This is a genomic window from Thermus arciformis, from assembly GCF_900102145.1.
GTDB classification, from domain to species: domain Bacteria; phylum Deinococcota; class Deinococci; order Deinococcales; family Thermaceae; genus Thermus; species Thermus arciformis.
On sequence record NZ_FNBC01000001.1, the window covers coordinates 1 to 102,982 of the forward strand.

General features: G+C 69.3%; 130 protein-coding genes and 1 pseudogene (1 of these 131 cut by a window edge). 87 read left to right on the forward strand and 44 right to left on the reverse strand.

Annotated elements, in window-relative coordinates; all coding sequences use genetic code 11:
- From BLP62_RS00005 to rplQ, 32 genes are all read left to right on the forward strand, one after another.
- Positions 1-892 (forward strand): elongation factor Tu (locus tag BLP62_RS00005; RefSeq protein ID WP_093004972.1); only part of this gene is annotated, 892 nt, incomplete at its 5' end.
- A gap of 8 nt (positions 893-900) precedes the next feature.
- Positions 901-1,218, forward strand: coding sequence for a 30S ribosomal protein S10 (rpsJ, locus tag BLP62_RS00010; protein ID WP_093004588.1), 318 nt, complete (start codon positions 901-903; stop codon positions 1,216-1,218).
- Positions 1,215-1,835 carry a 50S ribosomal protein L3 gene (gene rplC / locus BLP62_RS00015; RefSeq protein WP_093004591.1) on the forward strand — a complete coding sequence of 207 codons (621 nt, stop codon included), beginning with the start codon at positions 1,215-1,217 and terminating at the stop codon, positions 1,833-1,835. Before rpsJ ends, rplC begins: the two co-directional genes overlap by 4 nt.
- An 8-nt stretch (positions 1,836-1,843) precedes the next feature.
- Positions 1,844-2,467, forward strand: a complete 624-nt coding sequence (gene rplD, locus BLP62_RS00020) for a 50S ribosomal protein L4 (protein WP_241374107.1) — start codon at positions 1,844-1,846, stop codon at positions 2,465-2,467.
- A complete protein-coding gene (locus BLP62_RS00025) occupies positions 2,464-2,754 on the forward strand; it encodes a 50S ribosomal protein L23 (protein ID WP_093004594.1) in 291 nt (96 codons plus the stop codon). Before rplD ends, BLP62_RS00025 begins: the two co-directional genes overlap by 4 nt.
- A gap of 49 nt (positions 2,755-2,803) precedes the next feature.
- Complete coding sequence (rplB, locus tag BLP62_RS00030; RefSeq protein ID WP_093004597.1) at positions 2,804-3,634, forward strand: 50S ribosomal protein L2; 831 nt, start codon at positions 2,804-2,806, stop codon at positions 3,632-3,634.
- A gap of 8 nt (positions 3,635-3,642) precedes the next feature.
- Positions 3,643-3,924 (forward strand): 30S ribosomal protein S19, encoded by a 282-nt coding sequence (rpsS, locus tag BLP62_RS00035; protein WP_011173711.1) that lies wholly within the window; start codon positions 3,643-3,645, stop codon positions 3,922-3,924.
- 2 nt (positions 3,925-3,926) lie between these two features.
- Positions 3,927-4,268 (forward strand): 50S ribosomal protein L22, encoded by a 342-nt coding sequence (gene rplV, locus BLP62_RS00040; RefSeq protein WP_093004601.1) that lies wholly within the window; start codon positions 3,927-3,929, stop codon positions 4,266-4,268.
- The gene (gene rpsC, locus BLP62_RS00045; RefSeq protein WP_093004604.1) at positions 4,258-4,977 is read left to right on the forward strand and encodes a 30S ribosomal protein S3; all 720 of its coding nucleotides are present in this window, start codon (positions 4,258-4,260) and stop codon (positions 4,975-4,977) included. Before rplV ends, rpsC begins: the two co-directional genes overlap by 11 nt.
- Before the next feature lie 3 nt (positions 4,978-4,980).
- Positions 4,981-5,406: a 50S ribosomal protein L16 gene (gene rplP / locus BLP62_RS00050; protein WP_093004607.1), complete on the forward strand. Its 426-nt coding sequence runs from the start codon at positions 4,981-4,983 to the stop codon at positions 5,404-5,406.
- Positions 5,393-5,611 (forward strand): 50S ribosomal protein L29, encoded by a 219-nt coding sequence (rpmC, locus tag BLP62_RS00055; protein ID WP_093004610.1) that lies wholly within the window; start codon positions 5,393-5,395, stop codon positions 5,609-5,611. Before rplP ends, rpmC begins: the two co-directional genes overlap by 14 nt.
- Positions 5,604-5,921, forward strand: coding sequence for a 30S ribosomal protein S17 (gene rpsQ / locus BLP62_RS00060; protein WP_093004613.1), 318 nt, complete (start codon positions 5,604-5,606; stop codon positions 5,919-5,921). Before rpmC ends, rpsQ begins: the two co-directional genes overlap by 8 nt.
- Positions 5,918-6,286 (forward strand): 50S ribosomal protein L14, encoded by a 369-nt coding sequence (gene rplN, locus BLP62_RS00065; RefSeq protein ID WP_003043914.1) that lies wholly within the window; start codon positions 5,918-5,920, stop codon positions 6,284-6,286. Before rpsQ ends, rplN begins: the two co-directional genes overlap by 4 nt.
- A complete protein-coding gene (gene rplX / locus BLP62_RS00070; protein ID WP_093004617.1) occupies positions 6,286-6,618 on the forward strand; it encodes a 50S ribosomal protein L24 in 333 nt (110 codons plus the stop codon). The genes rplN and rplX overlap by 1 nt, the downstream gene beginning before the upstream one ends.
- A 1-nt stretch (position 6,619) precedes the next feature.
- Entirely contained in the window at positions 6,620-7,168 is a 549-nt protein-coding gene (rplE, locus tag BLP62_RS00075) for a 50S ribosomal protein L5 (RefSeq protein ID WP_093004620.1), read from the forward strand.
- A 7-nt stretch (positions 7,169-7,175) separates the two neighbouring features.
- The gene (locus BLP62_RS00080) at positions 7,176-7,361 is read left to right on the forward strand and encodes a type Z 30S ribosomal protein S14 (protein ID WP_018111303.1); all 186 of its coding nucleotides are present in this window, start codon (positions 7,176-7,178) and stop codon (positions 7,359-7,361) included.
- Positions 7,362-7,429: 68 nt separating this feature from the next.
- Positions 7,430-7,846, forward strand: a complete 417-nt coding sequence (rpsH, locus tag BLP62_RS00085) for a 30S ribosomal protein S8 (protein ID WP_014514886.1) — start codon at positions 7,430-7,432, stop codon at positions 7,844-7,846.
- Positions 7,846-8,388: a 50S ribosomal protein L6 gene (gene rplF / locus BLP62_RS00090; RefSeq protein ID WP_093004623.1), complete on the forward strand. Its 543-nt coding sequence runs from the start codon at positions 7,846-7,848 to the stop codon at positions 8,386-8,388. Before rpsH ends, rplF begins: the two co-directional genes overlap by 1 nt.
- A gap of 8 nt (positions 8,389-8,396) precedes the next feature.
- Positions 8,397-8,735: a 50S ribosomal protein L18 gene (gene rplR / locus BLP62_RS00095; RefSeq protein WP_093004626.1), complete on the forward strand. Its 339-nt coding sequence runs from the start codon at positions 8,397-8,399 to the stop codon at positions 8,733-8,735.
- A gap of 9 nt (positions 8,736-8,744) precedes the next feature.
- Positions 8,745-9,218 carry a 30S ribosomal protein S5 gene (rpsE, locus tag BLP62_RS00100; RefSeq protein ID WP_093004629.1) on the forward strand — a complete coding sequence of 158 codons (474 nt, stop codon included), beginning with the start codon at positions 8,745-8,747 and terminating at the stop codon, positions 9,216-9,218.
- On the forward strand, positions 9,218-9,400 hold the full coding sequence (gene rpmD / locus BLP62_RS00105) for a 50S ribosomal protein L30 (protein WP_093004632.1): 183 nt from the start codon (positions 9,218-9,220) through the stop codon (positions 9,398-9,400). Before rpsE ends, rpmD begins: the two co-directional genes overlap by 1 nt.
- Positions 9,397-9,849 carry a 50S ribosomal protein L15 gene (gene rplO, locus BLP62_RS00110; RefSeq protein WP_093004635.1) on the forward strand — a complete coding sequence of 151 codons (453 nt, stop codon included), beginning with the start codon at positions 9,397-9,399 and terminating at the stop codon, positions 9,847-9,849. The genes rpmD and rplO overlap by 4 nt, the downstream gene beginning before the upstream one ends.
- Before the next feature lies 1 nt (position 9,850).
- Positions 9,851-11,167 (forward strand): preprotein translocase subunit SecY, encoded by a 1,317-nt coding sequence (gene secY, locus BLP62_RS00115; RefSeq protein WP_093004638.1) that lies wholly within the window; start codon positions 9,851-9,853, stop codon positions 11,165-11,167.
- 9 nt (positions 11,168-11,176) lie between these two features.
- Positions 11,177-11,731, forward strand: coding sequence for an adenylate kinase (locus tag BLP62_RS00120; RefSeq protein ID WP_093004642.1), 555 nt, complete (start codon positions 11,177-11,179; stop codon positions 11,729-11,731).
- Entirely contained in the window at positions 11,731-12,498 is a 768-nt protein-coding gene (gene map / locus BLP62_RS00125) for a type I methionyl aminopeptidase (protein ID WP_093004645.1), read from the forward strand. Before BLP62_RS00120 ends, map begins: the two co-directional genes overlap by 1 nt.
- 7 nt (positions 12,499-12,505) lie before the next feature.
- Positions 12,506-12,724: a translation initiation factor IF-1 gene (gene infA / locus BLP62_RS00130; RefSeq protein ID WP_093004648.1), complete on the forward strand. Its 219-nt coding sequence runs from the start codon at positions 12,506-12,508 to the stop codon at positions 12,722-12,724.
- 8 nt (positions 12,725-12,732) lie between these two features.
- Positions 12,733-12,846: a 50S ribosomal protein L36 gene (rpmJ, locus tag BLP62_RS00135; RefSeq protein ID WP_003043944.1), complete on the forward strand. Its 114-nt coding sequence runs from the start codon at positions 12,733-12,735 to the stop codon at positions 12,844-12,846.
- A gap of 9 nt (positions 12,847-12,855) precedes the next feature.
- Entirely contained in the window at positions 12,856-13,236 is a 381-nt protein-coding gene (rpsM, locus tag BLP62_RS00140; protein WP_039458154.1) for a 30S ribosomal protein S13, read from the forward strand.
- 36 nt (positions 13,237-13,272) lie between these two features.
- The gene (gene rpsK, locus BLP62_RS00145) at positions 13,273-13,662 is read left to right on the forward strand and encodes a 30S ribosomal protein S11 (RefSeq protein ID WP_093004651.1); all 390 of its coding nucleotides are present in this window, start codon (positions 13,273-13,275) and stop codon (positions 13,660-13,662) included.
- A 10-nt stretch (positions 13,663-13,672) separates the two neighbouring features.
- On the forward strand, positions 13,673-14,302 hold the full coding sequence (rpsD, locus tag BLP62_RS00150; protein WP_093004654.1) for a 30S ribosomal protein S4: 630 nt from the start codon (positions 13,673-13,675) through the stop codon (positions 14,300-14,302).
- 22 nt (positions 14,303-14,324) lie between these two features.
- Complete coding sequence (locus BLP62_RS00155; protein WP_093004657.1) at positions 14,325-15,263, forward strand: DNA-directed RNA polymerase subunit alpha; 939 nt, start codon at positions 14,325-14,327, stop codon at positions 15,261-15,263.
- 4 nt (positions 15,264-15,267) lie between these two features.
- Entirely contained in the window at positions 15,268-15,624 is a 357-nt protein-coding gene (gene rplQ / locus BLP62_RS00160; RefSeq protein ID WP_093004660.1) for a 50S ribosomal protein L17, read from the forward strand.
- 199 nt (positions 15,625-15,823) lie between these two features.
- Here the strand turns inward: rplQ and BLP62_RS00165 are convergent, their stop codons facing one another.
- Positions 15,824-16,300: a DNA cytosine methyltransferase gene (locus BLP62_RS00165; protein WP_093004663.1), complete on the reverse strand. Its 477-nt coding sequence runs from the start codon at positions 16,298-16,300 to the stop codon at positions 15,824-15,826.
- Positions 16,301-16,345: 45 nt separating this feature from the next.
- Here BLP62_RS00165 and BLP62_RS00170 point away from each other — a divergent pair, with 45 nt between their 5' ends.
- Positions 16,346-17,179, forward strand: coding sequence for a DMT family transporter (locus BLP62_RS00170; protein ID WP_093004666.1), 834 nt, complete (start codon positions 16,346-16,348; stop codon positions 17,177-17,179).
- 38 nt (positions 17,180-17,217) lie between these two features.
- Here BLP62_RS00170 and BLP62_RS00175 read toward each other — a convergent pair whose 3' ends face one another.
- Positions 17,218-17,730, reverse strand: coding sequence for an HNH endonuclease (locus BLP62_RS00175; protein ID WP_093004976.1), 513 nt, complete (start codon positions 17,728-17,730; stop codon positions 17,218-17,220).
- A gap of 80 nt (positions 17,731-17,810) precedes the next feature.
- On the opposite strand from BLP62_RS00175, the gene BLP62_RS00180 reads away from it, so the two are divergent.
- The 20 genes from BLP62_RS00180 to BLP62_RS00275 all read left to right on the forward strand — a co-directional run bounded on the left by BLP62_RS00180 (position 17,811) and on the right by BLP62_RS00275 (position 37,106).
- Complete coding sequence (locus BLP62_RS00180) at positions 17,811-19,148, forward strand: tetratricopeptide repeat protein (protein ID WP_093004669.1); 1,338 nt, start codon at positions 17,811-17,813, stop codon at positions 19,146-19,148.
- Position 19,149: 1 nt separating this feature from the next.
- Positions 19,150-19,887 carry an SPOR domain-containing protein gene (locus BLP62_RS00185; protein ID WP_093004672.1) on the forward strand — a complete coding sequence of 246 codons (738 nt, stop codon included), beginning with the start codon at positions 19,150-19,152 and terminating at the stop codon, positions 19,885-19,887.
- A complete protein-coding gene (locus tag BLP62_RS00190; RefSeq protein ID WP_093004675.1) occupies positions 19,884-20,519 on the forward strand; it encodes a redox-sensing transcriptional repressor Rex in 636 nt (211 codons plus the stop codon). Before BLP62_RS00185 ends, BLP62_RS00190 begins: the two co-directional genes overlap by 4 nt.
- 2 nt (positions 20,520-20,521) lie before the next feature.
- On the forward strand, positions 20,522-21,034 hold the full coding sequence (locus BLP62_RS00195) for a hypothetical protein (RefSeq protein WP_093004678.1): 513 nt from the start codon (positions 20,522-20,524) through the stop codon (positions 21,032-21,034).
- 19 nt (positions 21,035-21,053) lie between these two features.
- Complete coding sequence (locus BLP62_RS00200) at positions 21,054-22,601, forward strand: Ig-like domain-containing protein (RefSeq protein WP_093004681.1); 1,548 nt, start codon at positions 21,054-21,056, stop codon at positions 22,599-22,601.
- A gap of 59 nt (positions 22,602-22,660) precedes the next feature.
- Entirely contained in the window at positions 22,661-23,608 is a 948-nt protein-coding gene (locus tag BLP62_RS00205; protein WP_093004684.1) for a polyprenyl synthetase family protein, read from the forward strand.
- Between the two features lie 48 nt (positions 23,609-23,656).
- Complete coding sequence (locus BLP62_RS00210; RefSeq protein WP_093004687.1) at positions 23,657-24,916, forward strand: Glu/Leu/Phe/Val family dehydrogenase; 1,260 nt, start codon at positions 23,657-23,659, stop codon at positions 24,914-24,916.
- Positions 24,917-24,926: 10 nt separating this feature from the next.
- Complete coding sequence (locus BLP62_RS00215; RefSeq protein ID WP_093004690.1) at positions 24,927-26,201, forward strand: Glu/Leu/Phe/Val family dehydrogenase; 1,275 nt, start codon at positions 24,927-24,929, stop codon at positions 26,199-26,201.
- 9 nt (positions 26,202-26,210) lie between these two features.
- Positions 26,211-26,738 carry a GNAT family N-acetyltransferase gene (locus BLP62_RS00220; RefSeq protein ID WP_093004692.1) on the forward strand — a complete coding sequence of 176 codons (528 nt, stop codon included), beginning with the start codon at positions 26,211-26,213 and terminating at the stop codon, positions 26,736-26,738.
- On the forward strand, positions 26,713-27,600 hold the full coding sequence (locus BLP62_RS00225; RefSeq protein WP_093004693.1) for a 2-hydroxyacid dehydrogenase: 888 nt from the start codon (positions 26,713-26,715) through the stop codon (positions 27,598-27,600). The genes BLP62_RS00220 and BLP62_RS00225 overlap by 26 nt, the downstream gene beginning before the upstream one ends.
- A gap of 83 nt (positions 27,601-27,683) precedes the next feature.
- Positions 27,684-27,890: a hypothetical protein gene (locus BLP62_RS00230; RefSeq protein WP_176758102.1), complete on the forward strand. Its 207-nt coding sequence runs from the start codon at positions 27,684-27,686 to the stop codon at positions 27,888-27,890.
- Positions 27,887-28,285, forward strand: coding sequence for a putative toxin-antitoxin system toxin component, PIN family (locus BLP62_RS00235; RefSeq protein ID WP_093004695.1), 399 nt, complete (start codon positions 27,887-27,889; stop codon positions 28,283-28,285). Before BLP62_RS00230 ends, BLP62_RS00235 begins: the two co-directional genes overlap by 4 nt.
- Positions 28,285-28,506, forward strand: coding sequence for a hypothetical protein (locus tag BLP62_RS00240; RefSeq protein ID WP_093004697.1), 222 nt, complete (start codon positions 28,285-28,287; stop codon positions 28,504-28,506). The genes BLP62_RS00235 and BLP62_RS00240 overlap by 1 nt, the downstream gene beginning before the upstream one ends.
- 63 nt (positions 28,507-28,569) lie before the next feature.
- On the forward strand, positions 28,570-29,598 hold the full coding sequence (locus BLP62_RS00245) for a 1,9-bis(guanidino)-5-aza-nonane synthase (protein WP_093004699.1): 1,029 nt from the start codon (positions 28,570-28,572) through the stop codon (positions 29,596-29,598).
- A gap of 165 nt (positions 29,599-29,763) precedes the next feature.
- Positions 29,764-32,520: a tetratricopeptide repeat protein gene (locus BLP62_RS00250; RefSeq protein ID WP_093004701.1), complete on the forward strand. Its 2,757-nt coding sequence runs from the start codon at positions 29,764-29,766 to the stop codon at positions 32,518-32,520.
- A gap of 5 nt (positions 32,521-32,525) precedes the next feature.
- On the forward strand, positions 32,526-33,344 hold the full coding sequence (locus BLP62_RS00255; RefSeq protein ID WP_093004703.1) for a menaquinone biosynthesis family protein: 819 nt from the start codon (positions 32,526-32,528) through the stop codon (positions 33,342-33,344).
- A 7-nt stretch (positions 33,345-33,351) separates the two neighbouring features.
- Positions 33,352-33,972, forward strand: a complete 621-nt coding sequence (locus BLP62_RS00260; protein ID WP_093004705.1) for a Crp/Fnr family transcriptional regulator — start codon at positions 33,352-33,354, stop codon at positions 33,970-33,972.
- A 10-nt stretch (positions 33,973-33,982) separates the two neighbouring features.
- Entirely contained in the window at positions 33,983-35,434 is a 1,452-nt protein-coding gene (gene bshC / locus BLP62_RS00265; RefSeq protein WP_093004707.1) for a bacillithiol biosynthesis cysteine-adding enzyme BshC, read from the forward strand.
- Positions 35,435-35,504: 70 nt separating this feature from the next.
- Positions 35,505-36,575, forward strand: coding sequence for a SpoIID/LytB domain-containing protein (locus BLP62_RS00270; protein ID WP_093004709.1), 1,071 nt, complete (start codon positions 35,505-35,507; stop codon positions 36,573-36,575).
- Between the two features lie 87 nt (positions 36,576-36,662).
- Positions 36,663-37,106 (forward strand): methylated-DNA--[protein]-cysteine S-methyltransferase, encoded by a 444-nt coding sequence (locus BLP62_RS00275; RefSeq protein ID WP_093004711.1) that lies wholly within the window; start codon positions 36,663-36,665, stop codon positions 37,104-37,106.
- Here the strand turns inward: BLP62_RS00275 and BLP62_RS00280 are convergent.
- Positions 37,103-38,530 carry a glycoside hydrolase family 13 protein gene (locus tag BLP62_RS00280; RefSeq protein WP_093004713.1) on the reverse strand — a complete coding sequence of 476 codons (1,428 nt, stop codon included), beginning with the start codon at positions 38,528-38,530 and terminating at the stop codon, positions 37,103-37,105. The genes BLP62_RS00275 and BLP62_RS00280 overlap by 4 nt on opposite strands.
- Before the next feature lie 91 nt (positions 38,531-38,621).
- Here BLP62_RS00280 and gmk point away from each other — a divergent pair, with 91 nt between their 5' ends.
- The 5 genes from gmk to BLP62_RS00305 are packed head-to-tail and all read left to right on the forward strand — an operon-like array spanning position 38,622 to position 41,862.
- Positions 38,622-39,284, forward strand: a complete 663-nt coding sequence (gene gmk / locus BLP62_RS00285) for a guanylate kinase (RefSeq protein WP_093004715.1) — start codon at positions 38,622-38,624, stop codon at positions 39,282-39,284.
- On the forward strand, positions 39,265-39,567 hold the full coding sequence (gene rpoZ / locus BLP62_RS00290) for a DNA-directed RNA polymerase subunit omega (protein ID WP_093004717.1): 303 nt from the start codon (positions 39,265-39,267) through the stop codon (positions 39,565-39,567). The genes gmk and rpoZ overlap by 20 nt, the downstream gene beginning before the upstream one ends.
- On the forward strand, positions 39,567-40,757 hold the full coding sequence (coaBC, locus tag BLP62_RS00295) for a bifunctional phosphopantothenoylcysteine decarboxylase/phosphopantothenate--cysteine ligase CoaBC (protein WP_093004719.1): 1,191 nt from the start codon (positions 39,567-39,569) through the stop codon (positions 40,755-40,757). Before rpoZ ends, coaBC begins: the two co-directional genes overlap by 1 nt.
- A gap of 7 nt (positions 40,758-40,764) precedes the next feature.
- Positions 40,765-41,247, forward strand: coding sequence for an arginine repressor (gene argR / locus BLP62_RS00300; RefSeq protein ID WP_093004721.1), 483 nt, complete (start codon positions 40,765-40,767; stop codon positions 41,245-41,247).
- A 3-nt stretch (positions 41,248-41,250) separates the two neighbouring features.
- Positions 41,251-41,862, forward strand: a complete 612-nt coding sequence (locus BLP62_RS00305; protein ID WP_093004723.1) for a MarC family protein — start codon at positions 41,251-41,253, stop codon at positions 41,860-41,862.
- Positions 41,863-41,950: 88 nt separating this feature from the next.
- Here the strand turns inward: BLP62_RS00305 and BLP62_RS00310 are convergent, their stop codons facing one another.
- Positions 41,951-43,531: a DNA repair protein RecN gene (locus tag BLP62_RS00310; RefSeq protein ID WP_093004725.1), complete on the reverse strand. Its 1,581-nt coding sequence runs from the start codon at positions 43,529-43,531 to the stop codon at positions 41,951-41,953.
- A gap of 5 nt (positions 43,532-43,536) precedes the next feature.
- Positions 43,537-44,760 carry a serine hydroxymethyltransferase gene (gene glyA, locus BLP62_RS00315; protein ID WP_093004727.1) on the reverse strand — a complete coding sequence of 408 codons (1,224 nt, stop codon included), beginning with the start codon at positions 44,758-44,760 and terminating at the stop codon, positions 43,537-43,539.
- Between the two features lie 46 nt (positions 44,761-44,806).
- On the opposite strand from glyA, the gene BLP62_RS00320 reads away from it, so the two are divergent.
- Positions 44,807-45,067 carry a hypothetical protein gene (locus BLP62_RS00320; protein ID WP_093004729.1) on the forward strand — a complete coding sequence of 87 codons (261 nt, stop codon included), beginning with the start codon at positions 44,807-44,809 and terminating at the stop codon, positions 45,065-45,067.
- Here the strand turns inward: BLP62_RS00320 and purF are convergent.
- From purF to purB, 9 genes are all read right to left on the reverse strand, one after another.
- Positions 45,064-46,452: an amidophosphoribosyltransferase gene (purF, locus tag BLP62_RS00325; RefSeq protein ID WP_093004731.1), complete on the reverse strand. Its 1,389-nt coding sequence runs from the start codon at positions 46,450-46,452 to the stop codon at positions 45,064-45,066. The two genes, BLP62_RS00320 and purF, sit on opposite strands and share 4 nt — an antisense overlap.
- On the reverse strand, positions 46,445-48,619 hold the full coding sequence (purL, locus tag BLP62_RS00330; protein ID WP_093004733.1) for a phosphoribosylformylglycinamidine synthase subunit PurL: 2,175 nt from the start codon (positions 48,617-48,619) through the stop codon (positions 46,445-46,447). Before purL ends, purF begins: the two co-directional genes overlap by 8 nt.
- Complete coding sequence (locus BLP62_RS00335) at positions 48,619-49,332, reverse strand: HAD family hydrolase (RefSeq protein ID WP_093004735.1); 714 nt, start codon at positions 49,330-49,332, stop codon at positions 48,619-48,621. The genes purL and BLP62_RS00335 overlap by 1 nt, the downstream gene beginning before the upstream one ends.
- Positions 49,329-50,012 carry a phosphoribosylformylglycinamidine synthase subunit PurQ gene (purQ, locus tag BLP62_RS00340; RefSeq protein WP_093004737.1) on the reverse strand — a complete coding sequence of 228 codons (684 nt, stop codon included), beginning with the start codon at positions 50,010-50,012 and terminating at the stop codon, positions 49,329-49,331. The genes BLP62_RS00335 and purQ overlap by 4 nt, the downstream gene beginning before the upstream one ends.
- Positions 50,009-50,263: a phosphoribosylformylglycinamidine synthase subunit PurS gene (gene purS, locus BLP62_RS00345; protein ID WP_093004739.1), complete on the reverse strand. Its 255-nt coding sequence runs from the start codon at positions 50,261-50,263 to the stop codon at positions 50,009-50,011. The genes purQ and purS overlap by 4 nt, the downstream gene beginning before the upstream one ends.
- A gap of 11 nt (positions 50,264-50,274) precedes the next feature.
- Complete coding sequence (gene purC, locus BLP62_RS00350) at positions 50,275-50,964, reverse strand: phosphoribosylaminoimidazolesuccinocarboxamide synthase (RefSeq protein ID WP_093004741.1); 690 nt, start codon at positions 50,962-50,964, stop codon at positions 50,275-50,277.
- 33 nt (positions 50,965-50,997) lie between these two features.
- A complete protein-coding gene (locus BLP62_RS00355) occupies positions 50,998-51,387 on the reverse strand; it encodes a DUF5615 family PIN-like protein (protein WP_093004743.1) in 390 nt (129 codons plus the stop codon).
- Positions 51,384-51,611 carry a DUF433 domain-containing protein gene (locus tag BLP62_RS00360; RefSeq protein ID WP_093004745.1) on the reverse strand — a complete coding sequence of 76 codons (228 nt, stop codon included), beginning with the start codon at positions 51,609-51,611 and terminating at the stop codon, positions 51,384-51,386. Before BLP62_RS00360 ends, BLP62_RS00355 begins: the two co-directional genes overlap by 4 nt.
- Before the next feature lie 100 nt (positions 51,612-51,711).
- The gene (gene purB, locus BLP62_RS00365) at positions 51,712-53,022 is read right to left on the reverse strand and encodes an adenylosuccinate lyase (protein ID WP_093004747.1); all 1,311 of its coding nucleotides are present in this window, start codon (positions 53,020-53,022) and stop codon (positions 51,712-51,714) included.
- 75 nt (positions 53,023-53,097) lie between these two features.
- Between purB and BLP62_RS00370 the strand changes: the two genes are divergently transcribed.
- Positions 53,098-53,385: a nucleotidyltransferase family protein gene (locus BLP62_RS00370; RefSeq protein ID WP_093004749.1), complete on the forward strand. Its 288-nt coding sequence runs from the start codon at positions 53,098-53,100 to the stop codon at positions 53,383-53,385.
- 17 nt (positions 53,386-53,402) lie between these two features.
- Here the strand turns inward: BLP62_RS00370 and BLP62_RS00375 are convergent, their stop codons facing one another.
- Positions 53,403-53,981: a dioxygenase family protein gene (locus BLP62_RS00375; RefSeq protein WP_093004751.1), complete on the reverse strand. Its 579-nt coding sequence runs from the start codon at positions 53,979-53,981 to the stop codon at positions 53,403-53,405.
- Positions 53,978-54,538: a YceI family protein gene (locus tag BLP62_RS00380; protein ID WP_093004753.1), complete on the reverse strand. Its 561-nt coding sequence runs from the start codon at positions 54,536-54,538 to the stop codon at positions 53,978-53,980. Before BLP62_RS00380 ends, BLP62_RS00375 begins: the two co-directional genes overlap by 4 nt.
- A gap of 81 nt (positions 54,539-54,619) precedes the next feature.
- On the opposite strand from BLP62_RS00380, the gene BLP62_RS00385 reads away from it, so the two are divergent.
- The 9 genes from BLP62_RS00385 to BLP62_RS00425 all read left to right on the forward strand — a co-directional run bounded on the left by BLP62_RS00385 (position 54,620) and on the right by BLP62_RS00425 (position 59,517).
- The gene (locus tag BLP62_RS00385) at positions 54,620-55,279 is read left to right on the forward strand and encodes an HAD family hydrolase (RefSeq protein ID WP_093004755.1); all 660 of its coding nucleotides are present in this window, start codon (positions 54,620-54,622) and stop codon (positions 55,277-55,279) included.
- Positions 55,276-55,641, forward strand: a complete 366-nt coding sequence (locus tag BLP62_RS00390; RefSeq protein WP_093004757.1) for a carboxymuconolactone decarboxylase family protein — start codon at positions 55,276-55,278, stop codon at positions 55,639-55,641. Before BLP62_RS00385 ends, BLP62_RS00390 begins: the two co-directional genes overlap by 4 nt.
- Positions 55,613-56,293: a uroporphyrinogen-III synthase gene (locus tag BLP62_RS00395; RefSeq protein WP_093004759.1), complete on the forward strand. Its 681-nt coding sequence runs from the start codon at positions 55,613-55,615 to the stop codon at positions 56,291-56,293. Before BLP62_RS00390 ends, BLP62_RS00395 begins: the two co-directional genes overlap by 29 nt.
- Before the next feature lie 44 nt (positions 56,294-56,337).
- Positions 56,338-57,453, forward strand: coding sequence for a glutamyl-tRNA reductase (gene hemA, locus BLP62_RS00400; RefSeq protein ID WP_093004761.1), 1,116 nt, complete (start codon positions 56,338-56,340; stop codon positions 57,451-57,453).
- On the forward strand, positions 57,450-58,202 hold the full coding sequence (ccsA, locus tag BLP62_RS00405; protein ID WP_093004763.1) for a cytochrome c biogenesis protein CcsA: 753 nt from the start codon (positions 57,450-57,452) through the stop codon (positions 58,200-58,202). Before hemA ends, ccsA begins: the two co-directional genes overlap by 4 nt.
- 62 nt (positions 58,203-58,264) lie before the next feature.
- The gene (locus tag BLP62_RS00410) at positions 58,265-58,540 is read left to right on the forward strand and encodes a hypothetical protein (protein ID WP_093004765.1); all 276 of its coding nucleotides are present in this window, start codon (positions 58,265-58,267) and stop codon (positions 58,538-58,540) included.
- Positions 58,530-58,898, forward strand: coding sequence for an SHOCT-like domain-containing protein (locus tag BLP62_RS00415; RefSeq protein ID WP_093004767.1), 369 nt, complete (start codon positions 58,530-58,532; stop codon positions 58,896-58,898). The genes BLP62_RS00410 and BLP62_RS00415 overlap by 11 nt, the downstream gene beginning before the upstream one ends.
- Positions 58,895-59,152 carry a hypothetical protein gene (locus tag BLP62_RS00420; RefSeq protein ID WP_093004769.1) on the forward strand — a complete coding sequence of 86 codons (258 nt, stop codon included), beginning with the start codon at positions 58,895-58,897 and terminating at the stop codon, positions 59,150-59,152. Before BLP62_RS00415 ends, BLP62_RS00420 begins: the two co-directional genes overlap by 4 nt.
- A complete protein-coding gene (locus BLP62_RS00425) occupies positions 59,146-59,517 on the forward strand; it encodes a DUF2089 domain-containing protein (protein WP_093004771.1) in 372 nt (123 codons plus the stop codon). The genes BLP62_RS00420 and BLP62_RS00425 overlap by 7 nt, the downstream gene beginning before the upstream one ends.
- On the opposite strand, the gene BLP62_RS00430 is transcribed toward BLP62_RS00425, so the two are convergent.
- From BLP62_RS00430 to BLP62_RS00455, 6 genes are read right to left on the reverse strand one after another with little or no spacing between them, the layout of a single operon-like run.
- Positions 59,471-60,877: a sensor histidine kinase gene (locus BLP62_RS00430; protein WP_093004773.1), complete on the reverse strand. Its 1,407-nt coding sequence runs from the start codon at positions 60,875-60,877 to the stop codon at positions 59,471-59,473. The genes BLP62_RS00425 and BLP62_RS00430 overlap by 47 nt on opposite strands.
- Before the next feature lie 24 nt (positions 60,878-60,901).
- Positions 60,902-61,576, reverse strand: coding sequence for a response regulator transcription factor (locus BLP62_RS00435; protein ID WP_093004775.1), 675 nt, complete (start codon positions 61,574-61,576; stop codon positions 60,902-60,904).
- Positions 61,577-61,608: 32 nt separating this feature from the next.
- Positions 61,609-62,226, reverse strand: coding sequence for a PAQR family membrane homeostasis protein TrhA (gene trhA, locus BLP62_RS00440; RefSeq protein WP_093004776.1), 618 nt, complete (start codon positions 62,224-62,226; stop codon positions 61,609-61,611).
- Positions 62,227-62,234: 8 nt separating this feature from the next.
- The gene (gene ppsA / locus BLP62_RS00445; RefSeq protein WP_093004778.1) at positions 62,235-64,628 is read right to left on the reverse strand and encodes a phosphoenolpyruvate synthase; all 2,394 of its coding nucleotides are present in this window, start codon (positions 64,626-64,628) and stop codon (positions 62,235-62,237) included.
- Positions 64,625-65,515 carry an AAA family ATPase gene (locus BLP62_RS00450; protein WP_093004780.1) on the reverse strand — a complete coding sequence of 297 codons (891 nt, stop codon included), beginning with the start codon at positions 65,513-65,515 and terminating at the stop codon, positions 64,625-64,627. Before BLP62_RS00450 ends, ppsA begins: the two co-directional genes overlap by 4 nt.
- On the reverse strand, positions 65,516-67,492 hold the full coding sequence (locus BLP62_RS00455) for an elongation factor G (RefSeq protein ID WP_093004782.1): 1,977 nt from the start codon (positions 67,490-67,492) through the stop codon (positions 65,516-65,518).
- Positions 67,493-67,548: 56 nt separating this feature from the next.
- On the opposite strand from BLP62_RS00455, the gene BLP62_RS00460 reads away from it, so the two are divergent.
- Entirely contained in the window at positions 67,549-67,923 is a 375-nt protein-coding gene (locus BLP62_RS00460) for a M67 family metallopeptidase (protein WP_093004980.1), read from the forward strand.
- Here BLP62_RS00460 and BLP62_RS00465 read toward each other — a convergent pair.
- The 4 genes from BLP62_RS00465 to BLP62_RS00480 are packed head-to-tail and all read right to left on the reverse strand — an operon-like array spanning position 67,920 to position 73,927.
- The gene (locus tag BLP62_RS00465; RefSeq protein WP_093004784.1) at positions 67,920-68,399 is read right to left on the reverse strand and encodes a flavin reductase family protein; all 480 of its coding nucleotides are present in this window, start codon (positions 68,397-68,399) and stop codon (positions 67,920-67,922) included. The two genes, BLP62_RS00460 and BLP62_RS00465, sit on opposite strands and share 4 nt — an antisense overlap.
- A 24-nt stretch (positions 68,400-68,423) precedes the next feature.
- Positions 68,424-69,215 (reverse strand): inositol monophosphatase family protein, encoded by a 792-nt coding sequence (locus BLP62_RS00470; RefSeq protein ID WP_093004786.1) that lies wholly within the window; start codon positions 69,213-69,215, stop codon positions 68,424-68,426.
- A gap of 7 nt (positions 69,216-69,222) precedes the next feature.
- The gene (locus BLP62_RS00475; RefSeq protein WP_093004788.1) at positions 69,223-69,831 is read right to left on the reverse strand and encodes a phosphoribosylanthranilate isomerase; all 609 of its coding nucleotides are present in this window, start codon (positions 69,829-69,831) and stop codon (positions 69,223-69,225) included.
- Between the two features lie 7 nt (positions 69,832-69,838).
- Positions 69,839-73,927: an LAGLIDADG family homing endonuclease gene (locus BLP62_RS00480; RefSeq protein WP_093004790.1), complete on the reverse strand. Its 4,089-nt coding sequence runs from the start codon at positions 73,925-73,927 to the stop codon at positions 69,839-69,841.
- 139 nt (positions 73,928-74,066) lie between these two features.
- Here BLP62_RS00480 and BLP62_RS00485 point away from each other — a divergent pair, with 139 nt between their 5' ends.
- Both BLP62_RS00485 and BLP62_RS00490 read left to right on the forward strand, forming a co-directional pair.
- A complete protein-coding gene (locus BLP62_RS00485) occupies positions 74,067-75,377 on the forward strand; it encodes a MiaB/RimO family radical SAM methylthiotransferase (protein ID WP_093004792.1) in 1,311 nt (436 codons plus the stop codon).
- A 10-nt stretch (positions 75,378-75,387) separates the two neighbouring features.
- Positions 75,388-75,711 (forward strand): histidine triad nucleotide-binding protein, encoded by a 324-nt coding sequence (locus tag BLP62_RS00490; protein ID WP_176758103.1) that lies wholly within the window; start codon positions 75,388-75,390, stop codon positions 75,709-75,711.
- Here the strand turns inward: BLP62_RS00490 and BLP62_RS14275 are convergent.
- Positions 75,692-76,451 (reverse strand): annotated as a pseudogene (locus BLP62_RS14275) (metallophosphoesterase). The gene BLP62_RS00490 and the pseudogene BLP62_RS14275 overlap by 20 nt on opposite strands.
- A gap of 3 nt (positions 76,452-76,454) precedes the next feature.
- Positions 76,455-76,883 (reverse strand): bifunctional nuclease family protein, encoded by a 429-nt coding sequence (locus BLP62_RS00500; RefSeq protein WP_093004796.1) that lies wholly within the window; start codon positions 76,881-76,883, stop codon positions 76,455-76,457.
- 22 nt (positions 76,884-76,905) lie between these two features.
- On the opposite strand from BLP62_RS00500, the gene BLP62_RS00505 reads away from it, so the two are divergent.
- Positions 76,906-77,442 (forward strand): phosphoribosyltransferase family protein, encoded by a 537-nt coding sequence (locus tag BLP62_RS00505; protein ID WP_093004798.1) that lies wholly within the window; start codon positions 76,906-76,908, stop codon positions 77,440-77,442.
- Positions 77,443-77,451: 9 nt separating this feature from the next.
- Complete coding sequence (locus BLP62_RS00510) at positions 77,452-77,979, forward strand: type I phosphoribosyltransferase (RefSeq protein WP_093004800.1); 528 nt, start codon at positions 77,452-77,454, stop codon at positions 77,977-77,979.
- Here the strand turns inward: BLP62_RS00510 and BLP62_RS00515 are convergent.
- Positions 77,951-78,562: an HAD-IA family hydrolase gene (locus BLP62_RS00515; protein WP_093004802.1), complete on the reverse strand. Its 612-nt coding sequence runs from the start codon at positions 78,560-78,562 to the stop codon at positions 77,951-77,953. The two genes, BLP62_RS00510 and BLP62_RS00515, sit on opposite strands and share 29 nt — an antisense overlap.
- A gap of 9 nt (positions 78,563-78,571) precedes the next feature.
- Complete coding sequence (locus BLP62_RS00520) at positions 78,572-79,120, reverse strand: 5-formyltetrahydrofolate cyclo-ligase (RefSeq protein ID WP_093004804.1); 549 nt, start codon at positions 79,118-79,120, stop codon at positions 78,572-78,574.
- A 76-nt stretch (positions 79,121-79,196) separates the two neighbouring features.
- Between BLP62_RS00520 and BLP62_RS00525 the strand changes: the two genes are divergently transcribed.
- Together BLP62_RS00525 and BLP62_RS00530 are read left to right on the forward strand one after the other, a co-directional pair.
- Positions 79,197-79,418 (forward strand): FmdB family zinc ribbon protein, encoded by a 222-nt coding sequence (locus BLP62_RS00525; protein ID WP_093004806.1) that lies wholly within the window; start codon positions 79,197-79,199, stop codon positions 79,416-79,418.
- 87 nt (positions 79,419-79,505) lie between these two features.
- On the forward strand, positions 79,506-80,432 hold the full coding sequence (locus BLP62_RS00530; RefSeq protein ID WP_093004808.1) for a prohibitin family protein: 927 nt from the start codon (positions 79,506-79,508) through the stop codon (positions 80,430-80,432).
- On the opposite strand, the gene BLP62_RS00535 is transcribed toward BLP62_RS00530, so the two are convergent.
- Genes BLP62_RS00535 through BLP62_RS00550 form a run of 4 tightly spaced genes read right to left on the reverse strand, consistent with a single transcriptional unit; the run spans position 80,429 to position 82,662 of the window.
- Complete coding sequence (locus BLP62_RS00535; RefSeq protein WP_093004810.1) at positions 80,429-80,878, reverse strand: DUF192 domain-containing protein; 450 nt, start codon at positions 80,876-80,878, stop codon at positions 80,429-80,431. The two genes, BLP62_RS00530 and BLP62_RS00535, sit on opposite strands and share 4 nt — an antisense overlap.
- Positions 80,878-81,333, reverse strand: coding sequence for a DUF192 domain-containing protein (locus BLP62_RS00540; protein WP_093004812.1), 456 nt, complete (start codon positions 81,331-81,333; stop codon positions 80,878-80,880). The genes BLP62_RS00535 and BLP62_RS00540 overlap by 1 nt, the downstream gene beginning before the upstream one ends.
- Positions 81,334-81,340: 7 nt before the next feature.
- Complete coding sequence (gene tmk / locus BLP62_RS00545) at positions 81,341-81,934, reverse strand: dTMP kinase (protein ID WP_093004814.1); 594 nt, start codon at positions 81,932-81,934, stop codon at positions 81,341-81,343.
- Entirely contained in the window at positions 81,934-82,662 is a 729-nt protein-coding gene (locus BLP62_RS00550) for a Nif3-like dinuclear metal center hexameric protein (RefSeq protein WP_093004816.1), read from the reverse strand. The genes tmk and BLP62_RS00550 overlap by 1 nt, the downstream gene beginning before the upstream one ends.
- Positions 82,663-82,729: 67 nt before the next feature.
- Here BLP62_RS00550 and BLP62_RS00555 point away from each other — a divergent pair, with 67 nt between their 5' ends.
- Positions 82,730-84,535, forward strand: coding sequence for a S9 family peptidase (locus BLP62_RS00555; RefSeq protein ID WP_176758104.1), 1,806 nt, complete (start codon positions 82,730-82,732; stop codon positions 84,533-84,535).
- A 90-nt stretch (positions 84,536-84,625) separates the two neighbouring features.
- Here the strand turns inward: BLP62_RS00555 and BLP62_RS00560 are convergent, their stop codons facing one another.
- Genes BLP62_RS00560 through BLP62_RS00585 form a run of 6 tightly spaced genes read right to left on the reverse strand, consistent with a single transcriptional unit; the run spans position 84,626 to position 86,877 of the window.
- Positions 84,626-84,892 (reverse strand): DUF3467 domain-containing protein, encoded by a 267-nt coding sequence (locus BLP62_RS00560; RefSeq protein WP_093004820.1) that lies wholly within the window; start codon positions 84,890-84,892, stop codon positions 84,626-84,628.
- Positions 84,889-85,236: a roadblock/LC7 domain-containing protein gene (locus tag BLP62_RS00565; RefSeq protein WP_093004982.1), complete on the reverse strand. Its 348-nt coding sequence runs from the start codon at positions 85,234-85,236 to the stop codon at positions 84,889-84,891. Before BLP62_RS00565 ends, BLP62_RS00560 begins: the two co-directional genes overlap by 4 nt.
- Positions 85,237-85,247: 11 nt before the next feature.
- Entirely contained in the window at positions 85,248-85,577 is a 330-nt protein-coding gene (locus BLP62_RS00570; RefSeq protein ID WP_093004822.1) for a roadblock/LC7 domain-containing protein, read from the reverse strand.
- Positions 85,565-85,972 (reverse strand): hypothetical protein, encoded by a 408-nt coding sequence (locus tag BLP62_RS00575; RefSeq protein WP_093004824.1) that lies wholly within the window; start codon positions 85,970-85,972, stop codon positions 85,565-85,567. The genes BLP62_RS00570 and BLP62_RS00575 overlap by 13 nt, the downstream gene beginning before the upstream one ends.
- A gap of 2 nt (positions 85,973-85,974) precedes the next feature.
- Positions 85,975-86,559 (reverse strand): recombination mediator RecR, encoded by a 585-nt coding sequence (recR, locus tag BLP62_RS00580; RefSeq protein ID WP_093004826.1) that lies wholly within the window; start codon positions 86,557-86,559, stop codon positions 85,975-85,977.
- Entirely contained in the window at positions 86,560-86,877 is a 318-nt protein-coding gene (locus tag BLP62_RS00585) for a YbaB/EbfC family nucleoid-associated protein (RefSeq protein ID WP_093004828.1), read from the reverse strand.
- 30 nt (positions 86,878-86,907) lie between these two features.
- Between BLP62_RS00585 and hemB the strand changes: the two genes are divergently transcribed.
- Complete coding sequence (gene hemB, locus BLP62_RS00590; protein ID WP_176758105.1) at positions 86,908-87,888, forward strand: porphobilinogen synthase; 981 nt, start codon at positions 86,908-86,910, stop codon at positions 87,886-87,888.
- Here hemB and BLP62_RS00595 read toward each other — a convergent pair.
- Positions 87,885-89,078, reverse strand: coding sequence for an MFS transporter (locus BLP62_RS00595; RefSeq protein ID WP_093004832.1), 1,194 nt, complete (start codon positions 89,076-89,078; stop codon positions 87,885-87,887). The genes hemB and BLP62_RS00595 overlap by 4 nt on opposite strands.
- Positions 89,079-89,119: 41 nt before the next feature.
- Complete coding sequence (locus BLP62_RS00600) at positions 89,120-90,832, reverse strand: hypothetical protein (protein ID WP_093004834.1); 1,713 nt, start codon at positions 90,830-90,832, stop codon at positions 89,120-89,122.
- 25 nt (positions 90,833-90,857) lie between these two features.
- Between BLP62_RS00600 and BLP62_RS00605 the strand changes: the two genes are divergently transcribed.
- The 8 genes from BLP62_RS00605 to BLP62_RS00640 are packed head-to-tail and all read left to right on the forward strand — an operon-like array spanning position 90,858 to position 101,345.
- Positions 90,858-91,613: a PP2C family protein-serine/threonine phosphatase gene (locus BLP62_RS00605; RefSeq protein ID WP_176758106.1), complete on the forward strand. Its 756-nt coding sequence runs from the start codon at positions 90,858-90,860 to the stop codon at positions 91,611-91,613.
- A complete protein-coding gene (locus tag BLP62_RS00610; RefSeq protein ID WP_093004838.1) occupies positions 91,613-93,568 on the forward strand; it encodes a serine/threonine-protein kinase in 1,956 nt (651 codons plus the stop codon). Before BLP62_RS00605 ends, BLP62_RS00610 begins: the two co-directional genes overlap by 1 nt.
- On the forward strand, positions 93,565-94,209 hold the full coding sequence (locus BLP62_RS00615; RefSeq protein WP_093004984.1) for a response regulator transcription factor: 645 nt from the start codon (positions 93,565-93,567) through the stop codon (positions 94,207-94,209). The genes BLP62_RS00610 and BLP62_RS00615 overlap by 4 nt, the downstream gene beginning before the upstream one ends.
- Positions 94,184-95,488 carry a sensor histidine kinase gene (locus BLP62_RS00620; RefSeq protein ID WP_093004840.1) on the forward strand — a complete coding sequence of 435 codons (1,305 nt, stop codon included), beginning with the start codon at positions 94,184-94,186 and terminating at the stop codon, positions 95,486-95,488. Before BLP62_RS00615 ends, BLP62_RS00620 begins: the two co-directional genes overlap by 26 nt.
- A gap of 21 nt (positions 95,489-95,509) precedes the next feature.
- Complete coding sequence (locus BLP62_RS00625) at positions 95,510-96,040, forward strand: hypothetical protein (RefSeq protein WP_093004842.1); 531 nt, start codon at positions 95,510-95,512, stop codon at positions 96,038-96,040.
- A gap of 11 nt (positions 96,041-96,051) precedes the next feature.
- Complete coding sequence (locus BLP62_RS00630; RefSeq protein WP_093004844.1) at positions 96,052-96,450, forward strand: hypothetical protein; 399 nt, start codon at positions 96,052-96,054, stop codon at positions 96,448-96,450.
- Positions 96,451-96,510: 60 nt separating this feature from the next.
- Positions 96,511-98,730: a PD-(D/E)XK nuclease family protein gene (locus BLP62_RS00635; protein ID WP_093004846.1), complete on the forward strand. Its 2,220-nt coding sequence runs from the start codon at positions 96,511-96,513 to the stop codon at positions 98,728-98,730.
- Entirely contained in the window at positions 98,727-101,345 is a 2,619-nt protein-coding gene (locus tag BLP62_RS00640) for a UvrD-helicase domain-containing protein (RefSeq protein WP_093004848.1), read from the forward strand. Before BLP62_RS00635 ends, BLP62_RS00640 begins: the two co-directional genes overlap by 4 nt.
- On the opposite strand, the gene rpsI is transcribed toward BLP62_RS00640, so the two are convergent.
- Both rpsI and rplM read right to left on the reverse strand, forming a co-directional pair.
- The gene (rpsI, locus tag BLP62_RS00645) at positions 101,342-101,728 is read right to left on the reverse strand and encodes a 30S ribosomal protein S9 (protein ID WP_093004850.1); all 387 of its coding nucleotides are present in this window, start codon (positions 101,726-101,728) and stop codon (positions 101,342-101,344) included. The genes BLP62_RS00640 and rpsI overlap by 4 nt on opposite strands.
- Positions 101,728-102,153 carry a 50S ribosomal protein L13 gene (gene rplM / locus BLP62_RS00650; protein ID WP_093004986.1) on the reverse strand — a complete coding sequence of 142 codons (426 nt, stop codon included), beginning with the start codon at positions 102,151-102,153 and terminating at the stop codon, positions 101,728-101,730. Before rplM ends, rpsI begins: the two co-directional genes overlap by 1 nt.
- 131 nt (positions 102,154-102,284) lie before the next feature.
- On the opposite strand from rplM, the gene BLP62_RS00655 reads away from it, so the two are divergent.
- On the forward strand, positions 102,285-102,982 hold the start of the coding sequence (locus tag BLP62_RS00655; protein WP_093004852.1) for a CTP synthase. 949 nt of this gene lie beyond the right edge of the window; 698 of the gene's 1,647 nt are visible here — the first part of the coding sequence; its start codon is at positions 102,285-102,287; its stop codon lies beyond the right edge, outside the window.

Here is a 102,982-nt window from a genome sequence, read left to right on the forward strand (position 1 = left end):
GGACGGGCCGATGCCGCAGACCCGGGAGCACATCTTGCTGGCGCGCCAGGTGGGGGTGCCGTACATCGTGGTGTTCATGAACAAGGTGGACATGGTGGACGACCCCGAGTTACTGGACCTGGTGGAGATGGAGGTGCGGGACCTCCTCAACCAGTACGAGTTCCCTGGGGACGAGGTGCCGGTGATCCGGGGGAGCGCGTTGCTTGCCCTTGAGCAGATGCACAAGAACCCCCAGACGAAGCGAGGGGAGAACGAGTGGGTGGACCGGATTTGGGAGCTTTTGGACGCCATTGACGAGTACATTCCCACGCCGGTGCGGGACGTGGACAAGCCGTTCTTGATGCCGGTGGAGGACGTGTTCACCATTACGGGCCGTGGGACGGTGGCCACGGGGCGGATTGAGCGGGGCAAGGTGAAGGTTGGGGACGAGGTGGAGATCGTGGGCCTTGCTCCGGAGACGCGGAAGACGGTGGTGACGGGTGTGGAGATGCACCGGAAGACCCTGCAGGAGGGGATTGCTGGGGACAACGTGGGGGTGCTCTTGCGGGGTGTGAGCCGGGAGGAGGTGGAGCGGGGGCAGGTGTTGGCGAAGCCTGGGAGCATTACCCCGCACACGAAGTTTGAGGCCTCGGTGTACGTCTTGAAGAAGGAGGAGGGTGGGCGGCACACGGGGTTTTTCACGGGGTACCGGCCGCAGTTTTACTTCCGGACCACGGACGTGACGGGGGTGGTGGAGTTGCCCCAGGGGGTGGAGATGGTGATGCCCGGGGACAACGTGACCTTCACGGTGGAGCTCATCAAGCCGGTGGCCTTGGAGGAGGGGCTCCGCTTCGCCATCCGGGAAGGCGGCCGCACCGTGGGCGCCGGCGTGGTCACCAAGATCCTGGAGTGAGGTGAGGCATGCCCAAGATCCGCATCAAGCTACGGGGCTTTGACCACAAGACCCTGGACGCCTCGGCCCAAAGGATCGTGGAGGCCGCAAGGCGTTCCGGGGCCCAGGTGTCAGGGCCCGTGCCCTTGCCTACGCGGGTGCGGCGGTTCACCGTGATCCGGGGGCCTTTTAAGCATAAGGACTCCCGGGAGCACTTTGAGCTCCGCACCCACCACCGTCTGGTGGACATCCTCAACCCCAACCGCAAGACCATAGAGAGCCTCATGGCCTTGGACCTGCCCACCGGCGTGGAGATTGAGATCAAGACCGTGGGAGGTGGCAAGTGAAGGGCATCCTGGGCGTGAAGGTGGGCATGACCCGGGTCTACAAGGAAGACCGGGCCATCCCCGTGACCGTCATCCTGGCGGGGCCCTGTCCCGTGGTGCAGCGCCGCACCCCGGAGAAGGACGGCTACCTGGCGGTGCAGCTGGGGTTCCTTCCCCAGAAGCCCAAGCGGGTCAACCGGCCCATGAAGGGGCACTTCGCCAAGGCCGGGGTCCAGCCCGTGCGCATCCTCAAGGAGATCCGCGGCTTCAACCCCGAGGCCGACGTGGTGACCGTGGAGATCTTCCAGCCCGGTGAGAGGGTGGACGTGACCGGCACCTCCAAGGGGCGGGGTACCGCGGGGGTCATGAAGCGCTGGAACTTTGCGGGCGGCCCCGACTCCCACGGCGCCCACAAGATTCACCGGCATCCGGGCTCCATCGGCAACCGCAAGACCCCGGGCCGGGTCTACAAGGGCAAGAAGATGGCGGGCCACTACGGGGCCGAGCGGGTAACGGTGCAGAACCTCGAGGTGGTGGACGTCCTTCCCGAGGAGAACCTCCTCCTGGTGAAAGGCGCCGTTCCCGGGCCCAACGGGGGCCTCTTGGTGGTGCGGGAGGCCAAGAAGGTGGCCAAGTGAAGGAGGGTATGGCCGTGTACCAGATTCCTGTGCTTTCCTCTCTCGGCAAGCGGGAGCTTGCCGCCGACCTACCCCAGGAGGTGAACCCCCACCTCCTCTGGGAGGTGGTGCGCTGGCAGCTGGCCAAGCGCCGCCGGGGCACCGCCAGCACCAAGACCCGGGGCGAGGTGGCCTACTCCAGCCGCAAGATCTACCCCCAGAAGCACACCGGCCGGGCCCGCCACGGGGACATCGGGGCCCCCATCTTCGTGGGCGGGGGGACTGTCTTCGGGCCCAAGCCCCGGGACTACAGCTACACCCTGCCCAAGAAGGTGCGGAGGGCGGGCCTGGCCATGGCCGTGGCCGACCGGGCCAAGGAGGGGAAGCTCCTTCTGGTGGAGGACTTCGCCGGGGTCAACGGCAAGACCAAGGAGTTCCTGGCCTGGGCCAAGGCCGCGGGCCTGGACGGCTCCGAAAGCGTCCTTCTGGTGGCGGAAAGCGAGCTGGTCCGCCGCGCCGCCCGCAACCTCCCCTGGGTGGTCACCCTGGCCCCCCAAGGGCTCAACGTCTACGACATCCTGCGCACCGAGCGCCTGGTGATGGACCTGAAGGCCTGGGAAACGTTCCAGGAGCGCCTGGGAGGTAAGGAATGAAGACCGCCTACGACATCATCCTGGCCCCAGTGCTTTCCGAGAAGGCCTACGCCGGCTTCGCTCAGGGCAAGTACACCTTCTGGGTGCACCCCAAGGCCACCAAGTCCGAGATCAAGCGGGCGGTGGAGGAGGCCTTTAAGGTGAAGGTGGTGGGGGTGAACACCCTCCACGTGCGGGGCAAGAAGAAGCGCCTGGGCCGCTACCTGGGCAAGCGCCCCGACCGCAAGAAGGCCATCGTGCAGGTGGCCTCCGGGCAGAGGATTGAGGCCTTGGAGGGCCTCATCTAGACCCCGCCGGGAAAGGGAGCCCGGCCCTGATCCGGCAAGGGAGGAAAGAATGGGCATCAAGAAGTTCAAACCCTACACCCCAAGCCGCCGCTTCATGACGGTGGCCGACTTCTCCGAGATCACCAAGACGGAGCCCGAGAAGTCCCTGGTCGTTCCCCTAAAGAAGACGGGGGGCCGCAACAACCAGGGCCGCATCACCGTGCGCTTCCGCGGGGGCGGCCACAAGCGCTTGTACCGCATCGTTGACTTCAAGCGCTGGGACAAGGCGGGCATCCCCGCCAAGGTGGCGGCCATTGAGTACGACCCCAACCGCTCGGCCCGCATCGCCCTCCTGCACTACGTGGACGGGGAAAAGCGCTACATCCTCGCCCCGGAGGGCCTGCAGGTGGGGCAGCAGGTGGTGGCGGGGCCGGACGCGCCCATCCAAGTGGGCAACGCCCTCCCCTTGCGCTTCATCCCCGTGGGTACCGTGGTGCACGCCGTGGAGCTCGTGCCCAAGCAGGGGGCCAAGCTCGCCCGTTCCGCGGGCACCAGCGCCCAGATCCAGGGCCGCGAGGGGGATTACGTGATCCTGCGCCTGCCCTCGGGGGAGCTTCGCAAAGTGCACGGGGAGTGCTACGCCGCCATCGGCGCCGTGGGCAACGCCGACCACAAGAACATCGTCCTGGGCAAGGCGGGCCGCACCCGCTGGCTCGGGCGCAAGCCCCACGTGCGCGGCGCCGCCATGAACCCGGTGGACCACCCCCACGGCGGTGGCGAGGGGCGGGCGCCCCGGGGACGGCCCCCGGCCTCGCCTTGGGGCTGGCAGACCAAGGGGCTTAAGACCAGGAAGCGGCGCAAGCCCTCCAGCCGCTTCATCCTCGCCCGGCGGAAGAAGTGAGGTGAGCCATGCCGCGTAGCTTGAAAAAGGGCGTTTTCGTAGACGACCACCTCCTGGAGAAGGTCCTGGAGCTCAACGCCAAGGGGGAGAAGCGGCTCATCAAGACCTGGAGCCGCCGCTCCACCATCGTCCCCGAGATGGTGGGCCACACCATCGCGGTCTACAACGGCAAGCAGCACGTGCCCGTCTACATCACCGAGAACATGGTGGGGCACAAGCTGGGCGAGTTCGCGCCCACCCGCACCTACCGGGGGCACGGCAAAGAGGCCAAGGCCACCAAGAAGAAGTAGCCATGGAAGCGAAAGCCATAGCCCGTTACGTGCGCATCGCCCCCAGAAAGGTCCGGTTGGTGGTGGACCTGATCCGGGGGAAGAGCCTCGAGGAGGCCCGCGCCATCCTCCGCTACACCAACAAGCGGGGGGCCTACCACGTGGCCAAGGTGCTGGAGTCCGCCGCCGCCAACGCCGTGAACAACCACGACATGCTGGAGGACCGGCTTTACGTGAAGGCGGCCTACGTGGACGAGGGGCCGGCCCTCAAGCGGGTTCTGCCCAGGGCCCGGGGCCGGGCGGACATCATGAAGAAGAAGACCAGCCACATCACGGTGATCCTGGGGGAGAAGCATGGGAAATAAAATCCACCCCATCGGGTTCCGGCTCGGCATCACCCGGGACTGGGAGTCCCGCTGGTACGCCGGCAAGAAGCAGTACCGCCACCTCCTTTGGGAGGACCAGGAGATTCGCAACTACCTCACCAAGGAGCTTTACCCTGCGGGCCTGGCCCGCGTGGACATTGAGCGGGCGGCGGACAACGTGGCCGTGACCGTCCACGTGGCCAAGCCCGGGGTGGTGATCGGCCGGGGCGGGGAGAAGATCAAGGTCCTGCGGGACGCCCTCGCCAAGATGACCGGCAAGAACGTGGCCTTAAACGTCCAGGAGATCCAAAACCCCAACCTCTCCGCCCCCCTCGTGGCCCAGCGGGTGGCGGAGCAGATTGAGCGCCGCTTCGCCGTGCGCCGGGCCATCAAGCAGGCGGTGCAGCGGGTGATGGAGGCGGGGGCCAAGGGGGCCAAGGTCATCGTCTCCGGCCGCATCGGCGGAGCGGAGCAGGCCCGCACGGAGTGGGCCGCGGAGGGCCGGGTGCCCCTCCAGACCCTGCGTGCTAACATAGATTATGGCTTCGCTTTGGCCCGCACCACCTACGGGGTGCTGGGGGTCAAGGCGTACGTCTTCCTGGGGGAGGTGATCGGCGGCCAGAAGGCCAAGGCCCGCCTCGAGGGGCCCAAGGCCGAGGAGAGGCCCCGCCGCCGCCGCCCCGCCGTGCGGGTAAAGAAGGAGGAGTAGGCCATGCTGATGCCCAGGCGCATGAAGTACCGTAAGCAGCACCGGGGCCGGATGAAGGGGGCCACCAAGGGTGGGGATTACGTGGCCTTCGGGGACTATGGCCTCGTGGCCCTGGAGCCTGCCTGGATCACCGCCCAGCAGATTGAGGCCGCCCGTGTGGCCATGGTGCGCCACTTCCGCCGCGGGGGGAAGATCTTCATCCGCATCTTCCCCGACAAGCCCTACACCAAGAAGCCCCTGGAGGTGCGGATGGGTAAGGGCAAGGGCAACGTGGAGGGGTACGTGGCCGTGGTGAAGCCGGGCCGGGTGATGTTTGAGGTGGCCGGGGTCACGGAGGAGCAGGCCCTCGAGGCCCTGCGCATCGCGGGGCACAAGCTCCCCATCCAGACCAAGATCGTGAGGAGGGACGCCTACGATGAAGCTCAGTGAGGCGAGGAAGCAGCTGGAGGAGGCCCGGAAGCTCTCCCCGGTGGAGCTGGAGAAGCTCGTGCGGGCGAAGAAGCGGGAGCTCATGGAGCTCCGCTTCCAGGCCTCCATCGGCCAGCTTTCCCAGAACCACAAGATCCAGGACCTCAAGCGCCAGATCGCCAGGCTCCTTACGGTCTTGAACGAGAAGAGGAGGCAGAATGCCTAAGAAGGTCCTGACCGGGGTGGTGGTGAGCGACAAGATGCAGAAGACCGTCACGGTCCTGGTGGAGCGCCAGTTCCCCCACCCCCTCTACGGCAAGGTGATCAAGCGCTCCAAGAAGTACCTGGCCCACGACCCCGAGGAGCGCTACAAGGTTGGGGACGTGGTGGAGATCGTGGAGTCCCGCCCCGTCTCCAAGCGCAAGCGCTTCCGGGTGCTCCGCCTGGTGGAGGGGGGGCGCATGGACCTGGTGGAGAAGTACCTGGTGCGCCGCCAGAACTACGGGAGCCTTTCCAAGCGGGGAGGTAAGGCATGATCCAGCCGCAGACCTACCTGGAGGTGGCCGACAACACCGGGGCCCGCAAGATCATGTGCATCCGCGTCCTCAAGGGCTCCAACGCCAAGTACGCCACCGTGGGGGACGTGATCGTGGCCAGCGTCAAGGAGGCCATCCCCCGGGGGGCGGTGAAGGAAGGGGACGTGGTCAAGGCGGTGGTGGTGCGCACCAAGAAGGAGGTGAAGCGCCCCGACGGCTCGGCCATCCGCTTTGACGACAACGCCGCGGTGATCATCAACAACCAGCTGGAGCCTCGAGGCACCCGGGTCTTCGGCCCGGTGGCCCGGGAGCTTCGCGAGAAGGGCTTCATGAAGATCGTCTCCCTGGCGCCGGAGGTGCTCTGATGCGGGCCAAGGTGCACGTGAAGAAGGGGGACACCGTGCTGGTGGCCTCCGGGAAGTACAAGGGCCGGGTGGGCAAGGTGAAGCAGGTCCTACCCAGGCGGCAGGCCGTCATCGTGGAGGGGGTCAACCTCGTCAAGAAGGCGGTCCGGGTGAGCCCCCAGCACCCCCAGGGCGGCTTCATTGAGAAGGAAGCCCCCTTGCACGTCTCCAAGGTCCGCCCCATCTGCCCCGCCTGCGGCAAGCCCACCCGGGTGCGGAAGAAGCTTTTGGAGGACGGCAAGAAGATCCGGGTCTGCGCCAAGTGCGGCGGTTCCCTGGACGTGGAGGAATGAGATGCCCCTGGACGTTGCCCTGAAGAGGAAGTACTACGAGGAGGTCCGCCCCGAGCTCATCCGCCGCTTCGGGTACCAGAACATCTGGGAGGTGCCGAGGCTAGAGAAGGTGGTGGTCAACCAGGGCTTGGGCGAGGCCAAGGAGGACGCCCGCATCCTGGAGAAGGCGGCCCGGGAGCTCGCCCTCATCACCGGGCAGAAGCCCGCCATCACCCGGGCCAAGAAGTCCATCTCCAACTTCAAGCTCCGCAAGGGCATGCCCATCGGTCTTCGGGTCACCCTGCGCGGGGACCGCATGTGGATCTTCTTGGAAAAGCTCCTCAACGTGGCCCTTCCCCGCATCCGCGACTTCCGCGGGGTGAGCCCCACGAGCTTTGACGGCCGGGGCAACTACAACCTGGGCCTGAAGGAGCAGCTCATCTTCCCAGAGATCACCTACGACATGGTGGACGCCCTCCGGGGGATGGACATCGCGGTGGTCACCACCGCCAAGACCGACGAGGAGGCCAAGGCCCTTCTGGAGCTTCTGGGCTTCCCCTTCCGCAAGTGAGGCGAGCATGGCGAGGAAAGCGCTGATCGAGAAGGCCAAGCGGACCCCGAAGTTCAAGGTGCGGGCCTACACCCGTTGTGTGCGGTGCGGGAGGGCCAGGAGCGTCTACCGCTACTTCGGGCTATGCCGGCTCTGCCTGCGGGAGCTCGCCCACAAGGGGCAGCTTCCCGGGGTGAAGAAGGCCAGCTGGTAGGCCGTGGCCGGTCGGGGGGGTTCCCTCGAGACCGCATGGTCCAGGAGTGAGGTAAAAGGAGAGAGGAAATGCTTACGGACCCCATCGCCGACATGCTGACCCGGATCCGCAACGCCACCCGGGTCTACAAGGAGAGCACCGAGGTGCCCGCCTCGCGCTTCAAGGAGGAGATCCTGAAAATCCTGGCGCGGGAAGGGTTCATCAAGGGCTACGAGCGGGTGGAGGTGGACGGCAAGCCCGTGCTTCGCATCCACCTGAAGTACGGTCCCCGTCGCCAGGGGCCTGACCCCAGGCCCGAGCAGGTCATCAAGCACATCCGCCGCATCAGCCGGCCTGGCCGCCGGGTGTACGTAGGGGTTAAGGAGATCCCCCGCGTGCGCCGGGGCCTGGGCATCGCGATCCTCTCCACGCCCAAGGGCGTGCTCACGGACCGTGAGGCGAGGAAGCTCGGCGTGGGCGGCGAGCTCATCTGCGAGGTGTGGTGATGTCTAGGATCGGCAGGCTTCCCATTCCCCTTCCCAAAGGGGTACAGGTGGAGGTGGCCCCGGGGCTTGTGAAGGTGAAAGGCCCCAAGGGCGAGCTCCAGGTCCCCGTTTCCCCGGAGATGCGGGTGGTGGTGGAGGAGGGCCTGGTCCGGGTGGAGCGCCCCTCGGACGAGCGCCGCCACAAGAGCCTCCACGGCCTGACCCGCACCCTGATCGCCAACGCCGTCAAGGGGGTCTCCGAGGGGTACAGCAAGGAGCTCCTCATCAAGGGCATCGGCTACCGCGCCCGGCTCGTGGGGCGGGCGGTGGAGCTCACCGTGGGCTTCAGCCACCCCGTGGTGGTGGAGCCCCCGGAGGGCATCACCTTTGAGGTGCCCGAGCCCACCCGCATCCGGGTTTTGGGCATTGACAAGCAGAAGGTGGGCCAGGTGGCCGCGAACATCCGCGCGGTGAAGAAGCCCAGCGCTTACCACGAGAAGGGCATCTACTACGCGGGCGAGCCCGTCCGCCTCAAGCCCGGCAAGGCCGGGGCCAAGAAGTAGGGGGAAGCATGGCACGGCTAACCGCTTACGAGCGCCGCAAGTTCCGGGTGCGCAACCGCATCAAGCGCACGGGCAGGCTCCGCCTCTCCGTCTTCCGGAGCCTCAAGCACATCTACGCCCAGATCATTGACGACGAGAAGGGGCATACCCTGGTGGCCGAGTCCAGCCTGGCCCTGAAGCTCAAGGGCAACAAGACCGAGGTGGCCCGCCAGGTGGGCCGGGCCTTGGCGGAGAAGGCCTTGGCCTTGGGGATCAAGCAGGTGGCCTTTGACCGCGGCCCCTACAAGTACCACGGCCGGGTGAAGGCCCTGGCCGAGGGGGCCCGGGAGGGGGGCCTCGAGTTCTAAGGAGGGACCATGCCCGAGACCGACTTTGAGGAGAAAATGATCCTGGTGCGGCGCACCGCCAAGACCTACCAGGGCGGACGCCGCTTCCGCTTCGGCGCCTTGGTGGTGGTGGGGGACCGGCAGGGCCGGGTGGGCCTGGGCCTGGGCAAGGCCAAGGAGGTCCCCCTGGCGGTGCAGAAGGCGGGCTACTACGCCCGGCGCAACCTGGTGGAGGTGCCCTTGCAAAACGGCACCATTCCCCACGAGATTGAGGTGGAGTACGGGGCCTCCAAGATCCTCCTGAAGCCCGCGGCCCCCGGCACCGGGGTCATCGCGGGGGCGGTGCCCCGGGCCATCCTGGAGCTTGCCGGGGTCACCGACATCCTCACCAAGGAGCTGGGGAGCCGCAACCCCATCAACATCGCCTACGCCACCATGGAGGCCCTGAGGCAGCTCCAGACCAAGGAGGACGTCCGGCGCCTCAGGAAGGGCGGGGAGGAGTGATGGCCAGGCTCAAGGTGAAGCTGGTGAAAAGCCCCATCGGCTACCCCAAGGACCAGAAGGCGGCCCTCAAGGCCTTGGGGCTGACCAAGCTGCAGAGGGAAAGGATTCTGGAGGACACCCCGGCCATCCGCGGCAACGTCCGCAAGGTGGCCCATCTCCTCCAGGTGGAGGTGCTGGAATGAAGCTTACGGACCTCAAGCCCAACCCCGGGGCCAACAAGCGGCGCAAGCGGGTGGGCCGGGGCCCCGGCTCCGGCCACGGCAAGACGGCCACCCGCGGCCACAAGGGCCAGAAGTCCCGCTCCGGCGGCCTCAAGGACCCCCGCCGCTTTGAGGGCGGGCGCTCTACCACCCTCATGCGCCTGCCCAAGCGGGGCATGCAGGGCCAGGTGCCCGGGGAGATCAAGCGCCCCAAGTACCAGGGGGTGAACCTGAAGGACCTTGCCCGCTTTGAGGGCGAGGTGACCCCGGAGCTTCTGGTGCGGGCGGGCATCCTGAAGAAGGGGCACCGCCTCAAGATCCTGGGCGAGGGGGAGGCCAAGGCCCTCAAGGTGGTGGCCCACGCCTTCTCCAAGAGCGCCCTGGAGAAGCTGAAGGCCGCGGGCGGCGAGGCCGTTCTCCTGGAGGCTTAGCATGCTCAAGGCCTTCCGGAGCGCCCTCCAGATCCCCGAGCTTCGCCAGCGCGTCCTCTTCACCCTCTTGGTGCTCGCGGCCTACCGCCTCGGGGCCTTTATCCCCACCCCGGGGGTGGACCTGGACAAGATCCAGGAGTTTCTGCGCACCACCCAGGGAGGGGTGTTCGGCATCATCAACCTCTTCTCCGGGGGGAACTTTGAGCGCTTTTCCATCTTCGCCCTGGGGATCATGCCTTACATCACCGCGGCCATCATCATGCAGCTTCTGATCACGGTGGTGCCCGCGCTGGAGAAGCTCTCCAAGGAGGGGGAGGAGGGCCGCCGCATCATCAACCAGTACACCCGCATCGGCGGCATCGCTCTGGGGGCCTTCCAGGGCTTCTTCCTGGCCACGGCTTTTCTGGGGGCTGAAGGGGGGCGTTTCCTCCTTCCCGGCTGGTCCCCGGGGCCCTTCTTCTGGCTGGTGGTGGTGGTCACCCAGGTGGCGGGCATCGCCCTCCTCCTCTGGATGGCGGAGCGCATCACCGAGTACGGGATCGGCAACGGCACCAGCATGATCATCTTCGCGGGGATCGTGGTGGACTGGCTCCCCCAGCTCCTGCGCACCATCGGCCTCATCCGCACCGGGGAGGTCAACCTGGTGGCCTTCCTCTTCTTCCTGGCCTTCATCGTCCTGGCCTTCGCGGGCATGGCCGCGGTACAGCAGGCGGAGCGCCGCATCCCCGTGCAGTACGCCCGCAAGGTGGTGGGGCGCAGGGTCTACGGGGGGCAGGCCACCTACATCCCCATCAAGCTGAACGCCGCCGGGGTGATCCCCATCGTCTTCGCCGCCGCCATCCTGCAGATCCCCATCTTCCTCACGGCCCCCTTCCAGGACAACCCCGTGCTCCAGGCCATCGCCAACTTCTTCAACCCCACCCACCTTTCCGGCCTCCTCATAGAGGTGGTCCTCATCGTCCTCTTCACCTACGTCTACACCGCGGTGCAGTTTGACCCCAAGCGCATCGCCGAGTCCTTGCGGGAGTACGGGGGCTTTATCCCGGGGATCCGCCCGGGGGAGCCCACGGTGAAGTTCCTGGAGCACATCGTCTCCCGCCTCACCCTCTGGGGGGCCCTCTTCCTGGGCCTGGTGGCGGCCCTTCCCCAGATCATCCAGAACCTCACCGGGGTGAAGAGCATCGCCTTCTCGGGGATCGGCCTCCTCATCGTGGTGGGGGTGGCCCTGGACACCCTAAGGCAGGTGGAGAGCCAGCTCATGCTGAGGAACTACGAAGGGTTCCTCTCCAAGGGCCGCATCCGCGGCCGCACGCGCTAAGGAGGCGGGATGGGGGAAGCGGTGATCTTCTTGGGGCCGCCGGGGGCGGGGAAGGGCACCCAGGCGGCGAGGCTCGCGGAGGAACTTTCCTTCAAGAAGCTTTCCACCGGGGACATCCTCCGGGACCACGTGGCCCGGGGGACCCCCTTGGGCCAGCAGGTGAAGCCCATCATGGACCGGGGGGACCTGGTGCCGGACGAGCTCATCCTGGCCCTCATCCGGGAGGAGCTGGCCGACCGGGTCATCCTGGACGGGTTTCCCCGCACCCTGCCCCAGGCGGAGGCCCTGGACCGCCTCCTGGCGGAGACCGGCACAAGGCTTCTTGGCGTGGTCCTGGTGGAGGTGCCGGAGGAGGAGCTGGTGCGGCGCCTCCTCCGGCGGGCGGAGCTGGAGGGCCGCTCCGACGACAACGAGGAGACCATAAGGCGCCGCCTCGAGGTCTACCGGGAGAAGACCGAGCCCTTGGTCCACTACTATGAGAAGAAGGGGGTCTTGCGGCGGGTGGACGGCCTCGGCACCCCCGAGGAGGTCTACGCCCGCATCCGGGCGGCCCTGGGGATCTGATGGCCATCAAGCTGAAAAGCCCCTGGGAGATTGAGCGCATGCGGGAGGCGGGGGCCCTCCTCACCGAGGTGGTGGAGGAGGTGGGCCGCCACGTGGCCCCGGGCGTCACCACCAAGGAGCTGGACCGGATCGCCTACGAGGCCATAAGGAAGCGCAAGGCCAAGCCCGCCTTCCTCGGGCTCTACGGTTTTCCCGCCACCTTGTGCACCTCGGTGAACGAGGTGGTGGTCCACGGCATCCCCTCGGAGGAGCCCCTGAAGGAGGGGGACATCCTCTCCGTGGACGTGGGCCTCATCTACGGGGGCTTCGCCGCGGACATGGCCCGCACTTTCCCCGTGGGCCGGGTCTCGCCGGAGGCGGAGAGGCTCATCCGGGATACGGAGGCCGCCTTCTGGGAGGGGATGAAGTACCTCCGCCCGGGCTTCCGCATCGGGGACGTGGCCCACGCGGTGCAGACCTTCCTGGAAAGCCGGGGCTACGGGGTGGTGCGGGAGTTCGTGGGCCACGGGGTGGGCCGGGAGATCCACGAGGACCCCCAGCTTCCCAACTTCGGTAAGCCCGGAACCGGCCCCAAGATCCGGCCCGGGATGACCCTGGCCCTCGAGCCCATGGTCACCTTGAGGCCAGCCCCTGTGGTAATATTGGAAGATGGCTGGACGGCGAGCGCCGGGCAGGGCAACCTCGCCGCCCACTACGAGAACACCGTCTTGGTGACGGAGGAAGGCCCGGAGCTTCTCACCGGGGTTCCCTTGGTGCGGGCGCGGTAGGAGGGGTATGGCGAAGGAGAAGGACACCATTCGGGCGGAAGGCGTGGTCACCGAGGCTTTGCCCAACGCCACCTTTCGGGTGAAGCTGGACTCGGGGCCGGAGGTTTTGGCCTACATCTCGGGCAAGATGCGGGTGCACTACATCCGCATCCTGCCCGGGGACCGGGTGGTGGTGGAGATCACCCCCTACGACCCCACGCGGGGAAGGATCGTCTACCGCAAGTAGGAGGCGCGATGAAGGTACGGGCGTCGGTCAAAAGGATGTGCGAGAAGTGCAAGGTGGTGCGCCGGCACGGCCGGGTTTACGTGATCTGCGAGAACCCCAAGCACAAGCAGCGCCAGGGCTAAGGAGGGAACGTGGCGAGGATCGCAGGCGTAGAGATTCCCAGGAACAAGCGGGTGGACGTGGCCCTCACCTACATCTACGGCATCGGGCCTGCCCGGGCCAAGGAGGCCCTGGAGAAGACGGGGATCAACCCCGCCACCCGGGTGAAGGACCTCACGGAGGCCGAGGTGGTGCGCCTCCGCGAGTACGTGGAGAACACCTGGAAGCTGGAGGGGGAGCTTAGGGCGGAGGTGGCGGCCAACATCAAGCGCCTCATGGACATCGGCTGCTACCGCGGCCTCCGGCACCGCCGGGGCCTGCCGGTGCGGGGCCAGCGCACCCGCACCAACGCCCGTACCCGCAAGGGTCCCCGCAAGACCGTGGCGGGCAAGAAGAAGGCCCCGAGGAAGTAAGCCTTTAGGGCCAGCGGATACTCCGAGAGGGAGAGTATGGCCAAAAAAGCGACGAAGAAAAAGGTCAAGCGGCAGGTGGCGAACGGGAAGGCCTACATCCACGCCTCCTACAACAACACCATCGTCACCATCACCGACCCCGAGGGCAACCCCATCACCTGGTCCTCGGGCGGGGTCATCGGCTACAAGGGGAGCCGCAAAGGCACCCCCTACGCGGCCCAGCTTGCGGCCATGGACGCCGCCAAGAAGGCCATGGCCTACGGCATGCAAAGCGTGGACGTGGTGGTCCGGGGCACCGGGGCGGGCCGGGAGCAGGCCATAAGGGCCCTCCAGGCCTCCGGCCTCCAGGTGAAGTCCATCGTGGACGACACCCCCGTGCCCCACAACGGCTGCCGGCCCAAGAAGAAGTTCCGCAAGGCCTCGTAAGGAGTAGAAGATGGGTCGTTACATCGGACCAGTTTGCCGCCTTTGCCGTCGGGAAGGGGTCAAGCTTTACCTGAAGGGGGAGAGGTGCTACAGCCCCAAGTGCGCCATGGAGCGCCGCCCCTACCCCCCGGGCCAGCACGGGCAGCGCCGCACCCGGCGCCCCTCCGACTACGCCGTTCGCCTTCGCGAGAAGCAGAAGCTCCGCCGCATCTACGGGATCTCCGAGACCCAGTTCCGCAACCTCTTTGAGGAGGCGAGCCGCAAGAAGGGGGTCACGGGCGCGGTCTTCCTGGGCCTTTTGGAGTCCCGCCTGGACAACGTGGTCTACCGCCTCGGCTTCGCCCAAAGCCGCCGCCAGGCCCGGCAGATGGTGCGCCACGGCCACATCACGGTGAACGGCCGCAGGGTGGACCTGCCCGCCTACCGGGTGAAGCCCGGGGACGAGATCGCCATCGCCGAGGGGAGCAAGAACCTGGCCTTCATCCGGGAGAACATCGAGGCCATGAAGGGGCGCAAGGTGGGCCCCTGGCTCTCCCTGGACGTGGAGGGGATGAAGGGCAAGTTCCTGCGCCTCCCCGACCGGGAGGAGCTGGCCCTTCCCGTGAACGAGCAGCTGGTGATTGAGTTCTACTCCAGGTAGTCCCTGGCCGGCAAGGAGGCCTATGCTAGAGAGCAAGCTCAAAGCCCCGGTGTTCACGGTGCGCACCCAGGGGCGGGAGTACGGGGAGTTCGTCCTGGAGCCCCTGGAGCGGGGCTTCGGGGTCACCCTGGGAAACCCCCTGCGGCGCATCCTCCTTTCCTCCATCCCGGGGACCGCGGTCACCAGCGTCTACATTGAGGACGTCCTCCACGAGTTCTCCACCATCCCCGGGGTGAAGGAGGACGTGGTGGAGATCGTCTTGAACCTCAAGGAGCTGGTGGTGCGCTTCCTGGACCCCAGGATGCAGACCGCTACCCTGGTCCTCAGGGCCGAGGGCCCCAAGGCGGTGAAGGCCGCGGACTTCACCCCTTCCGCCGAGGTGGAGATCCTGAACCCGGACCTCCACATCGCCACCCTGGAGGAGGGGGGGAGGCTTTACATGGAGGTGCGGGTGGACCGGGGGGTGGGGTATGTGCCCGCGGAGCGCCACGGCATCAAGGACCGCATCAACGCCATCCCCGTGGACGCCCTCTTCTCCCCGGTGCGCCGGGTGGCCTTCCAGGTGGAGGACACCCGCCTGGGCCAGCGCACGGACCTGGACAAGCTCACCCTCAGGATCTGGACGGACGGCTCCATCACCCCCCTCGAGGCCCTGAACCAGGCCGTGGCCATCCTCCAGGAGCACCTCTCCTACTTCGCAAGCCCCCAGATGGCCCCCGCCCTTCCCACCGCCGAGCCCCCGCAGGAGCGGGAGGAGAAGGAGGAGCTGGACCTCCCCTTGGAGGAGCTCGGCCTCTCCACCCGGGTCCTCCACAGCCTCAAGGAGGAAGGGATTGAGTCCGTGCGGGCCCTTCTGGCCCTCAACCTCAAGGACCTGAGGAACATCCCCGGCATCGGGGAAAGGAGCCTCGAGGAGATCCGCGAGGCCTTGGCCAAGCGGGGCTTTACCCTAAAGGAGTGAGACCATGCGCCACCTCAAGTCTGGAAGGAAGCTGAACCGCCACTCTTCCCACCGCCTGGCTCTTTTCCGCAACCAGGCCAAAAGCCTCCTCCTGCACGGCCGCATCACCACCACCGTGCCCAAGGCCAAGGAGCTTACGGGCTTCGTGGACCACCTGATCCACTTGGCCAAGCGGGGGGACCTCCACGCCCGCAGGCTGGTCCTTAGGGACCTTCAGGACGTGAAGCTCGTGCGCAAGCTCTTTGACGAGATCGCCCCCAAGTACCAAAGCCGCCCCGGGGGGTACACCCGGGTCCTCAAGCTGGCGGAGCGCCGCCGCGGGGACGGGGCGCCCTTGGCCCTGGTGGAGCTGGTGGAGTAAGGCTACCCCATGCTGGCTTGCGCCAGCATGGGGGCCCCCAAAGGGCCCCCTCCAGCCTTGGTTCGGGCGCCCTGGGGTGCGGAATCAACCTAGAGACTTAAGTACCCCGCTCTGGCACAAGCCAGAGCGGGGGCCCCGAAAGAGCCTTCGCAAAGCCCTACCTCCGGCGTCCCATGTGGCGAAATCAAGGTGCGGGCACTTAGCCTTCGGGGCCCTCCCTTCGCCCGAGGAGGCGGAGGAGCTGGTCCTCAAGCTCCCCGATATAGGCCGCCAGGGTGTTCCCGTGCTTCTCCAAAAGCTCTTCCACCCTGGCCTCTAGGGCCCGGATCTCCTCCCGTTCCGCCTCGGCGAGGCGGGCGAACTCGGCCTCGAGGTAGCGCCTGAGCTCGGTGTAGCGGCTTTGCTCCGCGTCCTCGGCCAGCTTCTTGTAGTGGAGGAGCTCCCGGGCGTAGCGCTTGACCTCCAGGAGGGCGGCGGTCTCCAGGCCGATGGTGAAGACGAGGTAGAGGAGGGTGAGCACCCCCAGGGCCACCACCAGCACGAGCCCCAAGGGGGCCTCCACCCGGGTGAGCCCCAGGGAAAGGGAGGTGGGTTTGGTGATCTCCCCCCAGTTGAGCCAGGCGAAGAGGGCGAGGAGGAGGAGCACCAGGAGGGCGAAGAGGTTGCGTGCGCTCATGCCTTGACCTCCATAAGGGCACCGGGGGGATTATACACTGCCCCCATGGGCTACCTTTACCTCCTCCTTGCCGCCTCCCTTTGGGGCCTTCTGGGCCCGGTGAGCCGCCTGGCCTTCCAGGAGGGCCTTCCTCCCCTTCAGGTGGCCTTCTTCCGGGCGGGGATCGCCTGGACCTTTTTCGCCCTCCACGCCCTGGCCCTGCGCCAGGTGCGGGTGGCCCCCCGGGACCTTCCTGTCCTCCTCCTCTTCGGCCTGGTGGGGGTGTCCCTCTTCTACGGGGCCTACCAGCTCGCGGTGGGGTTTGGGGGGGCGGCCTTGGCCTCGGTCCTCCTCTACACCGCCCCGGCCTGGGTGGCCCTGCTCTCCCGCCTGGTCTTGCGGGAGCCATTAGACGCCCTGGGGCTTTTCTCCGTGGCCCTCACCCTCCTCGGGGTGGCCCTCATGGGCCTGGGCGGGGGAAGCGAGGTGAAGGCCCTCTGGCCCGCCCTCTTCTTCGGCCTGCTTTCGGGGTTCACCTACGCCCTCTACTACATCTTCGGCAAGCTCTACCTGCCCCGCTACGCCACCCCTACCCTCTTCCTCTACGCTCTGCCCGTGGGGGCTTTAGGGCTTCTGCCTTTTGTGGACTTCGCCCCTTTGAGCCCTAAGGCCCTCTACGCCCTCCTCTTTTTGGGGACCTTTTCCACCTATGGGGCCTATCTGGCCTACTACGCTGGGCTCAGGCGGCTTCCCGCCACCCGGGCGAGCGTCCTCGCCACCCTCGAGCCCGTGGTGGCCAACCTCTTCGCCTTCCTCTTCTTCCGCGAGGTGCTTTCCCCTTTGGGCTACCTGGGGGCGGGTTTGGTCCTCCTGGCGGTCCTCCTCAGCGTGCGGCGCTAACGCCACCCCAGGGCATCCCGCGAGGCGGCGGTGGGCGCTTAGGGCAGGAAGGCCTTGAGGTAGGGCTCCCAGTCCGGGGGAATCCCCTTGAGGTCGGAGAGGAAGAGGGGAAGGCGGGGGCTTTTCGGGGGCCTCAGGAGGCGCATCCCCGCCTCCTCAGGGGTGCGGTCCCCCTTCTTGAGGTTGCAGGCCCGGCAGGCGGTCACCAGGTTCTCCCAGGTGTGTTTGCCCCCGCGGCTTTTGGGGAGGACGTGGTCCACGGTGAGCTCCCCTCCCTGGCGGCCGCAGTACTGGCAGGTGTACCGGTCCCGCCGGAGGACGTTCCTGCGGTTTAAGGGGATGCGGCTCGGTCCCCGCCGCACCAGGCGCTTGAGGCGGATGACGCTGGGGACGGGGATCTTGGTGGAGGGGGTGTGGAGGTAGCGGCCGCTTTCCGAGAGCATCTCCGCGCTTCCCGAAAGCACCAAAAGCACGCTCCGCTTGATGCTGGCGAGGCCCAGCACCTCGTACCCCGCGTTGAGCACCAGGACGCGGGGGGCGTCCAGGTTCAGGGGCTTTTCCTCGGCTGGCCCCACGCTTTCTAGGATAGCGCCGTGGTATGCTGAGGGCAACGACGGGTTGGGAGGCCCTTATGACGAAACCCTTGGTTGTGCTCCTTCCCCTCTTGGGCCTGGCCCTGGCGGCTTCCCTGGAGGAGGCGGAGGCCCTTTTGCGCGCGGGGAACTACGCCCAGGCGGCCTTGGCCTATGAAGAGGTGCTGGCCCAGGACTACCGCCGCCTCGAGGCCCACCTGGGCCTGGGCGTGGCCCTCTTCCGGGCGGGCCGCCTGGAGGAGGCCCGCTTCGCCTTTGACCAGATGCTCCGGGTCTTCCCCGACCGCTACGAGGGCCACTTCAACCTGGGCCAGGTCTACCTGCGCTTGGGAAAGCCCGAGGAGGCGGCGGAGGCCTTCCAGAAGGCGGTCTCCTTGAAGCCCACCGAGGAGGCCTACCTGGCCCTGGCCGCCGCCCTCGGCCAGGCGGGCAAGGCCAAGGAGGCGGCGGAGGCCTTGAAGAAGGGGTTTTCCCCCGAGCGGAGCCTGGCTTTCCGCCTGGCCCTGGCCCAGGCCCTCTACGCCGCGGGAAGCCGGGCGGAGGCCGCGCCCGTCCTCTACGGGGTGGTCAACCAAGACCCCAAGGCGGCGGAGGCCTGGGAGCTTCTCGCCCGCATCCTGGCGGAGGAGGGGCTGAAGGGCAGGGCCCTACGGGAGCTGGACCGGGGCCTGGCCCAGGTGGAGGGGAAGGCGCGGGCCAGGCTCCTCCTCCGCAAGGCCCTCCTCTCCGAGGCCCCCGAGCCCCTCTTGAAGGAGGCCTACGCCCTTGACCCCGGCCTTTGGGAGGCCGCCTTCCACCTGGGGCAGATCCGGCTTCGGGCCGGGGACGCCAAGGGGGCCTTGGCCCCCCTCCTCGCCGCCTACCGCGCAAGCCCCGAGCCCGAGGTGGCCCAGGCCCTGGCGGCGGCCTACCTGCGCCTGGGCGACCCCCAAAGCGCCTACCGCTACGCCGGGGAGGCGGGGCCTCCTGGGACCTTCCTGAAGGCCCAGGCGGCCTACCTCCTGGGCAAGAAGGAGGAGGCCTTGAGGCTTCTGGAAGGGCTATCCACCCCCGAGGTCCAGGCCCTTAAGGGCGCCCTCCTCCTGGAGCTCGGGAGGGCCGAGGAGGCGGTGGGGGTGCTCCGTCCCCTCTACGAGGCCGGGCGGGACCCCCAGGTGGGGGTGAACCTGGCCGCCGCCCTGGTGGCCCTGGGGCGCTTCGGCGAGGCGGAGGTGGTGCTTCGCGAGGTGCTCCAGCGCCTCCCCAAGGAGGCCGCCGCCTGGTACAACCTGGGCCTGGCCCTGAAGGGCTTGAACCGGGAGGGAGAAGCGGAGCGCGCCCTGCGGCAGGCCGCGGCCTTGGGCTCCAAGGAGGCCCGGGCCCTTCTCGGGAGGTAGGATGGGCTGGCTTAAGGAAAACTGGCTGGACGCTCTGATCTTTCTCCTCATCGCCTTGGTGGCGGCGGGGATTGTCCTCTACCTCACGGGGGTCAACCCCTTCGCCCGCCCCCAGGCCCAGCCCGCTCCGGCCCCGGTCCAGACCGCCCCGGCGGAAAGCCCGCCTTCCCCTAAGGCCCCGGAGCCCGTGGTCACGGTGATCCCCCTGCCCCAGGCGCCCGAGGAGGCGCCCCCGGCCAGGCCTGAACCCGCCCCCGAGGCCAAACCCCCTGCCCCGGCCCCGGCCAAGCCCTTGCCCGAGGGGAGCTTTCGGGTGGTGGTGGGGGCCTTCGCCAACCCGGAAAACGCCGCCCGGCTCAGCCGGGAGCTCGCCGCCAAGGGGTACCCCGTGCGCCTCGAGGCCTCGGGGAGCCTTACCCGGGTGGTGGTGGGCCCTTACCGCAGCGAGGAGGAGGCGAGACGGGTGGCCCAGGCCCTTTCCGGCTACGGGGCCCAGGTTTACCGCGGCCAGGCCCCGGCCTCCCCTCCCCAGGAGGGCCTCTACCTGCAGGTGGGTGCCTTCCAGAAGGAGGAAAACGCCCTGGCCCTGGCGAATAAGCTCAAGGAGATGGGGCTTCCCGTGGTCCTGGTCAAGGACGGGGTCTACCGGGTTCGGGTGGGGCCGGTGGCCCCGGAGGAAAAGGAGGCCCTCAGGGCCCGGATAGAGGCCTTGGGCCTCCAGGCCTTGGAGGTGCGATGAAGGTCCCTAGCGCCGCCATAAGCCGCCTGGTGACCTACCTCCGCATCCTGGAGGAGCTGGAGGCCAAGGGCATCCACCGCACGAGCTCCGAGCAGCTGGCGGAGGAGGCCCAGGTGACCGCCTTCCAGGTGCGGAAGGACCTCTCCTACTTCGGCTCCTACGGCACCCGGGGGGTGGGGTACACCGTCCCCGTCCTCAAGCGGGAGCTCCGCCACATCCTGGGCCTAAACCGTAAGTGGGGGCTTTGCATCGTGGGCATGGGCCGCCTGGGGAGCGCCCTCGCCGACTACCCGGGGTTTGGGGAGAGCTTTGAGCTCAGGGGCTTCTTTGACGTGGACCCGGAGAAGGTGGGCCGCCCGGTGCGGGGCGGGGTGATTGAGCCCGTGGACCTCCTGCCCCAACGGGTGCCGGGGCGCATTGAAATCGCCCTCCTCACCGTGCCGCGGGAGGCGGCCCAGGAGGCGGCGGACCTTCTGGTGGCGGCGGGGATCAAGGGGATCCTGAACTTCGCCCCGGTGGTCCTCGAGGTGCCCAAGGAGGTGGCGGTGGAGAACGTGGACTTCTTGGCGGGGCTCACGCGGCTTTCTTTTGCTATACTCAATCCCAAGTGGAGAGAGGAGATGATGGGGTGATTATGAAAGGCTACCAGCTCCTCATGGGTTTGGTGTTGGCTTTGGCATTTTCGGCTTGTTCGGACGTGTTTTTCCAGCAACCCTACCGGGTGCTTTTGGACCCACCCCAGCTTGGCTACGAGGTGGACGACCAAGGAAAGATCACCGTGGTCGGTAACAACGCCTATGTCCAGGTGGCTCCTGGCGCCCCGGGGGGGTATTTGGAGCGGTACGAGTACGTGGTGGTGGACGATTCCGGGAACGAGGTCTTCGCCGGGGCTTCCTTGGGAAGCGGGTTCGTTGGCGTGGAGATTCCGGAGGGTAAGGAGGTTTCCCAGGACGGCCAGGTTCAGTACCTTTCTAAAAAGTCTGAGCCCTTCCGCTTTAGCCTGGACGGCAGGGTTGCTGTGGAACATCTGAATCAAGGGGCACCCCTGAACTGGCGCGCCCAGGTAACCTGGTTTGTGCGCACCCTCAACGGCGGCGAGGTTTCCTGGACCCAGGAATACCAAATCAAAAACCCCCTGCAGCCCTGAAGAGGTAGAGGAGGTATAGATGAAGCAGCCTTGGACATCCATCTTGGCAGGGGTGGCGCTCCTCCTTGGGGGATGCAACCTTGGGGGAAGCTCCACAGGCCAAGGAACAGTGAGCCTTTCCGTGGGCATCAGCAAGCCCACAGCGGGCGCTTATACCAACCAGCGCGAAGTTGAAGTGCGTATCGCCGCCACGGGCGGGCGGGTGGAAAGCGCCAAGCTAAGGTATGATGGCCCTTCCTCGGGCGAGATTCCTTTGGCCCCGAGTGGGGGCGTGTGGCGGGGGACCCTTCCGGAATCCCTAAGCTCGGGGACCTACACCTTAAAGGCCGAAGCCCAGGCCGGCTCTTCTGTAAAGGAAAGCGATCCGGTTTCTTTCGTTTTTGACAAAGACAAACCGCAAATCACCGTCTTGGCTCCAACCTCTCCGGTAACGCTCAGTAGCACTTCTTTGGAAGTGAGGGTACGGGCTCAGGACACCCACTCGGGGATCAAGTCCGTTAAGCTTTTCGCAGACGCCACTCTCCTGGAGGAGAAACTCGGAGCTTCGGGAGGGGAGTACATCTTTACGGTGAAGAGGGACGTTCTTCCCGAGGGCCTTGTGGCTTTGCGCGTCGTTGCGGAGGACTTGGCCGGTAATGTTCAAGAAACCCTGGTTTCCGTCACAGTGGACCGTGCCTCGCCCACGGTGGTGTGGAGGCGTCCGGCGGACGGGGCGACGGTGTCTGGGCTGGTGACCTTGGAGGTGGAGGCCACGGACAACGTGGGCGTGGCCAAGGTGGAGTTCTTCGCGGGGTCCACGAAGCTTGGGGAGGCCACCTCGGCGCCCTACACCTTCAGCTGGAACACCGCGGGCTACCCGGACGGTCCGGTGACGCTCAAGGCCCGTGCGGTGGACGTTGCGGGGAACGCCACGGAGGCCACCCTCACGGTGACGGTGGCGAACGCGCCGAAGGTTTTCTGGTTGAACCCCACACCTAATCAGAAGGTGGCGGGTTCGGTTGCCCTCCGGGTAGAAGTTCAGGCTCTCCGACCGATAAACAGGGTAGAGTTCTACTTCGGTCCCGACGAGAACTCCATAAGTAAGGTCCCCGGAACGCCAACGCAGTCTGGCAACACCTACACATTGAATTGGGACGTTCTTCAGGTGCAACCCGGAAGCTACCTGCTCAAAGTGGTAGTGGTGGACGTGCAGGGTTCGCAAGCTCAGGCCACGATCCCGGTGGAGGTTGGCTCTGCCTTTGTGATCACCACGCCTGCTGAGGGGGATAAGGTGGGGCCTGGAGCCGATCGGTCCATTGTGACAATCACAGTGGGGATTAACGGTACGCTTCCGCCAGGGGTTAGCGTGACGCGGGTGGCAATTTACATCAACGGCCAGTACCAAGGGGACGCGACTTCGAATACGGCGGGGGATGGGTCTCAAATCTATATCTACACCTGGAACACCACCCAATCCTCCCCGGGTCACGACCCCACTTTGTCGGGAGACCGGGTAATCACGGCCAGGGTCTACTACACCGGTGGAGACACTTGGACGAACGGCGTCCGGGTGAACTATCAGCCCTAGCGCAAGGTAGAGTGGGCTGGCCCCGGGTTTTCCCGGGGCCTTTGCTTATACTGGGGGACGTGACCGCCCTTCCCCCCCTCGAGGCCCCCCTCCGCCGCTTTGAAGAGGCTCTTTCCGAGCTCGTCCAGTCCGATGTCCTCTTCATCCGCCTCATCCACCAGGACCTGGTGACGGCGGGGGGCAAGCGCATCCGGCCCCGGCTCGTCTTCCTGGCCTCGAGGGCCTTAGGGGGGGCGCCCTTTGAGCTGGAGCTCGCCCTGGCGGTGGAGCTCCTCCACTCCGCCACCCTCCTTCACGACGACCTCATTGACGACGCCGAGACCCGCAGGGGCAAGGAGGCGGCCTTCCGCAGGTACGGGAACGCCGTCTCCGTGCTTTCCGGGGACTTCCTCCTTTCCCGGCTCCTCCACGTCATCGCCAAGACGGGGCGCATAGAGCTGGTGGAGCGCTTCGCCCAGGTGGCCAAGACCCTCGCCGAGGGCGAGGTCCTCCAGTTCCAGGTGGCGGCCCTCGAGGACTACTCCCTGGAGAACTACGAGCGCATCATCACCGCCAAGACCGCGGTGCTCATGGAGCTCGCCGCGGAGGGGCCGGCCCTTCTTAAGGGCGAGCCCGAGGAGGTGCGCCAGGCCCTTTCCCGCTTCGGCCTCCTCTACGGCCAGGCCTTCCAGATGCGGGACGACTACCTGGACCTCATGGGAAGCCCCGAGGCCCTGGGCAAGCCCGTGGGCGGGGACGTGCGGGAGGGCAAGGCCACCCTCATCACCCTCCTCCTCATGGAGCGCTTTCCCGAGGTGCGGGAGATCCTCCGCCGCAAGGGGCGGGAGCCCGGGGACCTGGAGCGCCTCCGCGCCCTGGCCCAGGAAAGCGGGGTGGCGGCCGAGGTGGAGGGGCGCATCCGGGAACGGGCCCTCTTGGCGGCGAAGGCCCTGGGGCCCCTTCCTCCTTCCCCTTACAAGGAGGCCCTGGAGGCCTTGGCCCTGGCGGAGGCCAGGCGCCTCGCCTAGGGGCTTTTGGCCTTCGGCGAGCGGGGTATAATCCCCCTCGGTGATGCTATGAGCCTGTCCGCCTACCGGCCCCCGGAGGACCCCGGCCTCTGGGAGGCCTTTTTGGAGCGGCTGGAGCGAACGCTGAAGGTGGCCCAGGTCCACCCCACCACGCTGGAGTACCTGGCCCACCCCAAGCGCCTGGTGACCGTCTCCTTGCCCGTGGTGATGGACGACGGCAAGGTGCGGGTCTTCCAAGGCTTTCGGGTGGTGCACGACATCGCCCGGGGGCCCGCCAAGGGTGGGGTGCGCCTCCACCCCTCCGTCACCCTGGGGCAGACGGCGGGCCTCGCGGCCTGGATGACCCTGAAGGCCGCGGTCTACGACCTCCCCTTCGGCGGGGCGGCGGGGGGGATCGCTGCCGACCCCAAGGCCCTTTCCCCCCGGGAGCTTGAGCGCCTGGTGCGGCGCTACACCGCCGAGCTGGTGAACCTCATCGGCCCGGACATGGACATCCTGGGCCCCGACCTGGGCACCGACCAACGGGTGATGGCCTGGATCATGGACACCTACTCCATGACCGTGGGCTCCACCGTGCCCGGGGTGGTCACGGGAAAGCCCCACGCCCTGGGGGGCACCGAGGGCCGGGACGACGCCGCGGGGCTCGGGGTGGCCCTGGTCCTGAAGGAGCTGGCCCGGCGGCAGGGCCTGCCCCTGGAGGGGGCCAAGGTGGCGGTGCAGGGCTTCGGGCAGGTGGGGGGGAGTTTCGCCCTCCACGCCCAGAGGATGGGCCTGAAGGTGGTGGCGGTGTCCACGGGCCGGGGGGCCATCTTCCAGGAGGAGGGGCTTCCCGTGGAGGAGATCCTGGTCCACTACGAGGCCACCGGGGAGCTTCCCCGCTACGACCTCGCCCCGGAGGAGCTTTTTGCCCTCCCCGTGGACTACCTGGTCCTGGCGGCCCTCGAGGGCGCCTTGGACGGAGAGGTGGCCAAGGGGGTGCGGGCTAAGGCGGTCCTGGAGGCCGCCAACTTCGGCCTCACCCTGGAGGCGGAGGCCTACCTCCTGGGCAAGGGGGTTTTGGTGGTCCCCGACCTCCTCACCGGGGGCGGGGGGCTCCTCGCGAGCTACCTGGAGTGGGTGCAGGACCTGAACATGTTCTTCTGGAGCGAAGAGGAGGTGCGGCGAAGCTTCGCCAAGAGCGTGGCCAAGGCGGTGGCCGAGGTGTGCGGGAAGGCCGAGGCCCTCGCCGCCGACCTCCGCACCGGGGCCTTGGCCCTCGCCCTGGAGCGGGTCAACGAGGCCACGCGGCTTCGGGGCGTCTACCCGTGAAGGAGCCGGTATGAGAAGCGAACCCCTTTCCTACCTGGGAAAAGACGGCGGCCCTTGGGAGATCTTCACCGAGCAGGTGGACCGGGTGGTGCCCTACCTGGGGCGGCTCGCCCCCCTGGCGGAAAGCCTCAAGCGGCCCAAGCGCATCCTCATCGTGGACGTGCCCATCCACCTGGACGACGGCACCGTGGCCCACTTTGAGGGCTACCGGGTCCACCACAACACCGCCCGCGGCCCCGCCAAGGGCGGCGTGCGCTACCACCCCGAGGTGACCCTCTCCGAGGTCATGGCCCTGGCGGGGTGGATGACCATCAAGAACGCCGCCGTGGGCCTGCCCTACGGGGGAGGCAAGGGGGGCATCCGGGTGGACCCCAAAAAGCTCTCCGTGCGGGAGCTGGAGCGCCTCACCCGGCGCTACACCTCGGAGATCGGGATCCTCCTCGGCCCCGACCGGGACATCCCCGCCCCCGACGTGAACACCGGGGAGCGGGAGATGGCCTGGATGATGGACACCTTCTCCATGAACGTGGGCCGCACCGTGCCCGGGGTGGTCACGGGGAAGCCCGTGGCCTTGGGGGGCTCTTTGGGCCGGAGGGACGCCACGGGGCGGGGGGTGTTCGTCACCGCGGCGGCGGCCGCGGAGAAGATCGGTCTCCCCATAGAGGGGAGCCGGGTGACCCTGCAGGGCTTCGGCAACGTGGGAAGCGCCGCCGCCCGCACCTTCCACGACCACGGGGCCCGCATCATCGCGGTCCAGGACCACACCGGCACCGTTTACCACGAGGCGGGCATTGACCCCTACGACCTGGGGCGGTACGTGGCGGAGATGGGGGGGGTGCGGGGCTACCCCAAGGCGGAGCCCCTGCCGAACCCCGAGTTCTGGGCGGTGCCCACGGAGTTCCTCATCCCCGCGGCCTTGGAGAAGCAGATCACCGAGCAGAACGCCTGGCGCATCCGGGCCCGGATCATCGCCGAGGGGGCGAACGGCCCCACCACCCCGGCCGCCGACGACATCCTCCAGGAGAAGGGGGTCCTGGTGGTCCCCGACGTCATCGCCAACGCCGGGGGGGTGACGGTGAGCTACTTTGAGTGGGTCCAGGACTTCAACTCCTACTTCTGGACGGAGGAGGAGATCCACGCCCGCCTGGAGCGGGTGCTCCGCAACGCCTTTGAGGCGGTGTGGCAGGTGGCCCAGGAGAAGAGGATCCCCTTGCGCACCGCCGCCTACGTGGTGGCGGCCACCCGGGTCCTCGAGGCCCGGGCCCTCCGGGGCCTCTACCCGTAGGCTAGTGGTGTGGACTGGCCCCGCTTCGGCCGCGTGGTCCTCAAGCCCTTTTCCGCTGGGCTTTCCGAGGAGGAGTGGAAGGGCCTCTACGAGACCTTCCGCGACCCCGAGGTGGCGGAGTGGAACGGCTCAAGCCCCCTGCGCTCGCCCTTTTGGCTCTTCAAGCGCTTCGTCCTGGCGGAAACCCGGCGCAAGGACCGGATGGCCTTCGTCATCCTGGACGAGAAGGGGGAGTACCTGGGGACGCTGGAGCTTTACGACCTCACCCCCGAGGAGGCCACCTTGGGCATCCTCATCGGGCGGAAGGACCGCTGGGGGCAGGGCTACGGCACGGAAGCGGTGCGGGCGGCCCTGGACCACGCCTTCCGCGTCCTGGGCCTGAAGCGGGTGAAGCTCAGGACCTTCGCCCACAACCTGAGGGCGAGGCGGGCCTTTGAGAAGGCGGGCTTCCGCGAGGTGGGCTTGGGCCCCGGGCCCAAGGGGAAGGAGGACGTGTACATGGAGGTGCGCCGTGAGGATCTTGGCCCCGAGGCTTAAGGAGGTCTTCGCCCTTTTGCCCGAGGGGGTGGAGGTGCGCTTTCTGGACGAACCCTGGCCCAAGGCCGCGGACTTCTTCCTCCCCCCCTTCGGCCAGGAGGAGGTGGTGCGGCGGGTCCTGGAGGAGGTGGAGGTCAAGGTGGTCCAGACCCTCTCCGCCGGGGTGGACTGGATCCTGCCCCTCGTCCCCGAGGGGGTGGTGCTCTGCGACGGCTCCGGGATCCACGACGCCCCCGTGGCCGAGTGGGTGGTCTTGGCCCTCCTCGCCCTCCTCAAGGACCTCCCGGGCTTCCTCGAGGCCCAGAGGGAAGGGCGCTGGGCCCCGAGGAGGCTTTCCGACCTGGAGGGGAAGAGGGTCCTCCTCTTGGGCTACGGGTCCATCGGGAAGGCGGTGGCGGAGCGGCTTAGGGCCTTTGGGGTGGAGCTTTTCCCCGTGGCCCGCCACCCTCGCCCCGGGGTCTACACCCGGGAGGACCTGCCCGGCCTCCTGCCCCAGGTGGACGCCGTGGTCCTCCTCCTTCCCCTCACCCCCGAGACCCGGGGCATCGTGGACCGGGACTTCCTCGCCCGGATGAAGGAGGGGGCCCTCCTGGTGAACGCGGGGAGAGGAGGGCTCGTGGACACGGAGGCCCTCCTCAAGGCCCTGGAGGCGGGGCGGGTCCGGGCTTTCTTGGACGTCACCGACCCCGAGCCCCTTCCCCAGGACCACCCCCTCTGGCGGGCTAAGGGGGTGGTCCTCACCCCCCACGTGGCCGGGTTTTCCGAGGGGTTTTCCCGGAGAGCAGCCCGCTTCCTCGCCGAGCAGGTGGGGCGGTACCTCCGGGGGGAGCCCCTTCTGAACGTGGTGCGGGAGGGGTATTAAGGCCACCCCGTGCCCGCTTGGGCCAGCACGGGGACCCCGGGCACTTGGCCACCCTTGCGGGAAAAGTGCTACCCTGGAGGAGGATGCGGCGTATTGCTCTCCCCGAGGACGTGGCCGAGGCTTTGGAGCGTTTCCGCCGTGCACGGGGCCGGGGCTGGCGCAAGGCGCTCCTCCACCTGGCGGTAGAGGAGGAGCGGAAAGCCCTGGCCCGGTTGGTGGTGGAGCTTAGGGCCACGGCCGCTTCCCAGGGGCTCACCGAGGAAGAGGTGGCCCGCCGCCTGGAGGTGTGAGGGTCGTCCTGGACACCAACGTCTTGGTGGCGGCCCTGTTGACCCAGGGAGCGGCCGCCCAGGTGGTGGACCTGTGGTTGGAGGGCAGGTATACCCTCCTCACCGCCGAGGTCCAGTTGCGGGAGCTTCGGCGGGTGCTGCGGGACAAGTTTCCCGAGCTGCCCCGCGCCAAGGTGGGTAGGCTCGTCAACCTGTTGCGCCGTCAGGCAGAGGTGGTGGCCCGCCCCCGTCCCCCCGGCCTTTCCCCGGACCCCGACGACGACCTCCTCCTGGGCCTTGCCCTGGCGGGAAGGGCAGACTGCTTGGTGACCGGGGACAAGAGCCACCTGCTTTCCCTTAAGGTGAAGGGGTTGCGCATCCTTTCGGTCCGTTCCTTTTTGCGGGAGGTGAGCTGATGGAAGTCGTCCTTCACGGCGACCTCCGCCGCTTCGGCGAACGCTTCCAGGTGGAGGCCAAGACCCCCAGGGAGGCCCTGGAGAGGCTTGGGGTTCCCCTGGAGGAGGTCTGGCTCCTCGCCGTGGGGGACAAGGCGGTGGGCCTGGACGAGGAGGTGGAAGGCCCCCTCGAGGTCTACCCCCCCATCGCCGGGGGTGGTATACTTGAGGTCCTGCCCTAAAAGGCAGGGGGCGCGAAAGGGGGGGAGCCGCCCGACGCCCACCCCGCGTAGAAAGGAGAAAGGATGCAGAAGAAGGACCTCCTCTCTACGCCCGTGGTCCCCATAGACGTCAAGGCCTTTGACGCCGGGCCCATCCTCGAGGCCATGGGCAAAACGGCCTTCCAGGCCAGGAACCTCCACCGGGCGGCGGAGATCTACCTGAAGATGCTGGAGGACGACGCCTGCGTCATCCTCACCCTGGCGGGGAGCCTGGTCTCGGCGGGCCAGGGCCTCATCGTCCACGACCTCATCCGGAAGGGCCTGGTGGACGTCATCGTGGCCACGGGGGCCAACATCGTGGACCAGGACTTCTTTGAGGCCCTGGGCCACCGCCACTACCAGGGGGACCCGAGGGCGGACGACGAAACCCTAAGGCGCCTTTGGATTGACCGCATCTACGACACCTACATTGACGAGGAGGAGCTAAGGCACACGGACTACACCATCGCCGAGATCGCCGACGGCCTAGAGCCCCGCCCCTATTCCAGCCGGGAGTTCATCTGGCACATGGGCCGCTACCTGGCGGAAAGGGGCCTGGGGGAGAAGAGCCTTGTGCGGGCCGCTTACGAGGAGGGGGTGCCCATCTTCGTCCCCGCCTTCTCCGACTCCTCCGCGGGCTTCGGCCTCGTCTACCACCAGGTGAAGCACCCCGAGGCCCACGTGACCATAGACTCCGTGGCCGACTTCCGCGAGCTTACCGAGATCAAGCTGAAGGCGGGCACCACGGGGCTCGTGATGCTCGGGGGTGGGGTGCCCAAGAACTTCGCCCAGGACATCGTGGTGGCCGCGGAGGTCCTGGGCCACCAGGTGGAGATGCACAAGTACGCCATCCAGATCACCGTGGCCGACGAAAGGGACGGGGGGCTTTCCGGCTCCACCCTCTCCGAGGCCCAAAGCTGGGGCAAGGTGGACGCGCGCCTTTCCCAGATGGTCTTCGCCGAGGCGACCCTCGCCTTCCCCCTCCTCGCCTCCTACGTCTGGCACCGGGCCCCCGCGCGGGCCAAGCGCCGCTACGCCGACCTCTTCCAGGCGGAGCACCCTGCCTTGGCCTAAGTACCCTGCTCTGGCTTGCGCCAGAGCGGGGGCCCCACAAGAGCCTTCGCAAAGCCCTACCCCCGGCGTCCCATGGGGCGAAATCAAGGTGCGGGCACTTAGGGGAGGGGGCTTCCAGGGGGGTGGCTTTACCGCCCCCCTTCTTTTCTGGTACACTCCCGGCAAATGCCCGAGGAGCTAAGGCTCTACCTGAAGGAGCGCTTCGGCGTCCAGGGGCCTCTTTCCCCGGGGCGCTTTGAGGCGGAGCTCGCCAAGTGGGTGGGAAGCCCCGCCAAGCGGGCCCCCCTCCTCAAGGCCTGGCGGGCCTACCTGGAGGGCGGGGGGCGGGAGGCGGTGCGAAGTTTTTACCGGGAGGTCCTGAAGGTCCCCAAGGGGGAGGCCCTGGTCTACGGGATGCACCTCCCCTTCCTGGAGTTCTACGCCAAGGAGCTCCCCCCCCGGGTGGAGGGGCGGGTCTTGGAGGTGGGCCCCTTCACCGGGGCGTTGGTGGGCTTTCTGCAAAGGAAGCGGCCCGACCTGGAGTGGCACGCTCTGGAGGGGGTGGAGGAGGCGGCGGAGGTGGGGAAAAAGAAGGTGCCCGAGGTGGTCTGGCACCTGGGCTGGGCGGAGGAGGCCGAGCTTCCCCCCTTTGACACCCTGCTCCTCCTCTCCGTCTTCCCCGAGGGGTTCGTGGAGCAGGACCTGGAAAGCCGCCTGGCCCCTGAGGCCTTCTGGAAGCGCTTCGCCTTCTTTGAGCGCCTCCCCCTTTTCCTGCGCCTCCTCCGCCCCGGGGGGCTTCTCGTCTATGGGCACGGGCCTTTTCTGGGCAAGAGCCCGGAGGGGGTGGAGGAGGGCCTTAGGCGCCTGGGCTTTGACCGGGTGGAGCGGGTGGGGGAGGGGGAGTACTTCCTCGTCTTCGCCCGAAGGCCCGAGGCCCTGGCCTGGGCCTTTTGGGAGGAGGGGGTGGAGGAGCCCTGGGAGGAGCCCGAGCCCCTTTTGGCCGGGGGAGTGGACCTCGAGGAGGTGCGGGCGCTTCTGGAGGCGGGCAACCACAAGGAGGTCCTGGCCCGCCTGCCCGAGGAGGCGGCGGGGGAGGCGGCCTACCTGAGGGGAAAGGCCCTTTATGCCCTCTCCCGCCACGCCGAGGCGGAGGAGGCCCTGAGGCGGGCCCTTTCCGAGGAGGCGGAGGACCTCAGGGCCTTGGTCCTGGTGGAGCTCGGGGAGTACGAGCGGGCCAGGGGGCGCCTCGAGACCCTGGCGGCGCGGGGCGGGCGGTACCGTCTGGCCCTGGGCCGGGTCTACCTGGCCCAGGGGCGGTACGCCGACGCCCTCCGGGAGTTCGTGGAGTCGGGCCTCCCCGAGGCGGAGTTCTACACCCGGGAGGCCCTGGAGCGCATCACGGAGCGCATGCGCCGCTTCGCCCGGGAGGGGGAGTGGGCGGAGGTGAGCCGCCGGGCGGAGTTCGTGGAGGACCTCTCCCCGCGGCTTCTCACCCGGGAGATGCTCCGCCTGGGCCTCCGAGCGGCCCTTTTCCAGGGCCTCTTCGCCCGGGCCGAGCGCTACGCCCGCAGGCTTGCCGACCTGGACGAGCCCGAGGGGTTTTTGGGCCTCGCCTTGAGCGCCCTCCGCCTCCGCACCCCCCTGGCCTACCGGGGGGAGGACCTGAAGGCGGTGGAGCCCTACCTCACCGAGGCCCTGAGCCGGGCGGAGATCCCCGAGGCCTCCTTGCTCCTCGGCGTCCTCCGGAAGCGGGAGGGGCGCTTGGACCAGGCCCTCCACCTCCTGGAGGGGGCGGCCCACCATGGGGAGGGGGAGGTGGCGGGGATGGCCTACCACCACCTGGCGGAGGTGAAGCGCGCCCTGGGGCGGCCCCTCAAGGAGGTCCTGGGGGACCACAAGCGGGCCCACGCCCTAAGGGCCTACCCCGCCCCCTACCTCTTCCGCCTGGCCCAGGAGGCTTTGGAGGGAGGGGAGGAGGTGCTGGCCCGGGAGCTCCTCTCCCGGGCGCGGGACAGGGGCCTCGAGGCGGTGGCCGAGGAGGACCTCCTCGGGCTCCTGGGGCTTCTGGAAAAGCTGGAGGGGCCCTGGGCCGCCTTCAGCCTGCTCTACCAGGCCTTGGGCCGCACCCCGAACCCGCCTCTAGAGCTTCTCGCCCTGGCCTACCGCCTCTCCCGCTCCTTCCGGGAAAGCCCCGAGGCCGAGGCCGTGCGGGGGCAGTACCTGGCCGCCCTCTACGGGGCGGGGAGGATGGCGGAGGCGGAGGCCCTGCTCCTCGCCGAGCTTCGGGACTACCCCCAGGCCCTGGAGGTCCTCTTTGACCTGGCGGAGCACTACGAGGCCCAGGGGGACTGGCGCCGGGCGGCGGAACACTGGCAGAAGGCCCTGGAGGTGGCCCTCTACCGGGAGAAGGACCTGGCCTTGGCCCGGGAGATCCTCAGGAACCTCCTCTTCCTCAGGCCCCACGACGAGAGCCTCACCCTCTACCTGGACGAGCTCAAGGCCGTGGGGGAGGGCCTTAAGGCCTTGGGGGAGGAGGCGCCTCGCCTGCCCGAGTCCCCCGGGGACCTCTTAGAGGAGGACTTCCCCCGCTTCCACGGGGAGCACCTCCTGGTGGTGGGGGGGCATACCCAGCTCCGGAGCCGCCTTGTGCCCTTCCTGGAGGGGCGGGGCCTTAGGGTGGACTGGTACGACGCGGACACCGTGGGCGTGGGGAAGGAGGCCCTAAGGCGCATCCAAAGCCGTCTGGAGAAGGCCCACGGCCTCATGATCGTCTCCAGCTACGTGGGCCACGACCTCTCCGAGCCCGTGCGCCTCGAGGCCGAGCGCCTGGGGGTGCCCGTGCACGTCATCCCCGGCCGGGCCCGGGGGGCCACGGGGTTCCTCCGGGCCCTCAAGGCCTTCGCCCCGGAGATCCTCAAGAAGGCCCTCAAGGGGGTACAGTAAGGCCCATGGAAGCCTTGAGCCTCGGCTACTCCCCTTGCCCCAACGACACCTTCATCTTCTACGCCCTGACCCACGGCCGGGTGGAAACCCCCCTCCCGGTGGCCCCGGTCTTGGAGGACGTGGAGACCCTGAACCGCTGGGCCCTGGAGGGGAGGCTTCCCCTCACCAAGCTCTCCTACGCCGCCTACGGCCGGGTGCGGGACCGGTACGTGGCCCTGAGGAGCGGGGGCGCCTTGGGCCGGGGGGTGGGCCCCCTTCTGGTGGCCCGAAGGCCCCTGGCAAGCCTAGAGGGGCTTCGGGTGGCCATCCCGGGGCGGAACACCACCGCCTTTTTGCTCCTCTCCCTCTACGCCGAGGGGTTTTCCCCCGTGGAGGTGCGCTACGACCGGATCCTCCCCATGGTGGCCCAGGGAGAGGTGGAGGCGGGGCTCATCATCCACGAAAGCCGCTTCACCTACCCCAACTACGGCCTCCTCCGGGTGGTGGACCTGGGGGAGTGGTGGGAGGGGGAGACCGGCCTTCCCCTCCCCTTGGGGGCCATCCTGGCCCGGCGGGACCTTGGGGAGGAACTTATACGGGAGCTGGACCGGGCGGTGCGCAGGAGCCTGGAGTACGCCTGGGCCCATCCCGAGGAGACCCTGCCCTACCTTAAGGCCCACGCCCAGGAGCTTTCCGAGGAGGTGATCTGGGCCCACGTGCGCACCTACGTGAACGCCTTCAGCCTGGACGTGAGGGAGGAGGGGGAGAAGGCGGTGGCCCGGCTTTTCGCCGAGGCGGAGGCCAGGGGGCTTCTTCCCCCTTCCCCCGAACCCCTCTTCTTATAGTGTGGGCATGTTCCAGGAGCTTTCCCCCGAGGCCCAAAAGGCGGCCCTCCAGGCCTTCCGGCCCCTCCGGGTGAGGCGGGGAGGCCGGCTTTACGCCGAGGGGGACCGGGCGGACGGCCTCTACCTGGTGCGGGAGGGGTGGGTCTTTCTGGAGCGCCCCGGGCCCCTGGAGGGGCCCGCCACCCTGGGGGTGGTGGGCCCGGGGGGGCTTTTGGGGGAGGAGGCTTTGGTGGGGGAGAGGCGCCGGGCGGGGGCCTTGGCCCTCACCTACGCGGAGCTCCTCTTCGCCCCGGAGGAGGCCCTCCAGGGCCTCTTGGCCCGCTTCCCCGAGGTGCAGGCCTTCCTCCTGAAGGCCCTTTACGCGAGGCTCAAGGCGGCGGAGGAGCGGCTTTGGGAGACGCGCCACCTCCCCGTGGGAAGCCGCCTGGCCCGCCTCCTTTTGGGCCTGGCCCAGGGGGGGGAGGTGGCCTTCTCCCACCAGGACCTGGCCCGCATGGTGGGGGCCACCCGGGAGACGGTGACCAAGCTTTTGGGGGAGTGGGCCCTGAAGGGCTGGGTGGAGCTCGGCTACCGCCGGGTGGAGGTTTTAGACCCCAAGGCCCTTGCCCGGCTGGCGGAGGCGCTTTAGGCTCTGAAGCATGGAGCCCGCCCTTTTGGCCCGCCTTTTGAACCTGCCCCAAGGGGAGGAGGCCCTGAGGGCCCAGCTGGGCCGGAAGGGCCACCCGAAGCTTGGGGAAGCCCTCCGGGCCTACCTCAAGCGCCTCCAGGCCCCCGAGGAGGCCTTTTCCGCCCTGGAGCGCCTCGAGGCCGGGGCGGTGGTCACGGGTCAGCAGGCGGGGCTTTTGGGGGGGCCCGCCCTCACCTTCTACAAGGCCCATACCGCCCTCTGCCTCGCCCATCGGGCGGGGGCGGCCGGGGTCTTCTGGGTGGCCTCCCAGGACCACGACGTGGAGGAGGTGCGCCACCTCCACCTCCTCCAGGACGAGGAGCTAAAGACCCTCTCCCTCCCCCTGCCCCCTAAGCCCTCGGGCCGCCTGCCCCTTGCCCCCCACCGGAAGGCCCTCCAGGACTTCCTGGGCCCCTGGGCGCAAGACCCCCGGGTGGCCTACGCCCTGGAGGCCGAGACCCTCTCCGAGTTCTTCGCCCGGGTCCTCCTGGCCTTCCTGGGGGAGCGGGGGCTTCTTCCCTTTGACCCCATGGCCGAGGAGCTCGCCCCCCTCTTCCGGGAGGCCCTGGAGCGGGAGCTCTCCGACCCCCTGGCCAGCGCCGAGGCCATCAACCAGGGGGCCCGGCGCCTTAAGGACCTAGGGGCGAAGCCCCCTTTAGGCCGCCCCCCGGGGGCCACCAACCTCTTTCTGGAGACGGAGGAGCGCCGCCTCCTCTTCTACCGGGAGGGGGCCTTCACCGACGGGGTGCGGCGCTACACCGCAAAGGAGCTTCGGGAGATCCTCCAGGCCGACCCCTCCCGCCTCACCCCGGCGGCGGGGCTTAGGCCCGTGTTCCAGGACCTGGTCCTCCCCACCGCGGGCTTCGTGGTGGGGCCCAACGAGTTCCGCTACGTGGCCGAGCTTTCCGGGGTGTACGCCCTTCACGGCCTCCCCATGCCCGCCCTCTTCCTGAGGATGCAGGGGGTGGTCCTGGAACCCCCCGTGCGCCGCATCCTGGAGCGCTACCGCTTAGACCCCTGGGCCTTCGTGGACCGGGGGGAGGAGGCCTTCCTCGAGGCCCTCCGGGAGAACCTGGAGGGCTTCCGCCAGCTGGAAGGGGAGCTCGCAGGGCTTTTGGAGGAGGTCCAGGCCCTGGCGGAGCGGGCCCGGGCCCTGGAGCCCACCTTGGACCGCCCTTTCCGCCGCTTCCTTGCCCGGCTTGGGGGCGAAGGGGAGCGGCTTCTTCGCAAGGTGCTCCGGGCGCGGCTTTCCCGGGACGCGGTCTTCCTCCACCACCTGGAGCGCTTGAAGCGCCACCTCCTCCCCCTGGGGCTTCCCCAGGAGCGGGTCTTCCCCTACGCCATGTACGCCCTCCGCCACCAAAACGCCATGGAGAGGCTGAAGGAAGCCCCCTGGGAGGGGAGGGCGGTGCTGGTCCTGTAATCCCACCCCATGCTGGCTTGGGCCTGCCGGGCGAAGGAAGCCGGGAGAAAGGGTATAAGATGGGGGGAGTATGAAGCCTTCCTTGGGGCTCGTTCTGCTTGGGGCCTTTCTCCTCGGCCTCCTTCCCGGGCGGGGCCAGCCCGAGGACCTTCCCCTAAGGGTCCTCCTCCGGGAGGTGCCCTTGGGCCAGGAGGTGGCCCTTAAGCTTCCCCAGGGGGAGGTGCGGGCCCGGGGCACGCCCCAGGGGGTGGTGGTGGAGGGGAAGGTCCTCCCCCTTTGGGACTTCCCGGTTCCCTACTTCGCCCTGGAGGGCCGGGCCTACCGGGGAGGGGTCCGGCTTCTGGTGGAGGGGAACCGGCTCTTGGTGGTGAACCAGGTCCTCCTGGAGGACTACCTCCTGGGGGTGCTTCCCGGGGAGATGCCCGAGGGGTTTCCCTTGGAGGCCCTGAAGGCCCAGGCGGTGGTGGCCCGCACCTTCGCCGTGAACCGCCTGAACCCCAAGGCCCCTTACGACCTCTGCGCCGGCGAGGCCTGCCAGGTCTACCTGGGGCTTTCCGCCGAGAAGGAGCGGTACCGCCTGGCGGTGGCCGCCACCCGGGGCCAGGTTCTAAGCTACGGGGGAAAGGCCATCTCCGCCCTCTACCACGCCGACTCCGGGGGGATGACCGCGGGAAGCGAGGAGGTCTTCGGCAGGCCCCTGCCCTACCTGCGCCCCCGTCCCGACCCCTACGCCAAGGGCCCCAAGAGCCTCTGGCGGATGCCCCTGGACAAGGCCCAGGCCGCGAGGGTCCTCCAGGCCCTGGGGCTTAGCCCTTTGGGGGAAGACCCTCCTCAGGTCCTGGAACGGAGCCCCTCGGGCCGGGTGTGGCGGGTGCGGCTCCTTGGGGTGGAGCTTCGGGGCCTCGAGGCGGGCCGGGCCCTGCGCCTCATGGGGCTTCCCTCCACCCTGGTGGAGTTCGCGGGCTTTGAGGCCATAGGCCGGGGGGCGGGGCACGGGGTGGGGCTTTCCCAGTGGGGGGCCAAGGGGATGGCCGAGGCGGGGTACGGCCACCGGGAGATCCTGGGCCACTACTTTCCCGGCACCTTCCTCTCGGACCTCCTCTTGGGCGGCCTGGAGGCCCCGGCCCTGGCCCTGCGCTAGGTCACTAGGATGCCGGGGATGGGGCTTCGGGAAGGTCCTTTTGGGGCCCCCATGCTGGCGCAAGCCGGCCTGGGGTGGCATTAGCCCATGTGGATCCCCACGCCCCTCGGCCCCCTTTGGCTTGAGGTCTCCCCTTTGGGGGTGCGGCGCCTCGAGCCCGCCCTCTTCCCCCGGGGAGAGGAGGCCAGGGGTCCTTTGGCCCAGGCGGTGCGGGAGCGGGTGGAGGCCTACTTCGCCGGGGAGAGGCCCGACTTTTTGGACCTGCCCCTGGACTACACCGGGCTTTCCCCAAGCCGCGTGGCCCTCTACGAGAGGGTGCGGCGCATCCCTTACGGGAAGACGGAAAGCTACGGGCGTCTGGCCCTGGCGCTTGGCCTCTCCCCCCGGGCCGTGGGGGCGGGGATGCGCGCCTGCCCCTTCTTCCTCCTGGTTCCGGCCCACCGGGTGATCCACGCCGACGGCCGCCTGGGGGGGTTCGCCGGGCAGGAGGGGCTTAAGGCTTGGCTCCTCGCCTTTGAGAAAGCCCTCTAGACCTCCACCCAGAGGGCCAGGGAAAAGGGCGGGAGCTCGGGCCCGCAAAGCCGCCCTCCCATGGGCGTACAGCGGGCCCCCGAGAGGAGGTCCACCGCCTGGGTCCCCCGGGGCAGGGCCCCGTGCAGGGGGAAGTCCTGGCGGAAGGGCTCGGGGGTGGCGTTCACCACCACCAGGTAAGGCCCCCGGGTGAAGGCCAGGTGCCCGTCCTGGGCGTAGACCCGGCGGTAGGGGGCGGTGCGCAGGAGGGGGTGTTCCCGGCGCAGGCGGCTAAGCCGGCGGACCGCTTCCCGGATCTCTCCCCGCCAGCGGGCCTCGTCCCACACCATCCCGGCCCGGTTTTCCGGGTCGTGGCCCCCCTCCATGCCCACCTCCTCCCCGTAGTAGACCGTGGGGTTTCCGGGCAGGAGGAAGAGGAGGGAGAGGGCGAGCCTGGCCCGCTCCACGCTTCCTCGCATGAGGCTTAAAAGGCGGGGGGTGTCGTGGGAGGTGAGGAGGTTCATCTGGGCCTGCACCACCTCGGGGCGGTAGCGGCCGAAGAGGGCCTCCAGGCGGTGGCTGAAGGCCAGGGCCTGGAGGGGCTCAACGGCCCCAAGCCCGGAGCGGGCGGCGAGCTCCCGGTCCAGGGCCTCCCCCCCCACGAAGCCCAGGAGGGCCCGGCTCAAGGGGTAGTTCATGGTGGCGTCAAACATGTCCCCCTGGAGCCAGGGGTCGGCCTCCTCCCAGATCTCCCCCACGAGGTAGGCCTCGGGGTTCGCCCCCTTCACCCTAAGGCGGAACTCCCGCCAGAAGGTGGGGTCGGGGATTTCATTGGGCACGTCCAGCCGCCAGCCGTCTGCCCCGAAGCGCACCCAGTGCTCGGCCACGGCGAGGAGGTACTCCCGCACCGCCGGGGTCTCCACCTTGAGCTTGGGGAGCTCGGGGTTGCCCCACCAGGCCTCGTAGTTGGGCCTGGGGCCGTAGGGGTCCAGGGGAAACCCCTTCACGTGGTACCAGTCCCGGTAGGGGCTCGCCTCCCCGTTTTCCAGAAGGTGCTGGAAGGCGAAAAACCCCCTTCCCGTGTGGTTGAAGACCCCGTCCAGGATGACCCTTACCCCGTGGGCGTGGGCCACCTCCAGGAGGTGGCGAAGCGCGGCGTTCCCCCCCAGGAGGGGATCTACCTGGAAGTAGTCCACGGTGTGGTAGCGGTGGTTGGCCGTGGAGGCGAAGACGGGGTTGAGGTAGATGGCCTCCACCCCGAGGTCCAGGAGGTAGGGGAGCTTCTCCGCCACCCCCCAAAGCGTCCCCCCCTTGAAGCCCCGGAGGCTCGGGGGGGCCTCCCAGGGCTCGAGGGGGCCGCTGGGGGCGGGCTTGCCCGGGGGACCTGAGCGGAAGAAGCGGTCGGGAAAGATCTGGTAGAAGAAGGCGCCTTGGTACCAGGCCACGGACGGGAGTGTACCACAAGAAGAATGTGGCCGAATCACAAAAATCCTTGCCGGGGCCGGGGGGTTTTGGTATCCTCCCGGGGTGAAGGGGATGCGGGGCCAGCTCTTCGTCATGACCGGGGCCAGCGGGGTGGGGAAGGGGACGGTGCGGGCCAAGGTCTTGGAGCGCACCCGCCTCTTCTACTCCATCTCCATGACCACCCGCCCCCCCCGGCCGGGGGAGCGGCACGGGGTGGACTACTACTTCGTGGACCGCCCCACCTTCCTGGCCCTCCTGGACCAAGGGGGGTTTCTGGAGCACGCCGAGTACGTGGGGCACCTTTACGGCACCCCCAGGGCCCCGGTGGAGCGGGCCTTGGCCCGGGGGGAGGACGTGCTTTTGGAGATTGAGGTCCAGGGGGCTTTGCAGGTGAAGGAGAAGGTGCCCGAGGCGGTGCTCATCTTCCTGGTGCCTCCCTCCCTTTCCGAGCTGAAGCGGCGCTTGGTCTACCGGGGCACGGACGACCCCGAGAAGATCCAAAGGCGCCTTTCCCAGGCGGAAAGGGAGATGAAAAACGCCCACCTCTTTGACTACATCGTGGTGAACGACGTCCTGGAGGAGGCCGTGGCGGACTTCCTGGCCATCCTCACCGCCGAGCGCCGCCGCTTCGCGCGGATGCGGGAGGCCGTGGAGCGGGCCCTGGCGCGGGACGAAACCTTGGAAAGGGATCTGGACGAAATCTTAAGGAGGAACCATGGCGGAACCGGGAATTGACAAGCTTTTGGGCATGGTGGACTCCAAGTACCGGCTCACGGTGGTGGTGGCCAAGAGGGCCCAGCAGCTTTTGCGCTACCGCTTCAAGAACACCGTGTTGGAGCCGGAGGAAAGGCCGAAGATGCGCACCCTCGAGGGCCTCTTTGACGACCCCAACGCCGTGACCTGGGCCATGAAGGAGCTCCTCACCGGCAGGCTCGTCTTCGGGGAAAACCTGGTCCCCGAGGACCGCCTGCAGAGGGAGATGGAGAAGCTTTACCCCGTGGCGGAAGAGGAGGGCTAGTGGCCCGGGTTCTGGTGGCGGTCACGGGAGGGGTGGCGGCCATCAAGGCCCCCCGCCTCCTCCGCCTCCTCCGGGCCGAGGGGCACGAGGTGCGGGTGCTGGCCACGCCGAGGGCCTTGGAGTTCGTCACCCCCCTTTCCCTGGCGGTGGCCGCGGGGGGCGAGGTGGCCACGGAGGAGGCCTGGTTCCGGCCCGACGGGAGGGCCCTCCACATAGAGCTCGCCCGCTGGGCCGAGGTGGTCCTGGTGGCCCCGGCCACCGCGGAGGCCATGGCCAAGGCCGCCTTGGGCCTCGCCGACGACCTCCTCTCCGCCACCCTCCTCGCCGGGGCGAGGCGGGTGGCCTGGGCCCCGGCCATGAACGAGGCCATGTGGCTTGCCCCCCAGACCCAGGAGCACGCAAAGCGGCTCGAGGCCTTGGGCCACGCCCTCTTCGGCCCCGCCCACGGGCCCTTGGCCGCGGTGGGGGAGGGGGAGGGGTGGGGGCGGATGTTGGAGCCCGAGGAGCTGGTGGAGCGCCTCCGGGCCTTCCTCGCTCCCAAGGACCTCCTGGGCCTCCGCCTCCTCGTCTCCGCCGGGCCCACCCGGGAGTACCTGGACCCGGTGCGCTTCCTCTCCAACCCCTCCTCGGGGCGGATGGGCTACGCCGTGGCCGAGGCCGCCCGGGACCGGGGGGCGGAGGTGGTCTTGGTCTCCGGGCCCACCTCTCTCCCCGACCCCTGGGGGGTGGAGGTGGTGCGGGTGGAAAGCGCCCTGGAGATGCGAGAAGCCCTCCTGGAGCGCTACGGGTGGGCGGAGGCGGTGGTGATGGCCGCGGCGGTGGCGGACTACCGCCCCGCCGAGACCCTAAAGGACAAGGAGCCCAAGGCCGAGGCGGAGAAGCTCCTCCGCCTGGTGCCCAACCCCGACATCCTCAAGGAGCTGGGGGAGGGTAAAGGGGGCCGGGTCCTGGTGGGCTTCGCCATGGAGACCGCCGAGGGCCTGGAGCGGGCCAGGGAGAAGCTTAGGCGCAAGAACCTGGACCTCATCGTCCTCAACTGGGTGAACCGGGAAGGGGTGGGCTTCGGTAGCCCCGAGAACGAGGTGGTCCTCCTCCTCCGGGACGGGCGGGTCCTGGAGCTTCCCCGCATGACCAAGCGCCGGGTGGCGGACCGTATACTGGACTGGGTCAGGGAATTCTGGAAAGCTTGAGGGGGTTATGCGGAGCAAAGCGGAGCGGCACCGCGCCATCCAGGAGATCGTGCGCAAGGAGGAAATCGGCACCCAGAAGGAGCTGGTGGAGCGATTGCGCCAGCTTGGGTTTGAGGTGACCCAGGCCACGGTGAGCCGGGACATCGCCGAGCTCCGGCTTGCCCGGGTGTCCCTGGGCAAGGGGCGGTACAAGTACACCCTGCCCTCCATGGAGCTCCCCGAGGACGTGTATGAAGAGCTCAAGCGCCAGTTCGGCCTTTTCGTCAAGGACGTGGACCGGGGGGGCAACGTCCTCGTGGTGAAGACCGCGGAGGGGCACGCCTCGGGCATCGCCCTCCTCATGGACCGCCTCAAGCGGGACGAGATCGTGGGCACCTTGGCGGGGGAGGACACCATTTTGGTGGTGGCCCGCACGGAGGAGGACGCCAAGGCCCTGGAGGAGGAGTTCGGGGAGCTTTTGCTCTCCGGGAGGGCCCTGAAGACCTCCTGAGCCGTGCTGGAGTTCTTCCTGAAGTCCTTCCTCACCCTCTTCGTGGTCATGGACCCGGTGGGGCTGGTGCCCGTGTTTCTGGCCCTGGCCGGGGACCGCCCTCCCAGGGAGCAGGCCCGCATCGCCCGCAAGGCGGTGCTGGTGGCGGGTGGGCTCCTCACCTTCTTCTTCTTTTTCGGAAGGGGGCTTCTCAGCTACCTGGGCATCAGCCTGGACGCCCTCCGGGTGGCGGGGGGCATCCTCCTCTTCCGCATCGCCACGGAGATGGTCTTCGCCCACCACGAGCGGGAGACGGAGGAGGAGGCCCGGGAGGCCCTGGAGCGGGCGGACATCTCCGTCTTCCCCCTGGCCATCCCCCTCATCGCCGGGCCTGGGGCCTTAGCGAGCGTTCTGGTCCTTGGGGGAGAGGCCAGCCGGGTCCCCTTGGGGGTGGGGGTGGTGCTCCTCACGGCCTTCCTCGTGCTGGCCCTAGCCTACCTCTTCCTCCGGGCGGCCATCCGGGTGCGCCGGGCCTTGGGGCGCACGGGGGTCAACGTGGTGACCCGGGTCCTGGGGATCCTCCTCGCCGCCTTGGCGGTGGAGTACGTGGCCCGGGGGGTGAGGGGCCTCCTCTAAATACCCCACCGCGGCGAAAGCCGCGGTGGGGGCCCCCAAAAGGCCTACCCACACCCTTCGTTCGGGCACGAAAGGGAGGCGTGGGCGCTTAGGGGCTTCCCTGCGCCTCGGGGCGCTCCAGGAGGAGCCGGGCGTGGGCGAGGGCGGCCTCGGTGTACTGGCCGGAGAGGAGGCGGGCGAGCTCCCGCACCCGGGCTTCCCCTTCCAGGACCTCCACCCGCACCTCCTCCCCTTCCTTCACCACCTTCAGGTGGCGGTGGGCCCGGGCGGCGATCTGGGGCAGGTGGGTGACCACCAGGACCTGCCGGGTCTGGGCCAGCCGGAAGAGGCGCTCGGCCACCTTCCAAGCCGTTTCCCCTCCGAGGCCGGTGTCCACCTCGTCAAAGACCACGGTGGGCGCCTCGGCCCCGGTGAGGAGGGCCAGGGCCAGGGCCACCCGGGAAAGCTCCCCCCCGCTCGCCGCGCCCAGGGGTGCAGGGGGGAGGTGGGGGTTGGCGGAGAAGCGGAAGGCCACCTCTTCCAGGCCAAAGGGCCCGGGCTCCGGGAGGGGCTTGAGGTCCACTTGGAAGCGGGCCTTGGGGAAGCCCAGCTCGGAAAGCTCCCGCTCCATGCCCGCCACAAGCTCCCGGGCCGCCTTTTCCCGGGCCTCCCCCAGGGCCTCCCCGGCGAGGAGGAGGGCTTCTTGGGCCTCCTCCAGGGCCTTTAGGACCTCCTCCAGCCGGGCCTCGCCCCCCTCCAGGGCGGCGAGTTCCCTTCGGGCCTTCTCCGCGTGGGCCAGCACCTCCTCCAGGGTGGGGCCGTACTTGCGCTTGAGGCGCTCCAGGAGGGAAAGCCGGGCCTCGAGGGCCCCTAGGCGCTCGGGGTCCCCCTCGAGGCCTTCCAGGTAGTCCCCAAGCTCCTGGGCCACGGCCCGGGCCCCCTGGAGGGCGGCCTCCAGGTCCTGGGCCAGGGCCTCCAGGGCCCGGTCAAACCGCCCCCCGGCCCGAAGCTCCCTCAAGGCCCCTTCCAAGGGGGCAAGCGCCCCTTCCTCCAGAAGGCCGTGGGCCCGGAAGGCCCGCTCCCTCAGGGCCTCCAGGTGGCGGAGCTTCCGGGCCTCCTCCCAAAGCTCCTCGTCCTCTCCGGGGCGGGGGCTGGCCTCGGCGATCTCCTTGAGCTGGAAGCGGAGGAGGTCCTCCCGCTCCGCCTTGGCCCTTAGGGCCTCCTCCAGGACCTCCTTCTCCCGCCTTAGGGCTTGGTGGCGGGCGTAGGCCTCCTGGTAGCGGGAAAGGACCCCGGGGTCTATGAGGGCGTCCAGAAGCTCCCGCTGCCGCCTGGGGGAAAGGAGGGCCAGGGCGCCGTGCTGGGCGTGGAGGGAAAGCCACCTTTCCGCCTCCTCCTGGAGCTCCTTCAGGCTCACCACCTCCCCGTCAATGCGGGGGGTGGAGCGGCTTCCCACCCTGCGGGAGAGGACCCGCTCCTCCTTCCCCTGGAAGAAGGCGGTCACCAGGAGGCCTTCCCCAAAGGGCCCCACCATCCCCTCGGGCCTCGCCCCGAGGAGGAGGGCGAGGGCGTCCACGAGGAGGCTTTTCCCCGCCCCCGTCTCCCCGGTGAGGACGTTGAGGCCGGGGGCGAGCTCCAGGGAGGCTTCGCGGATGACGGCGAGGTTCTGGACCTCGAGGCGCCGGAGCATCCGGGTCAGGGCATGGGGTGGGCCAGGGCGAGCCTCCTGACCTCCTCCCGGAGGGCCTCCGAGGGGCCTTCCGTGAGGGCTTGGTCCATGAGCTCGGCGACGAGGGGCATCTCCTCGGGGGTGAAGCCCCGGGTGGTGATGGCCGGGGTGCCCACGCGGATCCCCGAGGTGACCCGGGGGGGCTTGGGGTCAAAGGGGATGGCGTTCTTGTTCACCGTGATCCCCACGGCGTCCAGCCTCTCCTCCGCCTCCTTCCCGGTGAGGCCCTTGGGGCGCAGGTCCACGAGGAAGAGGTGGTTGTCCGTCCCCCCGGTGACGATGCGGTAGCCCCGGCTTGCGAGCTCCTCCGCCAGGCGCTTGGCGTTTTCCACCACCAGGCGGCTATACTCCTTGAACTCGGGCTGCAGGGCCTCAAAGAAGGCCACGGCCTTCCCGGCGATCACGTGCTCAAGAGGCCCCCCCTGGATCCCGGGGAAGATGAGCTTGTCTATTTTCTTGCCGAGCTCAGGGTCGTTGGAGAGGATGAGGCCGCCCCTTGGGCCCCTTAGGGTCTTGTGGGTGGTGCTCGTGACCACGTGGGCGAAGGGGACGGGGTTCGGGTGGAGGCCCGCGGCCACGAGCCCGGCGAAGTGGGCCATGTCCACCACGAGGTAGGCCCCCACCTCGTCGGCGATCTCCCGGAAGGCCTTGAAGTCCCAGAAGCGGGGGTAGGCGCTGGCCCCGGCCACGATCACCTTGGGGCGGTGCTCCAGGGCGAGGCGGCGGACCTCCTCCAGGTCAATGCGCTCCGTGTCGGGACGGACCCCGTAGGAGACCACCTTGTAGAGCTTCCCGGAGAAGTTCACCCGGGAGCCGTGGGTGAGGTGGCCCCCGGCCGAGAGGTCCATGCCCATGAGGGTGTCCCCCGGCTCCATCAGGGCCATGTAGACGGCCATGTTGGCCTGGGAGCCGGAGTGGGGCTGGACGTTGGCCCAGGCCGCCCCGAAGAGGGCCTTGGCCCGCTCTATGGCCAGGGACTCCACCCGGTCAATGACCTCGCACCCCCCGTAGTACCGGGCCCCGGGGTAGCCCTCGGCGTACTTGTTGGTGAGGACGCTCCCCACCGCCTCCCGCACCTCTTTGGAGACGAAGTTCTCGCTGGCGATGAGCTCCAGGCCCTCTCGCTGGCGCTTCTCCTCCAGGGCGATGAGCTCAAAGAGGGCCTCGTCCCTCGGGCTCGTGCGGACCATGGTCTGATTATAGGCCCTGGCCCGGGGAGGTTGGTAAGCTTAGGCCATGAAAGGGAACGCCTTCACCATCTTGAAGTGGGGCCTTCTGCTCACCCTGGTCGTCCTCCTCCTCACCATCCTCCTCATCAACTTCACCACGAGCCGCGACCTTCCCGAGCTGGTGCGGGTCCAGGTGGAGCGGTACGCCGTGTGCAGCTACTGGTTCTTCGGCTGGCACCTGGCCTCCACCGGGGCCTTCGCCCTCGCCTTCTTGCTGGTGGGGTTTTTGGGCGGGCTTGCCCTGGGGCTTTTCCTGAGGCGGGGCTAAAGCTCTAGGGCGAGCTTCTCTCCCTCCTCGGGCACCCCCGCCGGGTAGCGCCCGTTGAAGCAGGCGAGGCAGACGGGCCGCCCGATGGCCCGCCTCACCCCCTCCTCCGAGAGGAAGGCCAGGGAGTCCGCCCCGATGTAGGCTCGGATCTCCTCCACGCTCTTCTCCGCGGCGATGAGCTCCTTGCGGGCGGCGGTGTCTATGCCGTAGTAGCAGGGGAAGCGGATGGGGGGGCTACTGACGCGGAAGTGGACCTCGAGGGCCCCCGCCTCCTTGAGCATGCGCACGATGCGGCGGCTCGTGGTGCCCCGAACGATGGAGTCGTCCACCAGGACCACCCGCTTGCCCCGTACCGCCCCCGTGGGGGAGAGCTTGAGCCTCGTCTTTAGGTCGCGGAGCTCCTGGGTGGGCTGGATGAAGGTGCGGCCGGCGTAGGGGTTCTTGTAGAGGCCGAACTCCAGGGGGAGCCCGCTCGCCTTGGCGTAGCCCACGGCGGCCCCGATGCCCGAGTCGGGGACGGGGACCACGAGGTCGGCCTCCGCGGGGGCCTCCCGGAAAAGCTCCATCCCCATCCTCACCCGGGCCTCGTAGGCCTCGGCGCCGTCCAGGACGCTGTCGGGCCGGGCGAAGTAGATCCACTCAAAGGCGCAGGGGGTGGGCTCTGGGGGGAGGGCCTGGAGGCTTTGCAGCCTTCCTTCCTCCACCCAGACCACCTCCCCGGGGCGCACGTCCCGCACGTACTCCGCCCCCATGAGGAGGAGGGCCGGGGGCTCGGAGGCGAAGGCGAAGCCCCAGGGGGCCCTGCCAAGGACGAGGGGCCTCACCCCGTGGGGGTCGCGGAGGGCGAGGAGGGTCTTGCGGTCCATGAGGAGGATGGAATACCCCCCCTGAAGGAGCCGCATGGCCTGGGCGGCGGCCTCGGGGAGGGAGAGGTGGCCCAGGCGGGCGAGGAGGAGGAGCATGACCTCCGTGTCCGAGGTGCTCTGGAAGGTGGCCCCCTCCCGGAGGAGCCGGTCGCGGAGGGGCTTGGCGTTGGTGAAGTTGCCGTTGTGGGCGATGGCCAAGACCCCGTGGGCGGTGCGGGCGGTGAGGGGCTGGGCGTTGATGCGCAGGTTGGAGCCCGTGGTGGAGTAGCGGGTGTGGGCGAGGCCCAGGCGGGCCTCGGGAAGGCGGAGCTTCCCCAGGCGCTCCTCGGTGAAGACCTGGTTCACGAGGCCCAGGTCCTTTTCCACCAGAAATTCTTTGCCGTCCGTGACCGCCATCCCCGCCGCCTCCTGGCCCCTGTGCTGCAGGGCGAGGAGGCCGAGGTGGAGAAGCCCGGCCACGTCCACGGGGCCTTCGCTCCAAAGCCCGAGGATGCCGCACTCCTCCTGGGGCTTATCCATCCAAAACCTCCCTGAGGGGCGCTTTCCAGGCGGAAAGCAGTTCCTCCAGGCTCCACTCTAGGACACCCCCCGGGGTCAGGACCGTGAGGGTCTTCCCCCCGGTCTCCCCCAGGACCCGGTAGGGGAGGCCCCGCTCCTCCAGAAGGAGGGTGGCCTCCTGGAGGCGGGCCTTCTCCACGGTGAAGAGGACGCGGCTTGGGGCCTCGCCGAAGAGGGCCTCGAGGCTCCCCTCCCGCACCTCCACCGTGGCCCCCACCCCGTAGGGGAAGGTCATCTCGGCGAGGGCCACAAGAAGCCCCCCTTCCGCCACGTCGTGGGCCGTCCGGGTGAAGCCCAAGGCGATGAGGTCCCGGATCGCCTCCTGCACCGCCTTTTCCCGCCCGAGGTCAAGCCTTGGGGGGTGGCCGAACTCTTTCCCCGTGAGGAGGTAGAGGACCTCGCTCGCCCCGAGCTCCCCCCGTTCCTCCCCGAGGAGGAGGAGGACCTCCCCCGGGCGCCTAAAGCCCATCTCCGCTCGCTTGTCCACCTCCAGGATCCCCACCACCCCCACCATGGCCGTGGGGGGGATGCGCCTCCCCCCGCTTTCGTTGTAGAGGGAGACGTTCCCCGAGACCACGGGGACGCCCAAGGCCTCGCTCGCCTCCTTGAGTCCGGCGATGGTCTCCTGAAGCTCGTGGTAGCCCTCCGGGGTCTCCGGGCTTCCCAGGTTGAGGCCGTCGGTGTAGGCGAGGGGCTTCGCCCCCACCACGCTGACGTTCCGGCAGGCCTCCGCCAGGGCGTGCATGGCCCCAAGCCGGGGGTGGAGGCGGCTATACCGGGGGTTCTGGTCCACCTTGGCGGCGACGCCGAGGCGGGTGCCCTTGATCCATAAGACGGCGGCGTCGCCTCGCCCCGGGAGGAGGGCGGTGCGGGTCCCCACCTGGTGGTCGTACCGCTCGTAGACCGCCTCCCGGCTCGCCAGGTTGGGGGAGGCGAGGAGCCTCCTTAGGACCTCCTGGGGATCGGCCTCTAAGGGGGGGATGGGGGTTTCCCTAACCCTCCGCACCTCGGGGTCCTCCCGCCCCACCCGCACGTAGGTGGGGGCCTCGGCCAGGGCCTCCGTGGGCACCTCCGCCACCACCTCGCCCCGGAAGAGGACCCGGAAGACCCTTTCCGGGATGGTCCTGGCCACGGGGACGCAGTCTAGGCCCCACCTGCGGAAGACCGCCTCCAGCGCCTCCTCCTTCCCCTCCTTGGGCACGAGGACCATCCGCTCCTGGCTTTCCGAGAGGAGGAGCTCCTCCGGGGTCATCCCCTTCTCCCGGGTGGGGACGAGGTCCAGGTGGAGCTCCACCCCGAGGCCCGACTTGTGGGCGAGCTCCGAGAGGCTACTGGTGAGCCCCGCCGCCCCCATGTCCTGGACGCCTTCCACGAGGTCCAGCGCTATGGCCTCGAGGGTGGCCTCCATGAGGAGCTTGCCGAGGAAAGGGTCCCCCACCTGGACCGCGGGCCGGTCCTCCTCCTTCTCCTCCTTGAGCTCGCGGCTCGCGAAGGCCGCCCCGCCGATCCCGTCCCGGCCCGTCTTGGCCCCGGCGTAGTAGATGGGGCGGTCCAAAGAGGCCCGGCTCCGCCGCAGGTGCTCCTCCCTTAGGAGGCCGAGGGCCATGGCGTTCACCAGGGGGTTTTCTCGGTAGCCCTCGTGGAAGTAGAGGTCCCCGCCCACCGTGGGCACCCCGATGGCGTTGCCGTAGAAGCTGATCCCCGAGACCACCCCCTTGAGGAGGTAGCGGCTTCGCCCTTCGGGCGGCCCGAAGCGGAGGGAGTCCAGGAGGGCGATGGGCCTCGCCCCCATGCTCAGGATGTCCCGGAGGATCCCCCCGACCCCCGTGGCCGCCCCCTGGAAGGGCTCCACCGCCGAGGGGTGGTTGTGGCTCTCAATCTTGAAGGCCACGGCCCAGCCCTCGCCGATGCGCACCACGCCGGCGTTTTCCCCGGGACCTTGGAGGACGGCCTCCCCCTCCTTGGGGAGGGCTTTGAGGAGGGGGCGGGAGTTCTTGTAGGCGCAGTGCTCGCTCCACATCACCTTGAAGAGGAGGAGCTCCACCCGGTTCGGCTCCCGCCCGAGCCTCCGGACGATCTCCCGGTACTCCCCTTCCGGGATCCCGATCTCCTTGGCGAGGGCTTCCATCACGTGAGGAGGGAGAGGAGCTCCCGGTGGTCCTTCACCTTGGCCGTGGGCTTCGCCTCCCCGTTCACCTCCCTCAGGCCCACGTACTGGACCGCCCAGGGGTAGCCCGTCCCGAAGGCCCCCTTGATGTCCGTCTGGGGCAGGTCCCCCACGTGCAGGGCCTCCTCCGGGGCCACGTCCAGGGCCTCGAGGGCCACGCGGAAGGCCTCGGGCTTGGGCTTCACGAAGCCCGTCTCGTCGGAGAAGCTAAAGGCCTGGAAGACGTCCAGGCCCTGCCGCTTCAGGTGCTCCCGCAGGAGGCGGCCCGGGGTCATGCCGGTGTCGGAGACGATGGCCAGGGGGTATTTCTTGGCGAGGTCCTTCAGGACCTCCACCCCGGGGAGGGGCTTGAGGGGGGCGAGGAGGGAGCTTTCCTCCAGGCGCCTTGCGGTGAGGGCGATGAGCCCGGGGTCGTGGGGGGCGCCGAGGAGGGCGAAGATCCGGGCCACCCGTTCGTAGACGGGCAGGTGTTCCCCCGCCTTCCAGGCCTCCTCAAAGGCCAAGGCGGCCTGGCGGTAGGCCTCCCGCACCTCGGCCTCCTCGGCGGGGTGCCCGGCCTCGGAGAGGGCGTCCAGGAGGATCTCGTACCGGGCGGGCATGACCTTTTCCAAAAACGCTTCCCCCTCGGTGAAGAGGGTGCCCCAGAAGTCAAAGGTGATGGCTTTGGGTTTCATCGTGCCACCTCCACGGCGAGCCCCAGGAAAAAGGGGAGCCCGTCGGTGTTGCCCAAGACCTCGTCCACGGCCCTTTCGGGATGGGGCATCATGCCGAGGACGTTGCCCCTTTCGTTCGTGATCCCCGCGATGTCGTTTAGGCTCCCGTTGGGGTTGTAGTCCGCCTCCCCCTTCAGGGGGGCGTAGCGGAAGACCACGAGCCCCTCCCCCTCGAGCCGGGCGAGGGTTTCGGGATCGGCGTAGTAGCGGCCCTCCCCGTGGGCGATGGGAAGCCTCAGGACCTGGCCCCTTGGGTAGAGCCGGGTGAAGGGGAGGTCGTTCCGCTCCACCCGCACCCCCACCTCCTTGCAGGTGAAGTGGAGGTTGAGGTTGGCAAGGAGCGCCCCCGGAAGAAGCCCCGCCTCCGTGAGGATCTGGAAGCCGTTGCAGACCCCCACCACGTACCGCCCCTCCTCGGCGAAGCGCCGCACCGCCTCCATCACCGGGCTCTTGGCGGCGAGGGCCCCCGCCCTCAGGTAGTCCCCGTAGCTGAACCCCCCGGGCAGAAAGACCCCGTCAAAGCCCCGGAGGTCCCTTTCCGTGTGCCAGACGTACTCCGCCCGAAGCCCCGCCTTCTTTAGGGCGAAGCGGGCGTCCTCGTCGCAGTTGGCGCCGGGGAAGCGGACGATGGCCCACCTCATGGGAGTTCCTTTAGGGCTTCCAGGGCGTAGACCTCCATCACCGGGTTGGCGAGGAGGGCGCCCATGGCCTTGGCCTTCGCCTCGGCCTCCAGGAGGTTTTCCGCCGGGAAGACGATCTCCAGCACCTTCCCCACCCGCACCTCCTCCACCGGGTGGCCGAGGTCCTTCAGCACCCCCTCCACCGCCCGGCCCTGGGGGTCCAGGATGCCCTTCTTCAGCTCAATGAGCAGGGTGGCCTGGTAGCGCGGCATATGGCCCAAGTCTACCCCAGGACCCGCCGGAGCACCTCCCGGTAGGCCTCCTCCACGCCGCCTAGGTCCTTGCGGAAGCGGTCCTTGTCCAAAGGCTCCCCCTTTTCGTCCCAAAGGCGCATGGTGTCGGGGCTGATCTCGTCGGCGAGGAGGACCTCCCCCCCAAGCCGCCCGAACTCCAGCTTGAAGTCCACGAGCTCTAGGCCCCGCTCGGCGAAGAAGGCCTTGAGGAGTTCGCCCACCTTGAGGGTGGTGCGCTTCACCGCCTCAAGCTCCTCTTCCCCCGCAAGCCCCAGGGCGAGGACGGCGTTCTCGCAGATCAAGGGGTCCCCCAGGGCGTCGTTTTTGAGGGAGAACTCCAGAAGGGGCGCCCCAAGCGGGGTCCCCTCCTTCAGGCCGTAGCGCCGGGCGAAGCTTCCCGCCGCCAGGAAGCGGAGGATCACCTCCAGGGGGAGGATCTCCACCCGCCGCACCCGCATCTCCCGGTCGGAGACCTCCTCCAGGAAGTGGGTCTTGACCCCGTGGGCCTCGAGGTAGCGGAAGAGGGCCGCCGAGACCTTGTTGTTCACCACGCCCTTGCCCGGGATCACCCCCCGCTTTTGCGCGTTGAAGGCGGTGGCCTCGTCCTTGAAGTAGACCCTTAAGGTGTCCGGGCCTTCCCGGTAGAGCACCTTGGCCTTGCCCTCGTAGAGCTTTTCCATGCCTCTCCCTGTGGGCCTGAGGGCCCGTTACCTTCATTGTAGCGGCAGGAGGCGAACCCGCGTTTTCTCGGGTCCGATCACCGCCAGGGCTCCCCGTTCCAGAGCTTCGGGGAAACGCCTTAAGACCTCCAGCACTGGGGGTAGGGCCTCGGGGGGTACTGGGGGTAGGGCCTCGGGGGGTTCCGTGTAGGGGAGGCGGAGGAGGATCACGCTGGGCCCGTCCTCTCCTGTGAGGGAGAGGAGGTGGCCGAAGTCCAGGTCGGCGGTGAGGATGGTGTAGCCCTGCTCCCTGGCCCAAGCGAAGAGTACCTCGTCGGGGGCGTTAGCCGGGCCCACGTGGCGCCACCATACGGCTTCGTACCCCGAGGCCTCGAGCGCTTCCCGCCAGCGCGGCGAGAGGTTCATGTCCACCAGGATCTTCACAGACTTAGGGCGTGCTCTTCCTCCTCCAGCCTCCAAGCGGCGTAGGCGAGGGCTTCCCGAATGTCCTCGAGGGTAAGCTCGGGGTAGTCCCGGAGGAGGTCCTCGGGGCGTTCTCCGTAGGCCAACCGCCGGAGCAGGGCCGCCACCGTGAGGCGCAGCCCCCGGATGGTGGCTTTACCGCCGAAGAGGCGAGGATCGTGGGTGATCCGGCTAAACCGGGGCATGCCCTCATTCTAAGTACCCCGCTTCGGCTTGCGCCAGAGCGGGGGCCCCCAAAGGCTTCTGGCCAGGGGACCCCATGTTGCAAAGTTCGGGTGCGGGCGCTTAGAGCCCAAAGCGGGCGTAGATGGCGTCCACGTGCCGGAGGAAGGGCTTGGGGTCAAAGAGGGCCCTCAGCTCCTCCCCCTTGAGGGGGTTCTCGGGGTCGGCCTCCAGGAGTTCCAGGAAGCTCCGCTCCTCCTCCCAGCTCCTTAGGGCGTTCCGCTGGACGAGGGCGTAGGCCTTGTCCCGGGAAAGGCCCCGGGCGATAAGGGCGTTTAGGACCTGCTGGGAGTAGACGAGGCCCCGGGTGAGCTCCAGGTTCCTGGCCAGGTTCTTTTCAAAGACCTCGAGGCCCTCGAGGATCCCCTTGAGGCGTCTTAAGGCGTAGTGGGCCAGGGTGGTGGCGTCGGGGAGGACGACCCGTTCCACGGAGGAGTGGGAGATGTCCCGCTCGTGCCAGAGGGCGATGTCCTCCAGGGCAGGCCCTAGGTACCCCCTTAGGAGCCTCGCCACCCCGGTGAGGTTCTCCAGGCCCACGGGGTTCTTCTTGTGGGGCATGGAGGAACTTCCCGTCTGCCCCTCGCGGAAGGGCTCCTGGGCCTCGAGGACCTCCGTGCGCTGGAGGTGGCGTAGCTCCACGGCCACCCGCTCTAGGTTCCCCCCCAGGAGGGCGAGGGCCGCCATGACCTCGGCGTGCCGGTCCCGGGGGACGACCTGGGTGGAAAGGGGCTCGGGCCTGAGGCCCAGGCGCCGGGCCACGTGGGCCTCCACCTCGGGGGGCACGTGGGCGTAGTTGCCCACGGAGCCCGAGAGCATGGCGACCCCGATGGTCTCCCGCGCCCGCTTAAGCCGTTCCTCGTCCCTTTGGAAGGCGGCGTAGAAGGAGAGGAAGCGGAGGCCGAAGCTCGTGGGCTCGGCGTGGACCCCGTGGGTGCGGGCGATGGCGGGGGTGTGCTTGTAGCGGAGGGCGAGGGCCCTAAGGGCCTCCTCCACCCCCTTAAGCTCCTCCAGGACGAGGCCTAGGGCCTCCACCAAGAGGGCGTTTTGCGCCGTGTCCACCACGTCCGAGCTGGTGAGGCCGAGGTGGAGGTAGCGCCCCACCTCCTCGTCCCCCGTCCACTCCACTAGGGCCCGGGTGAAGGCCACGAGGTCGTGGCGGGTTACCGCCTCAAGCTCCGCCACCCTTTGGGCGAAGGCGGCGTCCAGGGGCTTTTCCTCTAGCTTGGCGAGAAGCCTCGCCGAAAGGCCCCGCGGCACTTCCCCTAAGTTCTCCCAGGCCTCGAGGGCGTAGGCCTCCACCCGGGCCCACATCCGGTAGCGGCTTTCCTCCGACCAGAGGCGGGCCATCTCCGGCGTCTGGTAGCGGGCGATCATGCCCTTTAGGGTACCAGGGAAGGGGGGTATACTGGGAGCACGGCGGGGGTTAGGCCCCTTTCGGGGGGGTGAACCATGAAGACCCTGGGCGGGATCCGGCGCATCCTGGCCCGGCACAAGCCGGAGCTTCGGGCGCGCTTCGGCGTGCGGGAGCTGGCCATTTTCACCCGGGGGGAAGCCACCCCCTTAAGCGACGTGGATATCCTGGTAGCGCTAGAACGCCCCCTAGGGTGGGAGATTGTGGACCTGCGCGATTACCTAGAAGCCCTACTGGGGCTTCCGGTGGACCTGCTGACCGCAGGGGCCTTGCGGCGCAAGCCGCACTTGTGGCAAGCGGTGCAAGAAGACCTGGTTCATGCCTAGGCGGAATGCGCGCCTCTTCATCCGGGCAGGGTGAGGACGAAGGCCCCCCGGTACCCTTCCCCCTCCCGTTCCAGGCGGAGGAGGAGGTCCGCCCGGAAGAGGCCGTCCTGGCGGTTGTTCACCCGGGGCATCCCCCTTTCCCGGTAGGGCGGGAGGGCGTAGACCTCGCGCTGGACCTCCTCGGGGAAGAAGAGCTGGGTGGCGAAGCTCCGCCCTCCCGCCTCCACCCTTAGGTGCAGGTGGGGGGTGCGGCTTGGGTACCAGCCGGGGAAGAGGGTGAGGAAGGCCGCCTGCCCCTCCCCGTCCGTGCGCCGGAAGCCCCGGCAGAAGGTCCCGGGGGCGTTGACCCCGGAGTAGCGGCCCAGGGCGTCCGTGTGCCAGAGGTCCACCCGGGCGCCTTCTAGGGGCCTGCAGGCCCGGTCCCGCACGCGAAGGAGGAGGCGCAAGGGCACTCCGGGAAGCCCCTCCCTCAGGTCCTCCCGTTCGGGGACCTCCCTGAGGTAGTAGGGGCCTTCCGTGAGGGCCGGGGTGGGGGCGCAGGCCTGGCCCCGGGCCAAGGGCAGGAGGAGCATTCCCAAAAAGGCGCGCCGCTTCATTGGCGTTTAAGGAGGAGTTCCACCTCCAGCCGGATGCGGTTTTCCACGCTCAGGAGGATGGGCACCCGGGGCTGGACCAGCTTGAACTTCTCAAAGGGAAACTCCGTCTTCAGGAAGACCCGCACCTCGTCGCCCTTGAACTCCGCTTCTCCCTCCCACACCACCTCCTCCGTGGCGTCCCGTATGGTGAGGTCCCCCACCACCTGGATGGCCGCCTTGCCGCTTTGGGGGAGGGGGTTGGGCAGGCCCCTCACCTCCTTGGGCCGGAAGGTGGCGGTGGGGAAGCGGCCGGTTTCTAGGGTGTTCTGCCGCAGGTAGTTGTCCCGCCGGGCCTGGTCGCTCCTAAGCTCCCTCAGGTCCACCACGAACTCCCCGCTCGCCCGCCCCCCCTGGAGCCGGACCTCCCCCCGGACCGCCTTGGTGGTGCCCACGGCGTCCGTTAGGCCAACGCCCACCAGCTGCTCCCGCACCCGGTAGCGGGCCTCCCCCGAGGCCACCTGGAAGGTCTGGGCCAGGGCCGGAAGGGAAAGGAGCGCCGCCCAGAGAAGCCAACGCATCTTCACCTCCTTTACCGCTACGAAAAGCGTAGCAGGGCCAGGTTAGAGGCAGGTTAAAAGGCGGGGGCTTAGACTTGAGCTATGGTCCGGGCCCTGACCTTTGACGTGGGGAACACCCTGATCCTGGCGAGCCCCCGCTTCTGGCTCCTGCCCTTTCTGGAAGAGCGGGGCCTGAGGCCGCGAGGGGACGTGCGCAAGGCGGCCCTCGAGGCCTTCCGCTTCTACGAGGAAAACCACCTGAAGGCCCGGGACCTGGAGACCGCCTTGGGCCTTTGGCGGGAGTTCCACCGCAGGCTCCTCGCGGGGATGGGCCTCGAGGACCACGCCGAGGCCCTTTCCCGGGAGCTCGTGGCCCGCTGGCAGGACCCCGCCACCTGGCCCCTCGCCCCGGGGGCGGAGGAGACCCTGAGGGCCCTCAAGGCCAAGGGGTACCCCCTGGCCGTGGTCTCCAACTGGGACGCCACCCTGCCGGAGATCCTCGAGGCGGTGGGCCTCAGGCGCTACTTTGACCACCTCGCGGTGAGCGCCCTCTCCGGCTACGCCAAGCCCGACCCGAGGCTCTTCCAGGAGGCCCTGGCGGCCCTCGGGGTTTCCCCGGGGGAGGCGGTGCACGTGGGGGACGCGGAGGCCGACCTCCTGGGGGCGGAGGCCGCGGGGATGCGGGCCCTCCTCTTTGACCCCTTGGGGGAGAACCCCAAGGCCCTCTCCCGGCTCCAGGGGGTGCTAGACTACCTCCCATGAGCGTCCGGGCCGCCATCTGGGGGGAGAAGCAGGAGGCCATTGAGGCGAGCCTAAAGGCGGTGGACGAGGACCTCTTCCGCTACATCCGCGACTTCGCCTACGAGGAGGTCCTGGCCCGCCCCGGGCTGGACCTGAAGACCCGGGAGCTCCTCGCCATCACCGCCCTCATCGCCTTGGGTAGCCCCAAGGAGCTCGCCACCCACCTGGAGGGGGCCTTGAGGGTGGGGGCCACGGAACGGGAGGTGCGGGAAGCCATCCTGCAGTCCGCCCTCTTCCTGGGCTTTCCCCGGGCCCTGGCCGCCATGAAGCTTTTCCAGAAGGTGCTTAAAGGTCGTGGTGCTCCTCACGAGGGGGAAGGATAGGGCGCTTCTTGCGAGGCTTGCCGCCCTCGGCATAGAGGCGGCGGAGGTGGCCCTTCTGGAGCAGGTGGACCTCCCCGCCTTTGCCCTCCTCCCCGCAAGGCTCCAGGAGGGGTGGGACTACGTGGCCGTGACCTCCAAGGAGGGGGCAAGGCGCCTCCTCCTTGCCTGGGAGGAGGCGGGCCGCCCCTTTCTGAGGGTGGCTGCCGTGGGGGAGGGCACGGCGGGGGTCCTGAGGGCGGGGGGGCTTCCCCCGGCCTTCCTGCCCCCACGGGCCACGGCCAAGGACCTGGCCCAGGGCTTCCCCGAGGCGAGGAGGGTCCTCTTCGTGGCCGGGGACCTGGCGGGGCGGGACCTGGAGGAGGGCCTTAGGGCGCGGGGGGTGGAGGTGGAGCGCCTCGAGGTCTACGCCACCCGGGAAAGGGCCCTCGCCCCAGAGGAGCGGGAGCTTTTGGAACAGGCCCAGGTGGTGGCCTTCTTCAGCCCAAGCGGGGTGCAGGCCTTCGCCCGCCACACGGAAAGGCGCCCCAAAGCGGCCGCCATCGGCCCGAGCACGGCCGAGGAGGCGAGGCGGCTCGGCTTCCCCGTGGTGGAGGCGGAAAGCCCGGGGCTAGAGGGGCTTTTTCGGGCCGTCCTCCGGGCCCTTGGGCGGTAGGGGCTTACGTCCCTACCCCCTTGGCGTATACTCTTCCCCAGAATATGGCCCTGCCCCTCTACCTGGTGGGCCTTTCCCACAAGACCGCCCCCCTGGAGGTGCGGGAAAGGGCCGCCTTGGACCCGGTGGTGGCCCTCCCCGCCGCCCTTATGGCCTTGGGCAAGGGGGTGGTCCTCTCCACCTGCAACCGCACGGAGCTTTACGGGGTGGGAAGCCCCGAGAAGGCCAGGGCCTTCCTCCTGGAAAGGGGGGTGGCCCCCCGGCACCTTTACGTGAAGGAGGGGGTGGAGGCCCTGCGCCACCTCTACCGGGTGGCCGCGGGCCTGGACTCCCTGGTGGTGGGGGAGGCCCAGATCCTGGGCCAGGTGCGGGAGGCCCTCTTCCTGGCCAGGAGGCAGGGCGCCACGGAAAGCCTCCTGGAAAAAGCCTTCCAGACGGCCATCGCCCTGGGCAAGCGGGCCCGGAGCGAGACGGGAATCGGGGCGGGGGCGGTGAGCGTGGCCTACGCCGCCTTGGACCTGGCCCTTGCGGTCTACGGGGACCTTTCCGGGCTTTCCGTGGCCGTCTTGGGGGCGGGGGAGATGGCGGAGCTCTTCCTCACCCACCTGAAGGCCCACGGGGTGGGGCGGGTTCTGGTGGTGAACCGCACGGAAGAACGGGCCAGGGCCTTGGCGGAGCGCTTTGGCGGCGAGGCCTTTGGCCTTTCCGGGCTTCCCCAGGTCCTCCGCCAGGCGGATTTGGTGGTGGCCTCGGCCGCCGCCCCCCACTACCTGGTGGGCCCTGAGGACCTGCCCAAGCGGGCCAAGCCCCTCTTCCTCATAGACATCGCCCTTCCCCGGAACATCCATCCCAGGGTGGGGAGCCTTCCCCACGCCTACCTCTACAACCTGGACGACCTGGAGCGCGTGGTGGAGAAAAACCGCAGGGCCCGGGAGGGGGAGGTGCCCAAGGTGGAGGCCCTCATTGAGAAGGCCCTCGCCGACTACCTGGAGTGGTACGCGGGCCACCGGGTGCGGGAGGCCATCCGGGCCCTGCGGGAGAGGCTTTTCCAGGAAGTGGCCCAGGAGCTTCCCGGGGCCGACTTCCCCACCTGGCACAAGGAGGTGGGCCGCCGGGCCCATCCCCTGATCCTGGCCCTCAAGGCCCAGGCCCGGCCATGACCCCCGCGAGCCCTTTGGCCCTCCTGGGGGTGCTCCTCTTGGCCCTGGGGCTCTTCTGGCCCCGGGGGGCGGGGTGGGGGGCGTGGCTTTACCTGGGGGCGGCCTTGGCCGACGCCCTCGCCAAGGGGCCCTTTTCCGGCCCCGCCCAGCCCGCCCTCCTCCTGGGGGGGCTTCTTGCCCTCCGGGGGGAGACCCTGTGGCAGAGGCCCTGGCTCGCGCCCCTGAGGCGCTACCTCCTTCTCCTTTCCCTCCTCCTCGGGCTTTTCGCCCTAAAGGCCCTGCCCCACCCCAGGGAGGGGCTTTCCCCCTGGCTTGCCCTCCTGCACGGGGGGGCCTTTTTGGTGGCCTACCTGGCCCTGAGCGTGGGGGTGGGGGCCGGGGTGATGTGCGCCCTCCAGGACCTGCGCCTCAGGCGGGCCCCGGAGAAGGCGGTGAAGGGGGCTCCCCTTTGGAGCCTGCGCCGCCTGGAGCGGGGGTACCTCCGGGTGGGGTATCTGGCCACCACCTTGGGCCTGGGAAGCGGCATGGCCTGGGCCTTCGGCTACTTCGGAAACCCCTTGAGCCTAGACCCCAAGGAGGTTTCCGTCCTCTTGGGCTGGCTTTCCCTCACCCTTCACTTCCTCCTGGAGGAGAGGCTTCGGGGGCTTCCCCGGGCGGGGCTTCTCCTCCTGGCCTACGGCCTCCTCCTCTTCGCCTTCCTGGGGGCTCCCTTCCTGGCGTCCCGGCACCCCTCGAGGCTAGGGTTCTAGATATGTAAAGCTAGGCTTGACAGATTATAAAGCAGAAGTTACAATCCTCCACGAGGTGGAGGATGTGGAGCCCGTGGTGGGACCCCGAGGCGGGAAAGGGGCGGCATGAGGCCCTCCTTCGCGAGGCCGAGTGGGAGAGGCTCCTCAACCCTGGCGGAGAGCAGGGCAAAGTCCACCCGCCAATCGTCAGCCTCCTTCGCGAGGCCGAGTGGGAGAGGCTCCTCAACTCCCTTCGCGTCCCTTGGCGCCTCAGGCTGGCCCGGGCGCTCCTTCGGTGGGCCCTGCGGCTTGCCCCGGAGGCCAAGCGGGAGCTTAAGGAGGTTTTCCATGGAGGATAGGCGGCGCGTATTGGAGATGGTGCGTTCGGGCGAGATCGGGGTGGAGGAGGCCTTGGCCCTCCTCGAGGCCCTGGAGGCGCGGCCCAAGGCCAAGGGGCCCTTCCAGGTTCTCAAGGTGCGGATCAACGCCTACGAGGAGGGCAAGCCCGTGCGGGTGAACGTCAACCTGCCCCTGGCCCTGGCGGAGCTTTTGGAGGCCTTCCTCCCCCAGGAGGCCAAGGCCACCCTGGCGGGGAAGGGGGTGAACCTCAAGGACCTCCTCCAGGTGGTGCGGGAGGGGGTGCCCGAGGGGAAGCTCGTGGAGATCGCGGCGGAGGAGGAAGGCCACCCGGTGCAGATCCTGGTGGAGGTGGCGTGATCCCCTTGCGGCCCCGGTTCCTCTACCTCCGGGTGCGGGGGCCTTTTCCCTTGCCTCTTTTCCTGGCCCTTCCCCTCTTCGCCCTGGAGTGGGGCCTTCTCCTCGGCCTTTTCCTCCTCAGGACCCGGGCCCTCCTTCGGGGGAAGGCCTTAAGGACGCCCCTGGGGGCGGTCTTCGCCCTGAGGCGGCTTCCTCCTTTGGCGCTTTTGGAGCTGGAGGTGGAGGGGATAGGGGTAAAGGTGGGCGTATGGTGATCCGGCCCCTTCCCACGCGCTGCCCGGCCTGCGAGGGGCCCTTGGCGGTGAAGGCCCTCTTCTGCCCCGCCTGCGGCACCGAGGTGCACGGGCGCTTCGCCTTAAACGAGTTCGCCCTCCTCCCCAAGGAGCACCTGGACTTCCTGCGGCTTTTCGTGAAGACCCGGGGGAACCTCAAGGAGGTGGAGCGGATCCTTGGGGTCTCCTACCCCACGGTGCGGGCCCGGCTGGACGCTCTCCTCAAGGCCCTGGGGTACGAGGGGGAGGACGAGGGGGAAGACCGCCTACGGGTCCTGGAGGCCCTAAGGCGGGGGGAGATCAGCGTGGAGGAGGCGGTGGCCCGCTTGCGGGAAGGGAAAAGCTGAAGGCCGTGCCCTTTCCTACCTCGCTTTCCACCCAGATCTCGCCCCCGTGGGCCTCGAGGATGGCCTTCACGATGGCGAGGCCGAGGCCCGACCCGCCCCGTTCCCGGTCCCGGGCCTTGTCCACCCGGTAGAAGCGCTCAAAGAGGTGGGGGAGGTGCTCCTCGGGGATCCCTTCCCCGTCGTCCTCTACCCGGACCACCGCCTTGTCCCCCAGGTCAAAGGCCTTGAGCCAGACCCTTCTGGCCCCCGCCTTGAGGGCGTTGGAGACCAGGTTGGCCAGGACCTGGTGGAGCCGGTCGGGGTCCCCCAGGACGTGAAGGCCCTCGGGGGCCTCCACCAGGATCTCCCCGTCAAAGCTTTTGGCGAACTCCTCCCGCACCTCCTCCAGGAGGTCCCGCACCCTGAGGGGCACGGGGCGGATCCGCCAGGCGCCGCTTTGCGAGAGGTCCAGGAGGTCGGAGACGAGCTTGCCCATGCGCTCCGCCTCCCGCCGCACGATTTCCAGGCTTTCCCGCTGGGCCTCCGTGAGGGGGGTGCGCCGGAGCAGGTAGCCCACGTGCCCCAGGATGGCGGTGAGGGGGGTCCTGAGCTCGTGGGAGGCGTCCTGGAGGAAGCGGGTCTGGTCCTCAAAGGCCTTTTGCATGCGGGAGAGCATCCCGTTTAGGGCCCGGACCAAGGCGGCCACCTCGTCCTTGCCCTCGGGCTCGGGCAGGGGCTCGGGGCGCTCAGGCATGGCCTCGGCCTTGCGGGCCACCCATTCCAAAGGCTCCAGGGCCCGGGCCACCAGGCTTCGCGCGAGGAGGAGGGAGAGGAGGAGGACGAGGAGGGCCGTGCCCGCGTAGATGCGGGCGAACTGGCTTAAGGTGGCCTCGAGGCCCTCCGTGGGCTTGCCCACCAGGAGGGCCCCCTTCCACACCGCCCCGGAGAGGTTGACCTCCACCTTGCGGGCGTAGACCAAAAGGCGCAAGGGGGCGCCCTCCCGGGGAAGGGCCACTTGGGCCCAGACCTCGCCCTTTTCCAGGAGGGTCCGGTACTCGGCCTCGCCCAAAAGCAGGCGCCCCTGCCCCAGGGCGGGGCTCCTTTGCAGGCTGATGCCCCCTTCCTTGGCCAAGAGGGCCGGGTCCTCCTCGGGAAGGAGCTGGAGCTCGGCGTAGAGGCTTGGGGGGAGGCCGGCCTCCAAGAGGGCCTGGCCTCCGAGGTTCAAAAGGCGCACCACCTGGTTGCTGGCCTCCAGGAGCTCGCTCCGGAGGTTCCGGTAGAGGAAGCTCCTCAGGAGGCCTTCCAGGGCGAAGCCCAGGGCCACCAGGGTCACCAGGAGGAGCCCCGCGGTGAGGAGGGTGATGCGGGTTCTGAGGGTCATGCCGTGGGGGCCTTCTGCCGGGCCTCAGTCCTCCCGGAGCACGTACCCCACGCCCCGCACCGTGTGGATGAGGCGGCGCTCCCCCCCCGCCTCCAGCTTCTTGCGCAGGTAGCCGATGTAGACGTCCACCACGTTGCTCCCCCCCTGGTAGCCCGGCCAGACCTTCTCCTCAATCTCGTAGCGGCTGAAGACCTTGCCGGGGTTCTTGGCGAGGAGCTCCAAAAGCTCAAACTCCTTGTTGGAAAGCTCTATGCGGCGCCCTCCCCGGAAGACCTCCCGGCCCTCGAGGTTGATGATGAGGTCCGCCACCCGGATCTCCCCGGTGATGGCCGGGGTGACCCGGCGGAGGTGGGCCCGCACCCGGGCGAGGAGCTCCTCAATGGAGAAGGGCTTCACCAGGTAGTCGTCGGCCCCCGCGTCCAACCCCGCCACCTTGTCCTCCACCCGGTCCTTGGCGGTGAGGATGAGGATGGGCACGTTGGAGGTCTTGCGGATGCGCTTGGCCACCTCAATCCCGTCCATGACGGGGAGCATCAGGTCCAGGATCACCAGGTTGGGGTTCACCTCCCGGAACTTGGAAAGCCCGGTGATCCCGTCGTGGGCCACCTCCGTGCGGTAGCCCTCGGCCTGGAGCTCAAGCTCAATGAAGCGGGCGATGTCCTTCTCGTCCTCCACGATGAGGATCAGAGGGGGTTCCATGCCCCCATGGTACTTACTTTCTCATGAGAAAGCTAGGTGTAGAGGCTCAGGACTGCCAGGTACATGAAGGCGCTCCCTAGGAGCACCAAGAGGTGCCACACCCCGTGGAACCCCACCCGCCCGGGCCAGGGGTCGGGGCGCTTCCTCGCGTAAACCCAAGCCCCCAGGGTGTAGGAGAGGCCGGAGAGGGCCATGAGGGCGAAGGTGAGGGGAGGAAGGTCAAGCCTGGGCAGGAAGAAGAGGGAAAGCCACCCCAGGGCCAGGTAGGCCAGGGTGTAAAGCCACCTGGGGGCCTTGAGGTAGAGGAGGCGGAAGCCCACCCCGAGGAGGGCGAGCCCCCACACCAGGGCGAGGGCGAAGGTCCTCTCCCTTCCCTCCAGCCCTTTGGCCAGGAAGGGGGTGTAGCTCCCCGCGATGAAGAGGAAGATGGCGGCGTGGTCCAGCCTCCTGAGCCAGGCGAGGCCCCTTTCCCCCAGGTGGAGGCTATGGTAGAGGGCGCTCGCCCCGAACATCAGGGCCATGGTGAGGCCGAAGGCGAGGAGGGCGGGCCAGGCCTCCTTAGGGGCCAGGAGGAGGAGAAGGAGGCTTCCCAGGAGGGCGAGGGGCACCCCGAGGGCGTGGCTTAGGGCGTTGAAGGGCTCGCGGACCATGCCCCAGGCTACCCGATCCCGAGCCTCCTTTCCACCTCGGCCACCTCCCGCACCGTGCGCAGGAGGGCGTCGGGGTTCAGGCTTAGGGAGTCTATGCCCCGTTCCACCAGGAAGGCGGCGAACTCGGGGTAGTCGGAGGGGGCCTGGCCGCAGATGCCCACCTTCTTCCCCTTGGCGTGGGCCTTCTCAATGAGCATGGCCGCGAGGCGCTTCACCGTCTCCCGCCGCTCGTCAAAGAGGTGGGCCACCCGCTCGGAGTCCCGGTCCAGGCCCAGGGCGAGCTGGGTGAGGTCGTTGGAGCCGATGGAGAAGCCGTCAAAGAGCTCGGCGAAGGCCTCGGCCTCGAGGACGTTGGAGGGGATCTCCGCCATCACGTAGACCTCGAGGCCCCCCTCCCCCCGCCTAAGCCCCCCCTCGGCCATGGCCTCCAGGACCTTCTTTCCCTCCTCCGGGGTGCGGCAGAAGGGGACCATGACCATGAGGTTCTTGAGGCCCATCCCCTCCCTGACCCGCTTCACCGCGGCCACCTCCAGGAGGAAGCCCTCCTTGTAGTCCGGGTGGTAGTAGCGGCTCGCCCCCCGCCACCCCAGCATGGGGTTTTCCTCCTTGGGCTCAAAGAGGTGCCCCCCGAGGAGGCGGGCGTACTCGTTGGTCTTGAAGTCGGAGAAGCGGAGGAGAACGGGCCTCGGATAGAAGGCGGCGGCGATGAGGCCGATGCCCTCGCTCAGGCGCTCCACGAAGTAGGCCCGCTTGTCGGGGTAGGCCTCGGTGAGCTCCTCCACCTGGCGGCGCACTTCCTTGGGGAGGGTTTCAAACCGGGTGAGGGCCAGGGGGTGGACGCGCACGTGGCTTGCGAAGACGAACTCCATGCGCAAAAGCCCCACCCCGTCCGTGGGAAGGAGGCTCGTCCTCAGGGCCTCCTCCGGGGTGCCCACGTTCACCAGGATCCGGGTCCGGGTCTTGGGCAGGGTCTCGGGGCGGATCTCCTCCACCTCAAAGGGGAGCCTTCCCCGGTAGACCACGCCCCGCTCCCCCTCGGCGCAGGAGACCGTGACCTCCTCTCCCTCGGGGACGCTCCGGGTGGCCCCCACCGCCCCCACCACCGCGGGCACCCCCAGCTCCCGGGCCACGATGGCCGCGTGGGAGGTGCGCCCGCCCCTTTCGGTGACGATGGCCGCCGCCTTCTTCATGATGGGCTCCCAGTCGGGGTTGGTGGTCTCCGTGACCAGGACCTCCCCCTCCTGGAAGCGGTCCATCTCCCTCGGGTCCCTGAGGACGCGGGCCCGGCCCGCGGCGATGGCCTCCCCCACGGCGAGGCCTTCCGCCAGGACCTCGCCCCGCTTGAGGAGGCGGAAGACGCGGAGGACGGGGGCCTTCTGGGAGTGGACGGTCTCGGGCCGGGCCTGGAGGACGAAGAGCTCCCCCGTGGGGCCGTCCTTGGCCCACTCAATGTCCATGGGGGTGGGGCTTCCCCGCTTCCTGGAGTAGTGGTCCTCAATCTTCAGGGCCCAGTCGGCGAGGCGGAGGACCTCCTCGTCCTTTAGGGCAAAGCGGTTCCTTAGGTAAGGCGGCGTGGGGCGGTTCTTGAGCCGGCCTTCCCTGGGGTCAAAGGCCAGGGTGAGCTCCTTGGCGCCGAGCCTTCGGTAGACCACGGCCCGGAAGCCCTCCCGGAAGGTCTCCTTGTGCACGTAGTACCCGTCCGGGATCACCCGGCCCTGGACGAGGTTCTCGCCCAGGCCGTAGATGGCCGTGAGGTAGACGAAGCCCTGGTGACCGGTGTCGGGGTCCAGGGTGAAGATGACCCCGCTTGCGGCGCTGTCCGCCCGCACCATGCGCTGGACCCCCACGGAGAGGGCCACCTTGAGGTGGTCAAAGCCCATGTGGGCCCGGTAGCTGATGGCCCGCGCCGTGAAGAGGCTCGCCATGGCCCGCTTCACGTGGAGGAGGAGGTCCTCTTCCCCCTGGACGTAGAGAAAGCTTTCCTGTTGCCCGGCGAAGCTTGCCGTAGGGAGGTCCTCGGCGGTGGCGCTACTCCGCACGGCCACGGGGATCTCCTCCTCCCCCGCTTCCTCGGAAAGCCTGCGGTAGGCCTCGAGGATCTCCTCCCGGAGGTCTTGGGGGTATTCGCCCTTCAGGATCAGGTTCCGCAGGCGGCGGCTCGCCCTCTGCAAGGCCTTGGGGTCCTCCGGGTCCAGCCCCTCCAGCTCCCGGGGGATGGCCTCTTTCAGGCCATTATGCTCCAGAAAGTGCCAATAGGCCTCGCTGGTGGTGGCGAAGCCCTCGGGCACCTTGACCCCCAAGGGGGAGAGCTCCCGGATCATCTCCCCCAAGGAGGCGTTCTTCCCCCCCACCAGGGGGACGTCCTCGAGGCCCACCTCGTGGAAAAACCGCACCCACTTCACGGAATCCCTCCTTTCTTTAGGGCTTCCTTCAGCACCCCTTCGGCGCTTTCCCCCGCGTAAAGCGCCTCCTCCGTGAGGAAGAGGCGGTGGGGGAGGGCGAGGAAGGCGGCGTCCTTGAGCTCCTTCCAGTCCACAAAGGGCTTCCCCCGCAGGTAGGCGAGGGCCCGGGCGAGGGAAAGCCACGCCTTGGCCCCGCGGGGGGAAAGCCCCATGCGGAGGCGCCGGTCCTCCTGGGTGAGGAAGGCCACGTGGGTGATGGCCAAAAGGGCCTCCTTGGCCACCCGCACCTCCTTCGCCTCCTCCTGGGCCTTGAGGAGGTCCACCCCCACGGGCTCTGGGATCTTGGGCTCCTCGGTGAGGATCCTAAGCCACACCTCCCGCCTCGGGGGGCGGAAGGGGATCTTGGCGGTGAAGCGGTCCAGTTGGGCCTCGGGCAGGGGGTAGGTGCCCTCCAGCTCCAGGGGGTTTTGCGTGGCCAGGACGAAGAAGGGTTCGGGGAGGGGATAGCGCACCCCCCCTGCGGTCACCGCCCTTTCCTGCATGGCCTCGAGGAGGGCCGACTGCACCTTGGGGGGCGCCCGGTTGATCTCGTCCGCCAGGACCACCTGGGCGAAGACGGGGCCCGGGACGAAGACGAAGCGCCCCTCCCTATAGACCTCGCTTCCCGTGAGGTCCTGGGGGAGGAGGTCCGGGGTGAACTGGATGCGCTTGTAGGCGAGGCCGCTCGCCCGGGCGAAGCCCTCCGCCAGAAGGGTCTTTCCCAGGCCCGGGGTCCCCTCCAAGAGGGCGTGCCCCCGGGCGAGGAAGGTGGCGAGGAGGGCCTCTATGGCCTCCTCCTGGCCGAAGAGCACCCTCCCCAAGGCCTCCCGAAGGCGTTCCAGGGACACCTAGCCCTCCTGGGCCCTCTCCTGGACGATCCTTTGGGCGAGGTGCGGGGGGACCTCGGCGTAGTGGCTGAACTCCAGGGTGTAGGCCCCCGCCCCCCCGGTGAGGCTCGGCAGGACCTTGTAGTACTCCAGGACCTCGGCGAGGGGCACCTCGGCCCGCACCGCGCTTAAGGCGCCTTCCTGCTCCATGCCCAGGATCCGCCCCCGGCGGGCCTGGAGGTCGGAGAGGATGTCCCCCACCCGCTCCTGAGGGACGAGGACCTTGACCTGATAGATGGGCTCTAGGAGCACGGGGTGGGCCTCGGCCATCACCTTCTTGAAGGCCATGCTTGCAGCGATCTGGAAGGCGAGGTCTGAGGAGTCCACCTCGTGGTAGGAGCCGTTGTAGACGATGGCCTTGAAGCCCATCACCGGGAAGCCCGCCAGCACCCCCTTCTTGGCCGCCTCCTTGATCCCCTCCTCTATGGCCTCCTGGTACTTGCTGGGGATGACCCCGCCGGTGATGCGCCACTCAAAGGCGTACTCGCTCGCGGGCTCCAGCCTGAGCCACACGTCCCCGTACTGGCCGTGCCCCCCGGTCTGCTTCTTGTACTTGCCCTGGCCCTCGGCCACCTTCTTGATGGTCTCCCGGTAGGGCACCTTGGGCACGGAGAAGGTCACCTCCACCCCGTAGTCCGAAAGGCGCTCCTTGGCCGTGGCGAGGTGGAGCTCCCCGTGGCCCCAGAGGAGGAGCTCCCCGGTTTCCTCCTGGCGCTCTATCTTCAGGCTTGGGTCCTCCTCCAAAAGCTTCCTCAGGGCCTCGCCCAGCCTGGCCTCGTCCGTGCGCCCCTTGGGATGGAGGGCCACGGGGACGTTGGGCTCGGGCAGGCGGGCGAAGGGCACCTCCTCGCTTTCCGGCCTTTCCCCTTGCCAGAGGACCATGCCCCGGTGGAGGTTTTCCGCCTTGGGAAGCCCCAGGATGAACCCCGCCTCCGCCTCCTCCACCTCCAGGAGGTCCTTCCCCATGGGCACGTAGAGGTGGGGGAGGCGCACCGGTCCCGCCTCGCTTTGGAGGGCGTCCCCGGGCTTAAGCCTTCCCCGGTAGAGGCGCAGGTAGGCCACCTGGCCCATGAAGGGGTCCACCTGGACCTTGAAGACCTTGGCCAGGGGAGGGCCATCCCCGAAGCGCTCTTCGGGGGAGGGGAAGGCCTCGAGGATCAGCTCCAGAAGGGGCAGGACGCCGATGCCCGTTTCCCCGGAGGCCAGGGCCACGGGGTAGAGGAGGCCCCGCCGCACCGCCTCGTGGAAGGCCTTCTCCAGGGCCTCGCCCGTGACCTCCTCCCCCTCCAGGTACTTCTCCAAAAGGCCCTCGTCCGTCTCCACGATGGCCTCGAGGACCTCCTGGCGGAAGCGCTGGGCCCTTTCCCGCTCCTCCTCGGGGACCTCCACCTCCACTTCCCGCCCCTCCTGGTAGCGGTAGGCCTTGCCGTGGAAGACGTCCATGAGCCCCACCCACCGGCTTCCCTCGTAGAGGGGCAGGTCTATGGGGAGGATGGGGCCCAGGGTGTTCCTCAGGTCCTGGAGGAGGGCGTAGTAGTCCCCGCCCTTGTCCAGCTTGGTGACCACCACCATCCGGGGAAGGCCGAGCCTTTCCGCCACGGTCCAGGCCCTCTCCGTGCCCACCTGCACCCCGCTTTCCGCGGAGACGGCCACCAAGGCGGCGTCCGCGGCCTCCAGGGCTCCCCGGATCTCCCCCACGAAGTCCCCGTACCCGGGGGCATCCAGGAGGAAGATGCGGTGCTCCCGGTAGCGCAAGGGGGCGACCCCGGTGCGCACCGTGGTGCGGTGGAGCCTGGCCTCGGGGGTGTAGTCCGTGGTGGTGGTGCCCTCCTCCACCCGGCCCATGCGCTCCTTGGCCCCCGTGTGGAAAAGAAGGGCTTCGGTGAGGGTGGTCTTGCCGCTTCCCGCGTGCCCTACCAGGGCAACCGTTCTGATCATGGCGCCTCCTTCTTGGTGCCCATAGTATAGGGCCGAGGAGGGGGCGATTGTCCCAGGTGCTTTACCTGCCGCGGAGGTTGCTTGAGGAAACGGAGGCCCACCTACGCCGGGAGGCCCCCAAGGAGGGGGTGGGGCTTTGGGCGGGGAGGCGGGAGGTGGAGCGGGTCCTGCCCCTGCCCAACGTCCACCCGAACCCCCTCACGGGCTACCTGGCGGAGCCCCTGGCCCTGCTTAGGGCCCTAAAAGCGCTTGAGCGGGAGGGGCTTTCCCTCCTCGCCATCTACCACTCCCACCCTTCTGGCCCCGCCCTCCCGAGCCCCACGGACATCCGGGAGGCCCGGTGGCGCGTGCCCTACGTCATCTTCGGTACGGACGGCTTCCGGGCCTTTCTCCTCCCCGAGGGGCGGGAGGTGGGGGTGGCGGTGCTTTAACCCCCGTAGAACCAGCCCGTGTCCCACATGACGAGGGGCCTCGCCTCGTAGCGCACCCCGGCCTCCACCACCTCGGCCACCACCAGGCTGTGGTCCCCGCCCGGGTAGAGGTGGCGCACCTCGGCCTCGAGCCAGTAGGGGAGCTTTGTGAGGAGGGGAAGCCCGAAGGTGGGGGAGGGCTCAAAGGGGTGGCCGTTTAGGGTGTCGCCCTCCCGCTGGGTGGGCTTGAAGAAGTCCTGGGCGATGGCCTTCTGGTCCTGGGCCAGGGTCATGAGGGCGAGCCTCCCGGTGCGCTCAATGAGGGCGTGGAGGCGGCTTTCCCGCTTCACCCCCAGGGCCACGAGGGGCGGGGTGAAGGAGGCCTGGGTGACCCAGTTCACCGTGCCCGCGGCGATTTCCTCGCCGTCTTGGGCCGTCAGGACGTAAAGCCCGTAGGTGAAGCTCCGCAGGACTTTCTTCTTGGCCTCGAGGTCCATGCCCCCATTTTAAGCGCCCGCGCCTTAGTCCCGGAGGAGGGCCTCCAGAAGGGCCTGGTGGATCCAGCCGTTCGTGGCCACGATGTAGCGGTGGCCCAGGCGGTAGGGCTTCCCCTCGAGGTCGGTGACCCGGCCCCCCGCTTCCTCCACCAAAAGCCACCCCGCGGCCACGTCCCAGGGGTTGAGCTTCACCTCCCAGAACCCTTCCAGCCTTCCCGCGGCCACGTAGGCCAGGTCCAAGGCCGCGGCCCCAGGTCGGCGCACCAGGAGGCCCCGCTTGAGGGCCCGGCCGAAGTAGACCAGGTTTTCCGGGTCCTGGGCCACGTCGTAGGGGAAGCCCGTGGCGAGGAGGCTTCCCAAGAGCTCCTTCCGCTCCGTTACCCGGATGGGCCGCCCGTTCAGGTAGGCCCCCTCCCCCCGCACGGCGTAGAAGGCCTCGCCGCGGCTCGTGTCCATCACCACCCCCACCTGGACCTTCCCCTCCACCTCCAAGGCCAAGGAGACCCCGTAGAAGGGGAAGCCGTGGGCGTAGTTCACCGTGCCGTCCAGGGGGTCCACGATGAAGCGCACCTCCTTCCCCCCCTCGCTCCCCCCCTCCTCCCCCAGGAAGCCCGCCTCGGGGAAGCGTTCCAAGAGCAGGGCTTTGATGGCCTCCTCCGCCTCCCGGTCCGCCTGGGTCACGAGGTCCGTGGGGCCGGACTTGGTCCCCTGGGTAAAGCCTTTTTCCAGGTAGTAGGCGTGGATGCCCCGGGCCAGGTGGGCGGCCTCCAGCATGGCCTTCAGGTAGGGAAAGAACGGGTGAGCCTTGCCGATCACCCCTTCATCATAGGCCCCGAAGCCTCCCGAAGAGGGCCCTCAGCCGGGCCTCGCTCTTCACCCCCGGGGCCTCCTCCACCCCGCTCGCCAGGTCCAGGGCGTAGGGCCTTAGGGCCAGGGCCTCTTCCACGTTCTCCGGGGTGAGGCCCCCCGCGAGGATGACCCGGGCGTCCGAGGCCAGAAGGGGCTCGGCCCAGGCCCTGGGGTAGGCTTCGCCGCTTCCCGGGCGGGGGCTGTCCAGGAGGAGGGCGGAGGCGGGGTAGTGGGCCCACTCGGGCCGGGCGGGGCCTTCCAGGGGAAAGGCCTTGATCACGGGGAAAAAGCGCCCGATGGCCTCGGCCCACTCCGGGGGCTCGTTCCCGTGGAGCTGGGCCACCTGGAGCCGGGCTTCCTCCATCCACCGGAGCACCTCCCCGGGGGGCTGGTCCCGGAAGACCCCCACCCGCACCACGAAGGGGCCGAGGGCCTGGGAGATCCGCCGGGCGGAAGGGGGGTCCACCCGCCTCTTGGAGCCCGGGGCGAGGACGAAGCCCAGGGCGTAGGCCCCTAGCTCCTCCGCGAGGAGGGCGTCCTCCAGGCGGGTGATGCCGCAGATCTTGACCCGGACAAGGGCCATGAACCCCCTAGCCGCACTTGGAGTAGCCGCAGACCTGGCACTTCCAGCACCCCTCCTCCCGCACCAAGGCCTTTTCCCCGCACACCGGGCAGGAAGAGGCCCCGGGGAGGGCGAGGCCTCCTCCGGAGAGGGCGGGGAGGGGGGCCTCCTCCGCCAAGGGCTTCTGGCCCTTGAGCTCGCCAGGGATGGTCTCCAGGGCCACGGCGATGAGGTCCGCCTTGCTGGACACGAGCCTGCCCTGGTAGGTGCCGTAAAGCCCCCCGTTGATCCCCCTTAGGGTGCGCACGATGGCCTCCGGGGGCACCCCGTACTGCAGGGCGATGGAGACCACCCGGCCTAGGGCCTCGCTGTCGGCGTTCGCCTCGTCCCCCGCCTTGCCGGAGGTGAGGATGACCTCAATGGGCTTTCCTTCCAGGACGTTCACCGTCACCAGGAAGCTCCGCTTCTGCCCCTCCGGGGTCATGAGCTTCACCATGTCCGTGAAGCCGAGGAGCCTGCCCGGGCGCTCGTAGGGGGGCTCCCTCGAGGCCCCCGCGGGGGCCTTTTCCTCGGCCTTCGCCTGGGGTGCGGGCTCCTCCCGGGCCTCCTTGGACTCTTTCTTCACCGTCAGCACCTGGAACTCCCGGGAGCCGTCCCGGTAGACGGTGATCCCCTTGCACCCCGTGCGGTAGGCCTCGAGGTAGGCGGCCTCCACGTCCTCCACCGTGGCGTGGTTTGGAAGATTTATGGTTTTTGAGAGGGAGTTCCCCGCGTACCCCTCGGCGTCAAAGGCCCGCTGGACCACCCCCTGCATGCGCACGTGGTCCAAGGGGTGGATGTCGTGGGCGCAGAGGAAGACCTTACGGATCGCCTCGGGGACGAAGGGGAGGTTTTGCACGGAGCCGTGGCCGTCCTTCTGGATCTCCTCAATGATCTTCTCCCAGTCCCACTTCCCGTCCTTCTCAAACCCGGGGGCGGGCGGGTAGGCCTCCATGAGCTCCACGAAGAGGGGGTGGAGGAGGGGCTTGTACTCCCCGCCGATCCTCCGCCAGACGAAGGGGCTGAAGACGGGCTCAATCCCCGAGGAGACCCCCATGAGCATGCTGGTGGTGCCGGTGGGGGCCACGGTGAGGAGGGCCACGTTGCGCCGCGGGCGCACGCCCAGGGCCTGGAAGTACTCCCGGTGCTCCTCGTAGAGGGGGAAGGGGCCCCTTTCCTCGGCCAGGGCCTCGGAGGCCCGGATGGCCTCCTCCCTTTGAGCGGAGGCGATCTCGTAGACCTTCTTCCGGGCCTCCTCGGAGTCGTAGGGGAGGCCCATCTTGATGAGGGCGTCGGCCAAGCCCATGACCCCGAGGCCCAGGCGGCGGAGCCTCTTGGCCGCCATCTCGTTGTCGGGGAGGGCGAACTTGTTCACGTCCAGGACGTTGTCCAGGAAGCGGATGGCGGTGTGGACGTCCTGGCGGAAGGCCTCCATCTGGAACTCCCCGTCCTCCACGTAGGCCGCGAGGTTCAGGGCCCCGAGGTCGCAGGGCTCGCCCACGGTGAGCGGGATTTCGCCGCAGTTGTGGGCGACGATTCCATTGGCGATGAGGCTGTGGGTGACGGGCTCGGTGAGGTCGTAGACGGGGGCTTCCCCCGCGGGCTCCACGCTGGCCACCGTGGCCAGGAAGGGCTTGCGGTAGCTGCCCCGGGGCCTGTGGCGCAGGAAGGCCAAGAGCTTGGACTGCTTCTCCTCCTGCAGGAAGCCTACGGCCTCGGCGAACCGGTCCCGGTTTTCCCCTCCCAGGATAAGCTCGTACTGGGGCGCCACCGGGTACTCCCTGAGGCCGCCTTTGCCGTCCGGCAAGGCCTTACGGGCCGCCTCCCTGCGCTTGTGGATCTTCCCGAAAATCCCCAGGTTGAGAAGGAGGAGCTGAACCTCCTGGAGGAGGGCCGGACTAGAGGAGGCCAGGCGGACGGTGGCGTCCCGCTTGTTCTCGTTGATCTGCACCGAGCCGTCGGCGCTGAAGAGGCCCTGGAGGAAGCCCACCACCGCTTCCCGGGGAGCGCGAAAGAGGCTTTCCGGGACCCGCTTTTCCGTGGCCCTGGCCGCCTTGACCCCCAGGGCCTGGAAGAACTCCGCGGGGATGCGGTTGAAGTGGAGGTGGAAGGTGTTGGAGCGGGTTTCCTGGAGGGTGCCTGGGCCGAACCAGTCCCGGAGGAGGTCGGGAAGCCAGGTGAGGGCGGCGAAGTCCTTCCGGGAGAAGTAGAAGCCCACCCCGTCCTCCCGCAGGTAGCCGTCCCCCAAAAGCCAGCCCAAGGCCACCCCGAGCTCCCGGCTCCAGCGGGTGGGGAGGTTGCGGTATTGGGCGTGCACGTCGGCCCGGCCTCGGCCTCCCCGGCCTCCTGCGGTGGCCACCCGCTCGTGAACCACGGCGAGGGCTTGGGCGGGCAGGCGCTCCTCCTTGGGGAAGAGCCCCTCGCCGCTTTGCACCAGGATCTTCTCGCCTGGCCTGAGCTTCCCCGCTTCCCGGTAGCCCTCCGGGGTCAGGAGGAGGTGGTCCGGGGTGAGGGTCACCTCGAGGCCCTCCCGGGTGCGGAGCCGAACCACGGGCTTGACGCCGGTGAAGAAGGCTCGGGCTGCCTTCCGCACCGTGGTGCCCTGGGCGGGGAGGGGGGTGCCTAAGCCTCCAAAGGGGGCCCGGTTGTCCGTGACCAGGTAGAAGCTCCCCCCTTCGCGCGCCAGCTCCTCAATGGGCACAAGGCCACCCTCGGTGGGAATCCTTGTAGACCCCACGAAGCAGGGGTTGGTGGAGCGGATCTGGTAGCGCTCGCCAAGCCCCTTCAGGGCGGAGAGCGCGTTGACCCGGTCCACGAAGATGAGCCCCGGCTCCCCCGTGGCCCAGGCGTGCCAGGCGATCTCGTGCCAGAGCCAGCGGGCGGGGACCTTCCCCCCGTAGAGGGGGATGGCTTTGGCCCCGTCCTCCCTCTCGGGGAGGGGAGGGAGCTTGCCCGTGTAGGGGCCCTCTACGGGGTAGGGGTAGTACTTCCCGGGGACCTCCACGGGGGTCACGGGCCAAAGCTCGTCCTTTTCCACCGCCTCCAGGAAGCGGTCCGTGGCCAGGACGGAGATGTTGAAGGTGGAGATGTCCCCTTCCGCCTTCTCCCGGTCCAGGTCCTTGGCGGTGAGGAAGTCCAGGAGGTCGGGGTGTTCTATGGAGAGGGTGGCCATCCCCGCGCCGCGCCTCGTTCCGCCTTGGCGTACCACCCGGAGCACGGGGGCGTAGACGTAGCGCAGGGTGGCCACGGGGCCCGCCTCCTCCGCCCCCAGGGCGGCCCACTCCAGGAAGTGGTCAAAGAGCTCAAAGAGGAAGCTTACGGGCCCCGAGCTCGTCCCTCCGCTTCCCCGGATGGGGGCCCCCTCGGGGCGGAGGAGGGAGAAGTCCACGTGGGGGGTGAGGCCTTGCCGGGCGAGGGCCGCCGCCTCCTTGGCCGCCTCCACGATGCCCCCCATGTCGTCGGGGACCAGGATGCGCTCCTCCGGGGGGGCTTTGACCACCCGCACCCCTTGGGCCTCGGCCAGGGCCTTTAGCTCCGGGGGGAGGTCCCCGTAGACCATCCGGGTGAAGTTCTTGAGCTGGATCGCCTCCTTGGGCCCGTCGGGGTTGGTGGGGGGGCGCATGAGGCCCCGGAGGAAGTCCTCGAGGTCGGGGTGCTCCGCGGACAGGTAGGCCACGCCCCGGACCTCCCGGCGCTTGCGGCTTCCCTTGGAGCGGTAGGGGTCCAGGTTGACCCCGTTCCCCCCGCCCACCTTGGTCACCAGGGCCAGCTTCTTGGCCACCTCCATGATGCCCTCAAAGCTCTCCGGGGGGTTCTCCGTGGCCCCTTGGACGAAGCAGTTCAGGAGGTTGCCGTGGGGGGTGCCCGCCCCAGCGAGGATCCGCCCCCCGGGGGAGAAGCGCTTGCTGGCCATGAGCTCGTAGAACTTCTCCTCCCAGTAGGCCCTTTCCTCGGGCTTCTCGGGCCTGGCGATCTCCCGGGCCACCCGGCGGAACATGCCCAGGATGTCCCCGTCCCCGGGCTGGAGGTACTGGCGCTTGGCGATGGCCTGGGCGTGCTCGTCAAAAATGGGCTCCATAAATCCTCCCTTCAACCCCCATATCTTGGGGCAAGACGCCAGGATGCTACTACCCTTTGGGCTTTCACGGCAAGTGGGGGGGCTCACACTTGGCCCTTGGCGGTTGACGGGGTCTCCTAAGCTTACCAGAATGGGAAGGATGCGCGCCGCCTTCCGTACCCTGGGGTGCAAGGTCAACCAGGTGGAGACCGAGGCCCTTCTGGGCTTCCTCAAGGCCCTGGAGCCCGAAGTGGTGCCCCTGGAGGCCGGGGGGGCGGACCTCGTGGTCATCAACTCCTGCGCCGTCACCACCACGGCGGAGGCGGACACCCGCAAGGAGGTGCGCCGGGCGAGGCGGTACAACCCCCAGGCCTTCATCGTGGTCACGGGGTGCTACGCCGAGCTCGCCCCCGAGGCCCTAAAGGAGCTCGGGGCGGACGCGGTGGTCCCCAACGCCCGGAAGGCCGAGCTTCCCCGGGTGATCCTGGAGCGCTTCGGCCTTCCCTCTGACCCCATCACCACCCCGCCCAACGAGTTCTGGGGGGCGGGGGAGAGGGGGCTTTTGAATAGCCGGGTACGGGCCTTCCTCAAGGTCCAGGACGGGTGCCAGGCGGGCTGCGCCTACTGCATCATCCCGAGGCTTAGGGGCAAGGAGCGCCACCGGGACCACCGGGAAGCCCTGGCCGAGGCCGAGGCCCTCCTCCGCATGGGCATCAAGGAGATCGTCCTCACCGGGGTGCGCCTCGGGAGCTACAAGGGGCACCCCCGGGGCCTGGCCGGGCTCGTGGAGGACCTCTACCACCTGGGGGCCAAGGTGCGGCTTTCCTCCATAGAGCCCGAGGACACGGGGGAGGACCTCCTTAGGGTGATCGGCCGCTACGCCCCCGAGGTCAGGCCCCACCTCCACCTCTCCTTGCAGACGGGCTCGGACCGGCTCCTTAGGCTCATGGGCCGCCGCTACGATAAGGCCTACTACCGGGGGTTGGTGCGGCGGGCCTACGACCTCATCCCCGGCTTCGCCCTCACCACCGACGTCATCGCCGGCCTGCCCACGGAGACGGAGGAGGAGCACCGGGAGACCCTGGCCTTCCTGGAGGAGCTCAGGCCTACCCGGGTCCACGCCTTCACCTACACCCCGAGGCCCAAGACCCGGGCGGCCTCCATGCCCCAGGTCCCCCCGGAGGTGCGGAAGCGGCGCACCAAGGAGCTCATCGCCCTGGCCCAGCGCCTGGCGGAGGAGCGGATCCGCCCCAAGCTTGGGGAGCGGGTGGAGGTTCTGGTGGAAAGGGTCCAGGGGGGCGAGGCCCTGGGCCACACCCCGGACTACTACGAGGCCCGCCTTCAGGGCGAGGCCCGCCCCGGGGAGACGGTCTGGGCCCGGGTCCTGGGGGTGGAGGGGTACGTCCTTTTGGGCCGGGTGGAAGGGGCGAAGGAAGGGGCCAGGGGGTCCCTGGAGCTTCCCGTGCGGTAGGATGCTTTCCATGGGGTGCGTCTTCTGCCGCATCATCGCTGGGGAACTCCCCTCCAGAAAGGTCTACGAGGACGAGGGCTTCGTGGCCTTCCACGACATCAGGCCCAAGGCCCCGGTGCACGTCCTGGTGGTGCCCAAGGAGCACGTGGAGAGGCTCTCCGACTACCCCGACACCGAGGAAGGGGAGCGGAAGCTCGGGGCCCTCTTCCGCACCGCGAACCGGGTGGCGCGGGGCTTGGGCCTCGAGGGCTACCGGGTCCAGGTGAACGTGGGGGAGAAGGGGGGGCAGGAGGTCTTCCACGTCCACGTGCACGTCATGGGGGGCTGGGGATGAGGAAGCGGTCCAGGAGCTTCCCCTCGGGGTCCAGGGCGTAGCCCAAAAGGCCCTCCGGGCGCGCCTCCAGGAAGAGGGCGTGGTGGGCCACGGCCAGGGCCCGGCTCCAGGGGAGGGGCGGCCGGGTGGGGTAGAGGCCCGCCCCTCCGCCCCCCACCACCAGGGTGGGTGGGCCCCACCTCCAGGCGCTCGTAGTGGTGGTCGTGCCCCGCGAGGACCAGGGCCACCCCGTGGCGGCGGAGGAGGGGTTCTAAGAGGCCCCTCAAGAGGGGGCTTCCCCCGTGGAGCCCCGAGGAGTAGAGGGGACGGTGGAGGACCAGAAGCTTCCAGGGCGCCCGGGAGGTTTTGAGGGCCTCCTCCAGCCAGGCCCTCTGGGCCCTTAGGTCGCCTTCCGTGTAGAGGAAGAAGGCCTCGAGGTCCCCCAGGCGCAGGCGGTAGTAGGGCCTTTCCAGGCCGAAGCGGCGGAGCTGGGCCTCGAGGTTCGGGGCGTCGTGGTTGCCGAAGGCGGGGTAGAGGGGGACGGGGGGGAGGTCCTGCAGGAAGCGCTCCACCACCTGCCCCTTGGGATAGAAGTTGTCCCCGGTGGTGAGGAGAGCGGTGAGGGGGCTTTGGGCGTGCTCCTGGCGGAGGAGGGCCGCCACCTGGGCCCGCCCCGGGGTGTCCTGCCCCCAGTCCCCGAGGACCGCAAGCCGCTGGCCCAGGGCGAGGGAGAGAAAGAGGGCCAGGGCGAGGAGGCGCAAGGCCTAGGCCTCCGCGGCCCCGTGGGGCTTGAGGCTCGCCTCTTCCACCCCGGCCTTCTCCACCACCTCCTCCGCCACCAGGATGGGCGCCCCCGCCCGGAGGGCCAGGGCCATGGCGTCGGAGGGGCGGGCGTCCACCTCCAGCTCAATCCCCCGGTGTTCCAGGATGAGGCGGGCGTAGAAGGTGCCCTCTTTGAGGTCAATGATCTCCACCCGCTTCAGCTTGGCCTGGAGCATCTCCATCACCGAGAGGAGGAGGTCGGGGGTGAGGGGTCTTGGGGGTTTTTCCCCCTGCAGGGCCACCACGATGTGGTGGGCCTCGAGGGGGCCGATGACGATGGGGAGGAGCTTGTCGTTTTCCGTCCTGAGCAGGACCACCACGCTGCCGTTCTGGGGGTCCACGCCCAGGGTTTCAATCTTGGCGCCTAGCATGCCTTCAGTATAGACTGGGCCCGTGAGGACCTACCCTGTGGAGATCGCCGGGGTCAAGCGGGAGCTTCCCATCGTTCAGGTGGGCCCGGACGTGGCCGTGGCCTTGCTCAACCTCTTGGGGGACACCGAGCTTACCGAGGCCGCCGCGGAGGAGCTGGCCAAGCGCCTGCCCCCGGAGGTGGACACCCTGGTCACCCCCGAGGTCAAGGCCGTCCCCCTGGCCCACGCCCTTTCCCGCATCACGGGCAAGCCCTACGTGGTGGCCCGCAAGACGGAGAAGCCCTACATGATCAACCCCGTGAGCCGCCAGGTGCTCTCCATCACCACGGGGAAGCCCCAGCTTTTGGTGCTGGACGGGGCCGATGTGCCCCTCATCCGGGGCAAAAAGGTGGCCATCGTGGACGACGTGGTCTCCACGGGCTCCACCCTGGCGGGCCTCAGGGAGCTCATTGAGAGCGTGGGGGGGGAAGTGGTGGCGGTGCTCGCCGTCTTCACCGAGGGCACCCCCCGCCAGGACGTGGTGGCCTTGGGCCACCTGCCCCTTTTCAAGCCCGAGTAGGAGGGAGGTATGGAGACCTATCCCATCGCCATAGGCGGCGTCACCCGGCACGTGCCCCTCATTGAGCCCCTTCCGGGAAGGCGCATCCCCTTGGTGGAGTTCTTGGGGGACCCCGAGCTCGTCCGGGCCGCCGCCGAGGCCCTGAAGCCCTTGGTCCCTTCGGACACGGAGATCCTCTTCACCACCGAGACCAGCCCCATCCCCCTCACCCACGTGCTGGCGGAGGCCCTGGGCCTGCCCTACGTGGTGGCCAGGAGGCGCCGCCGCCCCTACATGGAGGACCCCATCATCCAGGAGGTGGAGACCCTGACCCTCGGGGTGGGGGAGGTGCTTTGGCTGGACCGGCGCTTCGCCGAGAAGCTCCTCAACCAGAAGGTCACCCTGGTTTCCGACGTGGTGGCGAGCGGGGAGACCATGAAGGCCATGGAGCGGGTGGTCCTCCGGGCGGGGGGGCACGTGGTGGGGCGGGTCGCCGCCTTCAGGCAGGGGAACCCTTCCCTGGAGGTGGTTACCGTGGCCGAGCTCCCGGTGCTCTGACCGCGTAGACCTCCGCCCGGAGGCCGAGCCTCCGGGCGGTTTCCACGTTCTCGGGGTCGTCGTCCAGGTAGAGGGTCTCCTCGGGGGCAAGGCCCAGGCCCTCCAGGGCGAGGAGGAAGGCCCGGGGGTCGGGCTTGGCCACCCCGAGGGCGCAGGAGGCGAAGAAGCCGTCCACGTACCCCTCCAGCCCGTGGTAGGCCAGGCTTTCCTTAAGGCTCGGCAGGGTGTTGGAGAGCACCCCCACCCGGAGCCCCCGGGCCTTGAGCCTCTGGAGGAGGGCCTCCGCCCGGGGGGCCTTTCGCAAGAAGCGGTAGTAGCGCCAGGGCAGGAGGTCCTCCTCGGGCACCCTAAGCCTACGGGAGGCTTCCCGAACGAGCTCCCGCCAAAGCGCCTCCTCTTCCTCCAGGGTGCGCACCTCCAGGTGGCGCACCGCCCGCAGGAGCCTGCCCATCACCCCGGTCAGGGTGGCCAGGCTCCCCTCCAGCCCCACCCCGCGGGCGGAAAGCTCCAGGGCCTTCTTGTAAAGGGCCTCCTCGTCCAAAAGGAGCAGCACCCCATCCCGGTCCAGGAGGGCACCCCGCATGGGGCGAGTCTAGCACCCTTGGGCCAAAGCCCCCCGGGCATCCGACCGCCTCACCCCCTTTTCCGTGGCCAGGAAGGCCACGGGGACGTCCCAGGGGTCCCGGGGGAGGCGGGGGAGGAGAAGGGCCTCGGGCACCACCCCCAAGGAGAGGGCCTTCACCCCGGCGAGGAAGCGGTCGTAAAACCCCTTGCCGTGGCCCAAGCGGAAGCCCTCCCGGTCAAAGGCCAGGCCCGGCACCACCACCAGCTCCAAGACCCCGGGGTCCACGGCCTCCGTGGTGGGCTCGAGGAGGCCGAAGGGCCCCGGGGCCAAAGGGCCCCAGGGGTGGACGCTCAGGCCCTCCCCCGCCACCTTGGGGAGGTAGTAGCGGGCGGGGTAGGCCTCCACCAGGGGGGTGAGGTCCAGCTCGTGGGGCAGGGGGTGGTAGAGGAGGATGTCCCGGAAGCCCCTCGCCCCAAGCCAAGGCACCAGGGCCTCCAGCACCTGGCGGGAGAGGGCCGTCCGGTCCAGGGTCCGCCAGAGGCTTAGGGCGTGGCGGCGTAGGGTGGGCTTGTCCACGGGGGGAGGGTACCACCCCGGCCTCTTGACACTCAAGGGAAGTGAGTGTCAAAATGCCCTACGGGAGGGTTAGGGTATGCCGGTCTACGTCTACAAGGGCCTGGAGACGGGGAACTACTACGAGTTTGAACAGGGCTTCCACGACGAGCCCCTGAAGGCCCACCCCGAAACCGGGGAGCCCCTGAAGCGGGTGATCACCCCGCCGGCCATCATCTTCAAGGGGTCGGGGTGGCACGTGAAGGACTACGCCAAGAAGGACTCCGGTTCCAAATCCGAAGGCGGGGAGTCCAAGGAGTAGGTACCCTCCTCTGGCGAAGCCCCGAGCGGGGGCCTGTGGTTCTTCTTACGGCCCGGGGCCCAGGCTTCGGGCCCTTATACTTCTTTCATGCTGAACCTGGCCGCGTTGGTGCTGGTCTTGTTGGGGGTGGGGCTCCTCTTCACCCCCAAAAGGCGGTACGGGCCTTCCCTCCTCGGGCTTGGGGCCTTGCTCCTGGTGCTGGCCAACAGCTTCGTGGTGGTGCCCGCGGGGCACGTGGGGGTGGTCTTCAACATCCTCAAGGGGGTGCAGGAGCGTCCCCTCATGGAAGGGGTGCACTTCGTGGTGCCGGGGCTCCAGCAGGTGGTCCTCTACGATGCCCGGGTGAAGGAGGTCACCCTCTCCGCCCCCCACGAGGGGGAGCGCAAGGCGGACACCTCCATCCGCGCCCGCTCCAAGGAGGGGTTGGAGATCGGGGTGGACGTGACCGTCCAGTACCGCATCCTCAAGGACCGGGCCCCTAAGCTCCACCAGGAGGTGGGGCCCGGCTACCTGGAGACCCTCATCGTCCCCCAGGTGCGCTCCAAGGTGCGGGACGCCGTGGGGCAGTACAACGCCGCGGAGCTCATCAGCACCCAGCGCACCGCCCTGGAGACCTCGGTGAGCGAGGGCCTCGAGGAGGTCCTGCGCCAGTACCACATTGAGCTCGTCTCCGTCCTCCTACGGGAGATCCGCATCCCCGAGGCCGTGGCCAAGGTCATTGAGGAGAAGCAGACCGCCGAGCAGCAGGTGCAGATAGAGATCAACCGCCGCAAGCAGGCGGAGATCGCCGCCCAAAGGCGGGTCATTGAGGCCCAGGGGGAGCGGGACGCCGCCATCCTCCGGGCCGAGGGGGAGGCGAAGGCCATAGAGCTTCGGGGCCGGGCCCTGAAGAACGCCCCCGAGGTGGTCCAGCTCACCTTCGCCGAGAAGCTGGCCCCGGGGGTGCAGACGGTCTTCGTGCCCAGCACCGGGAACTTCCTCCTGGACCTGAGGGGCCTGCAGCAGGGGCGCTAGGGCAGAACCCGGTCCCCGGGGGAGACCTCCAGGAGGCCTTCCCGCACCTCCAACACCCCCCGGTAGGCCGTGCCGGGGGCGTAGGTCTCTCCTGGCTTCAGGTGGGCCACCTTCAGCACCCGGCCCTCCCCGTCTAGAAAGGCCACCTGCACGGGGAAGCGGTAGCCCTCGGCGCTGAAGGGGGCGTCCGTGGCCTCGGGGAAGAGGTAGAGGAGGGCCTCCAGGGGCTCTTGCCGCAGGCCAAGCCCCCGGGCCCAGGCCTCGGGGGTGCGGGCCAGGCGGCCCTTTAGGGTCTTGAGGCCCTCCCGGGTCTCCACCTGGATGGCGGTGGGGGAAGGGGTGGGGGGGAGCTTGCGGAAGGCCAGGAGGTAGCCCAGGAGGGAAAAGACGGAGAGGAGGACGAGGAGGAGGAAGGCGGCCAGGGGGAAGAGGGGGTTCCGCTCCACTACTTGGGCCAAAGCTTCAGGGCTTCCCCGCCCACCCGGGCCCCCTCGGCGAGGCCCCGCCTCCGGAACCAGCCTTGGTTCACCTCCAGGGCCCCCTGGTAGACCACCCCGGGGTAGTAGACGGGGCAGGGGTCGGCCTTGCAGGGGGCCATGTCCAGGATCCGCAGGACCACCCCTTCCCGGTTGAAGAAGGCGATGGAGAGGGGGATGAGGGTGTTTTTCATCCAGAACCCCCCGGCGGTGGGGGCGGGGAAGAGGAAGACCATGCCCTCGTCCTCGCCGAGGCGCTCCCGGAACATGAGGCCCTGGGCCTGGCGCGCGGGGGTGTCGGCCACCTCCACCTTGAGGAGGTGGCGCTTGCCGTTTCCCTCCACGTAGAGGGTGCTCTTGGGGAAGGTGAGCCCCTGGGCCAGGGCGAGGAGGCCCAGGAGGCCGAGGAGGGCGAAGAAGCGCATGGGTCCATTATGGCAGGAAGGCTTTAAGGCGGGCCCGGATCGCCTCCTGCACTTCCTCCACGCTCCTCGTGGCGTCCAGGACCACGAAGCGCCCAGGCTCCGAGCGGGCGAGGTGGAGGTACCCTTCCCGCACCCTTTGGAAGAAGGCGAGCCCAGCTTTCTCCATGCGGTCCTTGCCCTTCGCCCGCCTGAGGGCCACCTCGGGGGGGAGGTCCAGGAGGAAGGTGAGGTGGGGCTTGAGGCCTAAGGTGGCCCTCTCGGCCACCTCTTGGAGCCAGGGAAGAGGAAGCCCCCGGCCATAGCCCTGGTAGGCCAGGCTGGAGTCCAAATAGCGGTCCGAGACCACGCAGGCCCCCTCCCTGAGGGCGGGGAGGATGGTTTTGCGCACGTGCTCCGCCCGGTCGGCGCTGAAGAGGAGGTACTCCGCTTCCGGGGAAAGCTCTTCCTCCAGCAGGCCTCTCACCCCCTTTAACCCCTCCCCGGGCTCCCGGGTGAGGCGCACCCTGAGCCCCCGTTCCTCGAGGAAGCGGGCGAGGAGGGCCGCCTGGGTGGTCTTGCCGCTCCCGTCCAGGCCCTCCAGGGTAAGGAAGAGCCCTTCCATCAGAGCCCCGTGGGGTGGTCCAGGAAGGCCCAGGGGAGGCCGAAGCGGGCCTCGAGGTGGGCGGCGAGGGCCTTCACCCCGAAGGTCTCCGTGTCGTAGTGCCCCGCGTAAATGACGTTGAGCCCCCGCTCAAAGGTCTCGTGGAAGACGCTGTGCTTGGGCTCCCCGGTGATGAAAAGCTCCGCGTCCACTTTGGGGAGGAGGCCCGTGCCCGAACCGGAGACCACGATGACCGTCTCCACCCGGTCCGGCCCCCCCTGGTGGACCAAGGGCTGCATGCCCGTGAGCTGGCCCAGGCGGTCCGCCACCTGGAGGAGGGGGGTAGGCACGGGGAAGCGCCCCTTCACCCCCACGTCCCAAGGCGCGAGGTCCACCAGGCCCAGGTCCCGGGCCAAGACGAAGTTGTTCCCCACCTCCTCGTGGGCGTCCAGGGGAAGGTGGGCGGCGTAGAGGTTGATCCCCCCTTGGAAGAGGGTTTCCAGGCGGCGCTTGTGGTGGCCCACGATGGGGAAGGGCTTTCCCCAGAAGAGGCCGTGGTGGACGAGGAGGAAGTCCACCCCCTCTTCCAGGGCCTTCCGGAAGATGGCCTCTCCGGCGTCCACCGCCGCCCCCACCTTGCGCACGGTCCTCTTCCCCTCCACCTGGAGGCCGTTCAGGGAGGGGTCCTGGGGGAAGTCCCGGATCCTCAGGTAGGCGTCCAGGTAGCGCACGAGCTCGTCCCGGTCCATGGGGAAAGCTTACCCGATGCCTCCCGGGGGGCTTTGCGGGCGAATGACCGGTCAGTATCATGGCGGCATGGAGCCCGAAACCCTGCTGAAGCTCCGCTTCCTCTCCGACCTCACCCCAGGCCCCGAGGGCCTTCCCCTCTTCCTCCTCACGGAGATCCAGGAGGGGGACCCGCCCCGCTACCGCTCCCGCGTCGCCCTCTTTGACGGGGCCTTGCGCCTCCTCACCCAGGAGGAGGCGAGAAGGCCCCGCTACCGCGCCCCCTTCCTCTACTTCCTGCGCCGGGTGGGGGAGCGGGAGGAGCTTTTCCGCCTGGACCTCCGGGGGGGCGAGGCGGAGCGCCTCACGGAGACCGCCGGGGTCCTGGACTACGCCCTTGGCCCCGGGGGCGAGGTGGCCTTCCTGGCCCTGAAGGAGGCTCCCCGGCCTGGGGAGCCCCGGGTCTTCGGGGGCTGGCCCTTCAAGTTTGACGGGAGGGGGCTTCTGCCCGAGGGGAGGGTGGCCCTCTACGCCCTGGAGGAGGGCAAGGCCCGCCTCCTCCTGGACCGCTACCCCCCGCCCAAGGAGATGGTCTACGCCCCTGAGGGGCTCTACCTGGTCATGCCCGAGGACGCCCGGGCCCAGGCGGAGGGCCGGGACACCCTCTTCCTCCTCCGGGAAGGGGAGCTGGAGAAGGTCTACGGGGGCGTGGGCCCCATCTTCGCCCTGGAGTGGAGCCCGGAGGGGCTCTTCTTCCTGGGGCACGCCTTTGAGCGGGGCGGGGGCACGGAGGCGAGGCTCTACCACCTCAGAGGTGGCGAGGCCCGGGTGCTCTTTGAGGGAAGCCTCCAGAACTCCCTGAACTCCGACCTGCGCTACGGCCAGCACCCCCAGGGCCCCAGGTGGGGCGAAGACGGGGTCTACCTGGTGCGCACCGAGGCGGGGAGGGCGCGGCTTTACCGCGTGGGCCTGGACGGGAGGGCGGAGGCCCTCACCGAGGGGGGAAGCGTCCTCGCCTTCGCCCTCACGGAGCGGGGGCTTTTCCTCCTCAAGGAGGACTTCACCCACCCGGCCAGGCTCGAGGGCCCCTTGGGCCCCTTTGACCCCAACGCCGGGGTCTTGGACCTGGCCGAGCCCCTCTACACCGAGTGGACAAGCCCCGAGGGGCACAGGGTCCCGGGGTGGGTCCTCCTGCCCGAGGGGGAGGGGCCCCACCCGGTGGTCCTCTACATCCACGGGGGGCCCCACACCGCCTTCGGGGCCGCCCCCATGCTGGAGCTCCAGCTTTTCCGCCGGGCGGGCTACGCCGTGGCCTTCGCCAACCCCCGGGGCTCCACGGGCTACGGCCAGGACTTCGCCCTCCTGGAGGGGGAGTGGGGGGAGCGGGACGAGCGGGACCTCATGGGGTTCTTGGACCACGTCCTGGCCCACTTCCCCTTGGACCCCAAGCGGGTGGGGGTGGCGGGGGGAAGCTACGGCGGGTACATGACGAACTGGCTCACGGCCCGCTACCCCACCCGCTTCAAGGCGGCGGTCACCGACCGGAGCATCTGCAACTGGCTGAGCTTCTTCGGGGCGAGCGACATCGGCCCCCGGTTCACCTACCTGGAGCTTGGGGCCAAGCCCTGGGAGAGGCCCGAGGTCCTTTGGGAGAAGAGCCCCCTCCGCCTGGTCCACCGGGTCCGGACCCCCACCCTCGTGGTCCACTCGGAAGAGGACCACCGCTGCCCCATAGACCAGGGGGAGACCTGGTACACCGCCCTCTTCCACCTCGGGGTCAAGGCCCGGTTCTTTAGGGTGCCCGAGGAAGGCCACGAGCTTTCCCGCTCGGGGCGGCCCGACCGCCGCCTGGCCCGGCTTCGGGCCTACCTGGACTGGTGGCGGGAAAACCTCTAGCGCCGCCCCATGCTGGCTTGGGCCGGGCGTAAGGAAAGGAGAATATAAAGGTCCCCGTCCGGGGACACGGACGGGGGCTTCAGGGGGTCTTTAGGCCTGGTTCTCCGCCACGGGCTCGGGGATGGGGCCGAAGGTCTCCTCGTAGCGGGCCACGTTCTCGGCCAGGCTCCGGAGGAGGGCCTTGGCGTGCTGCGGGCTCGTGATGACCCGGCTCACCACCAGGGCCCCGCCCTGGGGCTGGAGCAGGGCGAAGTCCAGGATGAATTCGTTCTTGGTGTGGGCGATGAGGGCCAGGTTGGCGTAGCGGCCTAGGGCGGTGTCCTTGTCTATCTGAATGTCCAGTTTGAGCTCGTTCATCGGAGGGCCTCCTCTATCTTGGGCAGCACCTTCTTCAGCGTGAGCCGCGCCCGGCCTAGGCTTTTCACCCCGTCCAGGAACAGGAGAAGGTGGTGCCCGGGGAGGGGCGCCAGAAGGAGCGCCCCTTCGGGGTACTCTACCATGACCTCCTCCAGCCCCTCCTGGCCCAGGGTCTGGGCCAGGGCCTGGGCCGTGCCCAAGACGGTGGCGGCCCGGGCGGAGAGGAGGCTGGCTTCCGGGGCCCCTTCCTCCCGCGCCTCCTCCACCACGAAGCCATCCTCGCTGAGCAGGGCCGCCACCCGCACGCCCCGGGTGGCCTTGAGTTCCTTGAGGGCTTCCTCCACCATGGTTCCTCCTAGAGGCCTTGCACCTTGAGGGCGATGCGGGAGAGCTCCTGGCCGATGGCCTTGCGGTCCATGCCCCGCTCAATCACCGCCCCGAGGATGTACTCCCCCACCTTCAAGGCCAAGACCTCCTGCTGGTCCGTGGCCAGGGTGAAGCGGCGCACCTCCCCGGAAAGGGCTTCGGCCAGGGGGGCCATGTGGCGGGCCAGGGAGGCCAGTTCCGCCGCCAGGACCTCGGCGGGGGGGGCGCCCCGGCCCAGGGCCTCAATCACCAGGCCGTCCAGCCCCGTGAGGACCGCCCGCTTCACCCCCAAGGGGGCCAGGGTTTCTAGGTAAGCCATCCCGCCACCTCCAAAAGCCTTTCCGCGGCCTTGGCCGCCTGCCGGCGCGCCTGGCCGAGGTTGCCCCCGGCCTCGAGGAGGAGAAGGAGGAAAAGGCCCTTGCCCTCCCGGGACGGGGAACGAGCGCCCACCATGCGGGCATAGCCTACCACGGGATGCCCTCCCACCAGAAGCTCCTCCACCCTGGGGGTAAAGAGGCTTCCCGCGTAGGCGGCCTGGGCCTGGCGCAGGAGGGCGGCGTGCTCGGCCACGGCGGCCTCGAGGTCCACCCGCCTCCGCCCCACCCCTTCCACCAGGAGGCCTTCCAGGGTGCCCAAGGCGGCGGCGAAGGCGCCGTCCACCCGGGTTAAGAGCTCGTGCAGGAGGGTTTCGGTGGGGGCTTCGGGTTGGCGCATCTTTAGAGGGGCTTTCTCCCCTCCAGGGCCCGGCCCAGGGTGACCTCGTCCACGTACTCTAGGCTTCCTCCCACGGGAAGCCCGTAGGCCAGGCGGCTCGCCTTCACTCCCCGCCTCTTAAGCTCCTCCGCCAGGTAAAGGGCCGTGGCCTCCCCCTCCACGGTCATGGAGGTGGCCAGCACCACCTCCCGCACCTGGGAGAGCCTGGGCCAAAGGCTTTCCAGGTTGAGCTCCTTGGGCCCCACCCCTTCCAAGGGGTTCAGGGCCCCGCCCAGGACGTGGTAGAGCCCTCTGAACTCCCCGCTCCTTTCCAGGGCGTAGAGGTCGGCCACCGTCTCCACCACGGCGAGGAGGGTGGGGTCCCGGCTCTCGTCCTGGCAGATGGGGCAAAGCTCCCCCTCCGCCAGGTTGCCGCAAAGACGGCACACCCCAAGGCCCGAAAGGCCCGCCAAAGCCCCCTTGAGCTCCTCGGCCTCCTCCTTGTGGAAGGCCAGGTGGAGGGCGAGCTTCTGGGCGGTCTTGGGGCCGATGCCGGGCAGGCGGGAGAGGGCCCGGGTGAGCTTGAGGAGGCTTTCCGGATACCTCATCTAGAAGAGCTTCCCCAGCATGTCCCCCACGCCCCCGAGCTCCCGGGCCATCTCCTTTTCCGAGAGCTCGCGGGCCTTCCTTTGGGCGTCCTGGATGGCCACCAGGAGGAGGTCCTCGAGGCCTTCCGGGTCGTCCTGGAAGGCCTTAAGGGCCTCGGGCTTGAGCCTTAGGGCGAGGATCCTCCCGTGGCCGTTGGCCTCCACCTCCACGAGGCCCTGGGCCGAGCCCACCACGGTCATGGCCTCCAGCCTCTCCTGGACCTCGGCGGCCTTCTTCTGGGCCTTCTGCGCTTCCTTGAGGAGCTTCTGCAGGTTCATCGTCCCTCCCCCATGAGTATAGTGGAAGCCATGGAGCGCCCAAGAAGGCTTCGGTCCCCCCTGCTCCGCCCCCTGGTGGCCGAGGTGGAGCTTTCCCCCAAGCACCTCGTCCTTCCCCTCTTCGTGAAGGAAGGGGGGGAGAAGGAGGAGGTTTCCTCCATGCCCGGGGTCTTCCGCCACCCCCTCGCAGGGCTTCCCCGGGTGGCGGAGGAGGCCTTGGAGGCGGGCCTCGGCGGGGTGATCCTCTTCGGCGTCCTGCCCCAGGAGGCCAAGGATCCCCTGGGGAGGGGGGCCTACGCCGAGGACGGGGTGGTGCAGCGGGCCATAGGGCTCCTCAAGCGGGAGTTCCCCGAGCTTCTCGTCATGGCCGACACCTGCCTTTGCGAGTACACGGACCACGGCCACTGCGGGGTGGTGCGGGAGGGCCCCCTGGGCTTTTACGTGGACAACGACGCCACCTTGGACCTCCTCGCCAGGACCGCCCTCTCCCAGGCCCAGGCCGGGGCGGACGTGGTGGCCCCGAGCGCCATGATGGACGGGCAGGTTAGGGCCATCCGGGAGGCCTTGGACCGGGGAGGGTTCGCCCACGTGCCCATCCTCTCCTACGCGGTGAAGTACGCCTCCGCCTTCTACGGGCCCTTCCGGGAGGCGGCCCAAAGCGCCCCGGGCTTCGGCGACCGCTCCGGCTACCAGATGGACCCCCGGGCGGGCCTCTGGGACGCCCTTCGGGAGGCGGCCTTGGACGACCTGGAGGGGGCGGACATGCTCATGGTGAAGCCTGCCCTCCCTTACCTGGACGTGCTCCATGCCCTAAAGGGGCGCTTCCCCAAGCCCCTCTTCGCCTACCAGGTCTCCGGGGAGTACGCCATGCTCAAGGCCGCGGCCCTCAAGGGGTGGCTGGACGAAAGGCGGGCCGTGCTGGAAAGCCTCTTCGCCCTGCGCCGGGCCGGGGCCCAGGGGATCCTCACCTACTACGCCCTCGAGGCCGCCCGCTGGCTGCAGGAGGCCTAGGCCTCCTGGGCCTTGGGGGCGGGAATGCCCCCGGTGAGAAGGGCGTAGCCCGCGGCGAGGGCCACCATGGCCCCCGCCAGGACGAAGACCTTTGGCGCCCCCAAGGCGCCCTCCAGGGCCCCGCCCCACATGGTGCCGAGGAGGACGGCGGCGTTCATCACCGCGCTGAAGGCGGCGAAGATCCGTCCCCGCATCTCCTGGGGGGTGTTGAGCTGGAGGATGGAGCGGGCGGGCACGATGAAGGCCATGTTGAGGAAGCCGCTTGCGAAGAAGGCGGCGAGGACCCAGGCGAACACCGGGAAAAGCCCCACCGAGGCCTCAAAGACCCCGAAGAGGAGGAGGGCGAGGAGGAAAAGGCGCTCCCTGGGGATCCGCTTCAGGAGGTAGGGGAGGCCCACGCCCCCCAGGATGGCCCCCAGGGCCATGGCCGCCTCCATGAAGCCGAACCCCGCGGAGCCCACCCCGAGCCACTTGATGGCCAGCACCACCCCCAAGGCGGTCTCCACCGAGCCGAAGGCCGCGGCGGTGAAGAGGGTGCCCACGGCGCGGCGGAGGGTGGGGTGGCGGAAGAGGTGGCCCACCCCCTCCTTCACCCGCTCCAGGTACCCCGCCTTGGGGAGGCGCGTGGGCCTAAGGGAGGGAAGCCCCGTGAGGAGAAGGCCCGAGGCCAGGTAGGAGAGGGCGTCCAGGTAGAAGGCGAAGGCCGGGCCCACCGCCGCCACCAAGACCCCCGCCGCCCCCACGAAGAGCACCTCCGAGAGGCGGTCGGCGAGGAGGATGAGGCTGTTGGCCTCGTCCACCTCCTCCTCGGGCACCAGGTCGGGGACCACGGCGTTTTGGATGGGGTCGTGGAGGTCCCGGAGGAGCTCCATGAGGAAGACGAGGAGGAGAAGCGCGGGGAGGCTTTTGGCCCCGAGGAGGGGGATGAGGGCCACGAGGGGGGCCCTGAGGAGGTCCGACCAGACCAAAAGCCGCTTCCGGTCCTGGGTGTCGGCCCAGGCGGAGAGGAGGGGAGAGAAGACCACGGTGCCGAGGAGCTGCACCCCGAGGACCAGGGAAACCCATAGGGCGTTTTTCGTCAGGAGGTAGACCAAGACCAGCAAGGCCACCCGGTGGACCTTGCTCCCCGCTTGCGAGACCAGATAGGAAAGGATGAGCCGGGCGAAGGCGCGGTGCCTTAAAACTTTCATAAAGACCCCCTTGCGGGGATTTTACCAAAGGGCTTCTGAGGTCAAGGGTTTCCCACCACCAGGTACGCCACCCTCCTCCCCTCCCGGGCCAGCACCAGGGTCCCCTCGGGCAGGGGGTAGAGGAGGAGGTCCTTTAGGCGCCGCGGCACCTCCCCTGCCTGGCCCACGTAGGCGGCGTCCTCCCGGAGGCGCAGGGAGAGGACGCTGTTGCCCACCTTCAGGGCCTGGGGCTCGGGGGTGAGGGAGAGGAGGTGGACCTCGCCCCCCAGGGTCTCCCGGGTGGGGGGGCGGCGGCCCAGGTACTCCCGGAGGGCCTCCGCCAGGGCCTCGGCCTCCTTCTCCAGGCCCAGGGCCCGGCCCACCTCCTGGAGGAAAGGAAGGGGGTCTGCGGGCCCCAGGCGCCTTAGGGTGAGCTCCAGGCCCTTGCGGGCGAAGTCCAGGAGGGCCTCTTCCGGGGCCTGGCGGTACTTCTCCGCCAGGGCGGGGCCGAAGGCCTCGGGCTGGAACTCCCCCTTGAGCCTGGCGGAGAGGGCCCGGAGGAGGCGGAGGTGGGCGTAGGCCTTCTCCGGGGAGAGGAGGCGGGCGAGCACCCGGCCCTCCGAGAGGAGCTCGTAGAGCCGGGGGGCGCTGCGGGCCTCGAGGCGGAGGTGGAGGAGGTCCCCTTCCCGCACCGCCCACACCTCCAGGTCCTCCCAGGGGAGGACCAGGGTTTCCTCCAGGGGGTGGTCCTCCCCGGCCAGGCCCAGGTGCCACACCCCTTCCGCCTGGCTCAGGGTGAGGGTGAGGGGCCCAAGCTGGACCCGGCCCGCCCTCAAGGGAAGGGTGGCGAGGTGCTCCCGGACCTCCCCCGGGGCCGGGACCTCGGGCCAGGGGGTCTCCCCTTGAGGGGTGGGGAGGAGGTTGAGGAGGGCGAGGACCTTTTCCATGGCCACCCGGAAGCGGCGCCTTTCCTCTTCCAGGAGGAGTTCCCGCCGCCTCTCCTCCTGGGCCTCCTTCTTGAGGCGCTCCTCCAGGCGGGCGACCTCCTGGGCGCTTGCGCCAAGCCGCTTGGCCTCCTCCAGGGCCCGCCTTAGGGCCAGGAGGTCCCTCTTGGGGGGAAGGCCGAAGGCCCCGTCCCACTCCAGGAGGCGGTTGAGGAAGCGGCGCAAGTAGGCGCGGGTCTCCTCCGGGGGCAAGGGCAGGTCCTTGGGCAGGTGGAGGGCGGTCTCCAGGTACTCCTGGAGGAGGGCCCCGGCCACCTTGGGGTCCTCGAGGTCCAAGAGGGTGTCGGAGAGGGAGGGGATGGGGTGGCTCGGGGTGAAGCGGGAGAGGTTGAAGTCCCGCCGGAAGCCCTCGGTCTCCCGGTAAGTCTGGTAGTTTTGCAAGAAGGCGTGGATGAGCCTGAGCTCCTCCCGCCTTCCCGAGAGGAACTCCTTGGCCTTGGCCTGGACCTCCCGGAGGGCGAGGAGGCGCCAGACCTTGAGGGCAAGGCTTCTGAGGTCCTGGGGCTTTTCCTCGGGCGCCTCCTGGGGGGTTTCCTCCAGGAGGGGGGGAAGTTCTGGGGGAGGGGCCTCGGGGGCTTTGGCCTCCCTCAGGGCCCGGAAGCGGGCGTCCGCCTGGCGGAAGCGCTTGGCGAGGGGGGCGGGGAGCCGGCTTTGTATGAGGAGGGAGCGGAGCTCCAACAGGGCCCTTTTCCCCCCCTTGGGGGTGCGGCCTTGGAGGAGGTCCTCCACCCGGTACTCGTAGAGGTCCACCAGGTCGGCCAGGCGCTCCACCCCTTCATCCTATACAATGGGTCCGATGCGCCTGGCCCCTCGCCTCCTGGTGGCCGCCGTTTCCCACGTGGGGCGCCGCCAAAACAACGAGGACTTCCACCGCGTCCTCCGCCTGGAGGTGCCCCCGGGACAGCTCGTCCTCCTGGCCGTGGCCGACGGCATGGGGGGGATGGAGGCGGGGGAGTGGGCGAGCAAGGTGGCCATAGAGGCCCTCTCCGAGGCGGCGCGGGCCTACGCCGAACACCTCAAGGGGGGCCGTCCCGCCGTGGGGCTTCCCCGGGTGATGGAAAAGGCCTTCGCCCTGGCCCAGAGGCGGGTGGAGAAGGAGGCGGAAAAGCCGGGCCGCCGGGGGATGGGCACCACCCTCACCGCCTTCCTCTACGCCGACTGGCTCAAGGAGGGGGTGGTGGGGCACATCGGGGACTCCCGGGCCTACCGCTTCGGCCCCGCCGGGATCTTCCGCCTCACCGAGGACCACTCCTGGGTGGCGGAGCGCCTCAAGGAAGGGGTCCTTACCCCCACGGAGGCGGAGCGCCACCCCTACCGCCACGTCCTCACCCGGGCCTTGGGCCTGCCCGAGGCCCGCTTTGACCTCGTCCCCGTGCGCCTCGCCCCGGGGGAGGGGGTTCTCTTGGTGACGGACGGCCTCTACGGCCTGGTCCCCGAGGCGGAGTGGCGCTTGGAGAAGGACCTGCAGGGAAGCCTCGAGGCCCTCCTCTCCGAGGCCTTGCGCCGGGGCGGGGACGACAACATCACCGCCGTGGCCCTGAGGGTGGAGTGATGCACCTCCTTTTGGCCTTCCTCCTCGTCCTCCTCACCGCGGCCTTGGCCGCGCGCCTTTCCCCTTGGCCCTTGGCCCTCCTCCTCGCCTTCCTCGCCGGGGCGGGGGTGGCCTTGGGGGTGAGGCCGGAGGCGGCCCTTCCTTGGCTCCTTTTGGCCCTCGGGGCCCTGGCGGCCCCCAGGGTCTACCTGGGCCCGAGGCGCCGCTCTGCTAGGCGGCGGCCTGCGCGGGAGAAGAACCCCACCCGCGCCAAGACCACGGAGGAGGCCCAGGCCCTGGCCCAGCGCTACGAGATCCTGGAGAAGGTGGGCATCGGGGGGATGGCCACGGTCTACAAGGCCAAGGAGAAGAAGACGGGCCGCCTGGTGGCCCTCAAGGTGCCCCAGGAGCGCTTCGTGGGGGACCCCCGGTTCGTGCGCCGTTTCCACCGGGAGGCGGAGGTGCTGGCCAGGATGGACCACCCCAACATCGTCAAGGTCTACGACCACGGCCAGGTGGATGGGGTCCACTTCATCGCCATGGAGTTTTTGGAGGGGGAGGGCCTGGACAAGCTCATTGAGGAGAGGCGCCTGAACCTCCGCCAGGCCGCCGCCATCCTGGCCCGGGTGGCGGACGCCCTGAGGCACATCCACGCCCAGGGCATCGTCCACCGGGACATCAAGCCGGGGAACATCATGGTCCTCAAGGGGGCCCTGCGGGAGGACGGGGTGGACCCCCGGGGGGTGCGCCTCATGGACTTCGGCATCGCCGCGGGGAAGGTCCTCACCCGCCTCACCATCACCGGGGCCCGCATCGGCACCCCCGTGTACATGAGCCCCGAGCAGGCCAAGGGGCAGAAGCTGGACCACCGCTCGGACATCTACTCCCTGGGCATCGTCCTCTACGAGGCCCTCACCGGCCAGCCCCCCTTCACCGGGGGGTACGAGACCGTGATCCACCAGCAGATCTTCCAGGTGCCCACCCCTCCCAAACAGCTTAGGCCCGAGATCCCCCAGGCCCTTTCCGACCTGGTCCTGAGGATGCTGGAGAAGGACCCGGCCAAGCGGCCTGGCCTCGAGGAGGTGATCCGCGTCCTGGAGGGCCCCTGGGACGAGGAGCGGGGCCTTGCCCACCCCCATTACCTCCTCCTCGGGGTGGAGGCCAAGAAGGGCACGGTGCGCCTTTTGGACCTGGAGGGCACCCCGGTCCGCCTCCTCTCCGGCATCGGCTCGGCCCCCGGCCACTTCCCGGCCCCCCCCTTGGCCGTGGCCGCCGACCCCGAGGGGGGGATCTGGGTCTCCGTCTTTGAGCACGGGGCCAAGATGCTCCACCGCTTCTCTCCGGAAGGCGAGCTCCTCCTCTCCACGGGGCCCTACGGGATGAAGCCCGGGGAGTTCCTCTTCCCCCTGGGCCTCGCCGTGGCCCAGGAGGCCCTCTTCGTCCTGGACGGGGAGACGGCCACCATAAGCCGGCTGGACCTCGCGGGGCGGTACCAGGGGCGCTTCGGGGGGCAGGGCCTCGGGCGGGGCACCTTCCAGGACCCCAAGGCCCTGGTGGCCTCGGGGGAGTTCCTCTTCGTCTTGGACTACGGCAACCGCCAGGTGCAGCGCCTTTCCCTGGACGGGCGCTACCTTTCCCGCTACGCCTTCCGCCGCTCCAAGGAAAGCGAGGAGCTCAGGCTCTTGGGCGGGGTGGGGGTGGAGGGGGAAAGGCTTTACCTTTACGACACCGAGGCGGCCAAGGTGCGGGCGCTGGACCTCTCCGGGGCCCTCCTCGCCTCCTACCCCCTTCCCCTGCTTGAGGGGGAGGACCGGATGAGCCTGGTGGAGCTCCTGCCCTTCCAGGGGGTCCTCTACGCCGCCCGGCGGGGGAGCTCCCGGGTGCACCGGGTTGACCTCAGGACCGGAGAGCCTCTCCCTCCCTTAGAGGTCTACGCCCCGGTGCGGGCCTTGGCCCTGTGGCGGAACCCGGCATGAGGATTCTCCTGGTGGAGGACGACCCTGGGGTGCGGGAGGCCCTGGAGCTCGGGCTTTCCCTGGAGGGGCACGAGGTGCGCTCCGCGGAAGGCCCCAAGGAGGCCATGGAGCTCCTCCCCTGGGCGGAGGCGGTGGTCCTGGACCTCCTCCTCCCCGAGGGGGACGGGTTTTCCCTCCTCAGGGAGATCCGGGCCCGTTCCGAGGTCCCGGTCCTCATCCTGAGCGCCCTGGAAGGGGTGGAGTGGCGGGTGAAGGGCCTTAGAGAGGGGGCGGACGACTACCTGGTGAAGCCCTATAGCCTCCAGGAGCTCTTGGCCCGCCTCGAGGCCCTCCTCCGGCGCGCCCGAAGGCGGGACGAGGTCCTCGCCTACAAGGACCTCCGCCTCTACCCCCGGCGCATGGAGGCCTTCCGGGGGGAGAGGCGCCTCGCCCTCTCCCCCAAGGCCTTCCTCCTCCTGAAGGCCTTCCTCGAGGCCCCGGAGGAGGTTCTCTCCAAGGAGGCCCTGATGCTCAGGGTCTGGGGGGAGGCCGTGGAGCCCGCCACCTTGGAGGTCCACCTCTCCGCCCTCCGCAAGGCCCTGGGGGAGCCCAGTCCCATCCAGACGGTGCGCGGCCATGGCTACCGCCTTTTCCTCCCTTAGGGCGAGGCTATTTGCCCTCCTCCTCCTCGCCCTTTTCCTCCTCCTCGCCCCCTTGGCCTGGCTTTCCGTGCGGGAGGCCCAAGGGGCGGCGGCAGAGGACCTGAGGCGGGCCCTTTACACCCGGCTTTACCTCCTAAAGGAAGAAGGGGTGAGGGACGAGGAGGGGCTTCTTCTGGAGCTCTTCCGCCTGGTCCAGCTCTTCGGGGGTGGGGTGGGGTTCGTGGTCCGGGGGGAGGAGGCCCGTTTCACCCAGCTTGCCCCCTGGCCCCTGCCCCCGGAGCTCTTTCGGGCCCTGAAGGAGGGGCGGCCCTACCAGGGGGTGTGGGGGGGAAGCCTCTACGTGGCCCTCCCGGGGGAGGGGTTCGCCTTCGGGGTGGCGGTGCCCCTGGAGGGGGTTTCCGCCCTGGGGAGGAGGCTTTTCCTCCTCTACGCCACCTGGGGCGGGGGGCTTTTGCTCCTCGTCTTCCTCCTCGCCGCCTTGGCCCTCTCCCTCGCCTTGCGCCCCCTTCGGGACCTGGAGCGGACCCTTAAGGCGCGGGCCCCCGGGGACCTAAGCCCCCTTCCCGACCCCGGTTTGGCCGAGCTTAGGCCGGTGGTGGCGGCCTTAAACGCCCTCTTGGCCCGGGTGGGGAGGCTCCTCGCCGAGCTCGCCGAGAAGGAGGAGGCGGCCCGGCGCTTCGCCCGCCACGCCTCCCACGAGCTCCGCAACCCCCTCGCCGCCCTCAAGGGCTACCTGGAGGTGCTGCGGCGAAGGCCCGAGCCCAGGGCCCTGGAGGGGGCTTGGCGGGAGGCCCAGCGGATGGAGGCCCTCCTCGCGGGGCTCCTTCGCCTCGCCCGCCTCGAGGCCACGCCCCTTTCCCCGAGGCCCCTGGACCTCCGAGCCTTCCTGGAGGAAAAGGGCCTGGAGGTGGAGGGGGAAGGGGTGGCCCTGGCCGACCCGGAGCTTCTGGCCCTGGCGGTGGAGAACGTTCTGGAAAACGCCCGGCTTCACGGCGGGCTTCCCGTGCGGGCGAGGCTTGCGCAGGAGGGGGAAGGGGTGTGGCTTTGGCTCACGGACTCGGGGCCCGGCTTCCCCGAGGGGCTTCTTCCCCGGGTCTTTGAGCCCTTCGTCCACGGGGGGAAGGGGACGGGTCTGGGCCTCGCCCTGGTGGCCGCCGTGGCCCGGGCCCACGGGGGAAAGGCGGTGGCGGAGAACCGCCAGGGGGCGGCGGTGGGGCTTTTCCTGCCTTTGGCTTCCCTTAAGGTTTCCCCCGGTGCGCCCTTTAGGGAAGGGGGCTAGGCTAGCGGGTGGGAGGTGAGCATGAGAAAGGCGTTCTTCGGCTTCCTGATCCTCTTGGCGGGCCTCTCCTTGGCCCAGGGGACGGACTACCGGCAGGCGGCCCTGGCCGCCTCGGCCCTCGCCCGGCTCCAGGCGGTGGCCCAGGGGGCCACGGGGGAGGAGAAGCTCCTCTCCTGGGCCAAGGAGCTCAAGGCCCGGGCGGAGAAGAGCTACGAGGCCAAGGCCTACTTCAAGGCGGCCCGGGAGGCCCAGGCCGCCCTCCTCCTCTACCGGGCCGCCCAAGGGGAGCCCAAGGCCCCCATGGGCTACCGCCACGGCCGTGGGCCTAGGGACTGGGGCTACCGGGGCAGGGACCTTCCCGCCCGTCTTGGCTCCCGCGCCCAGGCCCTGGTGGACCGGGCGGAGAAGGAGCTCGCCTACTACCGGGCCCAAGACGCCCTGGTGAAGGCCCTGGTGGCCGAGGCGAAGGGTCGCCTGGAGAAGGAGCCTGGCCGCGCCCTCCTCCTCGCCCAGGCGGCCTTGGCCCTGATCTCGGCGGAGCGGGGCTTCTGAGGCCACTTGGGATGCGCTGGCCCCTCCTCCTCCCCTTCCTAGGGGTGGCCCTGGGGGAGGGGCCTAAGCCGTTTCCGGCGGAGGCCGTGCTCCTCCGCTGCGCCCAGGTGGTGCGGGCCCTCGAGGTCCAGGCCCTCTACCGGGAGGACGGCACCACCCTGGTCCTCCTGGGCCAGGAGCGGCCCCTTCTCCTCCTGGCCGTGGAGCGGGGAAGGCCCTTCCCCCACCTGGGGCCCCTCAAGGGGAGGCCCCTGCCCAGGCGGCCCTTCGCCTTTGTGAAAGAGCTTTCCCTGGCGCGATGGGTGGTCGCCCTGCCGGGGGAGTACCGCTGCTTCGTCCTCCACCGGGGGCGGGTGGTGGGGGTCTTGCGCCTGGGGGAGGACCTGGAGCCCCTGCCCCTGCCCCCTTGAGGCCCTCGCTCTCAGGGCCTTCCCTCCTTAGGCCACCCCCCTGGCGTAGAATGCCCCCATATGAAGCCCGGGCTCTATCCCCTCCTGGGTCCGCCCGCCTCGGGGAAGACCCGGCTGGCCCTGGCCCACGCCCTGGAGGTCCTGCGCGGGCGGGGGCGGGTCTGGTGGGTGGGCCTGCCCCACCAGCGGCCCTACGTCCTGGAGCTCTTCGGCCGGGAAGGGGCCTTTTTGGGCCTGGAGTACCTCTCCTTCCAGGCCCTCTACTACCGGGTGCTGGCCGAGGCGGGCCGCCTTGGGCCCCTCCTGCCGGGGGCGGGGCGGGTGGCCCTGGTGGGGGAGGCCCTGCGGGGGCTCTACGGGCCCGGCGTGGCCCCAGGGGAGGCCCGGCTCTTCGCCCGGGCCATCGCCGAGCTGAAGCGCTTCGGCCTCTCCCCCTTCGCCCTGCCCAAGGACGGGGAGGCGGGGAGGCTCAGGCGGGTCTACCTCGCCTACGAGCGCCTGAAGCGGGGGAGCCTGGACTACGACGACTTCCGCCGCTACGCCCAGAGGGCGCCCCTCCGCCTCTTTCCCAAGCCCCACCTCGTGGTGGTGGACGGCCTCCGGGAGGTGGGGCCTTTGGACCTAGCCTTCCTCCGGCGCCTGGCGCGGGAGGTGCCCGTCCTTCTCGCCCTCGAGGTCCTGCCCCCGGGCCTGGAGCCTTGGGAAACCCTTTCCCCAAGGCCCCTGAAGCGGGAGGTCCTGCGCCTCGCCAACCCCGTGGAGGAGGCCCGCCACCTCCTCAGGGCCCTGAAGCGGGCCCTGGCCCCCAAGGACCTCGGGGGGGAGGGCCTCGCCCCGGAGGAGGTGCTGGTGGTGGCCCCGGAGGAGCGCATCGGGGGGCTTCTCCTCCTCAAGGAGGAGTACGGCCTCCCCCTGGAAGACGGCCGGGAGCGGGCCTTGGCGGACACGGAGGACGGGGAAAAGGTGCTCGCCCTCCTGAGCCCCTTCCCCACGGGCCGGGACCTCCTGGCCCTGGGGTTTTCCGCCCTGGGCCGCCGGGCCCTGCGCCTTGGCCTTGCGGGGGAGGAGGCCCTAAAGGCCCTGGCCCAGCGGGAAGGCCTTCAGGCGGAGTGGGAGGCCTTCTCCACCCTCCGCACCCCGGGCCCCGACCCCTTGGCCTGGGCGGAGGAGGCCTTGGAAAGGCTTGGGGTTTCCGCCAAGGAGCCCTTCCTCTCCCGGCTCCGCCTGGCCCTCCGGGTGGGTGGGGGAGCCCCCCTTGCCTGGTGGCGGAGCTTCCTCCTGGACGAGGCCCTGCCCCCGGGGGTGGGGCGGGGCGTCCCCGTCCTTCCCCCCTTGCGGGCCACGGGGGTGCGGGCCAGGCGGGCCTACGTCCTGGACTGGGTGGCGGGGCGGTACACCCTGGGGGAGGGGGAGGACTACTTCCTCCTGGAGGAGCTGAGGGAGCGGGGCCTTCTGGCGCGGCTTCCCAGGCGCCTCAGGGGCCTTGACCCCCTCTTCTGGGAGGAGGTGGCCACCCGGGGGGAGGAGGTCTACCTCCTCTACCCCGAGGCCGGCCCTTCCGGCCTCTACCCCCCCATGGAGGCGGGGAAGAGGCCCGACCCCCTGCCCCCGGCAAGCCGCCTCGAGGCCCTGCCCCACGCCCCCTTCCGCCCCCCCTGGCCGAGGGCCGGGGGGGGCCTGCCCTCTGTGGAAGCCCTTAGGCGCCTCCTGGAGTGCCCCTTCCGGGTGTACCTGGAGCGCTTTTTCCCCCGGGAGGCGGAGGAGGACGGCGCCTTGGGCTGGGATGCCCTCGCCCGGGAGGGGAATGGGCTTTTGGACCACCCCGAGGTGGGGCCTTGGCTAGAGCGGCACCAAGCCCACCTGGAGGGGATGCGGTTTTTCGTGGTTTGGGAGAGGCAGGGGTACCGCCTGTGCCTGGACGGGGTGCGGCGGGAGGGGAAGGCCGTGCACCTCTACCGCCTTCTTTCGGCGGGGGCAGCGCCTGAGTGGGACGCGCGGAAGCGCTGGACCGAGTGGAAGGCTATGGAGGAACTCCTGGAGGGCAGGTTCACGTCCAAGGTGGAGGAGGTGCACCTTTGGGCCTGGCCCTGGCTGGGGGAGCCCGTCCCTTACCGCAAGTGCCCCTTCCGCCGAGGGGAGAGGCTTGGGCCTTTGGAGGTCATTCGGCCGAGGCTCGAGGAGGCCCTGGCCCTCTGGCGGGAAGGGGTCTTGTCCTCGAGGCCAGGGGGACACTGCCACGCCTGCACCTTCCAGGACGTGTGCCGGAAGGAGGGGGAATGAGGCTTTACGTGGCCTCGGCGGGCACGGGCAAGACCCACGCCCTGGTGGAGGAGCTCCTCGCCCTGGTGCGCCGGGGCGTCCCCTTGCGGCGCATCGCCGCCGTCACCTTCACCCGCAAGGCCGCGGAGGAGCTTAGGGCCCGGGCCCGGGAGGGGGTGGAAAGGCTCTTGGAGGCCGAGCCCCGCGCCCCCTGGGCCGAGGAGGCCCGGCGGGAGGTGCACGGGGCGGTGTTCACCACCGTCCACGGCTTCCTGGCGGAGGCCCTTCGCCACGTGGCCCCCCTCCTTTCCCTGGACCCGGACTTCGCCCTTTTGGACGAGCTCGTGGCCGAGGCCTTCTTTCTGGAGGAGGCGAGGGGGCTCCTTTACCTCCGGGGCCTGGACCCGGGCCTCGAGGCCCTCCTCCTCACCCTCTACCAAAAGCGCACCCTGGCCGGGGGGTTCACCCCTTTGCCGGGGGCGGAAGACCTGGTGGGGCTTTTCCAGGAGGCCCTGGAGAGGTACCGCCGCCGCACCCAGGAGGCCTTGGGCCCCGGGGACCTGGAGGCCTGGGCCCTCCGCCTCCTGGAGCACCCCGAGGCCCTGGGGCGGGTGGTGGCCCGCTTCCCCCACCTCCTCATTGACGAGTACCAGGACCTGAACCCTTTGCAGGGCCGCTTCTTCCGGGCCCTGGAGGAGGCGGGGGCGGAGGTGGTGGCCGTGGGGGACCCCAAGCAGTCCATCTACCTCTTCCGCAACGCCCGGGTGGAGGTCTTCCGGGAGGCCCTGGGCCGGGCGGAGGAGGTCCGCCTTTTGGACCGCACCTTCCGCCACGCCAAGGAGGTGGCCCGCTTCCTCAACCGCTTCGTGGAGCTCTTCCCCGAGGAGGAGCGGGTCTTGGTGGCCCCCAAGCGGCCGGAGGAGGGGCGGGTGGAGGTCCACTGGGTGGTGGGGGAGGGGGAGTTGGAGGAAAAGCGCAAGCGGGAAGCCGCCCTCCTGGTGGAGCGCCTTGTGGAGCTGGAGAAGGAGGGCTACCCCTTCTCCCAGATGGCCGTCCTGGTGCGAAGCCGCACCAGCCTTCCCCACCTGGAGGCCGCCTTCCGCGCCCGGGGGGTGCCCTACGGGCTCAGGCGGGGCCGGAGCTTTTTCAACCGCCCCGAGGTGCGGGACCTCTACCACGCCCTGCGCCTGGCCCTTTGGGAAGGGCCCTTGGGGGAGGAGGAGCGCCTTTCCCTCCTGGCCTTTCTGCGGGGGCCCTGGGCAGGGCTGGACCTCGCCCAGGTGGAGGAGGCCCTGCGGGCGGAAGACCCCCTTCCCCTCCTCCCCGAGGCGGTGCGGGAGCGGCTTGCCTGGCTGAAGGGGCTCGCGGGGGCCAAGCCCCTGGAGGCCCTGAAGGCCCTGGCCCGGGAGGAGGCCTTCCTGAGGCGGCTTTCCCCAAGGGCCCGGGCCAACCTGGACGCCCTCCTCCTCCTGGCGGCCTCCGAGCGCTTCCCCGACCTCGAGGCCCTCTTGGAGTGGCTTAGGCTCCGGGCCCAGGACCCCGAGGCGGGCGAGCTCCCCGAGGGCGGGGAAGGGGTGAGCCTCCTCACGGTGCACGCCGCCAAGGGGCTGGAGTGGCCCGTGGTGGCGGTCTTTGACCTGGCCCGGGAGGACCCCCCCTTCCGGGACCCCCTGGCCGTGGGGCCGGAAGGGGAGGTGGCCCTGAGGGGCACGGAGGCCTTCGCCCGGGTGCGGGAGGCTTGGGCCAAGGCCGAGAAGGAAGAAAGCCTCCGCCTCCTCTACGTGGCCCTTTCCCGGGCGCGGGACGTGCTCTTGGTGACGGGAAGCGCCTCGAGGCGCCCGGGGCCTTGGGCCAAGGCCTTCCAGGCCCTCGGCCTGGGGCCTGAGGCCGGGGCGCCCTGGGTCAAGCGGCACCCTTGGGGGGAGGTTTCCCCCCCGGGGTCTCCCTCCCCCGCGCCGGTCCCCCTCGATCCCGCCCCCTACGCCCCCTTGGCCTTCCCCGGCCGCCCTCTTCCCAGGGTCTATTCCCCGAGCGCCCACCGCAAGGCCGAGGAGCCCCTTTCCCTGGCCGAGGCTTTGGAGGAGGGGGCTCCGGAGTTCGCCCGGGCCCTGGGCACCCTGGTCCACTACGCCATCGCCCGCCACCTGGACCCCGAGGACGAGGGGGCCATGGCCGCCCTCCTCCTCCAGGAGGTGGCCTTCCCCTTCCCCGAGGAGGAGCGGGAGGCGCTTTTGGGGGAGGTCCGCCGCCTCCTCCGCCACTACCGGGACCTCCTCTCGGGCCCCCTTCCCCCCCTGGAGGCCCGGGAGGAGGACCACGCCGAGCTCCCCTTGGTCCTCCCCTTCGGGGGGACGGTCTGGTACGGGGTGCTGGACCGCCTCTACCGGGTGGGGAAGACCTGGTACCTGGAGGACTACAAGACCGACCGGGAGGTCCGTCCGGAGGCCTACCGCCTCCAGCTCGCCCTCTACTGGGAGGCGGTGCGGCGGGCCTGGGGGGTGGAGGCGGAGGCCCGGCTCGTCTACCTCCGCCCCCGGGAGGTCCACCCCTTCGCCCCCGAGGCGCTCAGGGCGGCCCTGGAGGAAGTGGCTAACCCCCCGGGGGAAGCCCCGGGGGGCGGGGAAGGCCAGGCCTAGCGCTTGGAGTACTGGGGGGCGCGGCGGGCCTTGTGCTTGCCGTACTTCTTGCGTTCCACCACGCGGGCGTCCCGGGTGAGGAAGCCCAGGGGCTTGAGCTTCGCCCGGTAGTCGGGGTTGTACTGGAGGAGGGCCCGGGCCACCCCCAGCTTGATGGCGTCCACCTGGCCGCTCTTCCCCCCGCCCCGCACGGTGATGTAGGCGTCAAAGCGGCCCAGGGCGTCCACCACCCGCAAAGGCTCCAGGGCGGCCAGGGCCCGCACCAGCCCCTGGAAGTACTCCTGGAAGTCCTGCCCGTTCACGGTGACCTTGCCGCTTCCCGGCCTCAGGAAGACCCGGGCCACCGCCTCCTTCCGCCGTCCGGTGCCGTAGTACTGCTCCATCACTTGACCTCCAGCTTCTCGGGCTTCTGGGCCTGGTGGGGGTGGGTGGGCCCGGCGTAGACCTTGAGCCGCTTGAAGAGCCTCCGGCCCAAAGGCCCCTTGGGGAGCATCCCCTTCACCGCGTGCTCCAGCACCCTTTCGGGGTGGGTGGCCAGCATCTTCTCCAAGGGGATTTTCTTAAGCCCCCCGGGGTAGCCGCTGTAGCGGGTGTAGACTTTTTGCTCCAGCTTTTTCCCGGTGACGCGGACCTTGTCGGCGTTCACCACCACCACGAAGTCCCCCATGGCCACGTTGGGGGTCCAGTCGGGGCGGTGCTTGCCCCGGAGGAGGGTGGCGATCTGGGTGGCGAGCCGCCCCAGGGTCTTGCCCTCCGCGTCAATCAAAACCCAGCGGGGTTTCACCTCTTTAGGCACGTACGTCTTCACCAGGGCCCTCCTTATGGCTTGGGCGAAAAGGCTCCGCTCTTGGCGGGGGATCGGGGGACCCCGCAAGAACGCCAAAGGTAACTTTACCACACCCTAGGCCCCTCTGGGTAGATGTGGTAGGCTAAGGACCCGTGAACGGGGTTTCCGAGCAAAAAAGGCCCAGGAAGTACGTCTTCGTCACGGGAGGGGTGGTTTCCAGCCTGGGGAAGGGGATCCTGACCTCCTCCCTGGGGGCGCTCCTCCGGGCCCGGGGCTACCGGGTGACGGCCATCAAGATAGACCCCTACCTCAACGTGGACGCGGGCACCATGCGCCCCTACGAGCACGGGGAGGTCTTCGTCACCGCCGACGGGGCCGAGACCGACCTGGACATCGGCCACTACGAGCGCTTCTTGGACCTGGACCTCTCCCGGGGGAACAACCTCACCACGGGGCAGGTCTACCTCTCGGTGATCCAGAAGGAGCGCCGGGGGGAGTACCTCTCCCAGACCGTCCAGGTCATCCCCCACGTCACCGACGAGATCAAGGAAAGGATCCGTAGGGTGGCCGAGGAGCAGAAGGCGGAGATCGCCGTGGTGGAGGTGGGGGGGACGGTGGGGGACATTGAGAGCCTCCCCTTCCTCGAGGCCATCCGCCAGTTCCGCTTTGACGAGGGGGAGGGGAACACCCTCTACCTCCACCTCACCCTGGTCCCCTACCTGGAGACCAGCGAGGAGTTCAAGACCAAGCCCACCCAGCACTCCGTGGCCACCCTGAGGGGCGTGGGCATCCAGCCCGACATCGTGGTCCTCCGCTCCGCCAAGCCCGTGCCCGAGGAGGTGCGGAAGAA

What these genes read in the sequence shown, in the direction of transcription:
- rpsJ (WP_093004588.1), top strand. Translation starts at nt 901, where the DNA reads ATGCCCAAGATCCGCATCAAGCTACGGGGCTTTGACCACAAGACCCTG.
- rplD (WP_241374107.1), top strand. Translation starts at nt 1,844, where the DNA reads ATGGCCGTGTACCAGATTCCTGTGCTTTCCTCTCTCGGCAAGCGGGAG.
- BLP62_RS00025 (WP_093004594.1), top strand. Translation starts at nt 2,464, where the DNA reads ATGAAGACCGCCTACGACATCATCCTGGCCCCAGTGCTTTCCGAGAAG.
- rplB (WP_093004597.1), top strand. Translation starts at nt 2,804, where the DNA reads ATGGGCATCAAGAAGTTCAAACCCTACACCCCAAGCCGCCGCTTCATG.
- rpsS (WP_011173711.1), top strand. Translation starts at nt 3,643, where the DNA reads ATGCCGCGTAGCTTGAAAAAGGGCGTTTTCGTAGACGACCACCTCCTG.
- rplV (WP_093004601.1), top strand. Translation starts at nt 3,927, where the DNA reads ATGGAAGCGAAAGCCATAGCCCGTTACGTGCGCATCGCCCCCAGAAAG.
- rpsC (WP_093004604.1), top strand. Translation starts at nt 4,258, where the DNA reads ATGGGAAATAAAATCCACCCCATCGGGTTCCGGCTCGGCATCACCCGG.
- rplP (WP_093004607.1), top strand. Translation starts at nt 4,981, where the DNA reads ATGCTGATGCCCAGGCGCATGAAGTACCGTAAGCAGCACCGGGGCCGG.
- rpmC (WP_093004610.1), top strand. Translation starts at nt 5,393, where the DNA reads ATGAAGCTCAGTGAGGCGAGGAAGCAGCTGGAGGAGGCCCGGAAGCTC.
- rpsQ (WP_093004613.1), top strand. Translation starts at nt 5,604, where the DNA reads ATGCCTAAGAAGGTCCTGACCGGGGTGGTGGTGAGCGACAAGATGCAG.
- rplN (WP_003043914.1), top strand. Translation starts at nt 5,918, where the DNA reads ATGATCCAGCCGCAGACCTACCTGGAGGTGGCCGACAACACCGGGGCC.
- rplX (WP_093004617.1), top strand. Translation starts at nt 6,286, where the DNA reads ATGCGGGCCAAGGTGCACGTGAAGAAGGGGGACACCGTGCTGGTGGCC.
- rplE (WP_093004620.1), top strand. Translation starts at nt 6,620, where the DNA reads ATGCCCCTGGACGTTGCCCTGAAGAGGAAGTACTACGAGGAGGTCCGC.
- BLP62_RS00080 (WP_018111303.1), top strand. Translation starts at nt 7,176, where the DNA reads ATGGCGAGGAAAGCGCTGATCGAGAAGGCCAAGCGGACCCCGAAGTTC.
- rpsH (WP_014514886.1), top strand. Translation starts at nt 7,430, where the DNA reads ATGCTTACGGACCCCATCGCCGACATGCTGACCCGGATCCGCAACGCC.
- rplF (WP_093004623.1), top strand. Translation starts at nt 7,846, where the DNA reads ATGTCTAGGATCGGCAGGCTTCCCATTCCCCTTCCCAAAGGGGTACAG.
- rplR (WP_093004626.1), top strand. Translation starts at nt 8,397, where the DNA reads ATGGCACGGCTAACCGCTTACGAGCGCCGCAAGTTCCGGGTGCGCAAC.
- rpsE (WP_093004629.1), top strand. Translation starts at nt 8,745, where the DNA reads ATGCCCGAGACCGACTTTGAGGAGAAAATGATCCTGGTGCGGCGCACC.
- rpmD (WP_093004632.1), top strand. Translation starts at nt 9,218, where the DNA reads ATGGCCAGGCTCAAGGTGAAGCTGGTGAAAAGCCCCATCGGCTACCCC.
- rplO (WP_093004635.1), top strand. Translation starts at nt 9,397, where the DNA reads ATGAAGCTTACGGACCTCAAGCCCAACCCCGGGGCCAACAAGCGGCGC.
- secY (WP_093004638.1), top strand. Translation starts at nt 9,851, where the DNA reads ATGCTCAAGGCCTTCCGGAGCGCCCTCCAGATCCCCGAGCTTCGCCAG.
- BLP62_RS00120 (WP_093004642.1), top strand. Translation starts at nt 11,177, where the DNA reads ATGGGGGAAGCGGTGATCTTCTTGGGGCCGCCGGGGGCGGGGAAGGGC.
- map (WP_093004645.1), top strand. Translation starts at nt 11,731, where the DNA reads ATGGCCATCAAGCTGAAAAGCCCCTGGGAGATTGAGCGCATGCGGGAG.
- infA (WP_093004648.1), top strand. Translation starts at nt 12,506, where the DNA reads ATGGCGAAGGAGAAGGACACCATTCGGGCGGAAGGCGTGGTCACCGAG.
- rpmJ (WP_003043944.1), top strand. Translation starts at nt 12,733, where the DNA reads ATGAAGGTACGGGCGTCGGTCAAAAGGATGTGCGAGAAGTGCAAGGTG.
- rpsK (WP_093004651.1), top strand. Translation starts at nt 13,273, where the DNA reads ATGGCCAAAAAAGCGACGAAGAAAAAGGTCAAGCGGCAGGTGGCGAAC.
- rpsD (WP_093004654.1), top strand. Translation starts at nt 13,673, where the DNA reads ATGGGTCGTTACATCGGACCAGTTTGCCGCCTTTGCCGTCGGGAAGGG.
- BLP62_RS00155 (WP_093004657.1), top strand. Translation starts at nt 14,325, where the DNA reads ATGCTAGAGAGCAAGCTCAAAGCCCCGGTGTTCACGGTGCGCACCCAG.
- rplQ (WP_093004660.1), top strand. Translation starts at nt 15,268, where the DNA reads ATGCGCCACCTCAAGTCTGGAAGGAAGCTGAACCGCCACTCTTCCCAC.
- BLP62_RS00165 (WP_093004663.1), bottom strand. Translation starts at nt 16,300, where the DNA reads ATGAGCGCACGCAACCTCTTCGCCCTCCTGGTGCTCCTCCTCCTCGCC.
- BLP62_RS00170 (WP_093004666.1), top strand. Translation starts at nt 16,346, where the DNA reads ATGGGCTACCTTTACCTCCTCCTTGCCGCCTCCCTTTGGGGCCTTCTG.
- BLP62_RS00180 (WP_093004669.1), top strand. Translation starts at nt 17,811, where the DNA reads ATGACGAAACCCTTGGTTGTGCTCCTTCCCCTCTTGGGCCTGGCCCTG.
- BLP62_RS00185 (WP_093004672.1), top strand. Translation starts at nt 19,150, where the DNA reads ATGGGCTGGCTTAAGGAAAACTGGCTGGACGCTCTGATCTTTCTCCTC.
- BLP62_RS00190 (WP_093004675.1), top strand. Translation starts at nt 19,884, where the DNA reads ATGAAGGTCCCTAGCGCCGCCATAAGCCGCCTGGTGACCTACCTCCGC.
- BLP62_RS00195 (WP_093004678.1), top strand. Translation starts at nt 20,522, where the DNA reads ATGAAAGGCTACCAGCTCCTCATGGGTTTGGTGTTGGCTTTGGCATTT.
- BLP62_RS00200 (WP_093004681.1), top strand. Translation starts at nt 21,054, where the DNA reads ATGAAGCAGCCTTGGACATCCATCTTGGCAGGGGTGGCGCTCCTCCTT.
- BLP62_RS00210 (WP_093004687.1), top strand. Translation starts at nt 23,657, where the DNA reads ATGAGCCTGTCCGCCTACCGGCCCCCGGAGGACCCCGGCCTCTGGGAG.
- BLP62_RS00215 (WP_093004690.1), top strand. Translation starts at nt 24,927, where the DNA reads ATGAGAAGCGAACCCCTTTCCTACCTGGGAAAAGACGGCGGCCCTTGG.
- BLP62_RS00230 (WP_176758102.1), top strand. Translation starts at nt 27,684, where the DNA reads ATGCGGCGTATTGCTCTCCCCGAGGACGTGGCCGAGGCTTTGGAGCGT.
- BLP62_RS00240 (WP_093004697.1), top strand. Translation starts at nt 28,285, where the DNA reads ATGGAAGTCGTCCTTCACGGCGACCTCCGCCGCTTCGGCGAACGCTTC.
- BLP62_RS00245 (WP_093004699.1), top strand. Translation starts at nt 28,570, where the DNA reads ATGCAGAAGAAGGACCTCCTCTCTACGCCCGTGGTCCCCATAGACGTC.
- BLP62_RS00250 (WP_093004701.1), top strand. Translation starts at nt 29,764, where the DNA reads ATGCCCGAGGAGCTAAGGCTCTACCTGAAGGAGCGCTTCGGCGTCCAG.
- BLP62_RS00255 (WP_093004703.1), top strand. Translation starts at nt 32,526, where the DNA reads ATGGAAGCCTTGAGCCTCGGCTACTCCCCTTGCCCCAACGACACCTTC.
- BLP62_RS00260 (WP_093004705.1), top strand. Translation starts at nt 33,352, where the DNA reads ATGTTCCAGGAGCTTTCCCCCGAGGCCCAAAAGGCGGCCCTCCAGGCC.
- bshC (WP_093004707.1), top strand. Translation starts at nt 33,983, where the DNA reads ATGGAGCCCGCCCTTTTGGCCCGCCTTTTGAACCTGCCCCAAGGGGAG.
- BLP62_RS00270 (WP_093004709.1), top strand. Translation starts at nt 35,505, where the DNA reads ATGAAGCCTTCCTTGGGGCTCGTTCTGCTTGGGGCCTTTCTCCTCGGC.
- BLP62_RS00275 (WP_093004711.1), top strand. Translation starts at nt 36,663, where the DNA reads ATGTGGATCCCCACGCCCCTCGGCCCCCTTTGGCTTGAGGTCTCCCCT.
- gmk (WP_093004715.1), top strand. Translation starts at nt 38,622, where the DNA reads ATGCGGGGCCAGCTCTTCGTCATGACCGGGGCCAGCGGGGTGGGGAAG.
- rpoZ (WP_093004717.1), top strand. Translation starts at nt 39,265, where the DNA reads ATGGCGGAACCGGGAATTGACAAGCTTTTGGGCATGGTGGACTCCAAG.
- argR (WP_093004721.1), top strand. Translation starts at nt 40,765, where the DNA reads ATGCGGAGCAAAGCGGAGCGGCACCGCGCCATCCAGGAGATCGTGCGC.
- BLP62_RS00310 (WP_093004725.1), bottom strand. Translation starts at nt 43,531, where the DNA reads ATGCTCCGGCGCCTCGAGGTCCAGAACCTCGCCGTCATCCGCGAAGCC.
- glyA (WP_093004727.1), bottom strand. Translation starts at nt 44,760, where the DNA reads ATGGTCCGCACGAGCCCGAGGGACGAGGCCCTCTTTGAGCTCATCGCC.
- BLP62_RS00320 (WP_093004729.1), top strand. Translation starts at nt 44,807, where the DNA reads ATGAAAGGGAACGCCTTCACCATCTTGAAGTGGGGCCTTCTGCTCACC.
- purF (WP_093004731.1), bottom strand. Translation starts at nt 46,452, where the DNA reads ATGGATAAGCCCCAGGAGGAGTGCGGCATCCTCGGGCTTTGGAGCGAA.
- purL (WP_093004733.1), bottom strand. Translation starts at nt 48,619, where the DNA reads ATGGAAGCCCTCGCCAAGGAGATCGGGATCCCGGAAGGGGAGTACCGG.
- BLP62_RS00335 (WP_093004735.1), bottom strand. Translation starts at nt 49,332, where the DNA reads ATGAAACCCAAAGCCATCACCTTTGACTTCTGGGGCACCCTCTTCACC.
- purQ (WP_093004737.1), bottom strand. Translation starts at nt 50,012, where the DNA reads ATGAGGTGGGCCATCGTCCGCTTCCCCGGCGCCAACTGCGACGAGGAC.
- purS (WP_093004739.1), bottom strand. Translation starts at nt 50,263, where the DNA reads ATGCCGCGCTACCAGGCCACCCTGCTCATTGAGCTGAAGAAGGGCATC.
- purC (WP_093004741.1), bottom strand. Translation starts at nt 50,964, where the DNA reads ATGGAAAAGCTCTACGAGGGCAAGGCCAAGGTGCTCTACCGGGAAGGC.
- BLP62_RS00360 (WP_093004745.1), bottom strand. Translation starts at nt 51,611, where the DNA reads ATGCCCCGGTTTAGCCGGATCACCCACGATCCTCGCCTCTTCGGCGGT.
- purB (WP_093004747.1), bottom strand. Translation starts at nt 53,022, where the DNA reads ATGATCGCCCGCTACCAGACGCCGGAGATGGCCCGCCTCTGGTCGGAG.
- BLP62_RS00370 (WP_093004749.1), top strand. Translation starts at nt 53,098, where the DNA reads ATGAAGACCCTGGGCGGGATCCGGCGCATCCTGGCCCGGCACAAGCCG.
- BLP62_RS00375 (WP_093004751.1), bottom strand. Translation starts at nt 53,981, where the DNA reads ATGAAGCGGCGCGCCTTTTTGGGAATGCTCCTCCTGCCCTTGGCCCGG.
- BLP62_RS00380 (WP_093004753.1), bottom strand. Translation starts at nt 54,538, where the DNA reads ATGCGTTGGCTTCTCTGGGCGGCGCTCCTTTCCCTTCCGGCCCTGGCC.
- BLP62_RS00385 (WP_093004755.1), top strand. Translation starts at nt 54,620, where the DNA reads ATGGTCCGGGCCCTGACCTTTGACGTGGGGAACACCCTGATCCTGGCG.
- BLP62_RS00390 (WP_093004757.1), top strand. Translation starts at nt 55,276, where the DNA reads ATGAGCGTCCGGGCCGCCATCTGGGGGGAGAAGCAGGAGGCCATTGAG.
- hemA (WP_093004761.1), top strand. Translation starts at nt 56,338, where the DNA reads ATGGCCCTGCCCCTCTACCTGGTGGGCCTTTCCCACAAGACCGCCCCC.
- ccsA (WP_093004763.1), top strand. Translation starts at nt 57,450, where the DNA reads ATGACCCCCGCGAGCCCTTTGGCCCTCCTGGGGGTGCTCCTCTTGGCC.
- BLP62_RS00410 (WP_093004765.1), top strand. Translation starts at nt 58,265, where the DNA reads ATGTGGAGCCCGTGGTGGGACCCCGAGGCGGGAAAGGGGCGGCATGAG.
- BLP62_RS00415 (WP_093004767.1), top strand. Translation starts at nt 58,530, where the DNA reads ATGGAGGATAGGCGGCGCGTATTGGAGATGGTGCGTTCGGGCGAGATC.
- BLP62_RS00425 (WP_093004771.1), top strand. Translation starts at nt 59,146, where the DNA reads ATGGTGATCCGGCCCCTTCCCACGCGCTGCCCGGCCTGCGAGGGGCCC.
- BLP62_RS00430 (WP_093004773.1), bottom strand. Translation starts at nt 60,877, where the DNA reads ATGACCCTCAGAACCCGCATCACCCTCCTCACCGCGGGGCTCCTCCTG.
- BLP62_RS00435 (WP_093004775.1), bottom strand. Translation starts at nt 61,576, where the DNA reads ATGGAACCCCCTCTGATCCTCATCGTGGAGGACGAGAAGGACATCGCC.
- trhA (WP_093004776.1), bottom strand. Translation starts at nt 62,226, where the DNA reads ATGGTCCGCGAGCCCTTCAACGCCCTAAGCCACGCCCTCGGGGTGCCC.
- BLP62_RS00455 (WP_093004782.1), bottom strand. Translation starts at nt 67,492, where the DNA reads ATGATCAGAACGGTTGCCCTGGTAGGGCACGCGGGAAGCGGCAAGACC.
- BLP62_RS00465 (WP_093004784.1), bottom strand. Translation starts at nt 68,399, where the DNA reads ATGGACCTCGAGGCCAAGAAGAAAGTCCTGCGGAGCTTCACCTACGGG.
- BLP62_RS00475 (WP_093004788.1), bottom strand. Translation starts at nt 69,831, where the DNA reads ATGGCCCTTGTCCGGGTCAAGATCTGCGGCATCACCCGCCTGGAGGAC.
- BLP62_RS00480 (WP_093004790.1), bottom strand. Translation starts at nt 73,927, where the DNA reads ATGGAGCCCATTTTTGACGAGCACGCCCAGGCCATCGCCAAGCGCCAG.
- BLP62_RS00485 (WP_093004792.1), top strand. Translation starts at nt 74,067, where the DNA reads ATGCGCGCCGCCTTCCGTACCCTGGGGTGCAAGGTCAACCAGGTGGAG.
- BLP62_RS00490 (WP_176758103.1), top strand. Translation starts at nt 75,388, where the DNA reads ATGGGGTGCGTCTTCTGCCGCATCATCGCTGGGGAACTCCCCTCCAGA.
- BLP62_RS00500 (WP_093004796.1), bottom strand. Translation starts at nt 76,883, where the DNA reads ATGCTAGGCGCCAAGATTGAAACCCTGGGCGTGGACCCCCAGAACGGC.
- BLP62_RS00510 (WP_093004800.1), top strand. Translation starts at nt 77,452, where the DNA reads ATGGAGACCTATCCCATCGCCATAGGCGGCGTCACCCGGCACGTGCCC.
- BLP62_RS00515 (WP_093004802.1), bottom strand. Translation starts at nt 78,562, where the DNA reads ATGCGGGGTGCCCTCCTGGACCGGGATGGGGTGCTGCTCCTTTTGGAC.
- BLP62_RS00525 (WP_093004806.1), top strand. Translation starts at nt 79,197, where the DNA reads ATGCCGGTCTACGTCTACAAGGGCCTGGAGACGGGGAACTACTACGAG.
- BLP62_RS00530 (WP_093004808.1), top strand. Translation starts at nt 79,506, where the DNA reads ATGCTGAACCTGGCCGCGTTGGTGCTGGTCTTGTTGGGGGTGGGGCTC.
- BLP62_RS00540 (WP_093004812.1), bottom strand. Translation starts at nt 81,333, where the DNA reads ATGCGCTTCTTCGCCCTCCTCGGCCTCCTGGGCCTCCTCGCCCTGGCC.
- tmk (WP_093004814.1), bottom strand. Translation starts at nt 81,934, where the DNA reads ATGGAAGGGCTCTTCCTTACCCTGGAGGGCCTGGACGGGAGCGGCAAG.
- BLP62_RS00550 (WP_093004816.1), bottom strand. Translation starts at nt 82,662, where the DNA reads ATGGACCGGGACGAGCTCGTGCGCTACCTGGACGCCTACCTGAGGATC.
- BLP62_RS00555 (WP_176758104.1), top strand. Translation starts at nt 82,730, where the DNA reads ATGGAGCCCGAAACCCTGCTGAAGCTCCGCTTCCTCTCCGACCTCACC.
- BLP62_RS00560 (WP_093004820.1), bottom strand. Translation starts at nt 84,892, where the DNA reads ATGAACGAGCTCAAACTGGACATTCAGATAGACAAGGACACCGCCCTA.
- BLP62_RS00570 (WP_093004822.1), bottom strand. Translation starts at nt 85,577, where the DNA reads ATGGCTTACCTAGAAACCCTGGCCCCCTTGGGGGTGAAGCGGGCGGTC.
- BLP62_RS00575 (WP_093004824.1), bottom strand. Translation starts at nt 85,972, where the DNA reads ATGCGCCAACCCGAAGCCCCCACCGAAACCCTCCTGCACGAGCTCTTA.
- recR (WP_093004826.1), bottom strand. Translation starts at nt 86,559, where the DNA reads ATGAGGTATCCGGAAAGCCTCCTCAAGCTCACCCGGGCCCTCTCCCGC.
- BLP62_RS00585 (WP_093004828.1), bottom strand. Translation starts at nt 86,877, where the DNA reads ATGAACCTGCAGAAGCTCCTCAAGGAAGCGCAGAAGGCCCAGAAGAAG.
- hemB (WP_176758105.1), top strand. Translation starts at nt 86,908, where the DNA reads ATGGAGCGCCCAAGAAGGCTTCGGTCCCCCCTGCTCCGCCCCCTGGTG.
- BLP62_RS00595 (WP_093004832.1), bottom strand. Translation starts at nt 89,078, where the DNA reads ATGAAAGTTTTAAGGCACCGCGCCTTCGCCCGGCTCATCCTTTCCTAT.
- BLP62_RS00605 (WP_176758106.1), top strand. Translation starts at nt 90,858, where the DNA reads ATGCGCCTGGCCCCTCGCCTCCTGGTGGCCGCCGTTTCCCACGTGGGG.
- BLP62_RS00610 (WP_093004838.1), top strand. Translation starts at nt 91,613, where the DNA reads ATGCACCTCCTTTTGGCCTTCCTCCTCGTCCTCCTCACCGCGGCCTTG.
- BLP62_RS00615 (WP_093004984.1), top strand. Translation starts at nt 93,565, where the DNA reads ATGAGGATTCTCCTGGTGGAGGACGACCCTGGGGTGCGGGAGGCCCTG.
- BLP62_RS00620 (WP_093004840.1), top strand. Translation starts at nt 94,184, where the DNA reads ATGGCTACCGCCTTTTCCTCCCTTAGGGCGAGGCTATTTGCCCTCCTC.
- BLP62_RS00625 (WP_093004842.1), top strand. Translation starts at nt 95,510, where the DNA reads ATGAGAAAGGCGTTCTTCGGCTTCCTGATCCTCTTGGCGGGCCTCTCC.
- BLP62_RS00630 (WP_093004844.1), top strand. Translation starts at nt 96,052, where the DNA reads ATGCGCTGGCCCCTCCTCCTCCCCTTCCTAGGGGTGGCCCTGGGGGAG.
- BLP62_RS00635 (WP_093004846.1), top strand. Translation starts at nt 96,511, where the DNA reads ATGAAGCCCGGGCTCTATCCCCTCCTGGGTCCGCCCGCCTCGGGGAAG.
- BLP62_RS00640 (WP_093004848.1), top strand. Translation starts at nt 98,727, where the DNA reads ATGAGGCTTTACGTGGCCTCGGCGGGCACGGGCAAGACCCACGCCCTG.
- rpsI (WP_093004850.1), bottom strand. Translation starts at nt 101,728, where the DNA reads ATGGAGCAGTACTACGGCACCGGACGGCGGAAGGAGGCGGTGGCCCGG.